The organism is Lacrimispora sp., from assembly GCF_046972725.1.
GTDB lineage: Bacteria > Bacillota > Clostridia > Lachnospirales > Lachnospiraceae > Lacrimispora.
Genome location: NZ_JBKVXF010000001.1, coordinates 1,554,477 through 1,669,819, shown reverse-complemented (window position 1 = coordinate 1,669,819; position 115,343 = coordinate 1,554,477). Strand labels below are relative to the sequence as shown.

110 protein-coding genes, 1 pseudogene and 1 riboswitch (2 of these 112 cut by a window edge) are annotated in these 115,343 nt (G+C 44.8%); of the genes and pseudogenes, 89 read left to right on the top strand and 22 right to left on the bottom strand.

Going from position 1 to position 115,343, the window contains the following annotated elements; translation table 11 throughout:
• On the bottom strand, window positions 1-485 hold the 5' portion of the coding sequence (locus ACLTWA_RS07955) for a manganese efflux pump MntP family protein (protein ID WP_412327086.1). 79 nt of this gene lie to the left of the window's left edge; 485 of the gene's 564 nt are visible here — the first part of the coding sequence; its start codon is at window positions 483-485; its stop codon lies beyond the left edge, outside the window.
• An 819-nt stretch (window positions 486-1,304) separates the two neighbouring features.
• Between ACLTWA_RS07955 and aspS the strand changes: the two genes are divergently transcribed.
• Genes aspS through ACLTWA_RS07930 form a run of 5 tightly spaced genes read left to right on the top strand, consistent with a single transcriptional unit; the run spans window position 1,305 to window position 7,204 of the window.
• On the top strand, window positions 1,305-2,636 hold the full coding sequence (gene aspS, locus ACLTWA_RS07950; protein ID WP_412327084.1) for an aspartate--tRNA(Asn) ligase: 1,332 nt from the start codon (window positions 1,305-1,307) through the stop codon (window positions 2,634-2,636).
• A gap of 15 nt (window positions 2,637-2,651) precedes the next feature.
• Window positions 2,652-2,945: an Asp-tRNA(Asn)/Glu-tRNA(Gln) amidotransferase subunit GatC gene (gene gatC / locus ACLTWA_RS07945; RefSeq protein ID WP_412327083.1), complete on the top strand. Its 294-nt coding sequence runs from the start codon at window positions 2,652-2,654 to the stop codon at window positions 2,943-2,945.
• 11 nt (window positions 2,946-2,956) lie between these two features.
• Window positions 2,957-4,453 carry an Asp-tRNA(Asn)/Glu-tRNA(Gln) amidotransferase subunit GatA gene (gene gatA / locus ACLTWA_RS07940; RefSeq protein WP_412327082.1) on the top strand — a complete coding sequence of 499 codons (1,497 nt, stop codon included), beginning with the start codon at window positions 2,957-2,959 and terminating at the stop codon, window positions 4,451-4,453.
• Window positions 4,454-5,887, top strand: coding sequence for an Asp-tRNA(Asn)/Glu-tRNA(Gln) amidotransferase subunit GatB (gatB, locus tag ACLTWA_RS07935; RefSeq protein WP_412327081.1), 1,434 nt, complete (start codon window positions 4,454-4,456; stop codon window positions 5,885-5,887).
• 30 nt (window positions 5,888-5,917) lie between these two features.
• Window positions 5,918-7,204: an aminotransferase gene (locus ACLTWA_RS07930; protein WP_412327080.1), complete on the top strand. Its 1,287-nt coding sequence runs from the start codon at window positions 5,918-5,920 to the stop codon at window positions 7,202-7,204.
• Window positions 7,205-7,282: 78 nt separating this feature from the next.
• Here ACLTWA_RS07930 and ACLTWA_RS07925 read toward each other — a convergent pair whose 3' ends face one another.
• The 4 genes from ACLTWA_RS07925 to ACLTWA_RS07910 all read right to left on the bottom strand — a co-directional run bounded on the left by ACLTWA_RS07925 (window position 7,283) and on the right by ACLTWA_RS07910 (window position 10,581).
• Entirely contained in the window at window positions 7,283-8,161 is an 879-nt protein-coding gene (locus ACLTWA_RS07925) for a LysR family transcriptional regulator (RefSeq protein WP_412327079.1), read from the bottom strand.
• A 100-nt stretch (window positions 8,162-8,261) separates the two neighbouring features.
• Complete coding sequence (locus ACLTWA_RS07920) at window positions 8,262-8,810, bottom strand: GNAT family N-acetyltransferase (protein ID WP_412327078.1); 549 nt, start codon at window positions 8,808-8,810, stop codon at window positions 8,262-8,264.
• 82 nt (window positions 8,811-8,892) lie between these two features.
• Window positions 8,893-10,089, bottom strand: a complete 1,197-nt coding sequence (locus ACLTWA_RS07915; protein WP_412327077.1) for an NADP-dependent isocitrate dehydrogenase — start codon at window positions 10,087-10,089, stop codon at window positions 8,893-8,895.
• A 72-nt stretch (window positions 10,090-10,161) separates the two neighbouring features.
• Window positions 10,162-10,581, bottom strand: a complete 420-nt coding sequence (locus tag ACLTWA_RS07910; protein WP_412327076.1) for a metal-dependent transcriptional regulator — start codon at window positions 10,579-10,581, stop codon at window positions 10,162-10,164.
• 155 nt (window positions 10,582-10,736) lie between these two features.
• Between ACLTWA_RS07910 and ACLTWA_RS07905 the strand changes: the two genes are divergently transcribed.
• The 10 genes and pseudogenes from ACLTWA_RS07905 (at window position 10,737) to ACLTWA_RS07860 (ending at window position 22,287) form a co-directional block, all read left to right on the top strand.
• On the top strand, window positions 10,737-11,048 hold the full coding sequence (locus tag ACLTWA_RS07905) for a FeoA family protein (protein ID WP_412327075.1): 312 nt from the start codon (window positions 10,737-10,739) through the stop codon (window positions 11,046-11,048).
• Window positions 11,039-12,445: a FeoB small GTPase domain-containing protein gene (locus ACLTWA_RS07900; RefSeq protein WP_412327074.1), complete on the top strand. Its 1,407-nt coding sequence runs from the start codon at window positions 11,039-11,041 to the stop codon at window positions 12,443-12,445. The genes ACLTWA_RS07905 and ACLTWA_RS07900 overlap by 10 nt, the downstream gene beginning before the upstream one ends.
• Window positions 12,446-12,513: 68 nt before the next feature.
• Entirely contained in the window at window positions 12,514-13,803 is a 1,290-nt protein-coding gene (locus ACLTWA_RS07895) for a cytochrome c biogenesis protein CcdA (protein WP_412327073.1), read from the top strand.
• 4 nt (window positions 13,804-13,807) lie between these two features.
• Complete coding sequence (locus tag ACLTWA_RS07890; protein ID WP_412327072.1) at window positions 13,808-15,334, top strand: VanW family protein; 1,527 nt, start codon at window positions 13,808-13,810, stop codon at window positions 15,332-15,334.
• A 225-nt stretch (window positions 15,335-15,559) separates the two neighbouring features.
• Window positions 15,560-15,706: a hypothetical protein gene (locus ACLTWA_RS07885; RefSeq protein ID WP_412327071.1), complete on the top strand. Its 147-nt coding sequence runs from the start codon at window positions 15,560-15,562 to the stop codon at window positions 15,704-15,706.
• Window positions 15,703-17,292, top strand: coding sequence for a recombinase family protein (locus ACLTWA_RS07880; RefSeq protein WP_412327070.1), 1,590 nt, complete (start codon window positions 15,703-15,705; stop codon window positions 17,290-17,292). Before ACLTWA_RS07885 ends, ACLTWA_RS07880 begins: the two co-directional genes overlap by 4 nt.
• A 27-nt stretch (window positions 17,293-17,319) precedes the next feature.
• Window positions 17,320-18,165 (top strand): annotated as a pseudogene (locus ACLTWA_RS07875) (nucleoside recognition domain-containing protein); the annotation flags it as partial.
• Window positions 18,166-18,229: 64 nt separating this feature from the next.
• A complete protein-coding gene (locus ACLTWA_RS07870; RefSeq protein WP_412327069.1) occupies window positions 18,230-18,457 on the top strand; it encodes a hypothetical protein in 228 nt (75 codons plus the stop codon).
• Window positions 18,458-19,448: 991 nt separating this feature from the next.
• Window positions 19,449-20,957, top strand: coding sequence for a metallophosphoesterase (locus ACLTWA_RS07865; RefSeq protein ID WP_412327068.1), 1,509 nt, complete (start codon window positions 19,449-19,451; stop codon window positions 20,955-20,957).
• A gap of 121 nt (window positions 20,958-21,078) precedes the next feature.
• A complete protein-coding gene (locus ACLTWA_RS07860) occupies window positions 21,079-22,287 on the top strand; it encodes a YibE/F family protein (RefSeq protein WP_412327067.1) in 1,209 nt (402 codons plus the stop codon).
• Between the two features lie 66 nt (window positions 22,288-22,353).
• Here the strand turns inward: ACLTWA_RS07860 and ACLTWA_RS07855 are convergent, their stop codons facing one another.
• Window positions 22,354-22,752 carry a bacteriohemerythrin gene (locus ACLTWA_RS07855; RefSeq protein ID WP_412327066.1) on the bottom strand — a complete coding sequence of 133 codons (399 nt, stop codon included), beginning with the start codon at window positions 22,750-22,752 and terminating at the stop codon, window positions 22,354-22,356.
• 217 nt (window positions 22,753-22,969) lie between these two features.
• Between ACLTWA_RS07855 and ACLTWA_RS07850 the strand changes: the two genes are divergently transcribed.
• From ACLTWA_RS07850 to rmuC, 5 genes are all read left to right on the top strand, one after another.
• Window positions 22,970-23,767 carry a pseudouridine synthase gene (locus ACLTWA_RS07850; RefSeq protein ID WP_412327065.1) on the top strand — a complete coding sequence of 266 codons (798 nt, stop codon included), beginning with the start codon at window positions 22,970-22,972 and terminating at the stop codon, window positions 23,765-23,767.
• Window positions 23,748-25,706 (top strand): NAD-dependent DNA ligase LigA, encoded by a 1,959-nt coding sequence (gene ligA, locus ACLTWA_RS07845; protein ID WP_412327064.1) that lies wholly within the window; start codon window positions 23,748-23,750, stop codon window positions 25,704-25,706. The genes ACLTWA_RS07850 and ligA overlap by 20 nt, the downstream gene beginning before the upstream one ends.
• Before the next feature lie 3 nt (window positions 25,707-25,709).
• Entirely contained in the window at window positions 25,710-26,642 is a 933-nt protein-coding gene (gene metA / locus ACLTWA_RS07840; protein ID WP_412327063.1) for a homoserine O-acetyltransferase MetA, read from the top strand.
• 408 nt (window positions 26,643-27,050) lie between these two features.
• On the top strand, window positions 27,051-27,413 hold the full coding sequence (locus ACLTWA_RS07835; protein WP_412327062.1) for a hypothetical protein: 363 nt from the start codon (window positions 27,051-27,053) through the stop codon (window positions 27,411-27,413).
• Window positions 27,414-27,428: 15 nt separating this feature from the next.
• Window positions 27,429-28,997: a DNA recombination protein RmuC gene (gene rmuC, locus ACLTWA_RS07830; RefSeq protein ID WP_412327061.1), complete on the top strand. Its 1,569-nt coding sequence runs from the start codon at window positions 27,429-27,431 to the stop codon at window positions 28,995-28,997.
• Between the two features lie 173 nt (window positions 28,998-29,170).
• On the opposite strand, the gene ACLTWA_RS07825 is transcribed toward rmuC, so the two are convergent.
• Window positions 29,171-29,368, bottom strand: coding sequence for a helix-turn-helix transcriptional regulator (locus tag ACLTWA_RS07825; protein ID WP_412327060.1), 198 nt, complete (start codon window positions 29,366-29,368; stop codon window positions 29,171-29,173).
• Window positions 29,369-29,373: 5 nt separating this feature from the next.
• A complete protein-coding gene (locus ACLTWA_RS07820; protein ID WP_412327059.1) occupies window positions 29,374-29,670 on the bottom strand; it encodes a hypothetical protein in 297 nt (98 codons plus the stop codon).
• Between the two features lie 274 nt (window positions 29,671-29,944).
• On the opposite strand from ACLTWA_RS07820, the gene ACLTWA_RS07815 reads away from it, so the two are divergent.
• From ACLTWA_RS07815 to ACLTWA_RS07790, 6 genes are all read left to right on the top strand, one after another.
• A complete protein-coding gene (locus ACLTWA_RS07815; RefSeq protein ID WP_412327058.1) occupies window positions 29,945-30,340 on the top strand; it encodes a hypothetical protein in 396 nt (131 codons plus the stop codon).
• A gap of 210 nt (window positions 30,341-30,550) precedes the next feature.
• Window positions 30,551-31,633: a CPBP family intramembrane glutamic endopeptidase gene (locus ACLTWA_RS07810; RefSeq protein WP_412327057.1), complete on the top strand. Its 1,083-nt coding sequence runs from the start codon at window positions 30,551-30,553 to the stop codon at window positions 31,631-31,633.
• An 81-nt stretch (window positions 31,634-31,714) separates the two neighbouring features.
• A complete protein-coding gene (locus ACLTWA_RS07805; protein WP_412327056.1) occupies window positions 31,715-33,025 on the top strand; it encodes a LysM peptidoglycan-binding domain-containing protein in 1,311 nt (436 codons plus the stop codon).
• 105 nt (window positions 33,026-33,130) lie between these two features.
• Complete coding sequence (locus ACLTWA_RS07800) at window positions 33,131-34,411, top strand: LysM peptidoglycan-binding domain-containing protein (protein WP_412327055.1); 1,281 nt, start codon at window positions 33,131-33,133, stop codon at window positions 34,409-34,411.
• A 294-nt stretch (window positions 34,412-34,705) separates the two neighbouring features.
• A complete protein-coding gene (locus ACLTWA_RS07795; RefSeq protein WP_412327054.1) occupies window positions 34,706-35,695 on the top strand; it encodes a helix-turn-helix domain-containing protein in 990 nt (329 codons plus the stop codon).
• Window positions 35,696-35,884: 189 nt separating this feature from the next.
• A complete protein-coding gene (locus ACLTWA_RS07790) occupies window positions 35,885-36,277 on the top strand; it encodes a hypothetical protein (protein ID WP_412327053.1) in 393 nt (130 codons plus the stop codon).
• Between the two features lie 50 nt (window positions 36,278-36,327).
• Here the strand turns inward: ACLTWA_RS07790 and ACLTWA_RS07785 are convergent, their stop codons facing one another.
• Both ACLTWA_RS07785 and ACLTWA_RS07780 read right to left on the bottom strand, forming a co-directional pair.
• A complete protein-coding gene (locus tag ACLTWA_RS07785; RefSeq protein ID WP_412327051.1) occupies window positions 36,328-37,698 on the bottom strand; it encodes a serine hydrolase domain-containing protein in 1,371 nt (456 codons plus the stop codon).
• Window positions 37,688-39,937 (bottom strand): helix-turn-helix domain-containing protein, encoded by a 2,250-nt coding sequence (locus ACLTWA_RS07780; protein ID WP_412327050.1) that lies wholly within the window; start codon window positions 39,935-39,937, stop codon window positions 37,688-37,690. Before ACLTWA_RS07780 ends, ACLTWA_RS07785 begins: the two co-directional genes overlap by 11 nt.
• Before the next feature lie 327 nt (window positions 39,938-40,264).
• Between ACLTWA_RS07780 and ACLTWA_RS07775 the strand changes: the two genes are divergently transcribed.
• The 12 genes from ACLTWA_RS07775 to ACLTWA_RS07720 all read left to right on the top strand — a co-directional run bounded on the left by ACLTWA_RS07775 (window position 40,265) and on the right by ACLTWA_RS07720 (window position 56,248).
• Window positions 40,265-41,848 carry an extracellular solute-binding protein gene (locus ACLTWA_RS07775; RefSeq protein ID WP_412327049.1) on the top strand — a complete coding sequence of 528 codons (1,584 nt, stop codon included), beginning with the start codon at window positions 40,265-40,267 and terminating at the stop codon, window positions 41,846-41,848.
• Window positions 41,849-41,866: 18 nt separating this feature from the next.
• The gene (locus ACLTWA_RS07770; protein ID WP_412327048.1) at window positions 41,867-42,826 is read left to right on the top strand and encodes an ABC transporter permease; all 960 of its coding nucleotides are present in this window, start codon (window positions 41,867-41,869) and stop codon (window positions 42,824-42,826) included.
• A gap of 15 nt (window positions 42,827-42,841) precedes the next feature.
• Complete coding sequence (locus tag ACLTWA_RS07765; RefSeq protein ID WP_412327046.1) at window positions 42,842-43,678, top strand: carbohydrate ABC transporter permease; 837 nt, start codon at window positions 42,842-42,844, stop codon at window positions 43,676-43,678.
• A 75-nt stretch (window positions 43,679-43,753) separates the two neighbouring features.
• On the top strand, window positions 43,754-45,286 hold the full coding sequence (locus tag ACLTWA_RS07760) for a glycoside hydrolase 43 family protein (protein ID WP_412327045.1): 1,533 nt from the start codon (window positions 43,754-43,756) through the stop codon (window positions 45,284-45,286).
• On the top strand, window positions 45,237-47,006 hold the full coding sequence (locus ACLTWA_RS07755; protein WP_412327044.1) for a family 43 glycosylhydrolase: 1,770 nt from the start codon (window positions 45,237-45,239) through the stop codon (window positions 47,004-47,006). Before ACLTWA_RS07760 ends, ACLTWA_RS07755 begins: the two co-directional genes overlap by 50 nt.
• Window positions 46,969-47,649, top strand: coding sequence for a rhamnogalacturonan acetylesterase (locus tag ACLTWA_RS07750; protein ID WP_412327043.1), 681 nt, complete (start codon window positions 46,969-46,971; stop codon window positions 47,647-47,649). The genes ACLTWA_RS07755 and ACLTWA_RS07750 overlap by 38 nt, the downstream gene beginning before the upstream one ends.
• A gap of 10 nt (window positions 47,650-47,659) precedes the next feature.
• Window positions 47,660-49,447, top strand: coding sequence for an ABC transporter ATP-binding protein (locus ACLTWA_RS07745; protein WP_412327042.1), 1,788 nt, complete (start codon window positions 47,660-47,662; stop codon window positions 49,445-49,447).
• Window positions 49,448-49,579: 132 nt separating this feature from the next.
• A complete protein-coding gene (locus ACLTWA_RS07740; protein WP_412327041.1) occupies window positions 49,580-50,065 on the top strand; it encodes a GNAT family N-acetyltransferase in 486 nt (161 codons plus the stop codon).
• Between the two features lie 42 nt (window positions 50,066-50,107).
• Complete coding sequence (locus tag ACLTWA_RS07735; protein ID WP_412327039.1) at window positions 50,108-50,299, top strand: YwbE family protein; 192 nt, start codon at window positions 50,108-50,110, stop codon at window positions 50,297-50,299.
• Window positions 50,300-50,354: 55 nt separating this feature from the next.
• Entirely contained in the window at window positions 50,355-51,041 is a 687-nt protein-coding gene (locus tag ACLTWA_RS07730; protein ID WP_412327038.1) for a flavodoxin family protein, read from the top strand.
• A 212-nt stretch (window positions 51,042-51,253) separates the two neighbouring features.
• On the top strand, window positions 51,254-54,118 hold the full coding sequence (locus ACLTWA_RS07725) for a penicillin-binding transpeptidase domain-containing protein (RefSeq protein WP_412327037.1): 2,865 nt from the start codon (window positions 51,254-51,256) through the stop codon (window positions 54,116-54,118).
• Window positions 54,119-54,130: 12 nt separating this feature from the next.
• On the top strand, window positions 54,131-56,248 hold the full coding sequence (locus ACLTWA_RS07720) for a penicillin-binding transpeptidase domain-containing protein (RefSeq protein ID WP_412327036.1): 2,118 nt from the start codon (window positions 54,131-54,133) through the stop codon (window positions 56,246-56,248).
• 50 nt (window positions 56,249-56,298) lie between these two features.
• Here the strand turns inward: ACLTWA_RS07720 and ACLTWA_RS07715 are convergent, their stop codons facing one another.
• From ACLTWA_RS07715 to ACLTWA_RS07705, 3 genes are all read right to left on the bottom strand, one after another.
• Complete coding sequence (locus ACLTWA_RS07715; RefSeq protein ID WP_412327035.1) at window positions 56,299-58,089, bottom strand: BlaR1 family beta-lactam sensor/signal transducer; 1,791 nt, start codon at window positions 58,087-58,089, stop codon at window positions 56,299-56,301.
• A 2-nt stretch (window positions 58,090-58,091) separates the two neighbouring features.
• Window positions 58,092-58,475 carry a BlaI/MecI/CopY family transcriptional regulator gene (locus ACLTWA_RS07710; protein WP_412327034.1) on the bottom strand — a complete coding sequence of 128 codons (384 nt, stop codon included), beginning with the start codon at window positions 58,473-58,475 and terminating at the stop codon, window positions 58,092-58,094.
• A gap of 85 nt (window positions 58,476-58,560) precedes the next feature.
• A complete protein-coding gene (locus ACLTWA_RS07705) occupies window positions 58,561-59,541 on the bottom strand; it encodes a substrate-binding domain-containing protein (protein ID WP_412327033.1) in 981 nt (326 codons plus the stop codon).
• Between the two features lie 274 nt (window positions 59,542-59,815).
• Between ACLTWA_RS07705 and modA the strand changes: the two genes are divergently transcribed.
• The 18 genes from modA (at window position 59,816) to ACLTWA_RS07615 (ending at window position 77,210) form a co-directional block, all read left to right on the top strand.
• Complete coding sequence (modA, locus tag ACLTWA_RS07700) at window positions 59,816-60,700, top strand: molybdate ABC transporter substrate-binding protein (protein WP_412327032.1); 885 nt, start codon at window positions 59,816-59,818, stop codon at window positions 60,698-60,700.
• Between the two features lie 27 nt (window positions 60,701-60,727).
• Window positions 60,728-61,423, top strand: coding sequence for a molybdate ABC transporter permease subunit (modB, locus tag ACLTWA_RS07695; protein WP_412327031.1), 696 nt, complete (start codon window positions 60,728-60,730; stop codon window positions 61,421-61,423).
• Between the two features lie 4 nt (window positions 61,424-61,427).
• Window positions 61,428-62,456, top strand: coding sequence for a sulfate/molybdate ABC transporter ATP-binding protein (locus tag ACLTWA_RS07690; protein WP_412327030.1), 1,029 nt, complete (start codon window positions 61,428-61,430; stop codon window positions 62,454-62,456).
• A gap of 121 nt (window positions 62,457-62,577) precedes the next feature.
• Entirely contained in the window at window positions 62,578-62,787 is a 210-nt protein-coding gene (locus ACLTWA_RS07685) for a TOBE domain-containing protein (protein ID WP_412327029.1), read from the top strand.
• 267 nt (window positions 62,788-63,054) lie between these two features.
• Window positions 63,055-63,879, top strand: a complete 825-nt coding sequence (gene nifH / locus ACLTWA_RS07680) for a nitrogenase iron protein (RefSeq protein WP_412327201.1) — start codon at window positions 63,055-63,057, stop codon at window positions 63,877-63,879.
• 25 nt (window positions 63,880-63,904) lie between these two features.
• Entirely contained in the window at window positions 63,905-64,228 is a 324-nt protein-coding gene (locus tag ACLTWA_RS07675) for a P-II family nitrogen regulator (protein ID WP_412327028.1), read from the top strand.
• 31 nt (window positions 64,229-64,259) lie between these two features.
• Entirely contained in the window at window positions 64,260-64,643 is a 384-nt protein-coding gene (locus ACLTWA_RS07670) for a P-II family nitrogen regulator (RefSeq protein WP_412327027.1), read from the top strand.
• A gap of 16 nt (window positions 64,644-64,659) precedes the next feature.
• Window positions 64,660-66,258 (top strand): nitrogenase component I subunit alpha, encoded by a 1,599-nt coding sequence (locus ACLTWA_RS07665; protein ID WP_412327026.1) that lies wholly within the window; start codon window positions 64,660-64,662, stop codon window positions 66,256-66,258.
• On the top strand, window positions 66,258-67,631 hold the full coding sequence (locus ACLTWA_RS07660; protein ID WP_412327025.1) for a nitrogenase component 1: 1,374 nt from the start codon (window positions 66,258-66,260) through the stop codon (window positions 67,629-67,631). Before ACLTWA_RS07665 ends, ACLTWA_RS07660 begins: the two co-directional genes overlap by 1 nt.
• An 85-nt stretch (window positions 67,632-67,716) precedes the next feature.
• Window positions 67,717-69,072 (top strand): nitrogenase iron-molybdenum cofactor biosynthesis protein NifE, encoded by a 1,356-nt coding sequence (nifE, locus tag ACLTWA_RS07655; protein ID WP_412327024.1) that lies wholly within the window; start codon window positions 67,717-67,719, stop codon window positions 69,070-69,072.
• Between the two features lie 18 nt (window positions 69,073-69,090).
• Window positions 69,091-71,766: a nitrogenase component 1 gene (locus tag ACLTWA_RS07650; RefSeq protein WP_412327023.1), complete on the top strand. Its 2,676-nt coding sequence runs from the start codon at window positions 69,091-69,093 to the stop codon at window positions 71,764-71,766.
• 22 nt (window positions 71,767-71,788) lie between these two features.
• Window positions 71,789-72,097, top strand: coding sequence for a 2Fe-2S ferredoxin (locus tag ACLTWA_RS07645; protein WP_412327022.1), 309 nt, complete (start codon window positions 71,789-71,791; stop codon window positions 72,095-72,097).
• A 32-nt stretch (window positions 72,098-72,129) separates the two neighbouring features.
• Entirely contained in the window at window positions 72,130-73,113 is a 984-nt protein-coding gene (locus ACLTWA_RS07640; RefSeq protein WP_412327021.1) for a hypothetical protein, read from the top strand.
• Window positions 73,088-73,915: a homocitrate synthase gene (locus ACLTWA_RS07635; RefSeq protein WP_412327020.1), complete on the top strand. Its 828-nt coding sequence runs from the start codon at window positions 73,088-73,090 to the stop codon at window positions 73,913-73,915. Before ACLTWA_RS07640 ends, ACLTWA_RS07635 begins: the two co-directional genes overlap by 26 nt.
• Window positions 73,893-75,287 (top strand): hypothetical protein, encoded by a 1,395-nt coding sequence (locus tag ACLTWA_RS07630; RefSeq protein ID WP_412327019.1) that lies wholly within the window; start codon window positions 73,893-73,895, stop codon window positions 75,285-75,287. Before ACLTWA_RS07635 ends, ACLTWA_RS07630 begins: the two co-directional genes overlap by 23 nt.
• Before the next feature lies 1 nt (window position 75,288).
• Window positions 75,289-75,579 carry a PqqD family protein gene (locus ACLTWA_RS07625; protein WP_412327018.1) on the top strand — a complete coding sequence of 97 codons (291 nt, stop codon included), beginning with the start codon at window positions 75,289-75,291 and terminating at the stop codon, window positions 75,577-75,579.
• Between the two features lie 18 nt (window positions 75,580-75,597).
• Window positions 75,598-76,209, top strand: a complete 612-nt coding sequence (locus ACLTWA_RS07620) for a Fe-only nitrogenase accessory AnfO family protein (protein WP_412327017.1) — start codon at window positions 75,598-75,600, stop codon at window positions 76,207-76,209.
• 14 nt (window positions 76,210-76,223) lie between these two features.
• Window positions 76,224-77,210, top strand: a complete 987-nt coding sequence (locus tag ACLTWA_RS07615) for a hypothetical protein (protein ID WP_412327016.1) — start codon at window positions 76,224-76,226, stop codon at window positions 77,208-77,210.
• A gap of 66 nt (window positions 77,211-77,276) precedes the next feature.
• On the opposite strand, the gene asrC is transcribed toward ACLTWA_RS07615, so the two are convergent.
• From asrC to ACLTWA_RS07585, 6 genes are all read right to left on the bottom strand, one after another.
• Window positions 77,277-78,239, bottom strand: a complete 963-nt coding sequence (gene asrC, locus ACLTWA_RS07610; protein ID WP_412327015.1) for a sulfite reductase subunit C — start codon at window positions 78,237-78,239, stop codon at window positions 77,277-77,279.
• A gap of 15 nt (window positions 78,240-78,254) precedes the next feature.
• Window positions 78,255-79,049 (bottom strand): anaerobic sulfite reductase subunit AsrB, encoded by a 795-nt coding sequence (gene asrB, locus ACLTWA_RS07605; protein WP_412327014.1) that lies wholly within the window; start codon window positions 79,047-79,049, stop codon window positions 78,255-78,257.
• Window positions 79,039-80,058, bottom strand: a complete 1,020-nt coding sequence (gene asrA / locus ACLTWA_RS07600; protein WP_412327013.1) for an anaerobic sulfite reductase subunit AsrA — start codon at window positions 80,056-80,058, stop codon at window positions 79,039-79,041. The genes asrB and asrA overlap by 11 nt, the downstream gene beginning before the upstream one ends.
• A gap of 1 nt (window position 80,059) precedes the next feature.
• A complete protein-coding gene (locus ACLTWA_RS07595; protein WP_412327012.1) occupies window positions 80,060-80,827 on the bottom strand; it encodes a formate/nitrite transporter family protein in 768 nt (255 codons plus the stop codon).
• Between the two features lie 83 nt (window positions 80,828-80,910).
• Window positions 80,911-81,597: a Crp/Fnr family transcriptional regulator gene (locus tag ACLTWA_RS07590; RefSeq protein ID WP_412327011.1), complete on the bottom strand. Its 687-nt coding sequence runs from the start codon at window positions 81,595-81,597 to the stop codon at window positions 80,911-80,913.
• A gap of 63 nt (window positions 81,598-81,660) precedes the next feature.
• Window positions 81,661-83,223, bottom strand: coding sequence for an oligosaccharide flippase family protein (locus tag ACLTWA_RS07585; protein WP_412327010.1), 1,563 nt, complete (start codon window positions 83,221-83,223; stop codon window positions 81,661-81,663).
• A gap of 168 nt (window positions 83,224-83,391) precedes the next feature.
• Here ACLTWA_RS07585 and nifS point away from each other — a divergent pair, with 168 nt between their 5' ends.
• From nifS to ACLTWA_RS07555, 6 genes are all read left to right on the top strand, one after another.
• On the top strand, window positions 83,392-84,576 hold the full coding sequence (gene nifS, locus ACLTWA_RS07580; protein ID WP_412327008.1) for a cysteine desulfurase NifS: 1,185 nt from the start codon (window positions 83,392-83,394) through the stop codon (window positions 84,574-84,576).
• 68 nt (window positions 84,577-84,644) lie between these two features.
• Window positions 84,645-85,082: a Fe-S cluster assembly scaffold protein NifU gene (gene nifU, locus ACLTWA_RS07575; RefSeq protein WP_412327007.1), complete on the top strand. Its 438-nt coding sequence runs from the start codon at window positions 84,645-84,647 to the stop codon at window positions 85,080-85,082.
• 49 nt (window positions 85,083-85,131) lie between these two features.
• Entirely contained in the window at window positions 85,132-86,211 is a 1,080-nt protein-coding gene (gene mnmA / locus ACLTWA_RS07570) for a tRNA 2-thiouridine(34) synthase MnmA (protein WP_412327006.1), read from the top strand.
• Entirely contained in the window at window positions 86,208-87,320 is a 1,113-nt protein-coding gene (locus tag ACLTWA_RS07565) for an N-acetylmuramoyl-L-alanine amidase (protein WP_412327005.1), read from the top strand. The genes mnmA and ACLTWA_RS07565 overlap by 4 nt, the downstream gene beginning before the upstream one ends.
• A 159-nt stretch (window positions 87,321-87,479) precedes the next feature.
• Window positions 87,480-88,382 (top strand): patatin-like phospholipase family protein, encoded by a 903-nt coding sequence (locus ACLTWA_RS07560; protein ID WP_412327004.1) that lies wholly within the window; start codon window positions 87,480-87,482, stop codon window positions 88,380-88,382.
• 36 nt (window positions 88,383-88,418) lie between these two features.
• Complete coding sequence (locus ACLTWA_RS07555) at window positions 88,419-88,892, top strand: N-acetyltransferase family protein (RefSeq protein ID WP_412327002.1); 474 nt, start codon at window positions 88,419-88,421, stop codon at window positions 88,890-88,892.
• A 107-nt stretch (window positions 88,893-88,999) separates the two neighbouring features.
• On the opposite strand, the gene ACLTWA_RS07550 is transcribed toward ACLTWA_RS07555, so the two are convergent.
• Window positions 89,000-90,223, bottom strand: coding sequence for an argininosuccinate synthase (locus tag ACLTWA_RS07550; RefSeq protein ID WP_412327001.1), 1,224 nt, complete (start codon window positions 90,221-90,223; stop codon window positions 89,000-89,002).
• A gap of 221 nt (window positions 90,224-90,444) precedes the next feature.
• On the opposite strand from ACLTWA_RS07550, the gene argC reads away from it, so the two are divergent.
• The 9 genes from argC to ACLTWA_RS07505 all read left to right on the top strand — a co-directional run bounded on the left by argC (window position 90,445) and on the right by ACLTWA_RS07505 (window position 98,253).
• Entirely contained in the window at window positions 90,445-91,485 is a 1,041-nt protein-coding gene (argC, locus tag ACLTWA_RS07545; RefSeq protein ID WP_412327000.1) for an N-acetyl-gamma-glutamyl-phosphate reductase, read from the top strand.
• An 11-nt stretch (window positions 91,486-91,496) separates the two neighbouring features.
• The gene (locus ACLTWA_RS07540; protein ID WP_412326999.1) at window positions 91,497-91,967 is read left to right on the top strand and encodes a GNAT family N-acetyltransferase; all 471 of its coding nucleotides are present in this window, start codon (window positions 91,497-91,499) and stop codon (window positions 91,965-91,967) included.
• A gap of 11 nt (window positions 91,968-91,978) precedes the next feature.
• A complete protein-coding gene (locus tag ACLTWA_RS07535) occupies window positions 91,979-92,353 on the top strand; it encodes an ACT domain-containing protein (RefSeq protein WP_412326998.1) in 375 nt (124 codons plus the stop codon).
• Window positions 92,354-92,371: 18 nt separating this feature from the next.
• Entirely contained in the window at window positions 92,372-93,595 is a 1,224-nt protein-coding gene (gene argJ / locus ACLTWA_RS07530) for a bifunctional glutamate N-acetyltransferase/amino-acid acetyltransferase ArgJ (protein WP_412326997.1), read from the top strand.
• A 24-nt stretch (window positions 93,596-93,619) separates the two neighbouring features.
• On the top strand, window positions 93,620-94,516 hold the full coding sequence (gene argB, locus ACLTWA_RS07525; protein WP_412326996.1) for an acetylglutamate kinase: 897 nt from the start codon (window positions 93,620-93,622) through the stop codon (window positions 94,514-94,516).
• Complete coding sequence (locus tag ACLTWA_RS07520) at window positions 94,509-95,705, top strand: aspartate aminotransferase family protein (RefSeq protein ID WP_412327200.1); 1,197 nt, start codon at window positions 94,509-94,511, stop codon at window positions 95,703-95,705. The genes argB and ACLTWA_RS07520 overlap by 8 nt, the downstream gene beginning before the upstream one ends.
• Window positions 95,706-95,809: 104 nt before the next feature.
• Window positions 95,810-96,697 carry an HD domain-containing protein gene (locus ACLTWA_RS07515; RefSeq protein ID WP_412326995.1) on the top strand — a complete coding sequence of 296 codons (888 nt, stop codon included), beginning with the start codon at window positions 95,810-95,812 and terminating at the stop codon, window positions 96,695-96,697.
• Between the two features lie 66 nt (window positions 96,698-96,763).
• Window positions 96,764-97,396 carry a cyclodeaminase/cyclohydrolase family protein gene (locus tag ACLTWA_RS07510; protein WP_412326994.1) on the top strand — a complete coding sequence of 211 codons (633 nt, stop codon included), beginning with the start codon at window positions 96,764-96,766 and terminating at the stop codon, window positions 97,394-97,396.
• A gap of 17 nt (window positions 97,397-97,413) precedes the next feature.
• Window positions 97,414-98,253 carry a bifunctional 5,10-methylenetetrahydrofolate dehydrogenase/5,10-methenyltetrahydrofolate cyclohydrolase gene (locus ACLTWA_RS07505; protein WP_412326993.1) on the top strand — a complete coding sequence of 280 codons (840 nt, stop codon included), beginning with the start codon at window positions 97,414-97,416 and terminating at the stop codon, window positions 98,251-98,253.
• Window positions 98,254-98,308: 55 nt separating this feature from the next.
• On the opposite strand, the gene ACLTWA_RS07500 is transcribed toward ACLTWA_RS07505, so the two are convergent.
• The gene (locus ACLTWA_RS07500) at window positions 98,309-99,874 is read right to left on the bottom strand and encodes a methyltransferase domain-containing protein (RefSeq protein WP_412326992.1); all 1,566 of its coding nucleotides are present in this window, start codon (window positions 99,872-99,874) and stop codon (window positions 98,309-98,311) included.
• A gap of 175 nt (window positions 99,875-100,049) precedes the next feature.
• On the opposite strand from ACLTWA_RS07500, the gene ACLTWA_RS07495 reads away from it, so the two are divergent.
• Entirely contained in the window at window positions 100,050-100,505 is a 456-nt protein-coding gene (locus ACLTWA_RS07495; protein ID WP_412326991.1) for a MarR family winged helix-turn-helix transcriptional regulator, read from the top strand.
• Between the two features lie 2 nt (window positions 100,506-100,507).
• The gene (locus ACLTWA_RS07490; RefSeq protein ID WP_412326990.1) at window positions 100,508-101,938 is read left to right on the top strand and encodes an MFS transporter; all 1,431 of its coding nucleotides are present in this window, start codon (window positions 100,508-100,510) and stop codon (window positions 101,936-101,938) included.
• Window positions 101,939-102,032: 94 nt separating this feature from the next.
• Here the strand turns inward: ACLTWA_RS07490 and thiT are convergent, their stop codons facing one another.
• Window positions 102,033-102,707 carry an energy-coupled thiamine transporter ThiT gene (gene thiT, locus ACLTWA_RS07485; protein WP_412326989.1) on the bottom strand — a complete coding sequence of 225 codons (675 nt, stop codon included), beginning with the start codon at window positions 102,705-102,707 and terminating at the stop codon, window positions 102,033-102,035.
• Between the two features lie 26 nt (window positions 102,708-102,733).
• A riboswitch (TPP riboswitch) is annotated at window positions 102,734-102,832 on the bottom strand.
• Between the two features lie 135 nt (window positions 102,833-102,967).
• Here thiT and ACLTWA_RS07480 point away from each other — a divergent pair.
• From ACLTWA_RS07480 to ACLTWA_RS07405, 16 genes are all read left to right on the top strand, one after another.
• Entirely contained in the window at window positions 102,968-103,393 is a 426-nt protein-coding gene (locus ACLTWA_RS07480) for a DMT family transporter (protein WP_412326988.1), read from the top strand.
• A 103-nt stretch (window positions 103,394-103,496) separates the two neighbouring features.
• Window positions 103,497-104,180 (top strand): helix-hairpin-helix domain-containing protein, encoded by a 684-nt coding sequence (locus ACLTWA_RS07475; protein WP_412326987.1) that lies wholly within the window; start codon window positions 103,497-103,499, stop codon window positions 104,178-104,180.
• 21 nt (window positions 104,181-104,201) lie between these two features.
• The gene (locus ACLTWA_RS07470; protein ID WP_412326986.1) at window positions 104,202-104,900 is read left to right on the top strand and encodes a response regulator transcription factor; all 699 of its coding nucleotides are present in this window, start codon (window positions 104,202-104,204) and stop codon (window positions 104,898-104,900) included.
• Window positions 104,901-105,017: 117 nt separating this feature from the next.
• Complete coding sequence (locus tag ACLTWA_RS07465) at window positions 105,018-106,874, top strand: DUF6320 domain-containing protein (protein ID WP_412326985.1); 1,857 nt, start codon at window positions 105,018-105,020, stop codon at window positions 106,872-106,874.
• Between the two features lie 24 nt (window positions 106,875-106,898).
• The gene (locus ACLTWA_RS07460) at window positions 106,899-107,927 is read left to right on the top strand and encodes an alpha/beta hydrolase (RefSeq protein ID WP_412327199.1); all 1,029 of its coding nucleotides are present in this window, start codon (window positions 106,899-106,901) and stop codon (window positions 107,925-107,927) included.
• A gap of 10 nt (window positions 107,928-107,937) precedes the next feature.
• On the top strand, window positions 107,938-108,417 hold the full coding sequence (rlmH, locus tag ACLTWA_RS07455) for a 23S rRNA (pseudouridine(1915)-N(3))-methyltransferase RlmH (RefSeq protein ID WP_412326984.1): 480 nt from the start codon (window positions 107,938-107,940) through the stop codon (window positions 108,415-108,417).
• 19 nt (window positions 108,418-108,436) lie between these two features.
• Window positions 108,437-109,096, top strand: coding sequence for a pentapeptide repeat-containing protein (locus ACLTWA_RS07450; protein ID WP_412326983.1), 660 nt, complete (start codon window positions 108,437-108,439; stop codon window positions 109,094-109,096).
• A 182-nt stretch (window positions 109,097-109,278) separates the two neighbouring features.
• Window positions 109,279-110,217, top strand: a complete 939-nt coding sequence (locus ACLTWA_RS07445) for a M14 family metallopeptidase (protein ID WP_412326981.1) — start codon at window positions 109,279-109,281, stop codon at window positions 110,215-110,217.
• Window positions 110,214-111,149, top strand: coding sequence for a M14 family metallopeptidase (locus ACLTWA_RS07440; protein WP_412326980.1), 936 nt, complete (start codon window positions 110,214-110,216; stop codon window positions 111,147-111,149). Before ACLTWA_RS07445 ends, ACLTWA_RS07440 begins: the two co-directional genes overlap by 4 nt.
• Before the next feature lie 93 nt (window positions 111,150-111,242).
• Complete coding sequence (locus ACLTWA_RS07435) at window positions 111,243-111,782, top strand: DUF3877 family protein (RefSeq protein WP_412326979.1); 540 nt, start codon at window positions 111,243-111,245, stop codon at window positions 111,780-111,782.
• A 25-nt stretch (window positions 111,783-111,807) separates the two neighbouring features.
• Window positions 111,808-112,344, top strand: a complete 537-nt coding sequence (locus tag ACLTWA_RS07430; protein ID WP_412326978.1) for a C40 family peptidase — start codon at window positions 111,808-111,810, stop codon at window positions 112,342-112,344.
• Between the two features lie 134 nt (window positions 112,345-112,478).
• Window positions 112,479-113,483: a stage III sporulation protein AA gene (gene spoIIIAA / locus ACLTWA_RS07425; protein WP_412326976.1), complete on the top strand. Its 1,005-nt coding sequence runs from the start codon at window positions 112,479-112,481 to the stop codon at window positions 113,481-113,483.
• Window positions 113,476-114,006 carry a stage III sporulation protein AB gene (locus tag ACLTWA_RS07420; protein WP_412326975.1) on the top strand — a complete coding sequence of 177 codons (531 nt, stop codon included), beginning with the start codon at window positions 113,476-113,478 and terminating at the stop codon, window positions 114,004-114,006. The genes spoIIIAA and ACLTWA_RS07420 overlap by 8 nt, the downstream gene beginning before the upstream one ends.
• 10 nt (window positions 114,007-114,016) lie before the next feature.
• Window positions 114,017-114,211 (top strand): stage III sporulation protein AC, encoded by a 195-nt coding sequence (spoIIIAC, locus tag ACLTWA_RS07415; protein WP_412326974.1) that lies wholly within the window; start codon window positions 114,017-114,019, stop codon window positions 114,209-114,211.
• 8 nt (window positions 114,212-114,219) lie between these two features.
• Complete coding sequence (gene spoIIIAD / locus ACLTWA_RS07410) at window positions 114,220-114,606, top strand: stage III sporulation protein AD (RefSeq protein WP_412326973.1); 387 nt, start codon at window positions 114,220-114,222, stop codon at window positions 114,604-114,606.
• A 17-nt stretch (window positions 114,607-114,623) separates the two neighbouring features.
• Window positions 114,624-115,343, top strand: partial view of a stage III sporulation protein AE gene (locus ACLTWA_RS07405; RefSeq protein WP_412326972.1) — the 5' portion only. It continues 465 nt past the right edge of the window; 720 of the gene's 1,185 nt are visible here — the first part of the coding sequence; it begins with the start codon at window positions 114,624-114,626; its stop codon lies beyond the right edge, outside the window.

The following is a 115,343-nucleotide window of genomic DNA, read 5'->3' as shown; positions in this document are numbered from 1 at the left end:
GATTTGAATTTTGCCCCGAAAAGATTTCCCACTTTAACGCCCAAAGCAGAAAACATAAAAGAGGTGGTCCCGATAAGTGCGATTGCGGGTAAGATATGTATCATAAAAAAAGAGAAGGTGACACCCACAGCCAATGCATCGATACTGGTAGCCACGGCAAGCATCACCATCTGTTTCGGATGGAGGGAGCACCCTCCGCAGCTGTCAAGGTCTGAGGAAAAGGATTCTTTAATCATATTAAATCCAATGCTGCAAAGTAAAATGAAAGCGATCCAGTGGTCAAAGGCAATGATCGTGTCCTTGAACTGTGAGCCAAGGAGATACCCTAAAAAGGGCATTAAAGACTGGAAACCGCCAAAATAAAGACCGACCACGAGCGCGTGCTTCCAGCTCATTTTCGGCAGACTTAATCCTTTGCAGATAGCTACGGCAAAGGCATCCATGGAGACACCTGCTGCGATTAAGAATAGTTCGATAAAATTCATGTTAGGTCCTCCTTGGGGGTAGGTAGGCTTAATAAGTATATGCTTTTATTTAAAGTGGTAGAACAGGAGGGGATGAGGGGGAAAAGCGGCGACCTCGTTGGCGATGTAAAGGGAATTGAATTTTGAGTGTTAAAGTCCAGTGTAATATAGTTCTCTGTTAAATTGAAAGAGGAAACTGGCAATACACCAGATGAAAATGAGGGAAGGAGACAGGTCCCTGCATTCTTCCTTCATTTTCTCACAACCTCAACTCCTCCCCAAAAAGTCACCCTCCATGTTTTCCCTAAATCCCAAATTTATGAAAAATAAATCTTGCAGTATAAAAAAGATTGTGATATTATAAGTAAAATTCATTGCGGTAAATTGCTGAACTGTTATAAAAAGTGTAAAAACAGGAAACTATATACGGCAGGAATGATAAATGATATTGAAAAAGGCAGAGAAGGAGACTCTGGCCTATGGACCTCGACAGGAAGAGGGCGTCACCGACTGAGAGCGCCGTCATGTGGGACTTGGCTATGGGAACACTCCGGAGCCGGTAAGTCGAAGCGGCCATGGATCGTAACAGATTCCTGGTGTCATGAGTAGATTTATCCGTATACATGCGTTAAATGTTTGAGTGGAGATATTTGCTGATCCGTAAACTGATTTACGGATGGATTATTGCAGATGTTTCAATGCGGGTGGTACCGCGGGAGCTTATAGCCATATAGATCCCGTCCCGGAATATGTAACTGTATTCCGGGGCGGGATATTTTATTGTCAAAAACCTCTCCACCGGAATCAAAGCAATTACATTTAGGTAAGGAGAATAGAAATATGGAATTCATCAGAGGTGTGAAACAGAAAGAAACAATGGAAATCTCAGAAGTGGTTTCCGGAGAGAATGAAGGAAAAACAATCCGCATGGAAGGCAGTGTCCATACCATTCGTGATATGGGAGATGTGGCATTTGTGATTCTCCGGAAGGCAGAGGGACTGGTACAGTGTGTCTTTGAAGAGGGAAAAACAGAATTTGATTTAAGCCGGTTAAAAGAGGAATCCGCCGTTCGGGTCACCGGAGTGGTGTCTTTTGAGGAACGGGCACCTCAAGGTTTTGAACTTCGTTTGACAGCAATTGAAGTGTTGTCACAGCCATCGGAGGGACTTCCCATTGCTATCAGCAAATGGAAATTAAATACTTCCCTTGAGACAAAGCTGGCACTTCGTCCCATTACGCTGCGCAATCCTATGGAGCGCGCCAAGTTCCGCATTCAGGAAGGAATTGTAAGGGGATTTCGGGATTTTCTTCATCTTCAGAAATTTACGGAGATCCGTACACCGAAGATCGTAGCCCGCGGTGCCGAAGGCGGCTCAAACGTATTTAAACTGGATTATTTTAATAAAAAGGCAGAACTTGGGCAAAGTCCCCAGTTTTATAAGCAGACCATGGTAGGTGTTTATGACCGGGTATTTGAAGTGGCTCCGGTTTTCCGTGCGGAAAAGCATAATACCACAAGACACATCAACGAATATACCAGTATGGATTTTGAGATGGGATATATCGACAGCTTTGTGGAGATCATGGAAATGGAGACGGGTATGCTTCAGTACACCTTTGACCTGCTCTCAAAAGAGTATGCAAAGGAGCTTAAGATGCTTAAGATCGATCTTCCCGATGTATCGAACATTCCGACGGTCCGCTTTGATAAGGCCAAGGAACTGGTTTCAGAAAAATATAACAGAAAGATCAAAAACCCCTACGATCTTGAGCCGGAAGAGGAAGTATTGATCGGCAGGTATTTTAAAGAAGAGTGCGGAAGTGATTTTGTATTCGTGACTCATTATCCGTCAAAGAAACGCCCGTTTTATGCCATGGATGATCCGGCAGATGAGCGGTTTACCTTAAGCTTTGACCTTCTGTTCAAAGGGCTTGAGATAACCACCGGAGGTCAGAGAATCCACGATTATGAAACCATTGTAAAAAAGATGGAGGCCAGAGGAATGAATCCGGAAGATATTTCTAACTATCTGATGATATTCCGGTACGGTATGCCGCCTCATGGAGGTCTTGGGATCGGACTGGAACGTCTGACCATGAGGCTCCTTGATGAAGCCAATATCAGAGAGACCACTCTGTTCCCAAGAGATGTCACAAGACTGGAACCATAGAAGGAGGAAAAGAGTATGGCACACATCATAGACGATGAGACGATAGAATATGTAGGAATTCTGGCAAAGCTGGAACTCAGCCAGGAGGAAAAGGAATCAGCGAAAAAGGAAATGGGCCTTATGCTGGATTATATCGATAAATTAAATGAACTGGATACGGAAGGCATAGTCCCCATGTCCCATGTATTTCCCATCCACAATGTTTTCCGGGAAGACGTGGTGGAAAACGGCGATGACAGAGAAAACATCTTAAAGAATGCTCCTGAAAAGAAAGACGGAGCCTTTAAGGTGCCAAAGACAGTGGAATAGGGGGAGCACAGATGACAGAGAAAGAGATATTGTCCCTTACGGCCGTTGGCCTTGGGAAAAAAATCAAACAGAAAGAAGTAACTGCAGTGGAAGCTGCTAAGGCAGTCCTGGGCCAGATAAAGGCCATGGAGCCGCTGCTCAACAGTTTTGTACTGGTAGAGGAAGCGCGTGTTCTCCGTCAGGCAGAGGAAGTACAAAAGCGGATCGATGGGGGAGAACTGACAGGGCCTTTGGCCGGAGTTCCCGTAGCAATCAAAGATAATATCTGCATCAAGGATATGAGGACCACCTGCTGTTCTAAGATTCTTTCGGATTTTGTACCCACCTACACGGCTCAGGCAGTGGAAAACCTGATAAAGGCAGGGGCTGTGATTCTTGGAAAGACCAATATGGATGAATTCGCCATGGGAAGCACCACAGAGACCTCTGCGTTCGGAGTGACAAGAAATCCATGGAATCCAGAGCATGTTCCAGGCGGCTCTTCCGGAGGTTCCTGTACGGCAGTGGCAGCGGCAGAATGCTTCTATGCATTAGGCTCTGATACGGGCGGCTCCATCAGGCAGCCGGCCTCTTACTGCGGAGTCACAGGCTTAAAGCCGACTTACGGAACCATTTCCAGATATGGACTGGTTGCTTACGGTTCTTCCCTGGACCAGATCGGACCGATTGCAAAAGATGTGACAGACTGTGCCACCATTTTGGAGATTCTGGCTTCTTATGATAAAAAGGACAGTACCTCCGTGGAATGCCAGGATTACCGGTTTACAGAAGCACTGACCGGTGATGTGCAGGGGCTGAAAGTAGGGATTCCTGCCGATTATCTGACAGAGGGTCTGGATAAAGAGGTAAAGGAAGCCGTGTTAAATGCCGCAAAGGTTTTAGAGGAAAAAGGTGCCGTTGTGGAGACCTTTGACCTTGGAATGGTGGAATATGCCATACCTGCCTATTACGTTATTGCATCTGCAGAAGCAAGCTCCAACTTATCCCGCTTTGACGGCGTGAAATATGGCTATCGTGCAAAGGAATATGAAGGACTCCACGGAATGTATAAAAAAAGCCGTTCGGAAGGCTTTGGAGCGGAAGTCAAGCGCCGCATCATGCTAGGCTCCTTTGTTCTCAGCTCCGGGTATTACGATGCTTACTATTTGAAGGCATTGAGGACCAAGGCATTGATTAAGAAGGCATTTGATGAGGCCTTTGCAAAGTATGACGTGATCCTTGGGCCGGCAGCTCCTACCACAGCGCCAAAGCTTTCTGAAAGCCTCAGCGATCCGTTGAAGATGTATCTGGGAGACATTTACACCATTTCCGTAAACCTTGCCGGACTTCCCGGTCTTACGGTTCCATTTGGTACTGATAAAAAAGGTCTGCCTATTGGTGTTCAGTTTATCGGTGACTGCTTTAAGGAAAAGAATATTATCCGTGCAGGCTATGCACTGGAGCAGAACAAAAGCTATGAGATGCCGGAGATGGTTATGAAGGCCCTTGACGGAAGGGAGGAGAAGTAAATGAGCAAACAGTATGAGACAGTCATTGGTTTAGAGGTTCATGTGGAACTGGCGACCAAAACAAAAATCTTCTGTTCCTGTTCTACGGAATTTGGCGGAGCGCCCAATACCCATACCTGTCCGGTCTGCACCGGTATGCCAGGTTCTCTTCCTGTGCTCAATAAGCAGGTGGTGGAGTATGCCCTTGCAGTAGGTCTTGCGTCAAACTGCCAGATCAATCAGCGCTGCAAGTTTGACAGAAAAAACTATTTTTACCCGGATAACCCTCAGAACTATCAGATTTCCCAGCTTTATCTTCCCATCTGCCACGATGGATATGTGGAGATCGATACGGCCGCAGGAAAGAAGAAGATCGGAATCCATGAGATTCATATGGAAGAGGATGCTGGAAAACTGATTCATGATGAGTGGGAAGACTGTTCTTTGGTAGACTTTAACCGGAGCGGTGTGCCTCTGATTGAGATCGTTTCAGAACCGGATATGAGAAGTGCGGAAGAGGTCATCGCATATTTGGAGAAGCTGAGGCTCATCATTCAGTATCTGGGGGCTTCCGACTGTAAGCTTCAGGAAGGATCCATGAGAGCCGATGTAAACTTATCGGTCCGGGAAGCCGGAGCAGAAGAATTCGGGACAAGAACGGAAATGAAAAACTTAAATTCCTTTAAGGCCATTGCCCGTGCCATTGAAGGGGAGAGAAAGCGTCAGATCGAACTGATTGAAGAAGGCAGACTGGTCATACAGGAAACAAGAAGATGGGATGATAACAAGGAATACTCTTACGCCATGCGTTCAAAGGAAGATGCCAAGGATTACCGCTATTTTCCGGACCCGGACCTTCCTCCCATCCTGATCAGTGATGAGTGGATCAATGACATTAAATCCAGACAGCCGGAGCTTCGGACGGAGAAGATGGCAAGATATCAGGAGGTCTACAATCTTTCGGAATACGATGCGGATATCATTACCGGTTCCAAGCATATGGCAGACATATTTGAAGCGGTAACCGCCATATGCGGGAAGCCCAAAGAAGCCGCCAACTGGCTGATGGTGGAAGCCATGCGCCTGTTAAAAGAGCATGAGATGGAGCCGGAAAATATGTCTTTTTCCCCGGAAAACCTTGCAAAATTGATTCAGTTGGTGGATAATGGAACCATTAACCGAACCGTGGGCAAAGAAGTTTTCGAGAAAATATTTGCAGAGAATGTGGATCCGGAACAATATGTGGAAGAGAACGGATTGAAGGTTGTAAATGATGAAGGAAAGCTGCGCACAGCAATTCAGGAGATCGTTGCGGCAAATCCCCAGTCCGTTGAGGATTACCATAACGGAAAAGAGAAAGCCATGGGATTTTTGGTAGGCCAGACCATGAGGTCGATGAAGGGGAAGGCTGACCCTGCTGCGGTGAACCGGATTTTAAAGGAATTGCTGGGTTAATGGAGTCTATATGAGGAGGATAAGGGATCTATGAAACCGTATGTTGAGATGACAAAGGAAGAGTTACTGGAGTTAAAAAAAGAACTTTCCGCACAGTACAAGGAATTTCAGGGAAAGGATTTAAGACTTGACATGTCAAGGGGAAAGCCAAGCACAGAGCAGCTTGACATATCCATGGGTATGATGGATGTGTTAAGCAGTGATGATGATCTGACCTGTGAAGACGGCACGGACTGCCGCAATTACGGGGTCCTTGACGGGATCAGGGAAACAAAGGAGCTTCTTGCCGATATGATGGAGGTAGCACCTGATTCTATCATTATTTATGGGAATTCCAGTTTAAATGTCATGTACGACACGGTTTCACGCTCCATGACCCACGGGGTCATGGGAAGCACTCCCTGGTGTAAGCTGGATAAAGTAAAGTTTCTCTGCCCGGTTCCCGGATATGACAGACATTTTGCCATTACTGAGTATTTTGGGATCGAGATGATCAATATTCCCATGACCTGTGACGGACCGGATATGGATATGGTAGAAAAGCTGGTGGCAGGCGATGATTCCATTAAGGGAATCTGGTGTGTGCCAAAGTATTCCAATCCCCAGGGAATCTCCTATTCGGATGAGACCGTGCGGAGATTTGCCCGCTTAGAGCCTGCAGCCAGTGATTTCCGTATCTACTGGGATAATGCGTATTCCATCCATCATTTATATGAACATGACCAGGATCATTTGATTGAGATCCTTGCCGAATGCAAGAGAGCAGGCAACCCGGATCTTGTATATAAATTTGCATCGACTTCAAAAGTAAGCTTTCCCGGCTCCGGCATCGCAGCCATTGCGTCCAGCCAGAATAACCTGGTGGACATCAAAAAGCAGCTGAGGATCCAGACCATTGGACATGATAAGGTGAATCAGCTTCGCCATGTAAGGTTCTTTGGCGATATCCACGGAATGGTTGAGCATATGAAGAAACATGCGGAAATCCTCAGACCGAAATTTGAAGCAGTGCATAACTGCCTGGAACAGGAACTGGGAGGTCTGGGAATCGGTGAATGGACCAATCCGAAAGGCGGCTATTTTATTTCCTTTGATTCCTTAGAAGGCTGCGCCAAAGCGATTGTAACAAAGTGCAAGAAGGCGGGCCTTATCATGACAGGCGCAGGAGCCACTTATCCATATGGCAAGGATCCCTATGACCGGAACATCCGCATTGCTCCTTCCTATCCGATGTTAAGTGATCTGGTTTTGGCCATGGAGCTGTTTACATTGTGTGTGAAGATCGTGAGCATCGATAAGCTTCTGGCAGAAAAATAAAGGCTCTTTGTCAATAAATAAAAAGCCGGTGTAAGAACAGGTATGATAAACGGTTCTTACGCCGGCTTTTTTTCTGCTTTATTCAAACAGCACCAGATTAATAAATGCCTGAAATGCCTCTGTCTGAAACTTATCCTTATGAAACACCACATGGTTCATGCAGCTGATATCCAGATCCTTTACTTCGATCTCAACGATCTCTCCCTGTTTTATGGATTCATCGGCAAAGATTCTTGGAACGACTCCGATGCCGATATTTTCTTTTACTGCCTGTAAAATCACATCAGAACTGGTGCTGGACCAGAGCGGTTCTGCAGACAGGTTATGAAGTGCCAGAGCATAATCAAAGGTATCTCTTAACGTGCATCCGGTTTCCCTTAACAGCAGAGGCTCACGGATCAGATTGTCCAGGGGGACAGGCTGAGCTGTTCGCTTTGCAAATGGATGGCCGGGAGCGCAGATCACAGCCAGAGGATAGGAAGAAAAAGGAATCTTTTCCAGCTGATCATCTGCGATGACACCTTCGACCAGACCGATATCCAGTTCATTTTTTAAGAGTTTCCCTGTGATGTCCTGGGAGTTGGATACAGTGACTTTGGTTTGGATATCCGGATTGGAAACCGTAAAGCGGGACACTGCCTGGGGAAGTAAGTAGCTGGCAAGAGTCACACAGGAGCCGATTCGAAGGGGTGCCTGCATGTGAAGTGTGCCTGAGTAGTTTTCTAAGTCCTGGTATAATTCCAGAAGGGGAATGACTTTAGACAAATAAAATTTTCCATTCTCATTGATTACCACTTTCCGCGATACACGGTCAAATAAGGGAGAACCAACGGATTCTTCCAGTTCATTGATGGCGTGGGAGATAGCGGGCTGGGTCATGGACAGAGCCTTGGCCGCTCCGGTGATACTTCCCTGCTCACACACCGTTTTAAAGATAGTAAGATGTCTTAAGTTCATGATTGTGTTCCTTCCATTACCAACGTGTTATATGATAATACTCATTATATCATTTTGATAATGATATGAACAGAGATTTTGTAAAAAATGTCGAATTAAATCAAAGCCTTAACATCATTAAGTATTCGGAAGCATAGGTTCCGTCCCGGTATTTAAAGGCATGTTCTCTGGTTCCGTAAAGTTCAAAGCCAAACTTCCGGTAAAGAGCCACCGCGCGCTCATTTTCAGAAATCACTTCAAGCTCCAGCTGCTCAAAACCGATTTCATTGGCTCCGCTTATGACCGCGGCAAGCAGATGAGAACCCATCCCAAGCCCCCAGTATTCCCGGCAGATTGAGATTCCAAAGGAAGCACGGTGGGCGTAACGCTGGTGCAGGGCAATGGGATTGATTCCCGCACTTGCCACCAGTATTCCATGGACATAGGCACAGATCATTAAGTCCTTTCTGCTTTTTAAGCAGTTATGTAAGAATTGCTGCTCCTGGGGAATGGTGATATCGATCTCATCCGGGTATCTGGCTAAATAGTTGGTTTCCTCTGAGGTGACCCTCATGGTGTGCAGCAGGGCAGAGGCATCCTCCGGGCCAGGGCTTCTTAAAATACAGGGAACACCATTCTTCAATGTGACTACTTTTGGTTTGAGCTTCATGGCTTTACCTCCTGAATATGAAAAAGAAAGCGGCAATCATGCAGCTTTCTTTCTCTGTGGGTTCAATCAGAACCAGGCAGTATTACAGGCGCTTTGCAACGGCTTTGATAAACGCTTCGCTGTTTAAGACCGTTGGATTTGGAAGTGATGTAATGATTGCCAGGTCTTTTGTCATCTCGCCGGCTTCGATGGTATCAATGGTGGCCTTTTCCAGCTGATCTGCAAAGGCAGTCAGTTGGCTGTTGCCGTCAAGCTCGCCCCGCTTTCTTAAAGCGCCGGTCCAGGCGAAAATGGTTGCTACGGAGTTGGTGGATGTTTCCTGACCCTTTAAGTGGTTGTAATAGTGGCGCTGTACGGTTCCATGGGCTGCTTCATACTCAAAATCTCCATCAGGAGAAACCAGTACGGAAGTCATCATGGCAAGGGAACCGAAGGCAGAAGAGATCATGTCGCTCATAACATCGCCGTCGTAATTTTTGCAGGCCCATATGTACCCGCCCTCAGATTTCATGACACGTGCGACCGCATCGTCGATGAGCGTATAGAAATAGGTAATCCCTGCTTCTTCAAATTTATTCTTATAATCATTTTCAAAAATTTCCTGGAAAATATCCTTAAAGGTATGGTCGTATTTTTTGGAAATGGTATCCTTGGAAGAGAACCATAAATCCTGTCTGGTATCCAGCGCATATTTAAAACAGCTTTTTGCAAAGCTTTCGATGGAGTTGTTTAAGTTATGCATGCCCTGAACAATGCCCGGGCCTTGAAAGGTATGGACCGTTTCCCTTGTTTCGGACCCGTCCTTTGCCGTGTAAACAAGTTCTACCTTACCGGCACCGGGAATCTTCATCTCAGCACCTTTGTAAACATCGCCATAAGCATGTCTTGCAATGGTGATGGGCTTTTTCCAGCTCTTTACACATGGATCGATTCCTTTTACAACGATCGGCGCGCGGAATACGGTTCCGTCCAAGATGGCGCGGATGGTGCCGTTAGGGCTTTTCCACATCTCTTTTAAATCGTATTCTTTTACCCGGTCTGCATTAGGAGTGATGGTGGCACATTTGACAGCAACCTTGTATTTTTTTGTCGCATTGGCGGAGTCTACAGTCACCTGATCATTTGTCTGATCCCGGTTTTTAAGCCCCAGGTCATAATACTCTGTCTTTAAGTCAATGTATGGAAGCAGAAGATTGTCTTTAATCATCTGCCAGAGAATCCGGGTCATCTCATCGCCATCCATCTCGACAATGGGGGTTGTCATCTTAATCTTATCCATGTGTTTGTCCTCCTGATATATGTTCGTATTTTGCTATAGTATACGACAAAATTGAAATTCGCACAAGTCTGTCTATGCAAATTTATTCAGCCATTTCTGTATATTATACACGGTTTCCGGGTCCATGAAATGTTCCACCTTTTCCACCTGCTCCAGTTCGTCGGTATTGTGATTGATATAGCAGAAAAAACGGTGGAGGACATCATGGCGGAACAGGAGGTATTCCCCCAGCTCCGTGCCATCTTTTGTCAGGGAGACCGTTCCGTATTTTTCAAAGGCCACCAGCCCCTGCTTTTTTAGGTTTCCGGTCATTTTGGAAGCAGATGAGGGCTTTACATGGAGACATTCGGCCAGTTCTTTGATGCGGACAGGACGTCCCTCGTGGTGCAGCCTGCAGATCATTTCCAGATAATCTTCCATCGATGAGGTGATTTTTGTCTGCTCCAAAAGGGAATAGCCTTTGAGCGTATAGAAATTATCCGTTTGATTCATGCCTGTGTCTCCTTTTATGTAGTGATAGTTCCATACTATTCAGGTGAGGACGGTTCTATGAATGAGGAGAGTGGAAAAGCTGTTTCATTTTGGTGGAACAAGATTTTAATAAGCTGCATATGTTAGGATATGGAAACATTGTGGAGGTAATCAGGATGAAGGAAAAGATTCGTTTATCTGATTTAAAAAGGGGCCAGAAAGCGGTTATTTCAAAGCTGGCAGCCTATGATGATATGAGAAGACGGCTCCAGGATATTGGTCTGATCGAAGGCACAGTTGTGGAATGCCTGGGAAAGAGTCCTCTGGGCGATCCGACGGCTTATTTAATAAGAGGAGCTGTGATCGCTCTTAGAAGCGAGGACGCTGGCCGTGTTCTGTTACAGAACCGGCTGGAGGAAACAGCGAAACATCATGGAACAGAAGTGGCAGCAGCGGAGGTCAGCCAGGAGGAGGAAGTATGGGATTAAGCAGAGATTCCGTTGGAATCAATTCTGTGGACCTGGGACTGGAGATTAAAAAGCATAAGGAGACAGATAAAGTCATTGCATTGGCCGGAAATCCCAATGTGGGAAAGAGCACGGTGTTCAATCAGCTCACTGGTATGAACCAGCACACGGGAAACTGGCCGGGAAAAACCGTAGCCAACGCGCAGGGCTACTGCAGTGACGGCAGTCAGGGATATGTAATGGTGGATATCCCCGGCTGCTATTCCCTTATGGCACATTCCACCGAGGAAGAGGTTGCCAGAGATTTTATCTGTTTTGAAAATCCGGATGCGGTGGTGGTGGTCTGTGACGCCACCTGTCTGGAGAGGAATTTAAACCTGGTCCTGCAGGTCCTTGAGGCATCGCCTCATGCCGTTGTGTGTGTCAACCTGATGGATGAAGCAAAAAAGAAACAGATCGGCATTCGCCTCGATCTTTTAGAGCAGCGTCTCGGCGTGCCGGTGGCTGGAACAGCGGCAAGAAGCAAAAAGGGCCTGGATCAGATCTATACGGGCTTAAAACGCTGTCTGGAAGAAAAAGAAGAAGGGATCAAACGTCCCGTTCTCATCCGTTATCCGGAATATATTGAAGAAGCGATTACAAAGCTGACTCCGGTTGTAGAAGCGATATCGGATCGCAGGGTGAACACCCGCTGGCTCTGTGCCAGACTTTTGGATTCTAATGAAAATCTTATGAGTGCTGTAAAGAAATATTTAAAGCCGGTTGCGGAATCGAAAGAAGTGGCGGCCTGCCTGGAAGAAATCCGGAGCGAGTGGAAGGCAGGAGGCATTCATCAGGAAAAAGTAAGTGATGATATGGCGTCCGTGTTTATTAAAAAAGCGGAATATTTATGCAGAGGTGTGGTCATTTATGAAAACCAGACCTATAACCGGAAGGACCGGAAGCTGGATTGGCTCTTTACCAGCAAATCAACGGGCTTTCCAATAATGTTTCTGGTTCTTCTTGGCATCTTCTGGCTCACCATAACAGGAGCCAACTATCCTTCCCAGTTTTTGAGCAAGGTATTATTTGGCGTGGAAGACTGGCTGGCCCGGACGGCGGACTGGGCAGGGGTACCTGCAATGATATCCAATCTTTTGATCCATGGCGTTTACCGTGTCCTTGCCTGGGTCGTGTCAGTCATGCTTCCGCCGATGGCCATATTTTTCCCTTTATTTACCCTTCTGGAGGATTTTGGATATCTACCCAGAGTGGCTTTTAATTTGGACCGCTGCTTTAAGCGGTGTTCCGCTTGCGGAAAGCAGGCGCTGACCATGTGTCAAAGGAAATTTATGCTTTTTTTCGGGCGTAAAACAGCCATTATTCTCTTGACACATTTTCCTCAAAATGGTATAGTTACAACAACAAACTGTAACTAAAAATAGTACAGAAATTATGGGATTCAGCCGTGTTTTTTGCCGCAATAGTAAATAAGGAGGTACTGTGAGTGGGTTTTTCCATTGATGTGAGTGTTCCTGTTTTGACCGTGTTTCTGCAGGGAATCGTAAGCTTTTTCTCCCCGTGCATTCTTCCTCTGATTCCTCTTTATATAGGGTATTTGTCTGGAGGGACAGGGAGCATAGGAGAGGATGGCCGTGTTTCTTATGACCGCGGAAAGGTCATGCTTCACACCATTTGTTTTGTAATAGGAATCAGTTTTACTTTCTTTTTGCTGGGGATTGGAGCTTCTGCTTTGGGAAACTTTTTTAAATCCAATCAGTTATTATTTGCCAGAGTGGGAGGTATTTTAATTTTTCTGTTTGGTCTCTATCAGCTGGGGATGTTTGGAACCTCTTCTGTTTTGGAAAGAGACCGGAGGCTTCCCTTATCCTTTGATAAACTTGCCATGTCTCCGTTTTCCGCACTGTTGATGGGATTTACCTTCAGCTTTGCCTGGACTCCCTGTGTAGGACCGGCTCTTGCCAGCGTACTCATTATGGCCGCTTCTGCAAAGGCACTTGGCTTTGCCCTGATCGGCGTATATACCCTGGGGTTTGTTCTTCCATTTCTGGCAGTGGGATTCTTTACGACGACTGTTCTGGAATTCTTTAAAACCCATCGGAATATAGCAAAAAACATGGTAAAGATCGGTGGAGTCCTGATGATGCTTATGGGAATTTTCATGTTTACCGGAAGAATGAATGCAGTGACCGGATACCTTTCCTCTATTTCATCTCCTTTTGGTCTTGGAGGGCAGGAGACAAAGGAAACTGCTGCAAAGGAGACTCTTCCGGAAACAGAACCGGCACAGACGGAAGCTGTAGAAGAAACTACGGAAGAAGTAAAAAAACCTCTTCCGGCTGTTGATTTCACATTACAAGATCAGTTTGGAAATACTCACTCACTGTCTGATTATAAAGGCAAGACCATATTTCTTAATTTCTGGGCTACCTGGTGTCCGCCCTGCCGTGCGGAGATGCCGGATATTCAGAAACTTTATGAAACTCAGGATACAAAAGGCGACAACGCGGTAATCATACTTGGAGTCGCAGCACCAAATTATGGAACAGAAAAAGACGAACAGGGAATTAAAGATTTCCTTAAAGATAATGGATATACGTATCCGGTACTTATGGATACAAGTGCAGAATTATTTGAAGCTTACGGTATTTATTCCTTCCCGACCACCTATATGATTGACAGGGAGGGCAATGTGTTTGGTTATGTGAGCGGGCAGTTATCCATGGATATGATGCACAGCATTATTGAACAGACACTGAAAGGAGAGCGGGATTAATACGATGGATAAGTACAGGGCAAAAAGACTTCGGTCCAGAAGAAGAAACAGAAAAATCGTTTATGGTATATTGGCTTTATCCGTCCTGTCATCTGCCTGGTTACTATACTCCAATGTTTTCTCGGCCAGTTCGGTGAATACAGAAGGTCAAAAGAAGGAAAGCGGACAGGAAACCAGTGAGCAGAGCGCGGATTTATCGAAAAAGCTCAAATCCGCCAAAGTCGGGACTACCAATTTAACGGGTCTTACCATACAGGAGGCGGAGGATACCATAGACGAACGTTATCAGTGGGAGCTGATGGTAAACAATGGCTCAGACAGCGTATTGCTTGATAATCTCTTGGACAGCCAGATCAAGGCAATCAAAAAAAAGCTGGAAGAGACGTCTCCGGATGAAAATCAGGAGTACGGGATTGATTATGAAGTGATGCGGGAATCCTTTACCCGACAGGCGGCAGAACTGGCCGGTAAGTGGAACGAAAGCCCGGTAGGTGCAGAACTGGAATCCTTTGATAAGGAAACGGGGACTTACCACTATTCACAGGGAAAGAACGGCCGCATCCTGGATCAGGAAAAGCTGGTGGAACAACTGATGAATACGGTAAAGGCAGAGAATTTTCAGGCGGAAATAAAGGCAGAATTTGCCGAGACACCACCTGACAGAACCCAGGCGCAGGCAAAGGAACTGTATAAGGTAATAGGAACCTTTACCACCACCACAACAGATAATAAGAACAGAAACAAGAATATCAGTCTGGCGGTCAATTCCATCAATGGCATGGTTTTAAAACCGGGCGAAGAATTTTCCTTTAATAATGCCACAGGAAACCGGACAAAGGAAAAAGGATACCAGCCCGCAGGTGCATACCGTAACGGCATACTGATTGAAGAGCCAGGCGGTGGTGTGTGCCAGGTATCCACCACACTGTATCATGCCATCATAGAAAGCGGTTTTAAGACTACGGAGCGTAACTCCCATAGTTTTGCACCTTCTTATGTGGAAAAGGGACAAGATGCCATGGTCAGCTTTGACGGATATGCAGGGCCTGATTTAAAGTTTAAAAATACCAGCAGCAGTGCCATTGTTATCCGTGCTTCTCTGGAAGGAAGAACCCTTAAGATTTCCATCGTAGGCATTCCGGTTCTGAAAGACGGTGAAAAAGTAACCATTCGTTCCCAAAAGGTAAAGGACCTGCCTCCGGTGCCACCGACTTATGAAGAGAATCCTTCTCTTCCTTTCGGAACAGAAAAAATTATTGACCATGGAAGCGTAGGAAGTGTTTATAAAAGTTACCGTGTTCTGAAAAAAGGTGATTCAGTTATTAAAGAGGAACCGCTTCACAACAGCACGTACAAAGGTAAACCAGCGGTGATTCAGAGAAATACCACTCATCAGCCTGTTGAAACAGAGCCTGAGACTACGGCAGAAACGCAGCCGGAGACAACGGTTCCGGAGACAACCGTTCCTGCGATTCATGGGCCGGGTGCGGACTTACCGGCTGACGGGCCACAAGACCAGCCTCAGGGGTAAGGGTGGAGGAACTGCTATTTCATAGAAATGTGATAGAAAATTGTATAAATAGATTTTGTGGGTTTGAGAAGATGCGTTTTGAAAAAGCTTTTAAAGCTTAGTCAAGACGCATTTTTGTTACAATATTCTGGCAGGACTCTCCTACGCTATTTCCTTTTTCCATAAGCCTAATGAACGTATATCGTACAAGCCGGACGGAATAAGATTTTTCCAGGAGGTGTTCGGATGGATACGATCAATCAGGCGACCGATGAGAAAAGGCTTACTGATGTAACGGTGGAACGGATCTACGTTGGAGAGAAGACGGCAAAGGAACTTGTGTTAGAGCTTCTTAAAAGACGCAGGGAAGCCGGAGGAGTCTTCTTACGATGACCGTATATCATGCAGGTCTGTATATGAGGCTTTCAAAGGATGATGGAGCCGGTGAGAGCGCCAGCATCAGCACCCAGAGAAAAATGCTCCGTTCTTATGCAAAGGAACATGGGTTTGAAATTTACCGGGAATATGTGGATGACGGATTCAGCGGTACCAGCTTTCAGCGTCCTGCCTGGGAAGCGCTTATTAGTGACATTGAAGCCAGACGGGTGAATCTTGTGATTACCAAAGATTTATCCCGCCTTGGAAGGGATTATATTATAACCGGACAATTTACGGAAATCTATTTTCCTGCGAAAAAGGTCCGCTACATTGCCATCAACGATGGATATGATTCGGATCGTCCATTAAACGATATTGCGCCGTTTAAAAATATTGTCAATGAAATGTATGCAAGAGATACGTCAAAAAAGATCCGCAGCGCCTTTCAGACAAAGATCCGAGAAGGCTCGTTTATCGGTAATTTCGCCCCCTATGGCTATGAAAAGGACCCTTTCAATAAAAATCATCTGGTAATTGATCCTGTAACAGCTCCTGTGGTCCGGGAAATCTTTGAAAGGGCGGAAAAAGGAGAATCTCCTTCCTGTATTGCAGATGCCTTAAATGAGAGAGAAGTACTGACTCCCTCCATGTACCGCTGTGTGAGACATCCGTATCTGCAGCCACCAGATACTTCCGGACGAAAGATGTGGACGTCCGGTACCATTTGTAAAATGCTTGGTAATGCTGTTTACTTAGGTCATGTTGTACAGGGAAAGACTTCAAAGCTCTCTTTTAAAAGCAACATTACCCTTTCTCACCCAAAAGAGGAATGGGTGGTGGTCAAGCATATGCATGAACCTTTGGTTTCCCAGGAAGTTTTCGACCGGATAAATAAAAGAAGCGTCTCCCGGAAAGGGTTCCGGAAAACAGATTTTATCAATGTTTTTTCAGGAATTGCTGTATGCGGGGACTGCGGAAGAAACATGTCTGTCACAGGAAAAAATGGTAAGTCACAGTCCTGCCGCCTGGTATGCGGAGGGTATAAGCAGTATGGAACGCAGAAATGTACCAGTCACTCTATGGATTATGCCCTTTTATATCAGACAGTATTAAAGGAAATCAAGGCATTGCTTAATCTTACGGTCCAGGAACAAGAGGAAATTCAAAAGGCATGCAGCCTGCCTGCCTGCTTGAAGAATGGGAAGGAGGCAGAGCGTTCAGCCGCACCATTAAGAAAGCGCAGCAGAGAAATTTCACGTATCATCGGACAGCTTTATGAGGATAAAGTGAACAAGCGGATCAGTGAGGAACTCTTTTATGAAATGCTGGCTTCTCTGGAAAAAGAGCAGAAGGAGATTGCCGCAGGATTACTGTCTGAAAAAATTAAAAACACGGAAAAGGAAGACCAGGAACAGGCGGGAGCTTGTCAATGGGCGGCTTTGTTCAAAGAGATAACTGATGAAGAAAAACTGACCAGGGATTTGATTTACAAGTTTATTGAAAAGATTGAAATATGTCAAAGCACCGAGGAGGTCCATGAGGGCAAAAGGCGCCGATGTCAGAAAATACGGATCTATTTTAAGACCAGAGGACTTCCTTAAAAATGTGCGGCATAAATTTCCACTGTCATGTGCATGGGCTTTGGCTGCAATGCGGCGGGAATTGTGGGCTGCCGGATCATAGATTCCCCAAGAGAACGGTTGATTGCCATGATAACCAATAACTTTGTTCCCTGTAACGGACGTTTTCCAACCATGATCGCCATTATTACCATGTTTTTTGTGGGAGGTGCCACCGGTTTATTTTCTTCTATTTTATCCGCTGCCATACTTTCCTGTGTGATTGTTCTTGGAATTCTTATGACGCTGGTGATTTCAAAGATATTGTCAGTTACCATCTTAAAGGGGATTCCCTCATCCTTTACCCTGGAGCTGCCTCCATACCGGAGGCCTCAGATCGGAAAAGTGATTGTGCGCTCCATTTTTGACCGTACCTTATTTGTGCTTGGGCGTGCCGTAGTCGTTGCGGCTCCTGCCGGTATGGTCATCTGGCTTATGGCGAACTTGACCATTGGAGGGGCCACCCTGCTGTCTCTTTGCTCCGGATTTTTAGACCCGTTTGCCCATATGATTGGATTAGACGGCGTTATTTTGCTGGCGTTTATTCTTGGTTTTCCGGCCAACGAAATTGTGGTTCCCATTATTATTATGGCTTATATGGCGGAAGGAAAGCTTCTCCAAATCGATGATTTATCTGTTTTAAGGGATTTACTGGTGGATAATGGTTGGACCTGGATTACAGCAGTCAGCACCTTGCTGTTTTCCCTGATGCACTGGCCCTGTTCCACCACCTGTCTTACCATCAGGAAGGAAACCCAGAGCATAAAATGGACGGTCGTTTCCTGGCTGGTGCCCACGGTAACCGGAATTATCGTATGTTTTCTTTTTACAACGATTGCCAGAGCTTTCCTGTAATGTTTAAATCTTCTCCTGTCTGTCTACAATAAAGGTAGAATATGTTGTGAAAGGAGGGAGAAGCGTGAACCGGAGTTACCGCGTTTACTCTCTGTCAGACCGGCAAAAAGCCAGGAGTATTGAAAAGGAGATTGCCAAGGTAGACGGAGTGCAGGGGATAGAAATTTCAGATGATTTAAAAGAAATGAGCATACGAATGGAAACCGGAAAAACGACCGCTGTCATGGAGCGGGTGGTAAATATCTGCAACCGCATCTCTTACGGCTGTGAAGTGAAATACAAATTCACATAGACCTTGTTTATGGTAACTTATCAAACGCCATGGAATACTGAAATTCAGTATTTCCGTGGCGTTTGATATTGCAGGGGTCAATTATAAGTATAGATTGATTGTGTCAAACCGACACCTTCAATGGATTGCTTAAGAAAGTAAGAGGAGAATTAGGCCGGTATCATTTGCATTTGATTACCGGGAAAAGTAATTGCACATTGAAATGGGGTATGCTACCATAGTGATATGGAACAAGCGTGTCACTGCAAGGGCGTTGGCCTTCCATCATTACATAGATGGGAGGTGGTGCGGATGAAATATGACTTTAAGGACCTTATGGCCTTTGGTTCATTCATTTTAGCATTACTTACCTTTATTTTTATTAATTGTAAGTAGCATTTTTCTATAAAGTCCTGGAAACAGGAATAGAAAAAACCACCCTTGTATACTTGGTAGGTTGAAAGGGTGGAGTTTTCTATCGTTTTGACGGCCAACCCCTTGTATTGGGGCGGTTGTTCCTTTTGTAATTCTAATATAGCATAACTTTATTAAGAATACAATAAGGTTGCAATATTTGTGTGTAAATATTATTTTTTCTCTGATTCTATTCGCATATCAATAGTCTTTTTCGTATAGGCATTTACTTTTTCCCTCGGCGTTGGCGTTCTCCTGTATTTCAGTATCCTTTTTTTGAACGTCAAGAGATATACGCTTAACGTTTTCTTTTCGGTATTTTATATTTGCGCGCCTTTGGGCTTTTTGTTAGTGTCATGCTTCACCACCTTTCATAGGGGAAAAGAAAGAATCCGTACAATGAAACTTGCGGGGAATCTTTCTTTTTTTTTCGTTTTTTCCAGAATCTGTAAATTTTAAATATAGTTTGTAAAGCTTTGGAAAAGTCACTTGAATAATGAATCCAATGGATATATTCTTTCTAAGTGAGAAGTGCTTCCATTATTAAATAAAACAGCAATCACGCCAAATCAGGCGTGACAACAAGGAGGAATGATGTATGAATAGCAGAAAGAGGTATGGTGCTGCGGTTATTTCCGTTGCCCTGACACTGGTACTGGCTGGGGGATATGCGTATGCGGCAACCCAGCATTTTGCAGATTCCACGAAAGATGAAGCCTGGGATAACTGGGTACAGAAATGGGAAAATCAGGTGCGTACGGATTATGAAAAAATTGCTCTGACTCCTGGGGCTGATGAAACTCAGATGAATTTTGCCTGGTATTCCAAGGTAGATCAGGCAGCAACACCCAAGATAGAACTTTCCACCAACAGCAATATGAGTGGGGCAAAGGTATTTGAAGGCGCTTCCAGTCAGGCAATTGACGGATATATGAGCAATAAGGCAACGGCTAAGGACTTAAGAGAAAATACGACTTATTATTACCGTTACTATAAAAATGGAGTTCCAAGCCAGACCGCTTCCTTTAAAACTCACAGCTTTCACAGCTACACCATGCTCTATGTAGGAGACCCACAGATCGGTGCTTCCAAAGGGCAGACCACTTCCAGAGGGGACAAGTTAGAGAATGCCTCCGCCCTTAATACGGCAGCCAGAAATGATTCCTTCAGCTGGAATAAAACCTTAAATATGGCCATGGCCGCAAACCCGGATGTCAGTTTTGTACTCTCCGCAGGCGACCAGATCAATAAAAATGTAGAAGGCAGGGATCCGGGCAATGAAGTGGAATACGCCGGTTTTCTGAGTGCAGACTGGATGGAATCACTGCCTGTAGCCACTACCATCGGCAATCATGATTCCACCAATGAAAGCTACAGCTATCATTTCAATAACCCCAATGATACACAGCTTGGAAAGACAACTGCGGGCGGTGATTATTTTTATAAATACGGTCCGGCCCTGTATGTGGTCTTAAATACCAACAATTATAACTGTGCAGAGCATGAACAGGTTTTAAGACAGGCGGTTGCCGCTCACCCCAACACTGCATGGAGAATCGTAATGATCCATCAGGATATCTATGGTAGCGGACTGGATCATTCGGATTCCGACGGCATTGTGCTGAGAAGCCAGCTGACCCCTCTCATGGACAAATACGATGTGGATGTGGTGCTGCAGGGACATGACCATACCTATTCCAGAAGCTATCTTTTAAAATCCGATTCAAAGACTCATGCTAAATATGATTTCTATGATTGGGATAATGTAAAGGATGAGTCGGGAAATGTATTTCCTTACAACAATTCCACCTATCAGGATGAAAATAACTGCTATACCATTGCAAATACCATGTCCGGCAGCGTGACCAATGCAGACGGCACCTTATATATGGAAGCCAATTCATCAACAGGCAGTAAGTTCTACGAATTAATCCCCACGCAGCAGGATTATATCGCAGCAAGAAACCAGAACTGGAATCCTACGTATTCGGTGATCCGCATCAATCAAAATACGTTTTCTATTGATACCTATGAAATTGCAGGCGGACAGCTGCAGAATATCGATCAGACCTTTACCTTAAAAAAGACCAGCACTTCAAGAAGATAGAGAAATCGTATTCTGGATTTCAAGGGGCGTCTGATTCTGCCGGACGCCTCTTTGCTTCATTTGAACGTGATGAAAAGCAGTTTGCTGATGGGAATCCGGAGAAAAGAGAGGGAGTATAAGCATGGAGCAGATTTCTAAAACGGTCAGTTTTTTACATAGTCATGGGGGAAAGTGGATTCAGTGGGTGCTGTTTTCCCTGCTCATGGCAGCATTTGCCCTTTTTCTGCTAAAGTTCAACCAGGTGGATATTGTCAGTCTGGTATCCACGGAGGGAAGGACCTTTGAAAGGGCAACGGTGGTTAAGGTTCTCAGGGATAATGTACAGGAAGATGGAAACCGGGTGGGACAGCAGACTGTTTTGATTGAGGTGAAGACAGGCCCGAAAAAGGGAGAAACCGTAGAGGCCACCAGCAACAACGGGTATCTGTTTGGTGCTGCCTGCCGGCCTGGAATGGGAGTAATTGCCATACAGAGCCTTGCCGGAGATATCTCCCTGCATACGGTGTACAGCTTTGATAGGGAATGGGCAGTTCTTGGTTTTGTTGTCATATTTCTGGCTGTGGTATGCCTGATCGGAGGGAAAAAAGGGATTTTAAGCTGTATCGGACTGATCTTTACATTCATCTGCATTATCTGGCTTTACATTCCCATGATCTATAGAGGGTATTCCCCATTTCTGGCAGCCATACTGGTGGCTGCTGTTACCACCTTTGTAATCATGTATCTTCTGGGCGGCTGGTCCGGGAAAACAGCCTGCGCGGTAATCGGAACGGTGGGAGGTGTGGTGATTGCAGGAATTTCGGCATTCCTGTTTGGAAAGGCAGCTCATCTGACCGGATATAATACACCGGAAATCGAGTCTCTGTTAGTACTGGAGAATATCCGTGGAATCCGGGTAGGAGAGCTGTTGTTTTCCGGTCTTTTGATCTCCGCTCTTGGAGCAGTGATGGATGTGGCAATGGCCATTTCTTCTACGGTATTTGAAATCCATGGCCAGATGCCGGAGCTTGACAGAAAGGGACTGTTCCGTTCCGGTATGAACGTAGGACGGGATGCCATGGGAACCATGGTGAACACTTTGATTCTGGCTTTTGTAGGAAGCGGTGTCAGCACCTTGCTTCTGACCTATGCCTATGAATTGCCTTATCTTCAGATCATCAATTCCAATAATATCGTCATTGAAGTGATGCAGGGAATTTCCGGAAGTATGGGTGTGGTTCTGACAGTACCCATTGTTTCGCTGATTGCATCGGTTGTGGCAGCGGGAAGAAAATCAGAAGTACCGGACTGCGTGCCATCTGAAACCACAGATGGGACTGTTTCAAACTAATTAAAAAAGGACTGCCCTTCCATGATATTTTCCATCATCTGATTGGGCAGTCCTTTATTATTTCTTCTATCGGGCTTTTTTTGCATATTCACCGATTTTTTTATCCATGTTGGAAATATGCTTGGTGAGCCAATCCAGGATCATCTGGTTTGCATTTAAGATCACCAGTAAATTTCCGCCGGATGCATTGTAATCGCTTTTTAACTTGGTAAGCTGAGAAATAAAGGCGGTATGTGCTTTTTTCTGTTCCTCGTATCCGGGATAATGGATGCTTAACATGTACTTTTCTTCATCTGCGAAGTGCTTTTTTGTGTAATCATCTAAAAATGCAAGAAGCTCTCCCACATATTCTTTGGCCCGGTTGTTTTTCCCTGCTTCAAAAAGGGCTTCTGCTTTTTCAAACCACATCTTATGCTGATCGTCAATCATTGAAATCCCAACGGATAAATTGGCTGTCCATGGCATATCTGTTTCCTCCTGATGGTATTTATTTTAAACTGTTTTCATTATATACCCATAATATGGAAAAATCAAATCAATTTACAATAAATAAAAATAAAAACTAATATTGATATTTTCTCCGGTATAGGTAAAACCTAAGTCCAAAAGGTACGGATAAAATTGACGTACCTCTTTTGCAATGCTATAATTTTTATTTAGTACAGTGTAAGGGAGAAAGAACATGGAAGCAGAGGGAATCCGTCTGAATAAATTTTTAAGTGAAGCAGGGATATGTTCCCGCAGAGAGGCGGACCGTCTTATCGAGGCAGGGAAGGTCCGCATCAATGGACAGGCTGCTTTGACCGGCCAGAAGGTTCTGCCGGGCCAGTCTGTTGCTGTAAAGGGGCGTACCATAACGGCAGCACAGGGAGAACAGGGACATAAGGAAAAGCCTGTCCTTCTGGCAGTCTATAAGCCAAAAGGCATCGTATGCACCACCTCCGACAAAGACCGGGCACCCAATATTGTAGACATGGTAGATTATCCTGTCCGCATCTATCCCATCGGCCGCCTGGATAAAGATTCGGAAGGTCTGATTCTTATGACCAATCAGGGGGAACTTGTGAATAAAATAATGCGCAGCGGAAATGCTCATGAAAAGGAATATCTTGTAAAGGTAAACCGGCCTGTTACCGATGACTTTATCCGGAAGATGAAAAAGGGAGTGTTCCTTTCGGAACTTAATGTGACCACAAAACCCTGTTTTGCAGCGAAAACCGGAGAAAAAGCATTTAAAATCATATTGACCCAGGGGCTGAACCGTCAGATTCGCCGAATGTGCAGCGAATTGGGGTATGAAGTGCGCCTGCTTAAACGAATGCGGGTCATGAATGTGGAACTGGGAGATTTAAAGCCCGGCGCTTACCGGGAGCTTTCAAAGAGAGAATACCACCAGATGAAGGAAGCCTTGAAAGGCTCAAGCAATCTTTCCTATAAAGAACAAAAAAAGGAGTTATCTGATGGACGTCAAACTAGATAGAATGAAAGAACTGATCCAGGTCCTGAATGAGGCAGGAAAAGCCTATTACCAGGAAAGCCGTGAGATCATGAGCAATTTTGAATACGACAGACTCTACGATGAACTGCAGGAGCTTGAAAAAAAGACAGGAATTATTCTATCCAACAGCCCCACTCAGAACGTCGGTTTTACGGTGCTGAGCGAACTTCCAAAGGAAGCTCACGAAAGCCCTATGTTATCCCTTGATAAGACCAAACGGGTTGAGGATTTAGAGGAGTGGTTAGGCAGCCAGATTGGAATCTTATCCTGGAAGCTTGACGGCCTGACCGTTGTTCTTAACTACAACCATGGGACCCTTCAAAAAGCCGTAACCCGGGGAAATGGGGAAATCGGTGAGGTCATAACCAATAATGCAAAGGTATTTTCCAATATACCTCTTAATATATCCTATAAAGGAGAGCTTGTACTAAGGGGAGAGGCAGTTATTAAATACTCCGATTTCAACCGGATCAATGAAGAGATCGGCGATGAGGCAGCCAAATATAAAAATCCCCGTAACCTATGCAGCGGTTCGGTCCGTCAGTTGAACAACCAGATCACAGCCCGGAGAAATGTTAATTTCAAGGCATTTACCTTGGTGTCGGCTGAAGGTGTTGACTTTCAAAATTCCAGACGTGTTCAGTTTGAGTGGTTAAAAGAACAGGGCTTTGATGTGGTGGATTATAAGCTTGTAACCAGGGAGAATCTGGCTGAGACGGTGGAGGAGTTTGCCAAAGAGGTTGGATCTTATGATGTTCCATCAGACGGTCTGGTGCTTTTGCTCGATGATATTTCTTACGGCCAGTCTCTTGGACGTACGGCCAAATTTCCCCGCAATGCCATTGCTTTTAAATGGGCGGACGAGATCAAAGAGACGACCCTTGTAAAAATCCTCTGGAGCCCATCGAGAACCGGTCTGATCAATCCGGTTGCCATCTTTGAACCGGTGGAACTGGAAGGAACCACCGTAAGCCGTGCCAGTGTCCACAATTTAAGCATTATGGAAGCACTGCAGCTTGGAAAAGGAGATCAGATCACCGTATATAAGGCAAATATGATCATACCTCAGATCGCGGACAATTTAACAAGAAGCGGAACCATAGAGATTCCGAAAGAGTGTCCGGTCTGTGCCGGGCAAACGGAGATCCGGAAGGTCAATGATGTAAAGAGTTTATACTGCATAAACCCTGATTGTCAGGCAAAGAAGATTAAGAGTTTTTCACTCTTTGTCAGCCGGGATGCCTTAAACATTGACGGACTTTCCGAAGCAACTTTGGAAAAATTCATCGGTGCCGGTTTTATCCGGGAATTTGCAGATATTTTCCATTTGGAGCAGTACGAGGAGGTCATTACTCAGATGGAGGGCTTTGGAAGAAAGTCCTATGAGAATCTGATACAGGCAGTGAAGAATGCGTCCCACACCACCCTTCCAAGACTAATCTATGGTCTTGGAATCGCCGGAATCGGTCTGTCAAATGCAAAAATGCTCTGCAGAGAGTTTCGGTTCGATTTTGAGAAAATGCGCCACGCAGAAGAAGAGGAGCTGGTTTCCGTCCCCGGAATCGGCAAAGTCCTTGCAGATGCCTGGATCAATTATTTCAAACAGGAAAAGAACAATGAAATGGTGGACCGGCTTCTTTGTGAAGTCACCATTAAACAGGAGGCTGAGACAGAAGGTAACGGAAAGCTGGAGGGAAAGGTATTTGTCATTACAGGCTCGGTGAATCACTTTGAAAACCGGAAAGCCCTTCAGGAAGCCATTGAAGCGCAGGGCGGCAAGGTCACCGGTTCTGTTACTTCAAAGACCACGTATTTAATCAACAATGACACCGCATCCAATTCTTCCAAGAATAAAAAGGCGAAAGAACTGGGAGTGCCCATTATTTCAGAAGAAGATTTTATAAAAATACTGGAGGAATAGAATATGCCTATTAAAGTACAAAAGGATCTGCCTGCAAAAGCCATATTGGAAAAAGAGAACATATTTACAATGGATGAGGACCGGGCCTTAAGCCAGGACATCCGTCCTCTGGAAATACTGATCGTAAATTTAATGCCCATTAAGGAAGAAACTGAAACTCAGCTTTTACGGGCGCTTTCCAATACACCGCTGCAGGTGGACTGTACCTTTTTAATGTTAGAGAGCCATACTTCAAAGAACACCTCTGCCAGTCATTTGAATAAGTTTTATATCTATCTGGACGAAGTACAGAATAAAAAATTTGACGGCATGATCATCACCGGAGCACCGGTGGAGAACATGGAATTTGAAGAAGTAAATTACTGGAAGGAGCTGGCTAAGATCATGGAATGGAGCAAGACCCATGTGACAAGCACCCTCCACATCTGCTGGGGAGCTCAGGCAGGTCTTTATTATCATTATGGCATCAACAAATATAAAAGAGACAGTAAGCTGTCCGGCATCTACTGCCACAAGATCCTGGACCGCAAGGTTCCTCTTGTAAGAAGTATGGATGATTTCGTGATGGCACCGCATTCCCGTTATACGGAAGTACGCAGGGAAGATATTGAAAAGCACCCGGAGCTTAAGATTCTGGCTGAATCCAAAGAAGCCGGAATTTTTCTTGTTATGAGTGAAGATGGAAAGCAGGTATTCGTTCAGGGCCATCCGGAGTATGACCGTATGACTCTGGACGGAGAGTATCACAGGGATTTGGAGAAAGGTCTGAATCCACAGATTCCCTGCAATTATTATGAAAATGATGACCCAAGTACGGTTCCCATGCTGAACTGGAGGAACGCGGCAAATACGCTTTATGCGAATTGGCTGAATTATTATGTATATCAGGTGACGCCTTATGAGTTGGAGGCGGATGGGCCGGAGTATATGATTTAAGGGTATTGCAGGGCTTTTTATGCTGAATGGAGAATCGGTGAGATTATCGTAAAGTATCGCAAATTTACGTGTTTTAGTAACAAGGTAATGTACTTAATGGGGTACGATTCATTTATGAAAATGACCTCGCATAATTTAATGATTTGGATATTCTGGTACGTCACAGGGGCATTGCATCAGCACCAACACATGACAGTAGCAAAGAGCAATTTATAGTAACAAAAATAAAAATCAGGAGAACAACCACCTTTCTTACCACGAAGATTATTAAGGTATGAGGTTCAGCCATATTGATAGAAATTGACGATTAAATTTATAGGCATATTGGATAGAATTCTGGTATGCCTATTTTTTTTATTATATGGGTGTGGTATGATTATTTAAAAGAATACAAGGGGGGGGGATACCATGTCACTTTTAAATAATCCAAAGACAAAGGTGGTAGCTGAAGTTTTGATCCATCATGTAGCTGAAAATAAAGATAATTTAATTATTACTTATGGAGATGTTTCAAAGCTAACTGATAACGCCATATACCATCGTAATTTAGGAAGATATTTATATGTTATAGCTGATGCCTGTAAGGAACTTGGTCTACCATATTTAACAGCAATCGTATGCACAAAAGGCTCTGCTTTTCCAGGGAACGGTTTCTTTGATGAATATTTTCCTGGACTTAATGATCAAGAAAAGCATGATGTTTTTGCGAAGTGTTTAAATGAAATCAGGGAATGTAATGATTGGGGAAAATTAATTGAATATATAAAATAAAGGGGGAATAGTAGTATGGCTACACTGATCATTCTATGCATCGCAATACTGATCGCAGGTATTATTAACATTGTTTTAACTATACGAAAATCAACAGCTGCCGACATTGAAAAAATTAAGCGGGAATTACTAAGGGAGTTTATTAATCAGCAGACGATGCTTGCAGGCTCTATAAAAAGCGAAATTATAAATGAAATTCGATCTTCGAGAACTGAGATGGGTACAAATGTCCAAAATACAATGAAAAGTTTTGCAGATTCCTTTATGTTGGTTCAAAACCAATCTACCGATAGACAGGATATACGACTGAAAGAACTGACAGATAGTATCTCAAAAAATCAAAATGTAATGAAGGTAGATATTGTTGAAAAGTTATCATCTTTTCAGGTCAGTCAGTCGGAGAGTATTACTGGACTTCAAAATAATGTGAAAGAAACAACAACAATGCTTGCAACTGCACAAAATAAGCAATTTGAAATGCAGGATAAACGACTGAGCGAAATATCTCAAATGTTAAAAGAGGCACAGACAAGTTTGGAAACCTCTGTTTCTGACAGACTGAAATCTGTAGATGAACAATTCAAAACGTTTACTGTTCAAAACAAAGAATCCATAGATAGTATTAGAAATACTGTACAGGAACGATTAGAGTCTTTACGTACTGATAATAATCAGCAGCTAGAAAAAATGAGAGAAACAGTAGATGAAAAATTACAGAAAACGCTTGATGAGCGGATTACACAATCATTTAAAATGGTGAATGATAGACTTCAAGAGGTATATACCGGACTTGGTGAAATGAAAACGCTTGCTACCGGGGTTGGCGATCTGAAAAAGGTTTTATCCAATGTTAAGACAAGAGGGATTGTTGGTGAATATCAATTAGGAGCTATCATTGAGGAGATATTGACAAAAGAGCAATATGATGAGAACGTCGCTACTAAAAAAGGGTCAACGAATCGTGTTGAATATGCAATCAAACTTCCGGGTGGAGAAGAAGGTGAGTGTGTTTATTTGCCGATTGATGCCAAATTTCCTGGGGACACTTACAGCCAGTTAGTTGATGCCTATGAATCAGGGGATAATGATTCTATTGCAGTTGCACAAGCTGCTCTTGAAATGAGAATTAAAGGTTGTGCAAAGGATATTCATGATAAATACATAGATCCACCATATACTACTGACTTTGCAATTATGTTCTTACCATTTGAAGGTTTATATGCGGAAGTAGTACGAAAAGGACTTATAGATACGTTACAGAGGCAGTACCGTGTGAATATAGCGGGGCCGACAACCTTTGCTGCACTATTAAATAGCTTACAAATGGGATTTAAAACTCTTGCTATTCAGAAGAGATCTAGCGAAGTGTGGAATGTACTTGGTGCTGTTAAAACTGAATTTTCCCGATTTGAAACTGTACTTGCAACTGCACAGAAAAGAATAGAGCAAACAGGGGAGGAACTTGATAAATTAATTGGAGTTAGAACAAGGAAAATAAACAGTAAGCTTAGAGGTGTGTCTGAACTTCCGACAATTGAAGAATCGGAAGAACTTTTAAATAGTGTTCCAGATCTGGACGAATAAAATCAAATGGCATACAGCCAGAACAGGATCTGCTTTGCAGATTTCTTCTCATCTACCGTTCATCGTATAAGCCGCAGCAAGCGTAAAGTCGTTCCTTAGCATTGTCCAAATAATGTTGCAACAAGATCATTAACAAAACCTTGATTGATTATTTCATTTACACAAAAACTTATTTATAACGGGTCAGGTTCAAAAAGACCGTCCACGGTTGTTTCCAGTATGTTTGCCAGCTTAAAAGCTAATAGCAGAGTGGGGTCATATTTGTCATTTTCAATCGCATTGATTGTCTGTCGTGTGACCCCTAATGCTGTGGCTAAATCTTCCTGCCTATATTTTTTCCCTTTGCGCAGTTCTCTAATATTATTCTTCATAATTTTTATCGTCCAACAGTAAAATACAAAATCCCACCAAATACAAGTAGCAAGAATATAACGCCCAAAGAAATAAATATTTGTTTTTTGCCACTATCATCATCTACATTTGACTTAGCAATGCTTGTAACAAAGAAATAAACCAGAAATTGTAGTATGACTAAAATCAATGGCAATGACATTTCCTGAGTTTTAATAAAGTTAAATACTCCCCATATAAAGAGAGAGACTATCAGGAATAAATAACTCCATTTAATTCCTTTCAGGTTTATACTCCATTCCATTTCATCCATCTTTCTCATAATTAGACCTCCAAAATGTCAAATATTTTTTACATTTCCAGCATACTGCTCAAATAAAAAAATGTCAATAGTTTTTTACATTTTAATATTGGTAGATTTTAGGGGAATCTGAGTAATTCCATATTTCTTATTGTAAAAAGTTAGTTACAGGAAAGTTGTAAATATTGTAACTCAACGTATATAAGATTGGAACTTAAGTTGTAATGGAAATCAAGAAGGAATATACTAATAAAATATATCTATATTTCAAAAAAATTATTAAGGAGATCACGGAATGTTGAAAAATTATAAAATTAACAGTGAAACAATATTCGCATTAGGATCGATAAGTTGTCTATTATTTATGAGGTATTATGAGACAGTACTTTATTATAGAAATATTAATTTGATTTTTGACACATTATATGGCTTTGTTGCAATTCCTTTTTTTTATTTTTCTATCTCCTCTTGTCTTATAACAATATTTGTAAAATCTTTTTGCATTAAAGCATCTAAATCAATAAAAAGGATTTATAAATGGATAGATCTTTTATTGTTATTAATTTACGTGATTCTCCTTGTTTTAAAACTATTAGGATATATTACAATTGGAATCATTCCTTTTGTTTCAATTAACTGGATTGCTTTTATTGCATGGGGCTGGATATTTTCTAATGATATTAACGCTTAATAAAAAGGGATTAAAGAAAAATTCATGAAAAAAAGCTAAATTGGACAGAATAATAAGCAAGTTTCCCAGTATAGCAATGAATCACAAGATAAAAAATGAACAAATACCAAAATACATTGTGTTACTTCCATAAAATAAAACTGTCTACAGAAATACAGAAGCATTATTTTAATCCATTCATACACATCATATAGAATAGAGGAGAACAAAATGGAACATCAAAACAATCTTGAAAAACCACAAATGCTTATTTTTCTGAGCGTAGCTTTTGTTTTGCCGTATATACTGGGAATACTCATGGGGATTGGCTATAATCAGGGACTTGATGTAACTGTATTTCCATCTGCCCAGATGTTCTACCCGGCTTCGGGAGCAATACTGGCAGCTTTTATGACGCGAAAAGACGATCCTCTGCTTCCTAAGCGTTTTTTTACTGGCTTTTTAATCCTTACCTTACTGCTGGTGGCTTGTACCATCGCAAGCATTGTTGTGCCCGAAATAAGCTGGAATGCGATTTCGCAGTATTTAATGATCGGTGGTTCTGTAATCGCCTGGATTTTGCTGCTGACTGAAAAGAAAGAAAAGCGCATGGCCTATGGCTTGAAAAGCGGACGCTGGAAATCATCTGCGTTCATTGTCCTGCTGTATCTGATTCTTTATTTTGGAAGAACCGCTATCCTGTATGTCCTGGAAGGGCAGACCCGGGATCTGATTGAAATTCTGCGAAATCCTGTTTCCTGGATCATGTTAGTAAGTTTGCCTATTAACTATTTTCTGGTATTTACTGCGTTTTTAGGTGAAGAGTATGGTTGGAGGTACTATTTTCAGCCCGTACTGCAAAAGAAGTTTGGAATGGTAAGCGGTATTTTGATTCTGGGTATTGTTTGGGGCTTGTGGCATTTACCGATTAACTTCTTTTATTACTCTTCTCCGGCCGCAGGGTTCATAAGCCTGGCCGGACAATTAGTAACGTGCATCACATTGGGTATTTTTTATGGATGGGCTTATTTAAAAACCGACAATATCTGGACCGTAGTTATTCTGCATTTTGCCAACAATAATCTGGTTCCGGTTATTACGGGAAATTATACGGCGGAGGTTCTTCAGAATCAGGATGTGACCTGGAACGGTGTGATTGCATTGCTGGTTATTAATACCCTGTTGTTTGCAGGCGTCATTTTTACAAGCTATTATCGCGATAACAGCAAGCGGCTTCCTACCATGAATGAACGGGTTGCCCGTCAAATAAAGAAGTTGGAAGAGGCCCCGCAAGAGCAGGCGTCTGTAGAATAAGATGTAATTGCTTAAGATATCTTGTTATGAACAGATAGTATAGGCATATAATGAAATTAATAAGATATCTTGAGGGAAGCCATGATCATACATGTTGTTCAGCCTGGCGAAACCATTGATTCCATATCTGAATACTATAATGTCCCAATTGATAGATTAATATTGGAAAATGGGATAACGAATCCTGACAATTTAGCAACAGGCCAAACGATTGTAATCGTTCAGCCGGATTTACTCTATACCATTCAGCCTGGCGATACGTTGGATAGCATAGCGCTGCAGTTTCGGGTTTCTCCTATGGAATTACTGAGAAATAATCCATTCCTTTCCGATACAGAATATATGGATGACGGAGAAACCATAGTCATAAGATATCAGACGGTTAAAACAAAAACAATTGCTACCATTGGTTATACCTTCCCTTATATCGATCGGTCCGTTCTAATAAAATCACTTCCATTTTTAACTTATCTGTGTATATTCAATTACAGAGCCACAGATGGAGGAGAGATTATCTCCATTGGTGACGATACGGAACTGATTCAGCTGGCAAGAGCTTATGGTGCTGTACCCATGATGCTTATTTCCACCATATCCGAAGAAGGAATAATCAGCCGCGAAGTGGCCAGCAATATTTTAAATAATCCGTCGGTACAGGACCAGCTTATGGGTAACATCCTGGATATAATGAGAACCAAAGGCTTTTCGGCAATCAATATATATATAGAAAATATTACTTATGACAACATCGCCAGCATCGCAGAATATATGCAAAGAGCCACTGCGCTGTTTCGGTTGGAAGGTTACACAGTCATGATTACCATAACACCAAATTTTGGGGTATATAGCGGTGGGTTTGAACAAATAGACTATTCCAGTCTGTCTGAATTTGTCGATGGGGTCATATTTGCTTCCTATGATTGGGCAAGGACATACAGCTATCCAAGTGCAATTTATCCCGTAAATATTTTAAGAGATCTGCTGGATTACATGGTCAGGACCTTTCCCCCGGAAAAAAATTATTTGGGGATTACGACTTCCGGTTATGATTGGCTCCTTCCTTATATTCCAGGTGCGACACAGGCAACAGTAATATCCTATAATGAAGCAGTGCAGATTGCAGCGGATAATGGTATCGCGATCCAATATAACGAAGAAGCAGAGTCAGCCTATATCTACTATACAGATAGTGACGGAAATCCCCATATTGTGTGGACAAAAGATGCAAGAAGCTATGATGCACGGGCAAGTCTTGTGGCAGAATATGATTTCATTGGTTTATCTTTTTGGACCATTATGAGATTTGATGCCCAGATGTGGTTTGTAATCAATACAGAGTATTTCATCGAACGGCTTGTGGGTGTGACCGGTCAGTCAAGTGTGTATGTATGATTTCTTAAATTCGTAAGCGGTGAAAACATGCAATTATTGATATATTAGATATGAACCTGCAAGGTTTGCATATAATAGAATTAATAAGGTTGTTTGAGGGAAATCATGACCATACACATTGTTCAGCCTGGTGAAACCATTGATTCCATATCAGAGTATTATAAAATCCCTGTTGACCGGTTAATAATGGAAAACGGAATCATTAACCCTGATAACCTGGCAATTGGCCAGACCGTTGTAATTGTCCAGCCGGAAACGCTCTACACCGTCCGTAGCGGCGATACTCTGGACAGCATTGCAGAGCAGTACAGCATTACTCCCATGGAAATCTTAAGGAATAATCCTCATCTATCCGATGGAGCATTGTATCCAGGGGAAACCATAGTCATAAGTTATCAAACCGATCGAACCATGACCATAGCCACCAGTGGTTATACATTTTCATACATAGATAAATCCGTTTTAATAAAAACCCTTCCATTTTTAACTTATCTGACCATATTCAATTATAGAGCGACGGGGGAGGGAGAGATCATCGCCACAGGTGATGATACGGAGCTGATTCAGCTGGCGGTATCTTACGGTGTTGCCCCAATGATGTTTGTCTCCACCATTACAGAATATGGAATGGTTAATCTTGATGCAAACAATAAGATTTTAAATAATCTGTCGCTGCAGGACCGGATTATTGACACCGCACTTCAGATCCTGAAGGAAAAAGGGTATTATGGAATCAACCTGTATGTGGAAGACATTACCTATGACAACATAGACGGAATATCAGATTATATAAAAAAAGCCTCTGAGGTATTTCATTCAGAGGGGTTTAGATTTGTGATTACCATAACCCCTTCGGTGAATATTGAGGGACCTGGCACCAACTTTGAAAAAGTGGACTATACAAGATTGTCACAATATGTAGAAGGAATCATATTTGCCTCCTATGATTGGGCCAGGACTTTCAGTTATCCAAATTCGATTTTTCCGGTGAATCTGCTGAGGGAACTGTTAAATTATACCGTCAGTATTATTCCTTCTCAATTAATCTTTCTGGGAGTTGTCACTTTGGGGTATGACTGGACCCTTCCCTATATTCCCGGTGCCACGGGAGCTACTGCAATATCCAATGACAATGCCATAAGGCTTGCAGCAGAAAACGGAATACCAATCCAATATAATGAACCGGCCCAATCCCCTTATTTCTATTATACAGACATTGATGGGGTTATGCATGTAGTCTGGTTCAAAGATGCAAGAAGCTATGTTGCACGAGCCAGCCTGGTATCTGAATATGATCTCCAGGGCTTATCCATCTGGACCATTATGAGATTTGATGCCCAGATGTGGCTGATTATTAATACACAATATTACATAGAAAAGCTTTAAACAGATAAAAAAATCAGGAAAGTAATATTGAACACGCATTTTGATAATAAAATTTTCAATTATTGAATAAAAGGTTATGCCCCTGTATAATTAATATCATTGTACAGGGGTTTTTCATCCCATTTACCGGAAGCGGGGAATTGGGAATTCATTGATGCAACTGCCAGTTGACACATTATACAGCGCAATTGGTGGTTGTCAACCGGAAAAAATCCTATGATACAGACAGCCATTTCAACAGAATACCGAATCAGTAAGCAGATGGCACAATTCATTTGGAGAGGATGGTACATTGTGATTTTAGCAGAAAAAATAGCTTTATTGCGAAAGAAAAAGGGTTGGTCTCAGGAGGAGCTTGCCTATCAGTCAGGCGTGTCCAGACAGTCTGTATCAAAGTGGGAATCAGGAGCTTCCGTTCCTGACCTGGAACGGATTTTAACACTCAGTGAACTATTTGGTGTCAGTACGGATTATCTTTTAAAGGAAGAAATAGAAGCAGAACCAGGATTTGAGACTTTGGATTTATATAACGGTGACGGGCTGAAAAGAATCGGACGTGAGGAAGCAGAGAATTATATGGAGGCGAAAATAAATGCAGCGCCAAAAGTTGCAGCAGCGATCTCCGGCTATATCCTTTCTCCGGTAGTGCTGCTTATCCTCACCGGTTTATCAGAATTTAAGCAGCCTGTGATCAGTGATGATATGGCAAGCGGACTTGGAATTGTTTTTGTTCTGATTATGGTTGGTATCTCCACCATGTTTTTAGTGGTCAATGGAATGAAGATGGAATCTTATGAATTTTTACAGAAGGAAAATTTTCATCTGGAGGCCGGAGTAGAAGGAATTGTAAGAGAAAGGCTGTCTAAGTATACAGATTCAAACAGAAAATATACAATGATAGGTGTATTTCTGTGTATCATCTGTGCAGTGCCTATGATGTTTGCAATCGCATTTGAAAGTTCCGATTTTATTATTACGCTGTGTGTGGATTTTATTTTAATTATCATAGCGGCTGCGGTGTATTTGTTTGTATTGGCAGGTGAAAGAAAGGACTGCCTTCAGATGCTGCTCCAGGAAGGAGACTATACGGTACAGAAGAAGCTGGAACGGAAAAAGACAGAGCATGTGAGCGTAATTTACTGGTGCATCATAACTGCCATATACCTTGGAATCAGCTTTTATACGGATAACTGGCACATGACATGGATCATCTGGCCCAGTGCAGGTATCATGTATGCGGCGGTGCGGACGTTTGTAATTGCATCAAAAGCAAACCAATCATAATATTCAGCAAAAAGTCCTGGAAAGTTTATAAAGCTCCGGGACTTTTTTCTTGGTGTATTACAATATATCTGTTGGTTTTAGAAGATTTATGGTATGATTTTAAGAAGAGAAAAGGGGGGAAAGGTTAAGATTATTTATATTCAATTAGTTTTATTACGTACAAAGACAAATGGAATATAGGGGGGAGATATGACAAACATCGTAGGTATTACCGTTTATGGAATTATATACATAACCGTTATGATTCTGTTATTCGTTATATTCTTTTTAGGCAAAGACTGGGTCATGTTTACAGGGCTGTCCGGATTTTTGCTCCTGGGATTTCTTTTATCCGTTACAGTGACCAGGTACAATTATGTAGACATGGTTGGTAATAAAAATATGGTAGAAGTGAGCCGGACCTATGAGATACCGGAAATCAAAAAGGTCGGAAATATTTACAGGAATCATTGGAAGACCGTACAGATCGTATACGGCTTACCTTATGGCGAGCAGGAATATTATTCTGTAATGAGAAGTAAACGTGGCTTGTTTGTCATTGAAGGGGGAGTTTTGCATACTTCAAATGCGGCAGCCAGATAAAAAAACAATCAAAGTAATGTATTCAATATAAAAACCAGGCCCGCCAACTGTCACCGTTTGGCGGACCTGGTTTCCCTTTCCCCTTCAAAAAAGCCCTGGAATTCAGTAAAACAGGTCTCTTCGATTTTTTTCATCCAAACGGTGATTCTCTCCTCAGACAACCGCAGCATCATATGAATGGATCCAACACATTCCCCGGCTAACTGTACCGGAAGGTAAAGGGTGCTGGGACCGGCCCACAGGGCCTTTGCTGCAATCCGTTCCCCGCAGCCCTGAAAGATACTGACTTTTAGTTCTTCAAAGGAAAACTGTATGGTAAAGCGTTTTTCCCGACCGGAAAGGGTCAGCATTCCCTCAGACTGGTCAAAGGAAAGGGAGAGCTTCTGAAAACCGCTGGAATTGTCAGCAAGGCAGTAAGATTCCTTCCAGGAGTCCGGATGACTGAACGCTGCTTTTATTTCCGGCTGGTCTTTAAAAGCCTCCTCATCCGGGCATGAGGCTTCCACTGCCTCCCGGATCATATCCAGCAGGAGCTGGTTTCCGCCCTTGATATTCTGGGTATCTGCTGTCACCGCAAAGACCAGATTTTGTTCCGGATAGAAGAGTACATACTGTCCCCCCATGCCATACATGGCAAAGCCTTTTTGAATCTGCCAGAACTGGTATCCGTAGCCCTGCTGTTCTTCAAAGGTCTGTCCAAAGTGGACCGTAGGAACCTGAAAAGTGACCGCTTCTCTCAAATATTCGGCAAAGATTCCCTGACCATAAAGGACTGTATCCATGCAGTAGCGTCCAATCTTCAAAAGATCGGAAGGCAGTGCCATAAGGCCGGAGCCTCCCATCTCAGAACCAAAAGGATCTTTGATTATATAGGCTTCCCTGGAAAAACCGATCTGGTCCAGACATTTTTCTCTTAGATAATCCAGCACCCCTTTTCCTGTCAGCTTTTTTACCAAAGCAGCTAATGTATGGCTGGAGGAAGTATCATAAAGAAAGATCTGTCCGCTTCTGTGAGAGGGCGGTGTGATAAAGAAACTTTCCACCCAGTTTTTATGGGAATGGATCTTATACGTGGTGGAGGTGTGGCAGGTCTCCATGGACAGCATATGGCGTATTGTCATTTCCTTTAACCAGGGATGGGTCCGGTCAGAGCAGTATTCCGGGAAATAATCCACGATACGGTCTTCAAGAGTGACTGCTTTCTCCGCACAGAGAAATCCTATGGCAATGGAGCAGAAACTTTTTGTGATGGAGAACATGCGGTGCAAATCGGATTTACCATACGGTGCCTCATAAGCCTCCTTGATTGTGATGCCGTTCCAGTCCATAAGAAAGCTGTGAATTGGAAGACCGCTTTTTAAAAGCCGGAGCCAAAGAGCTTCGGATAAATTCCCCATAAGCTGTTCCTTTTCATTTTGCATTGACTTTATCCCTCATTTCTTTTGGTGATACTCCAAAATTCTTTTTAAAGGCGCGCCGGAAAGAGGCGGCATTGTTATAGCCAAGATATTGATACAGGGTGGAAAGGCTTTCCTTTGTCTCTAAAATAATTTCCTTTGCTTTAGCCATACGAAGCCGTTCCAGATAGCTGGAAAAGTTTTCCGACACTTCCTTTTTAAACAGATAGCTGAAATAGTTTTCCGAGATACCGAATTCATCGGAAATCTTTGTCAGGCACAAATCCGGGTCGTGGTAATTGGTGTTGATGTACTCCTGAATCTTTAAAATCAGCTCATTGCCTTCAGAGCCGCAGACATCGCATAATTCCAGGGCGATGGATTCCAGGATATTTAAACTCATTTCCCCTTCAAACTGCTTGTCGATCATATCCAGAATCTTTAATTTTTCCGGCGTCATTCCTTCTGTTAAAAGGTTATGGCGCTTTTTGAATACTGTGGCGCGGACATCGGAAACAAGCCAGCTTCGCTGGGTGTAGGAAAGGTTTTTCTTTTTCGTGTTCTCATTCTTGATCAGCTTAAACAGTTCCCGGACCTGATCCTTGTTCCCGCTGGAAATAAATCCGCTGAGCTGGACAGAAAGGCTTTCCGGATAGTAATAAACATCCTTGGAGTGGTTTACATCACAGCTTAAAACATACTTTTCCATCGTGGTGATGGATTTTGCTTCCTTGGCCTGCTGATAGGATTTCCAGGTGTAGGAAATCATACCGTTCCGGTCACCGAATCCTCCGCTGATCCAGATTCCGTATTTTTCCAGAAGCTCCTGGTGCAAGGCAGTAAAGGTCTTGATGTCTTCTGCAATCATGGTCTGATAGGGAACGGTTATCTGGTCAGAAGCGATCAATGTGGCAAAAATCCGGTCAGAAGGCTTGTAAATGTATCCGGTATCCGGAAAATAACGGCAAAGGGCTTCCCTCACCAGCATGTCATAATTCTGAATCAGCAGTTCCATGTCATGGGAATTGATGTTGGAGTCCTCGGAAGGAGACACCTCGGTATAGAGGACATGGTATTTGATCCCTGGTTTTTCTAATCCAAGTTCATTGCTTATATATTCCTTCTCTTCATTGGTCGTAATGCTTCCCTCCATGATTCTTCTCATATAGGATTCCAGGACCATGGGCTTCTGCTTTTCCACAAGAAGGTTAAGGGAAGATGCCACGGATTCCTTTAATACCAGTTCATTGTAAAGCTGTGCAAGATGCCGGCTGCCAAATGAGGAAAAGATAATGACTAAGACTCCTCCCGCCATAAAGGAAGCGATGGTGATGATTGTAAAAAAACGCTGGTAGGGTGTAATGGAGTAGTAAGCCTTATCCTCCGGCTGTACCAGATAGTAGGTCCAGTTATTATAAGAAGAAGAGACAGAAGTAACCAACATCTCCTGGTGAGTCGCTTTTGAGATCATTTGGGCGATCTGATTTTTGTAATCCAGATTCTTTAAGACATCGTAAGCGTCTGATTGTGCTCCGTCAGAAAAAAAGAACATCTGCTCTCCGTTCTTATTATAAGCGGTCAGATACCCGTCACCATATAAATTGATTCCGGAAAAATACTCCGTTACCAGATCATAGTCAAATAAATAGCACAGTACATTCGTAGGTTTGCTTGCAGAACGTATGGGGTTGAACAACGGGTAGACATAGAGAAAGTTTTTGGAATTTCCTTCAAAATCCGTCAGTGGAGTAAAACGGTTCCAATAGTTGTCACTCAGCAGCGCTTTGGAGAAGGCGTTTGGTTCCAGGTGGTATTTTGTGTTGTTTGCGGCAAAAAAGTCAAAGTTTAAAAACATGGTGGAAGAGACCACGTACCCGGACTTTTCCATGAAAATAAAAGAGTTGCTGACAGGAAGCAGCACCTCCAATGGAGTAACCGATTTTAAACTGAGCTGGGTCTGATAGCCCAAATAATAGAAATCATTGCTTTCAGCCCCGGATAATTGAGATAGATTGTTGAATGACTGTTTGGATGAAATCTGCTTTGCTGAGGCATTGATCAGTTCCATGGTGCTGTCAAGCTGTGTGACAGAGGCTGACATGGAAAGGCGGTTCTGCTGATTGATTCCACTTTTCACCTGCGCATAGGATATGTAATACAGCATCACTCCGATGATCAGGATAATTGCCAGAATGATGGTGTAGGAAAGGATCAGCTGATTTTTAAATGGAATATCGTGATTTTGTTTAGTATTCTTTTTCATAGGCACCATTCCTTAGTTCATATAACCAAATTATAGTATGGAATTGCCATAAAATCAATGAAATTGCCAAATATTTAAAAACTGTATACGGATAGTAAATAATGTACGTATATAAAATGCGGTTTTTTTCATATATATTTAATGGATGTCCGCTGTTTGATGAAAAAGTGATGTAAATTATGCATAATAAAATATGATTTTAAAATGTAAATTAGAGAAAAATGTACAATGATATTAAAAACTGTGCGTTGCCAGAAGCATTCCTGGATGCTATGATTGCATTGCGTCAGGGACGTATACCAAAATATTAATATTGGGAGGTTCTAAATGAGAGTTAAAAAAATGCTTGCAGCAGGAATGGCTGTAACGATGGCTGCATCTGTAGCCTTGAGCGGATGTTCATCATCAGGTTCAAAAACAAACGGGGAAGAAACAAACACAGAATCAGGTTCCGCTGCAGGGGGAGCAACAGCAAGCGGGGAAGTGAAGAAGCCGGAAAAGATTACGATTATGGTAAACGGCACTGTAACCACAAAGCAGAATGACAGAGATGCCTTTGAAAAGAGATGGGAAGAATTGACCGGAATTGATTTAGAGATCATTCAGCCGGATCACGATGCATATTTTGATGTACTGGGGCAGACGTTTGCATCCGGTCCGGAGAACTGGCCGGATGCCATACTTCTTATGGGAAGTTTCTATCCGGGATATGCGGAAGAAGGTGCACTTTGGGATATGACAGATGCCTGGAACAATTCAGAATTAAAGAAATCAGGACGCGTGGAAGATGAAAGCGTTATTGATAATATGAAACTTGACGGGAAACTTTACGGCTTTCCTGTCAACAGAGGCAACGGCTGCATCACCTATGTGAAAAAGAAATGGCTTGATAATGTAGGGTTAGAGGCACCGGAAACTTACGACGAGTACTTAAATATGTTAAAAGCATTCACCGAGGGTGATCCAGATGGCAATGGCATTAACGGGGATACCTATGGTGTATCAGCTGCTGGATTTGTTGGACCGGAAGAACCATGGACCAACTATTTTCCAGAGTTCTATCAGGATGCCAATCCTTCCTTTATGAAAGGGGAAGATGGTAAATGGTATGACGGATTTACACAGGATAATTTTAAAGATGCTCTTACAAGGCTCAGAGAGGCATACGCAGCCGGGTATATCGATAAGGAAACTTTAACAAACGGAACCAAGGACTGCAGAAATAAGTTTTATGAAGATAAATTCGGTGTGTTTACTTACTGGGCAGGTACGTGGGCAACCAACTTAAAGAAGAATCTGGAAGCAAACGGAAGAGACGGAGAGCTGGTTGCATTAAAGCCGATCAAAGAAGTAGGCAAGTATATTGAAAGAACGGCACCTGTATGGGCAATCACATCCTCCTGTGAGAATCCGGAAGGCGTTTATAAATATTTCATTGAATCCATGCTTGATGGAGGAGATACACAGTTACTGTGGAGCTACGGAGTCGAAGACGTTCACTGGTCGAAAAAGGCTGAGACAATTCTTGATAACACCTATGAAGAAGGCGTGTTCCATATGAGAGAAAGTCTTGAGCAGCCTGGAACACAGTACACCAAACAGCATCTTGACCCAATGCTGTCAATTGCGAAATGGGATAACGATCCTGGCAAAGAAACTATAAAAGAAGAAGCAAAGGCTTCCCAGACCATGTTTAATGAGAACGCCAGGCAGGCTATCATTATTCCTTCTACGGAGGTAATGGCAACTTACAACGGGGATTTGACAACCCTTAAGAATTCGATTGTTGCAGATGTTATTGTACAGGGAGTATCTATTGAAGAGGCATATGCACGGTTTGAAAAAGAAGGCGGAGCAGACTGGTCCAAACAGATTGTAGATTCTCTCAACGAACTTGAAGCAAAGAAATAAGTTCAGGAAGGTTATTATATGAATAGGAAGAGGAAAGGGCCTGCAGCGAATGCTGCAGGCGAAAATAAACGGCCTTTATTGGTTTCTATCAGGTATTACAAAGGATTTTATCTGATGTTTTTACCAGTGCTCATTTTTGCAATCGTGTTTCATTATTTGCCTATGCTGGGTATCCGATATGCCTTTTTTTCTTATAAAGGTATTAAAGAGCCTGTATTTGTAGGCCTTGCACATTTTGAAAAGATGATGAATATGCCGGGATTCTGGAGTGCATTCGGGAATACAATTACGTTAAGTATCATAAAACTTCTGTTGAATACGGCAATGGCTGTTGTGCTTTCTCTTATGCTCAATGAGATCCGTTCTTTAGCATTTAAAAAGGCGGCACAGACGATCGTATATCTTCCCCATTTTATGTCATGGGTTGTAACAGCTTCCGTATTTACATTGATTCTTTCTCCGACCAATGCCGGTCTTATTAATTCCATTTTAGTAAAACTTGGCATTGTAAATGAGGGGATTTATTTTCTGGGTGATCAGAACTGGTGGCGTCCCATGTTCTATACGATTAATGTGTGGAAGGATACCGGCTGGGGTACCATCATATTTATCGCAACGCTTTCCGGAATCAATCCGGAACTTTATGAAGCGGCATCCATGGATGGGGCAAACCGCTGGAACAGGCTGCGGTATATTACCATGCCTGCGCTGAATAATACCATCATTACCGTACTTATTTTGAACCTTGCAAAGGTTATGAACTTATTTGAGTCTGTATTCGTAATGCAAAATGATGCAGTTATTAAAAAAGCCGATGTACTGCAGACTTATATTTACACACAAACATTTAATTCCGGTGCTCTTCCTGATTACGGCTATACGACTGCTGTCGGTCTTACTTCCTCTCTGGTAGGCTGCTTCCTTGTTCTTATATGCAACAAGGCCAGTCATAAGGTCAGAGGAAGAGGAATTGTGTAGGGGGAGGAGAAAAGCATGAAAAAGAAAGTAACCGCATTTGATTATGTGCTGGTAATAATATTTTTGATCATTTGTCTTATCATGATTATTCCCATATATAAGGTCCTGATTGATTCATTTGATTTAAAGACTGCTTATGGCATGAAACTGTTTCCAGAAAAATTCGGTATGGCAGGATATATATCCGTATTTACCAATCCGACTCTTTACCGGCCATTTCTGGTTTCCTGCTTTACAACGGTGGTAGGAACGTTTACCGGTCTTGCCGTTGCAACACTGGGCGCTTACGTTCTGATCCAGTGGAAGATGCCAGGAAGAACTCTGTTTGCGAATCTGATGCTGTTTACCATGATATTCAGCGGCGGTATGATTCCGACTTATCTGGTTATGAAATCATTACATATAACCAATACCTTATTTGTGGTAATTCTTCTTCCGGCAATTAATGTTTATAATATGGTGCTTATGAGAAACTTCTTTGAAGGGATTCCAAGCAGCCTTTTTGAATCGGCTGAAATTGACGGCTGTTCCCCTATGGGCATATTTTTTAAGATCGTTCTGCCGCTTTCCAAGGCAGCACTTACGGCTATCGGACTGATGTACGCAGTATCCTACTGGAACGATTATACCCATTACAAACTGTATATTACAAATGATAATCTATATAACTTTCAAATGAAGTTAAGGTCTGTTATAATGGGAAGTGACCTGCCTCAGGCAATCGGCGGAGCGACGGAGAATACGGTGAAAAATGCGGCGGTTATCGTTGCGATCCTCCCATTTATGATCATTTATCCGTTCTGCCAGAAGTATTTCATCCAGGGTGTTAATATCGGAGCCGTAAAAGAATAATGGCTTCCGGCAGAAAAAGGGGCAGAGGTTCTGCCTCTTTTTTTTCTACTATCATGCATTACAGGGGGTAACACAATGTACCAAAATCCAATTTTATATGCAGATTATTCTGATCCGGATGTCATCCGGGTGGGAGAAGACTATTATATGGTGGCTTCTTCCTTTACCTATTTACCGGGGGTTCCGCTTCTTCATTCCAGGGATCTGGTTCACTGGGAGATCATCAATTACTGCGTGGGGTCTCTTCCGTTTGAAAAGTATGACCGTCCTTCCCATGGCTCCGGCACATGGGCGCCTTCCATTCGTTACCATGAGGGAACCTTTTATGTGTTTGTTCCGCTTCCCGATGAAGGGATTTTCGTTGCCGCAGGCAAGGACCCTTACGGTGAATTTAAGCTTCATTGCCTGCATGAGGCATTGGGCTATATCGATCCGTGTCCGTTCTGGGATGATGACGGAAAGGCGTACATGGTATTTGCCTATGCCAACAGCCGCAGCGGCATCAAGCATCGTCTGGATCTGGTGGAAATGGAGCCGGACTGCACAAAACTTCTTGGGGAACCGGTGACCATTTTTGACGGGGAACAATTAGGGCCGACCACAGAAGGGCCGAAGCTGTACAGCTATCAGGGGCATTATTACATCCTGATGCCCTCAGGGGGCGTGGCAACGGGCTGGCAGTCCGTTCTGCGTTCAGATTCCATAAAAGGGCCTTATGAATACCGCATCATCATGCATCAGGGAAACACGGAGGTCAACGGGCCTCATCAGGGCGGCTGGGTTACCTCAGTGGATGGCAGACACTGGTTTGTTCATTTTCAGGATGTGGGCGAACTTGGAAGAATCACACACCTTCAGCCCATGTGCTTTAACAACGGCTGGCCGTTCATCGGCACCGAGCAGAACGGAGACGGAATCGGAGAGCCGGTCAGGGAGTGGCGGCTTCCTGCGGAGGGACAGCCGGAATATCAGATTCCCCAGTCCGATGAATTTGATGGAGAGAAGCTGGGACTTCAGTGGCAATGGCAGGCCAATCCGCAGGATTTCTTCTATTCCATCAAGGGTCATGCAGGACTTCGGCTGTTCTGCCTGTCCAATAAAACGAGAGAGAATACCCTGTGGTATGCACCAAATGCCCTGACTCAGATTCCGCAGCATTCTGCATTTTCTGTAGTTGTAAAGGTCCGGCTTGAGGGAAAAGAAACCGGAGATATGGCCTCCATTGGTATGATCGGCCACAAGTATGCATATCTTGGCATTCAAAAGACGGAATGGGGCCATGAGCTTTCTCTCTATACCGGAGATGTGACTGTCAAAACCTATGAAGGCGAGGCAAAGGAGATTCTAAGCGCAGCCTGCCCGCACATTGGCGATACGGTTTATTTAAAGTTTGAAGTATTTGAAAATAAAACATACCGGTTTGCATGGTCGGATGACGGAATCCGTTATACCCCCATAGGCGGAGCCAATCCTCTTCACAGGGCGACCTGGACCGGAGCAAAGCTGTGTCTGTGGAGTGCAAACAAAAACAACTGTTTATCAGAAGGGTACGGAGAATATGAATTTATACACATCGAAGACAGAAGCAACGGCGAAACGCGCTTTTGAGGCAGCCGGGAACGGAGAGGAAGCACTGGTAAAGCATTTGATTGACCACTCCTTCAATGTTGAGGATTGTGATGAGGAAGGGAACAGCCTCCTTCATTATGCGGTAAAAGGAAAGAATCGGGACCTGGCTGCATTTCTTGTGGAACGATGCGGCCTTGATCCCACCTGGTCCAATCAGAACATGGTGACACCCTATGATCTGGCAAAAGGGACACCTGTGGAGGAGTATTTTAAAACTGTCTGCGGGTTTGGGTCAGAGGAGTGTTACCGCAATCCGGTACAGAGGGGAATGCACCCGGACCCCAGCATCCTGCGGGTAGGGGACGATTACTATATGGTCAACTCCAGCTTTATTTACTTTCCGGGGATTCCCATTTCCCATTCAAAGGATCTGGTTCACTGGAAGGTCATCGGATATGCGGTGACGGACCCTGGCTGGTCAGAAGAAAACCTGGGAAAGCTGCAGGGCGGAAGAGGATTCTGGGCACCGGATATCAGTTATCATAACGGACGGTTTTATATCTGTGCCACATTGAGGCAGAACGATGACGCTCCTTATATTCAGACCCAGATGGTCACCAGTTCTTTATTTCCACAGGGGCCTTATGAGACGCCTGTGATCCATAACGTACTTGGAATCGATCCCTCCATTTTTACCGATGATGATGGGAAACGGTATATGCTGATCAACCGGGGAGCCAGAATTATGGAGATTTCAGAAGATGGAAAGAAAATACTCTCCGAGCCGTCACTTCTCTGGTACGGTCATTCCGGCCATGCACCGGAAGGCCCTCATCTTATTAAGAAGGACGGGTATTATTACTGTTTTCTTGCAGAGGGAGGAACCGGTAAGGGGCATATGATTACAGTCGCACGTTCCAGGACCTTATTCGGGCCTTACGAACCATGTCCTTTTAATCCCATCCTGCATCAAAAGGATGAAATGGCAGTGCTCCAGTGCTGCGGTCATGGAAAGCCGGTCCAGACTCCCGACGGCCGGTGGTTCATCGTTTATCTTTGCTCCCGCTTTCTTGACGGGAAGTGGGGGATGCTTGGAAGAGAGACCTGTCTTGACGAAATCACATGGACTGCCGATGGCTGGCCGGTCATTCATCAGGGAAAAGGACCTTCTTCTATGGCACCTCTGCCATTTCCCTCAAAACCGGAGGACGGCACAGGAAGCCTGGAACGTGAGGTATGGCTGACTCCAAGAACCAGGGATAACGAACGGATTCGGGAAGAAGCAGACGGTACCATCTGGATTCGGGGGGATAACAAGGACTTATGTGACAAAGCGTGCAGAAGCCTTTTGGTCAAATGCCAGCCCGATTTTCAGTTTGACGCAGAATTTGTCATGGATATTCCTGAGGAAGAAAAGGAGGAATTCACCTCAGATGCAGGAGTGACCCTTTACTACGATGAAAATACTTACATAAAGTTTGGTGTAACAAAGAATGAGGTGTTTGTATCAGAATACATCGACAACACCTATGTCAGAACAGAAAAAAAGCCCTTTGTTTTCCAGGGACCGGTGACGTTCCGGGTGGAAACCGACGGACTGAAAAGAACCTTTTTATTAAATAACCGCTTCCTGTGGCAATGGACGGATGTGACTTCCATCTGTTCCGAAGGCCTTGTAAAAGGCAAACGCTTTACAGGTGCGATGTATGGAGTGTACGTAAATGGCAGCAATCTATTACGCTGGAGACAGCACAGTTAAATTCAATAAGATATCCACGTATCCCCAGACTGGGATTTCCCAGGCCATGCTCTGGTATTTAAAAGATTCTGTGGAAATGAAAAGTTATGCCCAAAATGGCCGCAGTACCAAATCTTTTATAGAGGAAGGACTTCTTGCCCTTATAGAAAAGGAAATAAAAAAAGGAGATTTTCTTTTCATTCAATTCGGTCATAACGATGAAAAACCAGATTCCAAACGTCATACAGACCCGGATACCACATTTCCGGAAAATCTGCTGCGTTTTATTGAAGTGGCAAGAGCCAAAGGGGCATATCCGCTACTGATTACTCCTATAGCCAGAAGACTTTTTGATGAACAGGGAACCTTTTTGCCCGGTAGCCATGGGGCTTATCCGGAGGCAATGAAAAGAACCGGACAGCAGGCCCGGGTTCCTGTCATTGATCTGACGGCTGTTACGGAGAACTATCTTTCTGCCATCGGTGATCTGGCTTCAAAGGCTTATTTTATGTGGCCCAAAGACAATACCCATTTAAAACCGGAGGGAGCAGTCCTTATGGCAGGTTTTCTCTGTGAGGGGCTGAAAAAGCTTGGTGCACCTTATTCCGATCTTCTGGAAGAGGGGATTCTTATAAAAGAAAACGAAGGGCTTGATGTATCTTAAGGGGTGAGTCATGGACAAATATGAGGAGATCGAGCGCAGCTTTGTAAACTGTTATAAAAAGTACGGAAATCGTTCGGTCATGGTACTTTTGGGGTTTTATAAAGGGCAGTACCACAAGTTTTTAATATCTACGTTCTTTTTTGTAGTAAAACATGCGCCCAGCCTTTTCTCTGCCCTGCTGATTGCCAATGTGATCAATGGAGCCTTAGAGGGCGGAGATGGGGGAAAACAGACCATATATTTAAATGTCGCCATATGGTTTGGACTGCTGGTGATTCATCTTCCGGCCAACTGGCTCCATAATAAATACAAAAGCAAGGTGATCCGTAAGACGGAAGCGGGCCTTCGGGGGGCTCTGGTGCGCAAGCTCCAGGAGCTTTCCATTCCTTATCATACGGAAGTCCAGTCGGGGCGTTTGCAGTCCAAAATCATAAGGGATGTGGAGGCGGTGGAAACGCTTTCCTCCCAGCTTTTTGTCAATGCCATGAACATTATGATGAATCTGGTTATTACCTTGTCCATTACAGCGGTGAAAAACAGAACGGTTCTGCTGTTCTTCCTTCTGGTGGCACCGGTGACCTCCATCATCGTGGTGGTCTTCCGGAAAAAGATCCACAGAGAGAACCGGGCATTCCGCCGGGAAATGGAAGAAACCAGCGCAAAGGTCATGGAGATGGTAGAACTGGTTCCGGTAGCAAGGGCCCATGCGCTGGAACAAATCGAAGTGGAGAAAATCAAAGAGCAGCTGGAAGAAACGGCAGACAAGGGATACCGGCTGGATATGATCCAGTCTCACTTTGGTGCAGTCAGCTGGTGTATCTTCCAGGTATTCCAGGTGCTCTGTCTGGGATTTTCCGGTATTATGGCCTTAAACGGATTGATTAAGATCGGTGATGTGACCTTTTACCAGTCCAGCTTTACTACGGTAGTAAATCAGTTTTCTGCTCTGATCAACCTTCTTCCCATTCTGACAAAGGGCCTGGAATCCGTTTCTTCCATTGGAGAAGTTCTCATATCCGATGATGTGGAACACAACGAAGGAAAGGCGGAGATGAAGGAATTAAAGGGCAGTTATTCCTTTCGCAATGTAGGGTTTTCCTATAAAGGTTCTGATGAACAGGTTCTTGATGGGTTTGATTTGGAGGTAAAGGCCGGAGAGACCATTGCTTTGGTAGGGGAGTCCGGTTCCGGGAAGACGACGGTCCTTAACATGATCATCGGCTTTATCACACCGTCAGACGGGAGACTGTCCATTGACGGCATGGAGGTGAGTGATATTAATTTGAGAAGTTACCGCAGGTTTATTTCCGTAGTTCCACAGACTCCGGTTCTGTTTACGGGAACGGTTCGGGAAAATATTGTTTACGGTATGGAACAGGTGTCGGAAGAGGAACTTTCCCATGCAGTGGAAGCCGCCAACTTAAAATCCGTCATTGCCAGGCTTCCCAAAGGCTTAGATACGATGATCGGAGAGCATGGTGCCAATCTAAGCGGCGGACAGAGGCAGAGAATCTCCATTGCACGGGCGATTATTAGAAATCCCCGGGTCATCATACTGGACGAAGCGACCTCTGCTCTGGATACGATTTCGGAAAAGGAGATTCAGGATGCTCTGGACCGCCTGATCCGGGGAAGAACGACCTTTATCGTTGCTCACAGGCTTTCCACTGTCCGAGGAGCGGACCGGATCGTGGTTTTGGATAAGGGAAAGATCCGGGAAGAAGGAAGTTATCAGGAGCTGATGGATTTAAAAGGCGAATTTTACGAGATGGAACGGCTGCAGATGGCTTTGAGATAAAAGAAACGAAAAGACAAGGGCGCTATACTTATGGTGTAGTATGCCCTTGTTTAAATTCGTTCTGTATTTTATTATAACAGTTTGTTATAATAAATTGATAATAAAAGGCAGAAATAATTGACAGGGGGATCAATGATACAATTAAAAAAGGTAGATTCCGGTAATATTTGGGAAATAATTAAGTTATCTGTGAATCATGATCAAATGGATTTTGTGGCAACAAATACAAGGAGTATTTTAGAAGCATATACAACGATCACATCGGGGCGGGTTGCATTACCATTTGGTATTTACAACGGAGACACGCCCATTGGTTTTGTTATGTTTGGATTTGATACAGACGGTGACGCTGAGGAACCGGATATTGCAGTTGGAAACTACTGTATCTGGCGGTTTATGATTGATAAGACGTATCAGGGACAGGGCCTGGGGAAAAAGGCGTTACAGGCAGCCATAGAATATCTGAAAAGTAAGCCCTGCGGATGGGCCAAATATTGCTGGCTTTCTTATGAACCTGAAAATACAGGGGCCAAAAAACTTTATGAATCAATGGGATTTCTGGAAAACGGAGAAATGTGCGGAGAAGAAATTGTAGCTGTTCTGCCGCTTTTTGATTGAGATAAAATTTTTAGTGAAATATAAGCAGAAACGAGGAAAGATATGAACGGACAAAACAGAAATGATGTTAAAATTGGTGCAGCAGTAAAAATCGTATGTAAGGCTGACCAGAGAACCGGAAAACTGACAGAGGGTATCGTTGGAAAGATACTCACCAACAGCAGCTTTCATCCCCATGGAATCAAAGTGATGCTGACGGATGGACAGGTGGGAAGGGTTCAGGAGATATTGTAAGTATCTGAGAGGCTCTGATGTCTTTTGGAGAAAAAAGTAAATAGGGAGGAAAACTTTGAAGATAACAATCATACATGGTCAAAGCCATAAAGGCTCAACGTACCACATCGCACACATGCTTGCGGAAAAGATGAAAGGCGAAGTGGCTGAATTTTTTCTTCCAAAAGATTTCGATGAATTTTGTACCGGCTGTAATACCTGTTTTATGAGGAGTGAACTCAAATGTCCTCACTATGAGAAGTTAAGTCCAATTACAAATGCAATGGATGAAGCAGATGTTCTTATATTGGCAAGTCCGGTCTATGTTTACCATGCAACGGGTTCTATGAAAGCATTCCTAGATCATTACGGTTACCAATGGATGGTGCACCGTCCGAAGGCAGTAATGTTTAAAAAGCAGGCAGTATGCATATCGACTGCGGCAGGCGGGGGAATGAAATCCACGAATAAAGACATGGCAGACAGTATGTTCTTTTGGGGAGTGGGGAAAATATACAAATATGGAGTTGGTGTACGGGCAGTTTCCTATGACCACGTATCCGAGAGAATAAAAAAGAAAATAGAAAAGAAAACCTCATCCCTTGCAAAGCAAATAAATCGAAGGAATGGTAACATGACTCCTGGGCTAAAAACCAGGCTATTCTTTTATATAATGAGAATGACAATGAAAAAGGGCTGGAATCAAACCGATGCAGATTATTGGAGAGAAAAAGGGTGGACAGGGAAGAAGCGGCCCTGGTAAACTTCCATTGAAAAGACCAGCCCTTACGATTGTCATAATATCTTAAGAATTAGAGTGTATAAAAAGAGTTTACTTATAAATAGAATCAGTGTATAATCATATCTTACATACGTAGTATTTCGACATTGAAAAACTGAGGGGGAATTATCAGCAGATAACCCCTGTTTTTCATCAGTTAAATACTACAAACGTAAGATTAAAGGAGAACCACGGTGCGTAAACATAGATTATTTAAAGAGAGAAACTTTCCGGATGATTTTTTTCTGGACCGGATTCCGAGACTGGCTGTTTTAGGCTTGTTCTTTGGATTCCTTTTTGCTGTACTCATATTCCGCCTGTACCGTCTTCAGATTTTGGAAGGCGCCACCAATCAGGAAGCATTTATGAGCTCTATTGTAAAAACACAAAGACTTTCCGGCAGCAGGGGAAACATTTATGACCGGAACGGAAAATTACTTGCATCCAACCGGTTGTCCTACGATATTACACTGGAAGACTCCATGAATTATAAAACCACAAAGGAACGGCAGAGATCTTTAAACGGGATCGCATACCGCCTGATTCAGATGGTTCACGAAGAGGACAAATTAAATGTGACACTTCCGATTAAAGTAGATGAAGACGGGAACTATGAATTTACTGCAGAGGGGTGGAAGCTCAGCCGTTTTATTGCGGATTTTTACGGAAAAGCTGACGTTTCAGAGCTGACGGAAGAAGAAAAAGCGGAGACTGCAGATGATCTCATGAAAAAAATGACCGGAAACAAAAAGTTCATGATCGATCAGATGTATTCCAAAGAAGAACAGGAGAAGTACGGGCTTCCCCAGTCCCTTACGCCTAAGGAGATTTTGCAGATTGCCAATATCCGTTATGGTCTTTCCTTAAATTCATACCGCAAATATCTGCCCTATCTGGTGGCCTCCGATGTATCCGATGAAACGATGGCAGCCGTGCTTGAGAACAAGTCGTCACTGCCGGGGTCTGACATCCAGGAGAGCAGCATCAGGACCTATGAAGGAGGAGAAAGTTTATCTTCCATATTAGGGTATACCGGCGGCATATCCGCAGATGAACTGGAGTCTGCCAACCAGGGAGCAGCCATATACACCAACCAGTCCGTCATAGGAAAAAGCGGTATAGAAAAATCTATGGAGAACTGGCTGAGGGGAGAGGATGGGACGGAACAGTTCTACACGGATGTAGTGGGGAACAAGAAGACGGAGCCGGTCATTACAAAGGCGCCCCAGACCGGAAAGGATGTTTACTTAACCATCGATAAGGATTTACAGGATGCGGTCTATCAGATGCTGGAACAGCAGATCGCCGGAATTCTTCTTGCCAATATGGTGGACAGCAAGAAGTCCGAGATGCCCAAGGCAGAAACCGCCGCACAGATCCGCATTTCCTCTGATGAAGTCTATTTTGCCCTGCTGAAGAATCATGTGATTGACACGGAAAGATTAAAGGACGATAAGGCAACAGACCTGGAAAAATCAGTCTATGCAAGCTTTTCCGGTAAGAAAGAGAGTGTATTTTCCCAGCTGGCGGCCTCCTTTGAAGCATCGGGCACTGCGTATGACAATTTAAGCAGTGAGATGAAGGAATATTTGGATTATCTGGTGAACGAGACGAGAAAAAGCAAACTGATTGCTTCGGATGCCGGTACTCCCGACTGGAAAAATAAAAGCTTCCGGCAATACTTGACGGACTGCATTGCCAACGGAATGGTTGATCTAAGCCAGATTGAAATCAGTGAAACCTATGTGGCTATTGAAGAAGAGGAGCTTCTGGTAGAAGAGAAGCTTTTGGCAGACCTAAAAGAAAACCGGGATTTTGATTTAAAGATTTATGAAGCAATGATAGGCGAAGGCTCCTTAAGCGGAGAGACCATTGAAAATCTTCTCTATGAGCAGGGAATCTTATCAAATGATGATCCGGACCGTGCTCTTTTACAGAGCGGACAGTTAAGCGCCTGGGCATTTATGCAGAAAAAGATAAAGAATCTGGAGATCACTCCGGCTCAGCTGGCATTGAACCCCTGTTCCGGCTCAGCAGTCATCGTAAATCCACAGGATGGGGAAGTGCTGGCATGCGTAAGCTATCCGGGATATGACAATAACCGGCTGGCCAATCAGATGGATGCAGATTATTACAACCGGCTGTTCAATGATCTGTCTCTTCCTTTATTTAACCGGGCCACCAGCCAGCTGACGGCTCCTGGTTCCACCTTTAAACCGGTTACGGTCATCGCCGGGCTGAATGAAGGTGTCATACAGACGGACACCAGTGTAATATGTACCGGTTCCTTTGATAAAGTGGAACCGGCGCTGCGGTGCTGGAAGAGGACCGGACACGGCCTTATCACTTCCCCGGCAGATGCCCTTAAAAATTCCTGTAACGTTTATCTGTCTGAGATTACCTACCGCCTGGGTACGGAAGCGGATGGGACATTTTCTGAAGCAAGCGGGTTAAAGAAGCTTCAAAAATATGCAGATTTGCTGGATCTTAATAAAAAGACAGGAATTGAAATCGGAGAGGCAGAGCCTCATGTGACCGATCAGTTTGCGATTCCTTCCTCCATTGGACAGGGAACTCATAACTATACCACCACCCAGCTTGCCAGATATACGTCAACACTGGCAAACCACGGAAAAAGCTATGATCTGTCTCTGGTCAGCAAGATCACAGATTCTGACGGCACAGTGCTGAAATCCTTTCAGCCTGTGTTGGATAGCACGGCCCAGCTTCCGGATTATGTCTGGGCGGAAGTTGCAAAGGGCATGAATGAACTGGCTACCTCAAACGCCACATTAAAGGATTTAAAAATCAGTGCGGCGGGAAAAACCGGAACCGCAGAGGAAGCAAAGAATAAGCCGAATCATGGACTTTTTATCGGGTATGCCCCTTTTGAGAATCCCCAGATCGCAGTTACGGTTCGGATCGCCAACGGCTACAGTTCCGGAAATGTAGTAGGAGTGGGAAAAGGAATATTTGATTACTATTTCCAGTTGAAGGATCCGGCGGCAATTATTACAAACACCGCTTCCAACGTATCCAACAATCTGCGGACCGATTAACAGGAGGGAACCATGAATCGTAGAAAAAAGAGATTTCTGTTTCGTACCCTGATTTTCCTGCTGATACTGCTTGCAGGGCTGGCTGGAGCATTCCTGTTCTTTCAAATCAGGGAACGGCTTGCAGCAACAAGAGTAAAACCGGAGACTTTATTTATGAAATACATGGAAAGTCTTAATAACCGGGATTATGGGTCCATGTACGGAATGCTCTCAGAACAGAGCCGGATCAATATCAGCGAGGAAGATTTTATCGCCAGAAACAAAAACATTTACGAAGGGCTGGAGGCATCTAAGATCAAGGTACAGGTCAACAGCCAGGAGCAGGCGGATAAAACAGTTACGCTGAGCTATGATGCCGGAATGCAGACCATTGCCGGAGAAATCAATTTTAAAAATAAGGTTCAGTTCCTGAAAGAGGGAAAAAAGGGATATAAACTGGTGTGGAGTGACCGCCTGATCTTCCCGGAGCTGGACCGGAACGATAAGGTGAGGATATCTACGGACAAGGCGGTAAGAGGCAGTATCTTTGACCGGAACGGTCTGGTTCTTGCAGGAAAAGGAACGGCTTCCTCGGTAGGACTTGTACCGGGGAAAATGAACGTGGATTCTGCCGGAGATGTGGAAGCCCTGTCAGCCCTTTTGGGAATATCAGCAGATAACATACAGAAAAAGCTGTCGGCAAAATGGGTGAAGGAGGATTCTTTTGTCCCCTTAAAAAACATAAAAAAAGTGGATGAGATCAATTTAAAAGCCTCTCAGCCAAGAGAAGACAACGTAAAAAACAAAGAGTTTCAGGATCAGCTGCTTGCCATACCCGGTGTCCTCATAGCAGATACCCAGGTCCGCTTTTATCCAATGGGAGCAAGCGGTGCCCATCTGGTGGGATATGTTCAGAATGTGACCGCAGAAGATATCAAAGAGCATGAGGGAGAGGACTATTTGACCGACAGCGTGATCGGCAGAAGCGGAATGGAAGCGCTGTATGAAAAGGAACTGAAAGGAACCAATGGCCGGACCGTTTCCATCGTCGATTCCGGTGGAAATGTGAAAAAGGTTCTGGCTGCAAAGTCAAGGATCGACGGAAAGGATATTACTCTTACCATTGACAGCACGCTTCAGGACGCCATATATAATGCCTTTCAGGAGGATAAAAGCTGTACGGTGGCAATGAATCCATATACCGGAGAGATTCTTGCTCTTGTAAGTACGCCCTCTTACGATGATAATGACTTTATTCTGGGAATGTCGAACGAGACCTGGAATGCCCTGAATACCGATGAACGGAAGCCCATGTTCAACCGGTTCCGCCAAAAGTTTGCGCCGGGATCTTCCTTTAAGCCCATAACTGCGGTTCTTGGTCTTGCCACCGGTGCCATTGATCCGGGGGAAGATTACGGAAGCGGCAGCTTAAGCTGGAGAAAAGATGAAAGCTGGGGCAATTACTATGTGACGACCCTTCATGACAGCAGTCCTCTGAATCTGGAAAATGCGTTTATCTATTCCAATAACATTTATTTTGCAAAAGCCGCCTTGAAGATTGGATCCAATGATTTTATGGCTGGGCTTGATAAACTTGGATTCGGACAGCAGATACCATTTGAAATAGCCCTTGCAAAATCCCAGTATTCCAACGGGGAACGGATTGAGTCAGAGGTCCAGCTTGCCGACAGCGGATATGGACAGGGACAGGTGCTGGTAAATCCTGTGCATCTTGCTTCTTTATATACCATGTTTCCCAATAAGGGGAACGTAATAAAACCGTATCTTCTGTACAAGGAAACTCCTGCCCCGGAAATATGGCTGAACAACGCCACCACCCCGGAGATTGCGGAGCTGGTCAAATCAGACCTGATAAAAGTGGTCAGTTCCGAACACGGAACCGGCCATGCCATTAGCCGCAGCGATATTACCCTGGCAGGAAAGACCGGAACTGCTGAAATCAAAGCCTCCAAAGACGACACTACGGGAACAGAGCTTGGCTGGTTCAATGTTTTCACCACGGACCCCAATCTGGAAAAGCCTATTTTGTTGGTGAGCATGGTGGAGGATGTAAAAAACCGCGGCGGGAGCGGATATGTGGTAAGAAAAGATAAGGAGATTTTAAATGCCTATTTTCCACCCGTACAATAAAGAAAGGCTGTCACAGCCGGGAGTTTTTCCCGCTGCGGCAGCTTTTTTTGCTATTTTTTATAAATATTCCGGTTATCAAGAATATCCAGGGTGATCTTTGCAGCGGTGCTTCCGTTGGCAGAAGTCTGATCCTGAATATTGGTTGCGAATATATAGGTTTCTTCCGGGGATTCTACAAATCCCACAAACCATCCGTTTACATTCTGACCATCTATCTTACCGGTCCCGGTCTTTCCGTAAAGGGTGGAGCCGCCGGAAGAAGAGACAAACAGGGAATCTTTAACGGCTTTAACATTCTCCTGATCAAAGGGCAAGTCCCCCAGACAAAAGCGGGCCAGCAGTTCTACCTGTTCCACCGGTGATATCTTTAAGGAAGATTCCGCCCAGTAACGGCCCAGCCCTCCGGATAAATCGGAATTGCCATACCCGATCTTGCGGAAATATTTATTCAAAGACAATAATCCGGTCTTTTCATCAAGGGCGGTAAAATACCAGTTGACGGAATGGCTCATGGCGCTGTTTAAATTCTGGTTTCGGTTCCAGGCTTCAAACAGATAGTGGGTTCCATTCCAGCTCATGGCGGAGGAATCCGGGGCAATGACACCGCATTCAAGTGCAGTAAGAGCGCTGTATATCTTATAGGTGGAATCGGGAGAAATCCTTTTAATTCCTTCCTCCTCGTTGTAAATGGAGTATTGTCCCGAGTTTAATCCATAAAGGACAAAGCTGCCCCTTAAACCGCAGAACCAGGATTCAACATCCAGTTGATTCACCTGGCCGGCGTTGAATTCATGGTTTTCCGGGGGAGATGCCATGGCAGAAATGGCGGGCATAAGTATGACTACGAAAACTGCTGTCACGGCAAATACCATGCGGCTTTTCTGCTTACACCATCGGGTATCCATATGGAACCCTGCAATGCTTATGATCCGTTTGCGGATCTCTTTTTTTGATCCGCTGATTCCGGCAACGGAATAGGGGAAGCGGGACAGCCTTTCGGCAAAATTGATCAGGGTATTCCCGTAATCCAGATAAGTGTCCGGCGTAAGCATGGCAAGGACGGATGAATCACAGGCAATTTCCCGGTCATTTTGCATCTCATAAAAAGCCAGCCATACCACCGGATGAAACCAGTAAACGATCTGGGCGAAAGCCATCAGCCGGTTCACTAAAAGATCCTTATGCTTGCAATGGGAAAGTTCGTGAAGGAGGATATACCGGATGTCTTTTTCCGTCATTTCTGAAAGGATGTGAATGGGTACGATTATCACAGGCTTTAAAAAACCCATGGCAATGGGCGATTTCACATAGGCACTGCTGTATATGGGAATCTCCTTTTTAATGCCTGATTCCTTTAAGCAGGCTTCAAACAAAACCTGGATTTTTTTATTTTGAAGAAGAAGAGAGGAATTCTTTAACTGCTTAAGCTTATGATTCGTAAACAGGGTAATCCCTGTCATAAAAACCATACCGGCCATCCAGAGGTTTATAAAAAAGGGCGGAAAGGCAAAAGAGGTTCTCCGGCTTACAGAAACAGAAAAATCCGCAAAAAGATTACTCCGGGATACAGAAGCAGCATGTGCAGCCGTTGGAGAAACCGCCGGTGTCTGAGGCAGGAGACTGGAAAACATATGAAGGAGTGCAGTACCTGCTTTGGTGCAGATAAGGAAATATGGCAAAAATGGAACTGCCAGAGAAAACAAAAAAAGAAACCAGAGATTGTATTGAATTCTTTTGGTCAGATGAGGCCCCAAAAATTTCTTTATGCCAAGGATGCCAAGAAACAGAAAGGGAAGAGCCAGGCTGTTTAATATAAGGCGTACCATAAGAACGTGAAGCATCTTCAGTGATCCTCCCTGTGTTCGTTCAAGAGGAGCCTGCGAAGCTCTTCCAAATCTTCGGAAGTCATGTGTTCGCTGTTGATATAATTCGTAACCATGCTGGAAATCTTGCCGTTATAGAACCGGTTTAAAAAATGGTCATTGGCATTTTTTAAATATTCCTGTTCTTTTACCAGAGGCGTATATACGAAAACACGGCTCTCTTTCCGGTAAGTAATGGCCTCTTTTAATACCAGTCTCTTTAACAGGGTGTGTACGGTTTTTGGGCTCCAGTCACTTGTCCTTGAAAGTTTTTCGGTCACTTCATTGGTACTGATCGGGGCATATTTCCACAGCACTTTCATCACTTCATACTCAGCTTCGGAAATCTGCGGCAGATGTTTCATAGAGATTCTCCTATTCTTACACTTGTAATACATACATTATACAAAGGGAGAAAGCGGTATGTCAATAGTATTTACAACCATTGCCTTAGCCGTTTACGAGAGTGCAGTGTCCCGTATCCTGAGTATGATAGCTGCTAAACGGCAGAAGACTGTTTTTGAATGCTCTGCTGCGGACGGCTTCAAGAAGGGACTGGAACGCTGAGCGGTGTAAATCTGATTTCAGGAAAACCAGATCCATAGAGAAAAAAGCAAGGGGGACAGCTTCCAGCTGAGGAAAGGAGATAAGCTGGGAGATATCCCCTATGCTTGCATCTGCAAAATCGGAGGCCACTGCATTTGCGGCAGACATATGGGAAAGGCAATCCTTTTGATAGCCGTTGATGGCATTCTTTGAAAGCTTATTCTCCAGAAGGTAAGAATCCAGAAACATCCGGTAACCGCTGCCTAATTCCCTGTTTGAAAAACGGACATCCGGCCGGAGAAGATCTTTTATGGAGCAAATGTTTAACGGATTGCCCTTTTTTACATATAGGCCGCAGGATAACCTGCATACAGAAAGAACCGCCAGCTCCTTTCCCGGCATAAGATTTTTGATCTGATTGAGGCTCTGTTCTTTTTTATCAGAGTGAAAACAGGTGAGAGCCATGTGGGTCTTTTCATAATAAAGAGAGTATAAGCTGTTATATTCATTCATATAGGAATGAAGCATGGGAAGGCTTTTGGGATTGTTATCCAACTGGCTTCTAAGAAGTTCCACAACTCTGGATTCCTGGCTGCTTATAATCAGTCCGCTTGTGTTTAACAGATAATCGGTCTGCCGGATGGCAGAGGCTGCGGTAAAACGGGGAATATCGCCGGATGGAATCGCTGGCTGGCTTTTTGCAGAAGCTGCCGGGACTGTTTCAGGAGAAATCCTTAAATACTGATCAAGCTGTTCCTGGCTGATGCGTATTTGTCTTCCTATTTTTGTAGCATTTAACTCTCCTCGCTTAATTAATTCATATACAGTTGCCTTTTTTATCTTAAGCCGATCTGCGACTTCCTGTGGTGTAAATATTTTATCCATACAATAACCTCATCATCTCTCTTGTTTTTCTCCATTTATTAATAGTTATATCATATTTTTGTGTATTGTCAATGAAATGACATGCAGACAAAATACTATGCTAAATACATAAAAAATATCTGATATTTAACAAATATATTATGAATATCTCAACATTGATTTACAAATAGAATTCGTCTAAAATAAACGAAACGTAACGAAACACAACAAGACACTATTAGAATGAACAACATTTTACCATGTTATTCAAATATAATTATCAGGAGGAAACGTGATGAGACGAGGAAAGAAGTTACTAGCAATGGTGTTGACGGCATTGGCCGTGTGTCAGGCAGCGGGATGCAGTGCTGCAGCTTCAAAAAGTACGGAAGCGGCTTCAAAAGAAACCACTACATCAGGACAGGAGACAACAGCATCAAAGGAAGAGACAACAGTATCTGCGGCAGAACCGGTCGATCTTTATGTTTTTATTGCGGCCAGTTTAAAAAACACCATGGAAAGCGTAAAGGAAAACTATGAAAAGCAGCATCCAGGGGTAACGGTCATTTATAATGCGGACAGCTCCGGAACCCTGAAAACCCAGATCGAAGAAGGTGCCCGGTGTGATGTTTTCTTTTCAGCAGCCACCAAGCAGATGGATGAGTTAAAGGAAGGCGGATATGTGACGGACGGATCGGTACATAACCTTTTGGTGAATCAGGTGGTACTTATTAAGCCAAAGGGCGGAAAAACCCCGGTAACCGGATTTGACAATATTACGCAGGCAGCCAATCTGGCTCTTGCAGGAGAGGATGTGCCGGTGGGGCAGTATGCCAGAAAGATGTTTACCAATATGGGAATCCTTGATTCCGTCATGAAGATGGAAATCAATGAAGGAGCCAATGTGACTGCAGTTTTGACAGCCGTGGCAGAGGGGAGCAATGAAGTGGGGATCGTGTATGCCACTGATGCGGCCTCCATGGCGGATAAAGTAGAGATCATCGCAAAAGCTGACAAAAGCCTGATCGATCCGGCCATTTATCCGGTGGGACTTATTGAGGACAAGGAAGCCTCGGAAGAGGAAAAGAAAGCAGCAGCAGATTTTGTAGAATATCTGACCGGAGATGAAACTGTTAAAAAATTGTTTACGGATGCAGGTTTTGAAATGTATACAGAGTAAAGCGGTTGAAGAAAGGAGGTGAAGGCCTTGTCAGAGCTTATAAAAACCATAGATTTCAGTCCCCTTTTTCTTTCTCTTAAGACGGGAATTTTAGCAACCGTGCTGACCTTTTTTATGGGGATTGTGGCTGCAAGGTTTATTATGAAGCTGAATCATACGGCCAAATCCATTGTGGATGGAATCCTGACACTTCCCTTAGTTCTTCCTCCAACGGTAGCAGGTTTCTTTTTGCTTCTGATATTCAGCCTTCGCAGACCCTTTGGTTCATTTCTGTTTGAACAATATAATATCAAGATGGTGCAGACTTGGCCTGGCTGCGTAATTGCAGCATTTGTGATTGCCTTTCCTCTGATGTACCGGAATGCAAGGGCAGCATTTGAACAGGTAGATGTAACCATGATTCATGCCGGAAGAACACTGGGACTGTCCGAACGGAAAATTTTCTGGAAGATTATTGTTCCCATTGCGGCTCCGGGGCTGGCTTCAGGTACGGTGCTGGCCTTTGCAAGGGCGATTGGAGAATATGGGGCAACGACGATGCTGGCAGGCAATATTCTGGGGAAGACAAGGACTGTATCTGTAGCAATTGCGACGGAGGTGGCGGCAGGAAACTGGGAGATTGCTGGATTTTGGGTATGCGTAATCGTTATTCTGTCATTTTTTATGGTGGCGTTTATTAATCTGGTATCTGGAAAAAGCGGCAGGTATTATAACGGGTGGTGATCATATGGCATTGCAGGTAAAGATCAATAAGAAGTTTTCCGGTTTTCAATTGAATGTGGAATTTGAGACGGATGGCGGGTGTATGGGAATTCTTGGGGCATCCGGATGCGGAAAAAGTATGACGTTAAAATGCGTGGCAGGAATTGAAAAGCCGGATGAGGGCAGAATCGTGTTAAACGGCAAGGTGCTTTTTGATTCTGAAAAAAAAATCAACCTGCCGCCCAGGGAGCGCCATGTGGGATATTTATTTCAGAATTATGCATTGTTTCCCACGATGACCGTGGAAGAAAACTTAGGGATCGTGATTCCGGGAAAGACTAAAAACAAGCACTCTTTGGTGGAAGATATGTTAAGGCGGTTTCAGCTTACCGGTTTGGAAAAAAGGATTCCCTCCCAGCTTTCAGGAGGTCAGCAGCAGCGGGTGGCCCTGGCCCGCATGCTGCTATGCGCGCCGGAGGTAATACTGCTTGATGAGCCTTTTTCCGCTCTGGATGGTTTTTTAAAGGATGCCCTGCAAACCGATATGCTTGCATTTATCAGGGAATTTGGCAAAGATGTGCTGATGGTCTCCCATTCCAGAGACGAAATATATAAATTCTGTGACCATATGGTGGTGATCGCCGAGGGAAAGAGCCTGTTAAACGGAAGTACCAGGGACATCTTTAAGAAACCGGAAAAAATGGAGGCGGCGAAGCTGACCGGCTGCAAGAATATTTCCGCTATTGAACGGATCAGTGATTTTGAACTCTATGCGAAGGACTGGAAAATAAAGCTGAGAACAGAAAAAAAGATCGAAGATTCCATCGGCTACGTGGGAATCAGGGCCCATAATCTGATTCCGGCAGACCAGCCGGGGGAAAATGTAATGAAGATCCGGTTGTGGGAAGTGACGGACATGCCTTTTGAACGGCAGATCTTGTTCCAGAATGCAGAAGAGGAATCTTTAAGCAGAATCTTGATGGTTCAGGATAAAAAGGAGTGTATTCCATTATTTATACAGTTTCCTAAAAAAGAAATACTGCTTTTATCTTAATTTTATTAGTATTTATTTAAATAGATTGACAACTGATGGAAAAGTGATTATCATATGTCAAAAGAAGTTTTACAATCTGCCTGCAGAATTTAAGAAAAAAGAATTGGAGGAGACAATACATATGAGGCTTAGTGCAAGAAACCAGTTAAAAGGAAAAGTAGTGGGAATAGAATCGGGAGCAGTAAATGCCATGGTGACTTTGGACGTGGGAGGCGGTAACATCATTACTGCTACGGTTTCCCTGGCGGCAGTGGAAGACTTAGGACTGGAAGTGGGAAAAGATGCGTATGCCATAATAAAAGCAACTTCCGTAATGGTGGGAGTAAACTAAACGGAAATGCAAAAGAAGGAGCTGGAAATCCAGCTCTTTTTTCTGATTTTACGGAACAGAAAGTAACATTTGTATAGAATGATAAAAAAATTGCGGCTCGCATTTGTATATAGTGCTGTATTGAATTCAGGAATCAAAACAGATATAGTTATAGCAACCTAAGTGGTCGACGAAACTTAGTAATTTTTCATTTTCTATTCACGAAGAGGTGGAATGGCAGGATACCCAATGTATCCGCCTTCTGCCTCTTTTTTCATGTAAGGAGGAATTGGTATGAGACAGGTTGCAATTTATGGAAAAGGCGGTATCGGTAAATCTACAACAACCCAGAATCTGACAGCAGGTCTTGCGGAAATGGGCAAGCACATTATGATTGTAGGATGCGATCCCAAAGCAGATTCTACCAGGCTGGTTCTTGGAGGTCTGGCACAGAAGACGGTTCTTGATACTCTTCGCGATGAAGGCGATGACATTGAGCTGGAGGCTGTTATGAAAGAAGGGTATGCCGGAATCAAAGGCGTGGAATCCGGCGGACCGGAGCCAGGAGTTGGCTGTGCAGGAAGAGGAATCATTACTTCCATTAACTTGCTGGAGCAGCTTGGTGCTTACACCGATGATCTGGATTACGTTTTTTATGATGTATTGGGCGACGTTGTCTGCGGAGGGTTCGCAATGCCGATCAGAGAAGGAAAAGCCCAGGAGATTTATATCGTATGTTCCGGTGAAATGATGGCATTGTATGCGGCAAATAATATTTCCAAGGGAATCTCCAAATATGCAAAGACCGGAGGCGTAAGACTTGGGGGGCTGATCTGCAATTCCAGAAAAGTAGATAAAGAACAGGATCTGGTGGAAGCCGTAGCGGCAAAAATCGGAACTCAGATGATTCATTTCGTTCCCAGGGACAATGCAGTACAGAGAGCGGAGATCAGAAAAAGAACCGTTATCGACTTTTCACCGGAAGAGACTCAGGCAGATGAGTACCGGACGCTGGCAAGAAAAGTGGATGGCAACGAAATGTTCGTAATTCCAAATCCTATGAAGATTGATGAGTTGGAAGAGATCCTTATGCAGTACGGAGTTATGGATTAACAGAGAAAAGAAAGGGGAAGAAGGTATGATTTTGGTGAGAGCAATCATTCGTCCGGAAAAGGCGGATTATGTTATGAAGGAGGCTGCCGAAGCAGGGTTTCAGGCAGTGACTAAGATGGATGTGTATGGACGTGGTAAACAAAAAGGAATTACAGTAGGAGAGATTCATTACGACGAGATTCCAAAAGAAATGCTTCTGTTTTTCTGCAATGATGAGGACAAAGACGATTTGGTAAAGGTGATATTAAGAACAGCCAAAACCGGAGAAGGCAATTACGGAGACGGACGTATCTTTATATCTCCCATGGAAGAAGCGTATACCATCAGCACCGGAAAGAAGGGACTTTAAAAAAGGCTTTTGAAAGAAAGGAATGATTATTATGAAAGAAGTAATGGCATTTATCCGTGTCAATAAAATCAATCCCACAAAAAAGGCCTTGGCAGAAGGCGGGTTTCCTGCCTTTACCTGCAGATCGGTGCTGGGCAGAGGAAAAAAACGGATCGATCCGGAACTGCTTACTCTGGTCATGGAGAGCGGAGAACTGCCCATGACTCCCCAGGGAGAGCATTTGACAGAATCCTTCCGGTGGATACCAAAACGGATGCTGACTCTGATTGTGGATGATGAACAGGTAAAAGACGTAGTAGATATTTTGATAAAAGCAAACCAGACGGGAAATCCGGGCGACGGGAAAATATTTGTGCTTCCAATTTTTGAAGCTTATACCGTCAGAAGCGGAGAACACACCATGGATGCTTATTGACGGGGAGGTGAAGGCTATGGCAAAAGAGAGAGATTTATTACTGGATAAGTATTCATCCAGAGTATTTAAAAACAGAAAAAGTCATATTACACAGCTGGAATTTGCAGACAAACCGGATGAGATCGCTGCCAATACCAGAGCAATACCGGGAATCGTAACCGCCAGAGGCTGCTGCTACGCGGGCTGCAAAGGCGTTGTAATCGGTCCTATGAAAGATTCCGTGGTCATTACCCACGGTCCCATCGGCTGTGCATTTTATACATGGGGAACGAGAAGAAACAAGGCAAAGCCTTCCTATGAGGGAGAACCTAATTTTGTTCCGTATTCCTTCTGTACCGATATGAGGGCACCGGATATCGTATTCGGAGGAGAAAAAAAGCTGGAAGAAGGAATCGATGAGATCATGCGGCTTTTTAATCCCAAATGTATATTCATCTGCTCCACCTGTCCCATTGGTCTTATTGGCGACGATGTACAGGCGGTAGCAAGACGGGTAGAAGAAAAATACGGAATTACGGCAATTGGCTATTCCTGCGAAGGCTATAAGGGAGTATCCCAGTCGGCAGGACACCATATTGCAAATAATGGTCTGATGCGCTATGTCATTGGAAAAGGGGAAGAAGCACCAAAAGGCAAATACAGTGTCAATTTACTGGGCGAGTATAATATTGGCGGTGACGGCTGGGAACAGGAACGGATTTTAAAGAAGATCGGTTATGAAGTGGTTTCTGTATTTACCGGTGACGGCTCTTATGAGACCGTTAAGAATTCCCATCTGGCGGATTTGAATCTTGTCATGTGCCACCGGTCTATTAATTACATAGCAGAAATGATGAAGACAAAATACGGCATAGACTGGATAAAAGTGAATTTTATCGGAGTGGGGGGAACCTGCAAATCTCTTCGTATGATAGCAAAATATTTTAACGATCCGGAGCTTATCCGCAGGACCGAAGAAGTGATCGCAGAAGAATTGGCAGAAATCAGCGAGGACATGGAATATTACAAGTCCAAATTAAAAGGAAAGACAGCCGGTATCTTTGTAGGAGGTTCCAGGTCCCATCATTACCAGATGCTTTTAAGAGATTTTGGCATGGAAACCACCATTGCAGGCTATGAGTTTGCCCACCGGGACGATTATGAGGGGCGGGATATCATCCCCCAGATCAAGGCAGATGCGGACTCTAAAAATATCGAAGAGATCACGGTGGAACGGGAGCCTGGCTATAAAGACCGGTACTCCGAAGAAGAGATGAAAAAGATGCGGGAAGAAGGAATAGAGCTGGATACCTATGACGGTATGATAAAAGATATGAAAAAAGGTTACATGGTTGTGGATGACTACAATATGTTTGAGACCGACCAGCTCATTGAGGAATACAAACCGGATATATTCTTCTCCGGAATTAAGGATAAATATGCCATACAGCATGGGGGAGTGGTGTCACGGCAGATGCATTCTTACGATTATTCAGGACCCTATGCAGGCTTTCGGGGAGCAGTGATATTCGGAAGAGATGTGGTTATGAGTCTTTATACCAATGCCTGGGCGCTGGTGAAGCCGCCGTGGAAAACCACACCCATGATTGAAGGAACATTAGGAGGTGTAGGCTGATGCTTGAATTGACCCCAAAAGAAATTATGGAAAAACGTCATATGACCATCAATCCCTGTAAGACGTGTGAACCGGTAGGAGCCATGTTCTGTGCACTTGGTGCAGAAAAATGCATGCCTCATTCCCATGGTTCCCAGGGCTGCTGTTCCTATCACAGAACGGTGTTGAGCCGCCATTTTAAGGAACCGGCCATTGCTTCCAGCAGTTCCTTTACGGAAGGTGCTTCCGTATTTGGAGGGCGCAGTAACATCACCACTGCAATGAAGAATGTATTTGATATCTACAATCCGGATATTATGGCCATTCACAGCACCTGCCTTTCAGAAACCATCGGAGACGATGTAAACTCTTACATTATGGATATGGAGATTCCGGAAGGAAAGACGGTTTTGTTTGCCAGCACCCCTTCTTATGAAGGATCCCATATACAGGGCTTTTCCAATATGATGATCGGATTCATGAAGTATATGACAAAAAAGCAGGGAGAGCCAAATGGAAAGGTTGCCATTTTCCCCGGCTGGGTCAATCCTGGCGATGACCGGGAATTAAAAAGGCTTGCCAGATTGATGGGGGCAGAGTTTATCTATTTCCCGGATCATGACGGAACTTTAGATCACCCCATGGATGGCAAAAATGAATATTTCCACAGTCATGCGGGAACGTCTGCAGAGGATATCCGCTCGCTTGGAGACTGTGAAAAGCTGATTTCCATGGGAACCTATTGCACCCTGGAGCCTTCGGAGTATATGAAAAAGGAATATAAGATTCCATTTTCCAACATTCCGGTTCCGGTTGGAGTAAAGCTGACGGATCAGTATCTTCTGGAACTGCAGAAGTTCACAAAGAATGAGGTTCCTAAGGAACTGGAAGACGAGCGGGGAAGACTGGTGGATTTGATGCTTGATGCGCACCAGTATGTATATAAGAAGAAAGTCGCCATTTATGGGGATCCGGATATTGTATATGGTTTTACCGCTTTGTGTCTGGAGCTTGGAATGAGTCCCAGATACATCATTACCGGTACCCCCAAAGAACGGTGGGAGCGGGAGATCAAAGCGCTGATGGATCAGTACGGAGTGGATGAAAGTGAATATGTGGTCAAAGCCGATACGGACTTATTCTATCTTCACCAGCTGATCAAAAACGAATCCGTCGATCTGCTGCTGGGCTCAAGCTATGGAAAGCAGATTGCAAAGGCAGAGGATATTCCTATGGTACGAATGGGGTTTCCGGTACTGGACCGGTATGGGAATCCGATACAGGCAACGGTGGGATACGCCGGAGGAATCCGGTATGTGGAGAAAATCGTAGATGCGATGATGGACCGTAAAGACAGGGATGCGGCAGATGAAGATTTTGATGTAGTTATGTAAATCAGAAAACCAGGGAACCAGGGAGGGAGCCGCACCCTCCCTGTTGTTGTATTTTATCAGGGTACTGTTTGAAAGGAGCATGGTCATGGAAACGGAAAACAATAACAGAAATATTCTGGACGCCAGAAAGAGTTCCATTGTAATAAAAGACAGCTGCAGCGGTGCCAAAGGCGGAATCTGCTGCGACAGCAACAGTGTATCCGGTTCCGTGTCTCAGAGAGCCTGTGTATATTGCGGAGCCAGGGTTGTCCTAAATCCGATCACTGATGCATATCATATTGTGCATGGTCCCATCGGCTGTTCCAGTTATACCTGGGATATCAGAGGGTCCTTAACCAGCGGAGAAGACATTTACCGGAACAGCTTTTCTACGGATTTACAGGAAACGGATATTATCTTCGGCGGAATAAAAAAACTGGAAGCAGCTGTCGATGAGCTGATGGAAAAGCAAGAGAATGTAAAGCTGATTTTTATCTATGCCACCTGTATTGTAGGGGTCATCGGTGATGATGTGGAAGCGCTGTGCAGAATGAAATCGGATCAGTATGGCATACCTGTAATTCCAGTCAAATCTCCGGGATTTTCCGGTAACAAATCCACCGGATACCGTATGGCATGCGATGCCATTATGAGCGTTCTTCTTCCATATAAAAGTGAGCAAAAGAGAAAAGCCATCAATATATTAGGTGATTTCAATCTGGCTGGAGAGATGTGGATTATTAAAAACTATCTGAAGGAAATGGGAATCGATGTGATCTCCGGTTTTACGGGAGATACCTGTTATGAGGATATGATCGAAGCTCCCAAGGCAGCCTTAAACATTGTCCAGTGTGCAGGTTCCAGCACTTATCTGGCAAACCGTATGGAAGAAGAATTTGGAATCCCGTTTCTTAAAGTCAGCTTTTTTGGGATTGAAGACACCACCGCTTCCTTGATCCGTGTGGCAGAAGCCCTTGGAGACGAAGCGGCGAGAACAAAGGCAATCGAATTTTGTTCCCGTAAGGAAGCAGAACTGGCCGGATTTTTAGACCGGTACCGGGGGAATCTGGAAGGCAAAAAGGCTGCCATCTATGTGGGCGGAGGGTTTAAAGCCATATCCCTGATCCGTCAGTTTAAGGCCATGGGAATTGAGACCGTGGTAGTTGGAACACAGACAGGAAAAAAAGAAGATTACGAAATCATAGAAAGTCTGGTGGAGCCGGATACCATAATCCTTGATGATGCAAACCCTGCGGAGCTTGAGACCTTCATGAAGGAAAAAGGAGCGGATATCCTGGTGGGAGGAGTAAAGGAAAGACCTCTGGCTTATAAATTGGGAATTGCCTTCTGCGATCATAACCACGAAAGAAAGTATCCATTGGCTGGTTTTGAGGGTGTTTATAACTTTACCATGGAGATCAATAAAAGTATGAATAGTCCGGTATGGGAATATGCAGGCTGACAGAAAGGCGGAATGACGATGAAAAGTAAGGTAGAACCTCTTGTAAATTTAAACACCAATCCATGCAAAATGTGCATGCCCATGGGAAGCGCCACCGCTTTTTATGGCCTTAAGAACTGCATGACCATACTCCACGGCTCCCAGGGGTGCGCAACTTATATCCGAAGGCATATGGCAACCCATTATAATGAACCGGTGGACATTGCTTCCTCCTCCTTAACGGAACAGGGAACGGTTTACGGCGGCAGTGACAACTTAAAGAAGGGCTTAAAAAATCTGATTGAGCTTTATCATCCGGATATTATAGGAGTGATGACTACCTGTCTGGCTGAAACCATCGGGGAGGACGTACCGGGGATATTGGATACATTTCTGGAGGAAAATCCGGAATACCACGATATTACACTGATTCCCTGTCCGTCGCCGGGATACGGCGGAAGCCAGTATGAGGGATACTTTGCCGCACTTTATGCAATTGTTTCTACTATAGAAATGAGCGGAGAGAAACACGCACAGGTAAATGTTGTGACTGCTCCCATCAGTCCGGCAGATACCAGATATATAAAAACGATGTTAAGTCTCTTTGGGATAAATGCCATTCTCCTGCCGGATCTATCCGAAAATCTGGATGGAGTCCATGATAAGGAATATAACCGCCTTCCTCATTACGGAACGGATATTGCCGATTTAAAAAAAATGGGAGGAGCAAAGCTGACTCTGGAATTGACCGGGTTTGAGCGAAAGAATTCTGTAGCGGAATACTTATTGAATACCTATGGCGTTCCGTATATCAGACTCCCCCTGCCGGTTGGATTAAGAGATACGGACATCTTTTTAAAAACTCTTTCCGATATTTCCGGGAAAGAAATTCCCCAGGAGCTAAAGAAGGAAAGGGGGCGTTATCTGGATGCCATGATCGATTCCCACAAGTACAATTCTGCAGGAAGAGCCGCCGTATTCGGAGAACCGGATCAGGTATATTCTACGGTGCGCATGATGTGCGAATGCGGCATTATGCCGGTGGTGTGTGCAACAGGGTCCGCCTGTCCGGAACTTGTAAAAAAAGCCGGTCCGGAGATTGAAAAGTTAGGAAAACGGTATCTGTCAGAAGATTTTAAAATCGCTGACAAAGCAGACTTTAAAGATATTGAGGCCATGGTCATCTCCTGTCAGGCGAATATTCTGGTTGGGAATTCCGACGGGCGGAGAATCGCAGAGGATTTGAAGCTTCCCCTGGTCCGCAGAGGATTTCCCATTCATGACCATGTGGGAGGCCAGCGGTTACGGATGCTTGGATACGGCGGTTCCATGGAGTATATGGATGAAATTTCCAATCATCTGATTGATACCACAGAAACCACCTTTCGGGAGGTTCTTTATGATACCTATTATAAAAATAGTCTGATTGAAGAAGAAAAAAGAGAAAAACAGAAGAAAGAGGAACAAAAAATCGTACAGCGAAAAATGACAGAGACACAAGAAGAAGTGATGAAACGTAAGACCTTGGAACATCCCTGCTACAACTGCAAAGGCCACAAGTTTGCCAGGATCCATCTTCCGGTTGCCCCCGCCTGCAATGTCCAGTGCAGCTACTGTGTCAGAAAGTTCGATTGCCCCAATGAGAGCCGTCCGGGAGTCACTTCCTCCATTCTGACCCCGCAGGAAGCACTGGAACGGTATCTTCTGGTCAAAAAAAAGCTGCCAAACTTGACTGTAGTGGGCATTGCCGGACCGGGAGAGGCTTTGGAAAACTGGGAGAGCGTCAAATCGGTTTTTGAAATGATAAGAGAGCAGGACCCGGATGTGACCTTCTGCCTTTCCACCAATGGATTAAAACTTCCCATGTATGCGGAAGAACTGGCCCGTCTTTCCGTATCCCATGTAACAGTCACCTTAAATGCGGTGGACCCTCATATCAGCGGTCAGATGTATCAGTATATCCGGTTCATGGGAAAAGAGTACCGGGGAGATGCGGCAGGGGCCATTATGGTAGCAAACCAGCTTGCCGGAATCCGTCTATTGATTGCAAACGGCGTTCTGGTAAAGGTGAATATCGTGACGGTCAAAGGGATCAATGACAGTCATGTGCCGGAAGTGGTAAAGACCGTAAAAGACATGGGCTGCTTTATTACCAACATCATGCAGATGATTCCTGTGGAAGGAAGCGCATTTGAGCTTGTGGAGCCCATTTCCAATAAACAGCTGACAGAACTGAGAAAACAGTGTGAGGAGATCATGCCTCAGATGTATCACTGCCAGCACTGCCGGGCAGATGCGGTAGGAACTCTTACGGATGATAAATCCATTGAATTGAAAGGATTTTTATCAGAAGAACCCAAAGAGCCGGAGCCTGTTTCCAAAAGCTACCGGTTTGCAGTGGCATCTCAAAGCGGTGTGATCGTTGATACTCATTTCGGTCATGCAAAGGAATTTTATCTGTATGATTATAAGAACGGAGAAGTCCGTTTCGCAGGAAAACGCAAGGTGGAGCAGTATTGCAGCGGAGAAGAGTACTGCGGAGAGAAAGAAGATAAAATGGAACTGCTGTTAAAGGCACTTAGCGGCTGCAATGGTGTCATTGCCATGCGGATCGGCATGGAGCCAAAGAAAAAGCTGGCACAGCTTGGCATTAAACCGGTAAATACGTATGACATGATTGAAGATGCGGTAAAAAAGGCAGCAGCAGCTATGTAAAGAGGGAAAGAGGAGGAGTCAAATGGTACAGCCCAAATATCATGTATTAATCTGCACCAGCTGCAGAATAAACGGAACCCAGAAAGGAATGTGCTACCAGAAAGGCGGGGTGGATTTGATCCAGTCCTTTATGCAGGAGATCGAAGACCGGGAATTATCCGGCGAGGTGGTCATTAATAATACCGGCTGTTTTGGTATCTGCGAGAAGGGACCTGTGGTGGTGGTATACCCGGAAGGCGTCTGGTACGGGAATGTGACAGAAGACGATGTGGAACGGATATTTGATGAACATTTTGAAGGAGGAACACCGGTTGCGGATTTAATGATCTGACAGGGCCGCATGAAAAAAAGAGGGGGTGCTTTATGATGAAGATTATAGATGCCACACTTGCTATGCTTGATGATTATTCCCTGACAAAGAAACTGGTTTTGGATTTTGTCAGGACGTTAAAAAGTCTCTCTGTTTCCTGTGTTGTTATATCACCAAGGATTTACCATCTCTTAAGCGGGGAATTACCGGAGGAAATCATCTATTATATGGAGCTTCCCAACTTAAGGGAGAGCAGTAAATATCCGGGGATATCGTATTTTCTGTCTTCCTTTTGCGATGGTACGGGAAAGAGTATACGCAATATACAGGTCAATGACGTATCGGAATTAAAAGGTCTGGAGGGCATGGAACCGGATCAGAAACTGAGGCTTACGGGGCTCGATGACTTGCTGTTCTATGAAAGCCGGGATATTTATGAGCGGGGAATGAAGCTGCTTATGCGGGTTTCCCCCATTCTTTATCCGGAGGATTCCTATTACTGTGCATCTGCCATTGCCGCTGATTACTTACAATATCATCACAACGGAACGGTAATGACCACATTTACCGGAATCGGCAATAAGGCGGCCACGGAACAGGTGATTTTGGCCATGCGGGTGGTGGAACGGTATAAACCAAACCACAGCTTTGAAAAACTGACAGAACTGAGAAACCTTTTTGAACAGATGACAAACTCTGAAATTCCAGCCCATACTCCGGTAATCGGCCGGAAAATATTTCATATTGAATCCGGCATTCATGTGGATGGTGTATTAAAAAAGCCCTCAAACTATGAATCCTTTCCCCCGGAGCTTGTAGGAGCGTCAAGAAAAGTGGTTTTGGGGAAGCATTCCGGAGGGACCTCCATACGCTACAAGTTAAAGCAGCTTCAACGGAAAGAGAACTACGATGTGGAACAGCTGCTTGAAATGGTGAAGCGAAAAAGTATAAAAAAGGGCGGAGAAGTAACCGATGAAGAGTTTTTAACGATTATGAGCGAGTGTGAAAAATATGAAAAGACGAATCAAGATTGTTGATACCACCCTTCGTGACGGGGAGCAGTGTCCAGGTGTCGTATTTTCTCCATCAGATAAGATCAGGCTGGCTCTTTGTTTAGACCGTATCGGAGTTTATGAAATTGAAGCTGGAATTTATGATACCGGAACGGAAGGGATTAACTACATCAGTGAGATCATGAAGCTGAAAAAACAGGCCAAAATATCTGTGTGGTCCCGGTTAAATGCCCAAAATGTAGAGGAATCCGCCAGGCAGAAACCGGATCTGATCCATATCGGAACTCCCGTCTCCTATGCTCAGATCTATAATAAGATCGGAAAAAATAAGAAGTGGATTGAGAATACACTTCTGGAATGCATTCAGGTGGCAAAGGATTATAACATCCCAATAACCGTGGGGCTTGAGGATGCATCGAGAGCTGATGTGGCATTTTTGATTTCTTTGATCCGGCTCATTCGCCAGCAGGGAGTGGAAAGCATAAGGCTGGCGGATACGGTGGGCGTATTATTTCCAAGGAGAGCATGGGAGATGATCCGGGAGATCAAGCAGACCGGAATCCAGGTGGAGGTCCATGAACACAATGATTTTGGCATGGCAGTTGCAAATTCCATGGTCATGGCGCTTGCAGGCGCAGATATGGTTGACGGTACTTTAATGGGAATCGGTGAAAGGGCAGGAAACTGCAACCTTTATGAATTTGTTCATGGAGCAAACCGGAAATTTGATTCTGGAGTGAGCAGCCTGGATATTAAGAAAGCAGAAGATATTTTAAAATCCATAATGACAGGAGGGAAAGCCGATGATCCGTCAGATAAAATATGAAGATGGAAAAAGAAAGATGGCAGAAGGAATCCGGAGTCTTTGCCGCGTGCTCTCTCTGGAAGGCGGGATTTTAGTAAATGGAGCTTACAGTTTTTCTGCCGCAGAGGTGGCAAAGGAGCTGGAAGGAAAAGACCTGTTTTTTAACCAGGGAATCCGCCTTGCCTGTGCAGCCATAAACGAGATCAATGTGACAGCCGGATGCGGAACCAGGGAGACAGCCCGTATGATGGGCGCTTTACTTTCTGTCTGTGAACGAAATGTGGCTTCCGGAATCAGTCCGGTTATTCTGGCAAAAGAATTAAAACGCGCGGCAGACGCACTGGAAGCAGCCGTTAAGGCAGGCTCCTATTCCTCCAGACAGTCAAAAGAAGAATTGATTCTGCAGATCACCAGGAATCCTGAAACTGCCCGAATGATTCTTTGCGGGACCGAAGCCGGGGAACTTGTGGTGAAAGAATCCATGTATGCGGACACAAGGCTTGATATCACCAGAGGGATGCGCCTTGACAGTCCTCTGGCAGTGGGAGGATGCGGGACCTTTGCAGAGGTACTGGTGCTTGTAATAAACCGCACCCTTTCCTCCTTTCGGGAGCTTTATCCCCTGCTTCAAAAACTGGGACAGCAAAAGCTGTTCATTCTCGCAGATCAGATCGAAGGGGAGGCCCTGTCCCTCCTGTCTGCCAATGTGAAACAGGACCGTATCCGGGTATGGGCAATAAAAGCACCTGGTGCGGGACGGAGAAAAGAAGATATTATGGGAGATGTGGCTGCCTTAACCGGTACAAAGGTTTTTGACGGCGTCTACCCATGCGGATTAGAGGAACTCCCGGTTCAGATGCTTGGAAAAGCGAAAGTCTTAACCGTGGAAGGACAGTATACGGTAATAGACGCAGATGCCGGCCGGGATGTGGTCCAAAACCGTATGGCAGGCATAAAACAAAGGCTTGATGATCCTGAAACCAATTATTACGATAAGCAGAAATTAAGAGAGCGGCTGGCTGCCCTAAACGGAACCGCACCGGTGATTTATGCCGGAGGAAATACACTTTCTCAGTCCAGAGAAGAGAAACGAAGGTTGGAATATGCAGTTGCCTACGCCCAGACCATAGAGCGTTACGGCGTATTTAGAATCAAAGACCTATGCTCCCTTTCTTTTCAAAACGAGTCAGAAAAAATTCTTTTAGAGGTCATGCGCAAAAGTCTGGGCAGTGAGGAAATCAGTGCCTGGCTTTTGGTTTTAATGATTCAAAAGGTCTGCGGTCTGATGGTGATGTGGCTGACAACGGGGGCGGTTATGGTGAGTACGGGCTACGACAGGGAAGATATGGAACTGATAAAAAACGGTGTGGATGTAGAAAGGTTAAGGGGCTGAAATGAATATCAGGAATGTAAGACTAAAGCCTGGATTTGTATTAAAGGAGCTTGGCGGGGAATTTTGTATCTTTGATGAAAGGGACAGTCAGAACGGTTCCTTAGACGGACTGCCGTCTGTCAATGAAACCTGTATTTTTTTATGGAACAGCCTGGAGCGGGGGGCCGGGGTCACAGAGCTGGCAGCTTTGCTTTCAGAGGAAAAAAATATAGATGAAGAAGATGCCCAGCTGGAACTGGAAGAGTTTCTTGCAAAGCTGATTCATGGAAAAGTAATTGAGATAGAAGACTAAAGGAAAGGGGCAGAAGCAATGGATAAAATAGCAGTATTCAGCAAAGATCAGATCATGGAACCGTTTCTTTCCTGTAACAGGGTGGATATCTATGAAAAACAGGCTGACACATGGCATCTTGTCCGTACCGTCAGCTTTCCCCCTGTAACAGGAAGTTCCGTAAAGGAATTGAGGCAGCAGACGGAAAATGTTGCGGCGTATGCAGAAGATGCAAAAGCCATACTCTGCAAAGAGATAACCGGAATCCCTTTTTCTGTATTTAATAAGAAAGGATACGGTATTTTCTGTACAGAGGAAGCAGGAGAAGAAGTCTTTCAGGGGGTAATGGAAGATTTGGAAGAAAGCGATGAAAAAAAGAGAATGAAAGAAGAGATGATTCGCAGTGCACGGCCTGTCCAGACAAGCACTCCCGGAATTTACCATCTGAATCTGCTGGATTTACAAAAGGAATGTCCGGAGGTATCCTCAAAAAAGGCAATTGTCCCTTTTCTTAAGGAAACTCCCTTTTTAGAGCTTCATTTGGTCTGTGCCCATATTCCCCCATGGCTGGAGCATGACTCCACCCTTTTAATAAAGGCTCAGTTAAACGATGGAGTTACTTTTGCAACCATAACCAAAAAACAATGCTAGAAAGAGGTAATGAAATGCAAAATTATATGGTTTTAGAGGATAAAAAGCTGCAGACTCCCTTTGGAATTCTTGGAGGAGTGGAATCCTTCTCCTGCCATCCAAACGGAGAGCTGTATGGAGTAAAGCTTTCTGAAAAAAATATGATTATCACTCAGGTAGGAGAACTGGTTCCCGCCTATACGGAGAATACCAGAAGAAAGAATAAGCCTTCCATTGAGTTCGACAGACAGGGAATGGTAATCAGCGTGGCACTGGAAGAACAGCAGGAAATCACAACTCCGATCGGGGAACTGCCGGCAGAATCAGTGAAATTCTATCCGGGAGGAGCACTGCACAGGGTATTTGTTTTGGATGGACAGATAAGCGGATTCTGGACAGAAGAGGATGAAAGAAAATTAAATATTCCGCTTACTTTTGACTTGGAATTTTCCGAATTCCGGGCAATGATCAATGGGATATGCTTTTATGAAAGCGGTGATATCAAAAGTATTACCCTGTTTCCGGGAGAAACGGCTGTCATACGGACCCCGGCGGGAATTATAGAAACGAAAGTGGGCATCTCTCTTTATGAGTCGGGAAGCCTGAAATCCGTGGAGCCGTCAAAGCCGGTCATTGTGCCGACTCCCATCGGAAATATTGCAGCCTATGATCCAGATCAGATTGGAATCAATGCAGACAGCAATTCTCTTGCCTTTACGGAAAGCGGAGAGATAAAGGCCCTGATCACCTGTGACCACTCCATCTACGTTCAGACAGATGACGGGGGTTTGAAAAAATATTCTCCGCATGTGAAGCCCCATCCTCTTTATGATGAGCTGCTTGCCGTGTCCGGCATTCCGGTGAAATTTTTTCCGGAGTCAGGGGAAGTAATGATTGAAAATGACAGGTATGATTTGGGATTGTGCGGGTTTACTCTGGAACCCTTTGCACGGCCGGGAATGCACTGCAGTCCATCCGACTGTGCAAACTGTTCCCTGTGTAATAAAGCTATGACAGAATAAAGGAGGGAGTTTCTTTCGGCAGGAATCTCCTGAGAAGAGTTCCTGCCAGTTTCTGAAGCTATTGGACTAATATTTGATCCCGCTCCAGTAAAGGGGCTTATAGACCTTCGCTGCTTCCGGCAGGGAAACTTCCTTCATGGCCCACCGGTAAAATTCTTCAAAGCCCGTCCGGTCCACAATATAACCGATATGTTCTTTTCCGCCCGGTGCGGTGAGATCAATGTATTTTTCCACATAATCATAAGTATTGAGAATGATCTTTAAGATGCTGTCCTCATCCACCCATTTTATAAAATCCTCTCCAAGGCGGGGATTTTTCTTGCCGGTACGGCCAAGAAGTGTGAGGCGGTAATATTTCTCACGGCTTCTGGTCCAGGCGCGGGTCGGACAGGCAAGCACACATTCCCCGCAGCCGATGCAGGTTTCATGGTTGCGGGCCACTTTGCAGTTGACCGATGTAAGAGCACCTGTTGATTTGCGTTTGCATGCCTTTACGCAGGCACCACAGTTTACACAGCGGTCTGCATCATAGTGGGGGAGAGTCATGCCCATAATCCCAAAATCATGCATCCGAACCTTGGCACAGTCATTGGGACAGCCCGTAAGTGCGATTTTAAAGTGAAGATTGTTAGGGAAAACCGCTTTTTCGATTTTTTTAGCCAGAGAGGCTGTATCATAACAGGCATAAGGACAGACGTTATTGCCGATACATGCGGTAATATTACGCGTTCCAGAAGCACTGTAGCCCTGCCCCTTTTCCCCCTGGTTAATGTCAAGGCCTTCAATAATTGGCTGGAGAAGGGCGTTGACCTTTGGAATATCAGCAAATGGAATTCCAGGGATCTCAAAGCCCTGTCTGGAAGTAATGTGTACGGTTCCGTTTCCATAGGTTTCTGCAATATTCTGTATCATGGGCAGAAATCTGGCATCCAGATGACCGCCGGGAATCCGGATCCGGGAAGCAGTAATCCCCCGGTGTTTGGTAATCCGGAATGCATTTTTTTTCAGTTCCTTCGTGTTAAAGTCCATAAGACGTTCCCCTTTCTAGTCCAAGAGTTTGCGGCCTTTGGTAAATGGAAAGACAGGGCCGTCCAGGCACACATAAGTGTCATCAATTTTACAGTGTCCGCATTTGCCGATTCCGCAGCACATTTTCCGCTCATGTGAGATCCAGATATTTTCTTCCTTAAGTCCGATATCCAAAAGTCCCTGGGTGGTAAAGCGCATCATGGCAGGAGGTCCCACCACGATTGCAGTGGCCTCTTCTTTATTTTTAAGTTTTAATTCAGGAATATACTGTGTGACCAGTCCGATCTGGCAGGCGGTGTCATCATCTGCACAGTCTACGGTCAGTATGACTTCCATTGTCTGTTTCCATCTGCCGAAATCCTCCAGAAAAAGAATATCCTTAGGCGATTTAAAGCCGGCGATGAGAGTCAGCCCTTTTGTTTCCTTCATATGGCTGGAAAAATAGTCCACCACAGCCTTGACCGGAGAAAGTCCGGTTCCCCCGGCGATAATGACAAGTTCTTTTTCCTTAAAATTCTCTATGTCAAAACCATTGCCGTAAGGGCCTCTTAAAAACAGACTGTCGCCCTGATACCGTTCAAAGATTTCCCCGGTTACTTTTCCCACCCGGCGGATGGTTAAGTCTACCGAATCGTCCCGGATGCCGCTGACTGAAATCGGAGCCTCTCCATACTTTGGAATGGAAACCTCAAAAAACTGACCCGGTTTTACCGCTCCATGATAGGCCATGCGGAACGTATACTCAATGTCCGTATGCCGGATCACCTCTTTGATCTCAGACCGGAAAGGAAGATACTCGTTATGATTCATGTTCATTTACCTCCTTCATCGCATCCTCCAGCTGATTGATGCAGTGGGAAAAGGAAATATACTCCGGGCATACATCATCGCACCGGCCGCAGCCCACACACATGGGAATTCCATTGCGCTTCTTATAATCGTACACCTTGTGGAGCACCTTAAAGCGCATGCGCTGTCCGTTGTTCTTCCGATAGCTGCCGCCTCCGGCCACATCCGTAAAACCGTCTGTCATACAGGAAGCCCATACTCTGCGGCGTTCTCCTGCCTTGCCGTTATCCGTATAGAAAATATCCTGCATGGTAAAGCAGGTGCAGGTAGGACACACGAAATTGCAGCGTCCGCAGGCGATGCAGCGGCTGTCGTATTGATTCCAGAGAGAGGCTTTCATCACATCCAGGGAGAGAGACTGGGGAATATTGACGCGGGTCTCTGTCCTGGTGACATAAGAAGGAGAAACCTCCTCCTGCTGTCTGCAATGGGCTGCCAGCAGTTCATCCCACTCCGGATTTTTGTTGTCAATCCTGACCCCATCCCCGGAAAGGTCCACGGAAGCGTGGTAGTCCTCTGAACGGTTCGTCTCCATATCCACGCAGAAACAGCTTTCATAGGCCTCTTCACAGCCCATGAGGATAAATTTCACCCGTTCCCGGAGCCGCTTATAGTAGAAATCTTCAGAGCCGTTATGTAGATAAATGGTATCCAGCCGCTTTACCGCATGAAGATCACAGCTTCGCAGAAAGATGATGGCCTGTTTTTCAGGGGCGGCTGGTTCTTTCACCGAATCCTCCGTAAAATAAAATAAGGTTTCTGAGATGGGGAGAAGAATCTCTTTAAAAGAAAAGTCTGACTTTTTATCAAAGACAATTTCCTCAATGGACTGAATCTCGCCGTAATGGATAGCGTCCGTATCGGAAAATGCCCCGCCATCCGGAATACGTTTTGGTGCAAAGATGACATAATCCTTTTTCCACTGGCAAAGCACCTCATTGATTTCATTAAGACCTAAAAGGTACCCCATGCTATACCTCCTTCTTTCTGGAAATGAGATAGTAAGGAACTGCAGTAAACAGGATTCCTCCGGTCATATTGCCAAGGGTCACTACCAGAATATTATAAAAATATCCGGAGATAGAAACAGCAGCCCCGCTGGGATTTAGAATTCCCACCGTCAGCAGCGTCATATTGGCAATGCTGTGTTCATAACCGCTGGTAATAAAAGCAAAGAGACACCAGAAAACCATGATCAGCTTCCCGCTTTCTGATTTGCAGCGAAAGCCGCACCAGATGGCAAGGCAGACCAAGACGTTACAGAGAATTGCTCTTAAGAAAAGAGGTACAAGAGGGATTGCCATTTTTGCCGCAGCAGCGGAGGCCATGAATTCCCCCACAGGACCGTTCGTCAGTCCGGCACCCCAGAAGATAAGTGCAAGGAGAGCGGAACCCGCCCAGTTTCCAAGCAAACAGATTACCCATAATTTCACTGTTTCCGCCAATTTCACGGTACCGCCAAACATTCCTCCGGCCATGACCAGATTGTTGCCGGTAAACAGTTCCGCACCAGCCATAATAACAAGACTGAGGGCAATGCCAAAGGACATACCCATAACGATCTTGACGTAAGGCTGACTGGAAATCATTCCTCCTAAGGAAAAAATGAGCAGAATGCCAAACCCCACATAAATGCCTGCCAGCATGGCTGCAATCCAGTAACCCAATGGATTTGCCTTTAAGAACTTTGATTTGCTTTCTGCCGCTTTTGCTAACGTGAAATATTCTTCCTGGAACATAAATTACCTCCTTTGTTTATTTTTTATCAAACTACCCACAAAAACAGTATAATCAACAAATAAAAAAAGCACCGTGATTTGTATCACGGTGACTTAAAAAAAACAGACAGTGCCTCCCTGTCCGGAATGATGATTTTTCCCTTCCGGACCCGGATAAGACCCTGTTCGGATAGATGCTTCAGCTGACGGGATACGGTTTCCCGCCGGGAACCCAGCATATCTGCCAGATAAGTAACGCTTAGATCCATACCGATCATGGTTCCGCCCTGATCGGGAATGCCGTAATCCTTAGACAGCCGCCAAAGCTTTGCGGCAATCCTCTTTTCCCCATGCAATGAATTGGAGGTGTTTTTTAACTGACGGTACAGGCGGCGGTTTTTCAGGGCAAGGGAATCGAACATGGCTTTTGTCAGGGAAAAGTCCTGGCGCATGATGCCCAGAAGGTCCATGGCGGCAAAACAGAGAACCAGGGACGGTTCAAATGCCTCACAATTAATGGAAGCGGGCATATCCTGCAGAACCTCTTCATTGATGATATCTCCCTTTCCCAGAAGAAAAATAGTCTTTCTCTCCCCCTGGGAATTGATTTTATACAAAGATACAAATCCGGTAATGACAATATAAAGCGTGTGGTTCGTTTCCTTATCCCAAAAGAGATGAGTTCCTTTTGGAAAGCTGCGAAGGCTGCCGCAGGCTTCCAGTGCGGCTGTTGACTTCTCCGAAATATTTTGAAAGATTTCAATATAAGAACATGCTTCTTTTACATCCATGGGAATCAGCCCTTTCCTTTTGTACAATTATAACAGCCAGAAGTATTAAGTCAAGTCAGGCATTTAAGATTCCCGGAATGGTTTTTCATCTGAAGTGTTCTTCATCATATGAGCGCCAAGAAGAAGGCATAAGTAGAAGATACTTAAGATCCCGATATGGAAAAGCGTTTTAACAAAAAGGGGCAGCTCTTTAAATGGATCAGCCACAGAAAACGCAGCATAATAAAATCCGATTGCCAAGAACATGAGAATTGCCGGCTTTGCGATCATATCCCATGCATTCCATGTAAATTCCACCTTTTTCTTTAACGTGAGAACATGCATGAGGGCCAGAAGGAGCTCACTTACCAGAGTGCCCACTAAATAGGCCAGGATTCCAAACCTTGGAATCCCAAAGAGCACAAAGCAAAGGCGGATGATCATGGAGATGACATTCTGTATAAAGGTTACAGAGGTCCGCCCAAGCCCGTTTAAGATGCTGCCCATGGTGGTGACCAGATAAATAAAAGGGCATAGCCAGGCAAGAATGGTCATGTAACTGCCTGCAGAGCCGTCTTTAAATACACTGATTCCCAGGTCATCACCGAACAAAGTAAAAATTCCGATGCAAAGGATGCCCACATACAGACAATACCGAAGAGACATGGAAATGGCTGATCCGATTCTCCGGTCATTTCCTTCTGACTGGGCCTCCGCGACAGTAGGCAGCAAAAGAACAGCCAGTGAATTAAAAACCGTAGATGGGAACAGAATAAAAGGCAGAGCCATTCCGGTCAAAACCCCGTAAACAGATAAGGCGGCCGAATCCGTAAGTCCTGACATCTGAAGCCGGCTGGGAATGAGGATCGCTTCCGCACTTGCAAGAATATTTAAGACCAGACGGTTTCCCATCAGCGGCATGGCAAGCTGCATAAGCTCCGGTGCCGTTTGCCGAAAACCGGAAGAAACGTGAGTGACTCCCGGTGCCATCCTGGGAGGAAAAAAGCGGTAAGCCGTGACTGTATAAAGAGAAGAAGCGACTTCACCGATTAAATGGCCCATAACGGCAAGCTGTACGGTGATGGTGATGCCGGATTTGATCATAATATCCGCAATTAAGAATACGGCTCCAATCCGGACGCTTTGTTCCGTGATCTGTGCAAAGGCCGGAACCTGAGGCCGCTGCATACCATAATAGTAACCGTTGATGCAGGCATGAATGGCGGAACACGGTACAGAGACAGCAACAAAGATCAGAAGAGGCGCGCAGCGTGGTTCCATCAGGATGTTGGCGGCTATTAAATCCTTGAACTGGATAATGCCGTATGCCAGAATTATGGAAATTCCAACTGAAATGATCAAACCGGCCCGGAAAATGGAACGGCCTTTTCTCACATTAGCCGCTACGGACTGGGATATGGCAGTTTGAATGGAACCGGCACATAAGGCAAAACAGATGCCGAATACCGGATGAATCAGATTAAAAACTCCAAGTCCCTCCGCTCCGATGGTCCTGGAGAGAAAGATCCGGTAAAAAAAGCCCAGCACCCGGGTAATGAGTCCGGCAGAGGTCAGAAGAAGGGTGCCGGTCAATAAGGCATATTTCGTTGGAGACAGTTTTCGCGGGATCTTTAGCGTATCATTCATGAAATCTCCTGAAAATGAGAATTATTATAAATATATGGAAAGGATTCTTTCTTCATGACATATTCATAATGAGAATCATTCCTATTGAAATTCTAGGAAATGTGTGTATAATAGAATTTGTAGATGAAGCTTTTAACTTTAGAACTACAGAAAGGCGGAACTAACAATATGAAGCAATTGATTTATCTTGACAACGCAGCAACGACCAAAACACGTCCAGAGGTCGTAGAAACCATGCTGCCGTATTTTACGGAATACTATGGCAATCCATCTTCCGTATATGAGTTTTCCGGGATCTCAAAGAAGGCTGTTGCAGGAGCCAGAGAAACCATCGCTAATGCTATCGGCGCAAAATCAAATGAGATCTATTTTACAGCAGGAGGCTCTGAGTCAGATAACTGGGCATTGATTGCTACGGCAGAAGCTTATGCGGCAAAAGGAAAACACATCATAACCAGTAAGATCGAGCATCATGCGGTGCTTCACACCTGTGAGTACCTGGAAAAACGCGGTTTTGATGTTACCTATTTAGATGTAGATGAGAACGGTGTCGTAAAGCTGGATCAGTTAAAAAAGGCAATACGTCCCGATACCATCCTTATTTCAGTAATGTTTGCCAATAATGAGATCGGAACCATCGAACCCATTAAAGAGATTGGCGAAATTGCAAAAGAACACGGCATTTTATTCCACACCGATGCAGTCCAGGCTTTTGGACATGTGCCCATCAATGTGGATGATTATCATATCGATATGCTCAGTGCCAGCGGCCATAAGATCAATGGGCCAAAAGGCATCGGCTTTCTTTATATCCGTACCGGCATCAAATCCCGCTCCTTCATTCACGGAGGCGGCCAGGAAAGAAAGCGCCGTGCAGGAACAGAGAACGTACCAGGCATCGTAGGTTTCGGCAAGGCAGTAGAGCTTGCAGTGGCTGAGATGGATGAGAGAATCAAAAAAGAGTCCGAGCTTCGGGATTATCTGATGGAGCGGGTGATGGCAGAGGTTCCTTATACAAGAATTAACGGCCACAGAAAGAACAGACTTTCCAACAACGTGAATTTTGCATTTCAGTTTATTGAAGGAGAATCACTTCTTATTATGCTGGATATGAAAGGAATCTGCGGTTCCAGCGGTTCCGCCTGCACCTCAGGTTCTCTGGACCCTTCCCATGTGCTTCTTGCCATCGGACTTCCTCATGAGATTGCTCATGGCTCCCTTCGTCTTACCCTGGATCAGGTAAATACAAAAGAAGAGATGGATTTTGTAGTGGAATCCGTGAAAGAGATCGTAGAAAAGCTGCGCAGCATGTCTCCTTTATACGAAGATTATATCAAGCATCAGGCGAAATAAAAAAGACATCTGCATCAGCGGATCAATACCCGTTGGAAATTATTACCTGGAAATGGAGAAAATAGAATATGTATACAGAAAAAGTAATGGATCATTTTGAACATCCAAGAAATGTAGGCGAAATAGAGAATGCAAGCGGCATGGGTACCGTTGGTAATGCAAAATGCGGCGATATTATGAGAATGTATTTAGATATCGATGAAAACCAGGTGATCCGTGACGTAAAGTTTAAGACCTTTGGCTGCGGTGCTGCGGTTGCAACCAGCAGTATGGCAACAGAGATGGTAAAAGGCAAGACAGTCAAAGAAGCAATGGAAGTTACCAATAAGGCTGTCTGCGAGGCACTCGACGGACTTCCTCCGGTAAAGGTACACTGTTCCTTACTGGCAGAGGAAGCGATTCACGCCGCATTATGGGATTATGCAAATAAGCACGGAATTGAGATTGACGGGTTAAAGAAACCCAAGTCTGACATCGGTGAGGAAGAAATCGAAGAAGAATATTAAGATGCCGGGCTTTTGCTTACCCGGCGGAAGAAAGTGGAAACGTGAAGCTATGAGTAAAGCGAAAGTAGTAGTAGGAATGTCGGGTGGCGTGGATTCCTCTGTGGCCGCCTGGCTATTAAAGGAAGAGGGATACGACGTCATCGGCGTTACCATGCAGATATGGCAGGACGAGGATACCAGGACCCAGGAGGAGAACGGAGGCTGCTGCGGACTCAGTGCCGTAGATGATGCCAGACGGGTCGCCTGGGATCTTGGCATTCCTTATTATGTCATGAATTTTAAAGAAGAATTTAAATCAAATGTCATTGATTATTTCGTAGAAGAATACCAGAAGGGAAGAACCCCGAATCCATGCATTGCCTGCAACCGTTATGTCAAATGGGAATCCCTTTTAAAGAGAAGCCTGGATATCGGTGCGGATTATATCGCGACCGGTCATTACGCCCAGATAGAAAAGCTGCCAGGCGGAAGGTATGCCTTGAAGAAATCCGTGACTGCTGCAAAAGACCAGACATACGCACTGTATAATTTGACCCAGGAACAGTTATCACGCACTCTGATGCCGGTCGGTGCCTATACCAAGGACCAGATCAGGGAGATTGCAGAAAAGATCAGTCTCCGTGTGGCCCACAAGCCGGACAGTCAGGAGATCTGCTTTATTCCGGATAACGATTATGCAGGCTTTATTGAAGAGAATGCCGGAGAAAAATCACCGGAAGGAAACTTTGTGGACTTAAACGGTCAGGTGATCGGCCGTCACAAAGGAATTACCCACTATACCGTAGGACAGAGAAAAGGGCTGAATCTGTCCATGGGACATCCTGTTTTTGTGGTGGAGATACGTCCGGAAACCAATGAAGTTGTCATTGGAAACGGAGAAGACGTTTTCTCTGACTCTTTAAGAGCCGGCCATGTGAACTGGATGGCGATTGACGGGCTTCATGGAACGTCTGTGCAGGTAACCGCCAAGATACGTTACAGCCATAAAGGGGCCCGTTGTACCATAAGGGAAGCGGAGGATGGTGTGATAGAGTGTAAGTTTGAAGAACCTCAGCGTGCCATTACGCCTGGACAGGCAGTCGTATTTTATGACGGCGACTACGTTGTTGGAGGAGGAACCATACTGTGAAAGAGGTAGGGAAAAAAAGAAGTTGGTTCCTCCTTTTTGCTGTCTTTTTCTGTGCAGCAATGCTTTTTGGCTGTCAAAAGAAATATGAACCGGTCCATGTGCCGACGGTGGAAGAGGCAAAGGGCGGTTTATTGGAAGAAGAGAAGGAAACACCGCCTGTCTCCGTGGAAGACAGTTCCGGCAGTGCTGAGACCAGCTCCCATGAAGCGGCTGTCATCAGGGAACCGGCACCTGCATTTCAGGGAACCGATGAAACGGTTTATGTGACTGGAAACCAGGTCAATGTAAGAAAGTCTCCGTCCTCTGACGGGGAGATCGTGACAAAGCTTAATAAGGGCCTTTCTTTAAAAAGGACCGGTTACAGCAGTGACTGGAGCCGGGTGTTTTATGAGGACAAGGTGTGTTATATTTCTTCCCGGTATGTATCAAAGGAAAAGCCGGAAAAGGAAAGCCAGGCCCCTTCTGTTACCGGTAACAAAGCAGGTAAGATCATTGCCATTGATCCTGGTCATCAGGCGAAGGGCAATTCTGAAAAAGAACCTGTAGCTCCCGGCTCTTCCCAGATGAAGGCCAAGGTGGCTTCCGGTACCCAGGGAGTTAAGACAGGGATTCCGGAGTATCAGCTTACCCTTGCAGTCTCCTTAAAGCTGAAGCAGGAGCTTTTGGACCGGGGCTATCAGGTCTACATGATCAGGGAGACCAATGAGGTCAATATCAGCAACGCGGAACGTGCCGGGATGGCAAACAAAAGCGGTGCGGATATCTTTGTCAGGGTCCATGCCAATTCCTTAAATGACAGCAGCATTCACGGTGCCCTTACCATGTGCCAGACCTCGAAGAATCCATATAACGGGTCTCTTTACGGAGAAAGTTTGGCCCTTTCAAAAGCCGTGGTGGACGGGATCGCAGGAAGAACCGGTTTTAAGAACCGGGGCGTGCAGGAGACTGATTCCATGAGCGGTATCAACTGGTGCAAGATTCCGGTTACCATTGTTGAGATGGGCTTTATGAGCAATCCGGAGGAAGACCGGAAGATGGCCACGGAAGAATACCGGGAGAAGATCGCAAAAGGGATTGCAGACGGAATTGATGCATATTATGCAAAATAAGAATAAAAAATAGAAGAACAGTCTTATTGGGAAGCCAGCTCTATTAAAGGGGAACATACATTAAGAACTGTTCTTCTTTATATAAAGCGGTCAGGCATAAATCCCTGTATCAAGGCATAAATTTTCCTGAAACTCAGCGGAAAAGCGAGGAAAAGGAAAATGGTAGATTACGGACTGGCACTGGCAGGCGGAGGTACCAGGGGAGCGGCTCATGTGGGAGTTTTAACAGCTCTTGAGGAAGACGGGATTCTTCCCAATCAGATCGCAGGAGCCAGTGCCGGAAGCATTGTGGCAGGGCTTTACGCATCAGGTATGGAAATCGGAGAAATGAGGGATACCGTGCGGTGGCTTGCCAGACATGGAAAAAGCCTGATTGACCCGGATATTTTCGGAATTGCATTGTTCCTGCCACAAATTATTTTAGGAAAAGAGATCAGGCTTAGCGGACTCATAAAGGGCAACCGTTTCCAGCATTTTCTTTGTGATCTGACGAAAAAATTAGATATTCAGGGGAAATGCAAAGGCCTTTTGATTCCTGCAGTGGATATTAACAGCGGGGATACGGTGGTATTTACCAACCTGTTTCAGGAACAGATCCCTTTATCCGCCCTTTCCCTGGAACATGTGAAATGGGAGAGAAGCGGTCTCTTATGTGATATCATGATGTCCAGCTGCTCGGTTCCGGCAATCTTCCGTCCAAGGCATATGAAGAATTTTCTGCTGGTGGATGGGGGTGTGACCAACAATCTTCCTGTGGATTTGCTGATCGCTGCCGGAGTTCCAAAAGTTCTTGGAGTGGATATTGGAGAGAAGTATGAAAAACCTCATGATGAGTCCATCATTGAGATTGCTTACCATTCCTTTTCTGTTATGAGCAGAGATTTAAAAGACTGCGGAAGCAGCGGAGAGGTCATGCTGTTAAACCCGCCCCTTCCTAAGGATGCCGGGCTTTTGACCTTTAGCTGTATGGAAGAGTGCATGGAAAGCGGTTATATCTATACAAAAAAGATGATTCCAAGAATAAAAAAGGCGTTAGAAAAGAAAAATCAGATAAAACATTAATACATAATAAACAGATTGCACATAGGAGGAAATATAATGGACATCACATATCGTTATGCGGAAAAAAAGGATGCCGGATTGATTCTTTATTTTGTCAGGGAACTTGCGGTTTATGAAAAGCTGCTTGATGAGGTTGTTGCAACCGAGGAAAGTATAGAAGAATGGATCTTTGAAAAGAAAAAGGCGGAAGTTATCTTTGTGCAGGCCGATGGGAAGGAAGTCGGATATGCTCTGTTCTTCCATAATTTCTCCACATTCCTGGGCAGAGCCGGAATCTATCTGGAAGACTTATATGTGACACCAGAGTACCGGGGACATGGACTGGGAAAAGCTCTGATCAAAAAGCTGGGCTCCATTGCAGTGGAACGAGGCTGCGGAAGACTGGAGTGGTCCTGTCTGGACTGGAATACCAAAAGCATTGAGTTTTACCGTTCCATGGGTGCAAAGCCCATGGATGAATGGACGGTTTACCGGGTTACGGGAGATGCTTTAAATGAACTTGCAAAATAAATAACAAAGGTGTAAGAACCAATCAAACAGAACGCATTCAGAATTTATTCCGAATGCGTTCTGTTTAATTCCATAGTTTCTATGAAATGTTACTTATCAAATACACCTTATTTATTTTTCTCCGCTTCCTGCATCTTCATGGCGCGAACCTTTAAGGGAAGGCCGAACAGAGTGATAAATCCGTCTGCATCGTGGTGGTCATAAAGGTCACCGGTGGTAAAGGAAGCCAGGGATTCACTGTATAAGGAGTAGGGAGAAGTGGTTCCGGCTTTGATGATATTTCCTTTATAAAGTTTGAATTTCACTTCACCGGTCACATATTCCTGTGTAGAGGTCACAAAGGCCTGGATTGCTTCCCGAAGAGGAGTGAACCACTTTCCTTCGTAAACGATCTGAGCGAACTTGTTTCCCATGTCTTTCTTTACTTCCATGGTAGCCCGGTCTAACACAAGCTCCTCCAGCTGCTGGTGAGCCTCTAAGAGAATGGTTCCGCCGGGAGTCTCATAAACGCCTCTGGATTTCATACCGACCACACGGTTTTCTACGATATCGATGATTCCGATGCCATGCTTTCCGCCCAGTTCATTTAAGGTGGTGATGATATCAGATACCTTCATCTTTTTGCCGTTTACACTCACCGGAATTCCCTTTTCAAAGGTCATGGTCACGTATTCTCCCTCATCTGGTGCTTTTTCCGGAGAAACGCCAAGTACTAATAAGTGGTCATAATCAGGCTCGCTGGCCGGGTCTTCCAGTTCCAGACCTTCGTGGCTGATGTGCCATAAGTTGCGGTCACGGCTGTAGCTGCTGTCAGCAGAGAAAGGAAGATCGATTCCGTGCTGCTTGCAGTACTCAATTTCGTCTTCTCTGGACTGCATGGTCCAAATATCGGTCATACGCCATGGAGCGATGATCTTTAAGTCCGGTGCAAGTGCCTTGATCCCAAGCTCAAAACGGATCTGGTCATTGCCCTTTCCGGTGGCTCCGTGACAGATGGCAGCAGCGCCTTCTTTTCTGGCTATCTCAACCAGTCTTTTTGCAATGGCAGGACGTGCCATAGAAGTTCCAAGCAGATATTTGTTCTCGTAAACGGCATTGGCCTGCACACAGGGAACAATGTAGTTATCACAAAAATCATCCACAAGATCTTCAATATATAATTTAGAAGCGCCGGATAATTTGGCTCTTTCTTCCAGACCGTCTAATTCGTTCCCCTGTCCGCAGTCGATGCAGCAGCAGATCACTTCATAATCAAAATGTTCCTTTAACCACGGGATAATTGCCGTAGTGTCCAGACCGCCGGAATAGGCTAAAATAACTTTTTCTTTCATTGATGAATCCTCCTCTACCTTAATTGTATATTTATCGGTTGAACTTTCATAAATATACACCAAAACAGGGCCAAATGCAAGAGTAAAATGAAAAATATAAAAAGAACTTGCATAATATGCAGATGGGATGTATAATTATGAACTATCGGAAGCAAGCGTATGGTTATGCTCCCAAAAGTAAAGAATGAAAGTAACCAAAGACAGGAAAAGGAGAGATGTTTATGATAAAGGCAGGAATCATTGGATCAACCGGATATGCAGGCGGAGAACTTGCAAGGCTGTTACTTCAGAGAGATGATGTGGAGATCATTTGGTATGGCTCCAAAAGTTATGTGGGTCAGAAATATGCTTCCATTTATCAGAACATGTTCCAGATATCAGAGGATACCTGTCTGGATGATAATATAGAAGCACTGGCAGATAAGGCAGACGTGATCTTCACAGCAACACCCCAGGGGTTTCTGGCCTCTCTGCTTAATGATGATATCTTATCCAGGACAAAAGTGATTGATTTAAGTGCCGATTACCGGATCAAGGACGTGGCGGTCTATGAAGAATGGTATAAAATGGTGCATAAAACACCTCAATATATAAAGGAAGCAGTTTACGGCCTTCCGGAGCTCAACAGAGAAGCCATCAAAACTGCAAGGCTTATAGCCAATCCGGGATGCTATCCTACCTGCTCCATCTTATCCGTCAATCCTTTGTTAAAGGAAGGACTTCTGGAACCGGACAGTATTATCATTGATGCCAAATCAGGGACTTCCGGCGCAGGAAGAGGGGCGAAGGTGGATAATCTTTTCTGTGAAGTCAATGAAAACATGAAAGCCTATGGAGTGGGGGGCCACCGCCATACGCCGGAGATCGAGGAACAGTTGTCCTACGGCGCAGGAATGCCGGTCACCATCAGTTTTACCCCTCATCTGGTTCCCATGAACCGGGGAATTCTGGTTACCGCCTACGGAACCTTAAAAAAGGATGTTTCCGAAGCGCAGATAAGGGAAGTTTATAAGAAATATTATGAAAATGAATTTTTTGTACGCGTTCTGGAGGAAGATATGACAACTCAGACCAAATGGGTGGAGGGAAGCAATTTTGTTGATGTGAACGTGAAACTTGATAAGAGAACCAACCGGGTGGTCATGATGGGCGCAATGGACAATCTGGTGAAAGGGGCGGCCGGTCAGGCGGTACAGAATATGAACCTTTTGTTCGGGCTGCCGGAGCAGAAAGGACTGAAAATGATCCCCATGTTCCCATAAGGAAACAGGAGATGAATTTTACAGAGGGAAAGACAATGGAAATCCGAACGATGACAATCAATGATTATAAAGAGGTTTATGCACTTTGGTCAGGAATCAGGGGATTTGGAATCCGTACCCTTGATGATTCCAGAGAAGGGGTGGAAAAGTTTTTAAAAAGAAATCCCGGCACCAGTGTGGTAGCAGAAGAGGACGGAAAAGTCATTGGCACTATTTTAAGCGGACATGACGGCCGCCGGGCCAGCTTTTACCACGTGTGTGTGGCTAAGGAGTACCGGACAAAGGGCGTGGGGCATCAGATGGTTTTAAATGCACTGGAAAGGCTTAAAAAGGAAGGAATCAGCAAAGTAAGCCTGATTGCATTCCGGTCCAATCAGGTAGGGAACAAGTTCTGGCAGGACATGGGATTTACGTTTCGGGAAGATTTGAATTATTATGATTTTTCTTTAAATATAGAAAATGTAACAAATTTTATTAAATAGGAGGAAGCGGTATGAAACTAAAGCGGGTTGGCGGTGACTTTACCGTATGCAAACTGTCTGCTCTTTCTGATTTAGCCGGTTTTCAGCAGGAATCCGGTTTCTGGTTTCTGGGAAAAACCGATGAGGAGCTTTCTCTGGTATGCGAAACTTCGGTTGTTCCGGAGAAAACGGTGGAACGGGAAGACGGGTTTCAGGCATTCCGCATAGAAGGAGTCCTGGATTTTTCCCTGATTGGGATATTGTCAAAACTTTCCGCTGTACTGGCGGATAACGGAATCGGAATATTTGCCGTATCTACTTTTCAAACGGATTACATACTGGTAAAGAAAGAAAACTATGAAAATGCGTTAAAGCTGCTGGATGCGGCTGGTTATACAATTATTTAATTCAGGAGGAAAAGCGATATGAAAGAGATCAGCGGAGGAGTAACTGCAGCAGCAGGATTTCAGGCAGCTTCCACGGCGGCAGGGATCAAATATAAAGACAGAAAAGATATGGCACTGATATACAGTGAAGAACCGTGTAAGGCGGCCGGAACCTATACCACCAATCTGGTAAAGGCAGCTCCGGTCAAATGGGATAAGGAAATGGTGGACAATGCTCCCTTTATCAAGGCCATCGTGGTCAATGCGGGAATCGCCAATGCCTGTACCGGAGCAGAAGGCTACCGGTACTGTGAAGAAACAGCAAAGGCAGCAGCAGAGTGTCTTTCCATCCCTTCGGATTCCGTACTTGTGGCATCTACCGGAGTCATTGGAAAGCAGCTTCCCATGGACCGCATCAAAGCAGGGATTGAAGCCATGGCGCCGGTTCTGAATGAAAGTTTGGAAAGCGGTTCGGAGGCGGCAGCCGCTATTATGACCACCGATACGGTAAAGAAGGAAATTGCAGTTCAGTTCACAGCAGGAGGCAAGACCGTAACCGTGGGAGGAATGTGCAAAGGCTCCGGCATGATTCATCCAAACATGTGTACCATGTTAAGCTTCATTACCACGGATGCGGCCATTTCCAAAGAACTTCTGCAGGAAGCGCTCAGTGAGGATATCAAGGACACCTATAACATGATTTCCGTAGACGGGGATACCTCCACCAATGATACCGTTCTTCTTTTGGCCAACGGTCTGGCAGGAAATCCTGAAATCACGGAAAAGAATGAAGATTACCAGTCCTTTTATAAAGCCCTTCATTATGTCAATGAATATCTGGCAAAAAAGATGGCAGGTGACGGAGAAGGCTGTACGGCTCTGTTTGAAGTGAAGATCATCGGGGCGGAAACAAAGGAACAGGCGGTGACCCTTTCAAAATCAGTAATCACCTCCAGTCTTACCAAAGCGGCCATCTTCGGTCACGATGCCAACTGGGGCAGGATTCTCTGTGCCATGGGCTATTCGGGCGCACAGTTTGACCCTGAGAAGGTGGATTTATATTTTGAAAGTGCCGCAGGAAAGCTGAAGATTATTGAAAATGGGGTTGCGCTTCCCTACAGCGAGGAAGAAGCTACAAAGATTTTATCAGAGCCGGAAGTCACTGCCACGGCAGATATCAAAATGGGAGAAGCAAAAGCCACTGCATGGGGCTGCGATTTGACCTTTGATTATGTAAAAATCAACGCAGATTACCGTTCATAACCGGAATCAGGGAGGAAAAAAATTATGGAATTGGATCAAAGCATTATGCAAAAGGCGGAAGTACTCATTGAAGCCCTTCCTTATATCCAGAGGTTTAACCGTAAGACCATCGTGGTAAAATACGGCGGCAGTGCCATGGTGGATGAGGAACTGAAAAAGCAGGTCATTCAGGATGTGGTCCTTTTAAAGCTGGTTGGCTTTAAACCCATCATTGTCCATGGAGGCGGAAAAGAAATCAGCAAATGGGTGGAAAAGTCAGGTATGGAGTCACAGTTTATCGGAGGACTTCGTGTTACTGATGAGCCTACCATGGAAATTGCTGAGATGGTCTTAAACCGGGTAAACAAAAGTCTGGTGCAGCTTGTCAATGAACTTGGCATCAAGGCCGTGGGAATCAGCGGAAAAGACGGCATGATGTTAAAGTGCAAAAAGCGTTATTCCAATGGAGAGGATATCGGCTTTGTGGGTGATATTACAGAAGTAGATCCTCAGATCATCAATGATCTGCTGGAAAAGGATTTTCTTCCGATTATCTGCCCGGTTGGCTTTGATGAGGATTTTAAAACCTATAACATCAATGCAGATGATGCCGCCTGTGCCATTGCAACGGCTATGGAAGCGGAAAAACTGGCTTTTTTGACGGATGTGGAGGGCGTTTACCGGGATTTTAAGGATAAGGATTCCCTGATTTCAGAGATGTCCATTGAAGAAGCAGAGAAATTTGTAAACAGCGGCACCCTTGGGGGAGGAATGCTCCCGAAACTTCAAAATTGCATCGATGCCATGAACCAGGGAGTTTCCAGGGTACATATCATGGATGGACGGATCCCCCACTGTCTGCTGCTTGAGATATTTACCAATAAAGGAATCGGAACTGCCATTATCAGTCCGGGAGAGGAGCGTTATTATCATGCTGAGTAAACAGGAGTATATCGAGAAAGCGGAAGAGAAAATCTATAAGACCTATAACCGTTATCCCGTGGTATTTGATCACGGGGATGGCGTGTACCTTTATGATACCGATGGGAATGAGTATCTGGACTTTGCTGCCGGAATCGCAGTCATGGGTCTGGGGTATCATGACCGGGAATTTGATGAAGCCTTAAAAGGACAGGTGGATAAACTTCTCCATACCTCCAACCTCTTTTATAACGTTCCGGCTGTGGAGGCCGGAGAGCTGATCTTAAAGGCTTCGGACATGGATAAGGTATTCTTTACCAACAGCGGAACAGAAGCCATTGAAGGTGCCTTAAAGATCGCCAGAAGGTATGCTTATAATAAGGATAAGAGCCATGACCATGAGATCATCGCCATGAACCACTCCTTCCATGGAAGAAGCTTAGGGGCTTTATCTGTGACAGGCAATGACCATTATCAGGAACCGTTTAAGCCGCTGATCCCTGGAATCCGCTTTGCAGAGTACAATGACCTTAACAGTGTAAAAGCACTGATGAATGACAAGACCTGTGCAGTGATTATGGAAACCGTTCAGGGAGAAGGCGGAATCTACCCGGCCACAGAGGAATTCTTAAAAGGAGTCAGAAAGCTGTGCGACGAACATGACGCACTTCTGATCCTTGATGAGATCCAGTGCGGCATGGGGCGTACCGGAACCATGTTTGCATGGCAGAAATACGGGGTAAAGCCGGATGTGATGACCGCTGCAAAAGCCCTTGGAAACGGCGTTCCCATCGGTGCGTTTCTGGCTCATGGAAAAGCGGCCACAGCCATGTCACCCGGCGATCACGGAACCACCTACGGCGGAAATCCCTTTGTAACAGCCGCGGCCGCAAAGGTTCTGGAACTGTTTGATAAGCGAAAAATCGTGGACCATGTAAAAGAAACAGGCGATTATCTTTGGGAACAGGCCGAGGCCCTGCTTAAGAAATATGATATCATAACCGCCCACCGAGGCTTAGGGCTGATCCAGGGACTGGAGCTGTCTGTTCCTGCCGGGCCCATTGTAGAAGACGCATTGTTGAATGAGAAGCTTGTTATCATCAGTGCAGGGACCAATGTGATCCGTATGGTTCCTCCCCTTATCATCACCAGGGAGCATGTAGATGCCATGGTTCTTAAGCTGGAAACCGTATTAAAAAGGCATTCATAAATCATTTCTGTATATTCTGAAAAAAGCAAATTTGGAACAGCCGGATTCTTTTGATTCTGCTATAATCAGGTTACCACGTGGGAACCAGAACAGGAGGCAGCGGAATGGAAAAAGAAGAATGGGCGGTTTTATGCACCCTGTATATTGAGGAGCATCTAAAAGAAGATCTATCGGTAGAACGCCTGAGTGCATGGGCCGGATACTCTCCCTGGTATTTTTCCAGATGTTTTAAGGAAAGGGTGGGAGCATCCCCCATGGAATATCTAAAGCAGCGCCGTCTGTTTGCTGCGGCCAGGGAGATCCGTATGGGACGGAGGATCCTGGACGCAGCCATGGATTACGGCTGGGACACTCATGGCGGGTTTACTAAGGCATTTGTCAGCCAGTTTGGCTATTCCCCTGTATATTTAAGAGCATTCCATTTCCGTGACGCCTCGATGAAAGGAGAAATCATGGAATTATCATTAAAGAAAATGGAGCTTTATAAGGAACCCGAAGAGCTTTTTGCAGAGCTTTGCCGGACATTATCAGAAAACGGAACCGTATTTGAACCGGAAAATCTTAGAAATTTATACGAATTGGCCGCCGATGCCCATAAGGGGCAGACCAGGTATTCCGGCGAGGCGTATGTGACCCATTCCTTAAATGTCGGGATTATTCTGGCGGATATGGGAGCCGACATAGAAACTGTGTGCGCCGGACTGCTTCACGATGCCGGGGGTGCCGGAGGGACCCCGGAGGAAGTCGAAGCGGTCATACAGTCCTATAAGGAATTTAACCAGACTGGTGCCTGCAGGGATGACCGGGGAGCACTTGTCGCACTGGCGGACCGGCTTCATAATATGCGGACCATAGAATTTGTGGATCCGTCGACCTGGAAACAAAGGGCTGAGGAAACCTTAAAGGTCTTTTCTCCCCTTGCGGCAAAATACCCGGACATACGGCTTCGGTCCGAACTTGATGACTTATCCATCAAACATCTTACGATATAGCCTTGTAATTTTTACAAAAGCCTTATATAATGTAAAAAAATTCAGTCTGAAAGGCGGTATTCACAAATGATACAGGATCTTACGGTTTCTTCTTTTCTTGAAAAGCTTTCTTCCAAAAGCCCCACCCCGGGCGGAGGAGGAGCGGCTGGCCTTGGAGGAGCGGTTGGTGCAGCTCTTGGGAAGATGGTGGTAAACTTGACCATTGGGAAAAAAAGGTACGCAGATGTGGAAGAAGAGATGCAATCCATTCTCACAAAGCTTGCCCACTTGGAACAGGAGTTTTTAAGGCTTGCCGAGGAAGACGCAGTGGTATTTGCCCCTCTGGCAGAGGCCTATTTACTTCCTTCCGGTACGGAAGAGGAAAAAAGAAACAAGGAAAAGATCCTGGAAGGCCATCTTCTTGCAGCTTCCCTGGTACCCCTCGCAGTTATGGAACGGTCGCTGGAAGCGCTGGATTATATGGAAATCTTAGCCAATAAGGGAAGCCGGATGGCAGTCAGCGATGTTGGAGTAGGAGTACAGTTTATCCGGGCAGCTCTCCTGGGAGCAAAGATGAATGTATTTATCAACACGAAAACCATGGTCCAGAGAGAAAAAGCAAGAGAATTGAATGCCATGGCAGAAACCATGGCCGGGAACGGAATTTCCAGGGCAGATGCTATTTATACGCAGGTGGAAGCGGCGTTAAAGACAGAATAAAGGAGGCAGAAAAAGCCGTGATAACATTAAAGGGAGCAGCAGTGTCTGAAAAGATTAAGGAACAGGTGGAAGAACTTTTAAAGGAGAATGGAAAACGTATTCCAAAACTGGCAATCGTCAGGGTGGGAGAACGTCCCGATGATTTATCCTATGAACGGGGAGCCTTAAAAAAGATGGCAGCTTTTGGTCTTGAGGCGGAAAGCTTTGCCTTTCCGGAAGATATGACAGATCAGGACTTTAAAAGGGAGTTTTCAAAGATCAATGAGAACCCGGACGTTGACGGCATTCTTCTTTTACGGCCTCTTCCAAAGCAGATCGTGGAAAAAGACATTGAGCATATGATCGATCCTAAAAAAGATTTGGATGGCATTTCCCCCATCAACATTGCAAAGGTATTCGCAGGAGATGATTCGGGTTTTGCGCCGTGTACCGCAGAAGCCGTGGTAGAGGTATTGAAGGCCAATGAGATTGCTCTTGCCGGAAAGAAGGTTACCATCGTAGGCAGAAGCATGGTCGTTGGGCGGCCCCTTTCCATGCTTTTATTAAAGGAGAATGCCACCGTAACCATCTGCCATACACGCACCGTAAATCTAAAAGAGACCTGCAGGCACGGAGAAATACTCATAGCAGCAGCAGGACAGGCAAAAATGCTTGATGCCTCTTACGTTGGGAACGGGGCCGTTGTGATTGATGTGGGGATCAATGTGGATGAGAACGGAAAACTCTGCGGAGATGTGGATTTTGATACCCTGGAAGGAACTGCTTCCATGGCTACCCCCGTACCAGGAGGAGTAGGTGCGGTAACAACCGCTGTGCTTGCAAAGCATCTGGTGCTGGCGGCAGGCTGTAACAAATGACAGACAGGAAAAAACGCTTGGAAGGAGTTATCCCTTCAAGCGTTTTTTATGCTTCCTACAGCTTCTTTGCCTTTACCAGATACTGATAAGCCGTAAATGCATCTGCCGGACTGGTGCTGATGGTACAGAGCGTTTGTATGAGCTTCTGTTGGTCTTCACTGATCCAGACTCTGGTATTTCCCATATCTGTAATCTCATATCCGGCCCTTGAAAACATTTTCTGGATTTCCCCTTTGGTAAAAAAGCGCAGATGGGTCCGGTCCAGGATCCCGCTGTCCTGATAGGTAAAGTTTCCGTTCAATAAATCACCAAGCACAGAGATATGCATGATATTTGGAATGCTGGCAAGAATCATTCCGCCTGGCTTTAAATAGCGTTTCATATTGACCAGCACTGCCTGGGGCTGGTGAAGATGCTCAAGAACGTCTCCAAAGATAATATAATCAAAGGATTCCAGAGGATAATCCAGATCTTCCTCCACATTGCCCTGGGTCACGGGAAATAGTTTGGAAGCGATACTCCAGGAACCGGGATCCAATTCTATGCCGTGAAGGTCTGCATTTGGAAATTTATTTTTTATGGATAAGAGGGAAGCTCCGCAGGCACAGCCAACGTCAAGAATCTTTAAGGGTGTCTGGGGCGGGTCTGTAATCAGGCCCAGAATATCAGGACGGCTGAAAAGGGAGTAGTTTAAACGCACATTCCATTTTTCATAAAAATGATTGTAGTCGAACCAGCGGGCGGAGTTATTCTGGGGCTGGGCCAATGTATAGACGTAGGCGTGATGGCACAGATAAGTCAGTTTTTTGCTTTGAAGCAGCTGAAAGCTTAAATCCTTTTGTGCCACTTCCAAAGTTAAGAAGGAATCATCAAATCCATTTACTTTATCCCAGCAGTCCCTTCTTATTAAAAGAGACCCGCAGGTGGGAATCAGGGTCGGGTCCATGTGACGGTCTCCGGGAAGATTGTGTTCGATGGCATAGCCGTCTGCCCGCCGGATCGGAGTGACAAATTCCGTCAGTCCCTGAGCAGGGCCGTTGGTAACAGCATTGGCTGCACCGGTTTCTTCATCTTTATAAAGGGACATGCGGAGATTGAATAAGGCATGGCTTAAGAGAGCGGAGCCCCGGTCAAGAAGTAAAAGGTCATCCGTTTCCCCGGCCATGGCTGCCGCTTTTTCATAAGCTGCATGAGGAGACAGACCTTTTACAGAAACTACCGTTATCTCTTGATTTTCAAGAAGCTGGCTGGTGACCTCCTCAGATTCTTCCGTATCGAGAATTATCACCGTTTCGCAGTCCTCCTTTAGGGCAAGACTGGCATTTAAAATGGCTTCCATCTGTGCCGGTACCGCTACGGAAGGAATCATAATGGTCACCGACGGGATTTCATTTTTCAATTTCTTCTTAAGTGTTTCAATCTGCTCAGACAACAAGATAGCCTCTTCCTCTCTGTCGCAGAGAAAATGGCTGTGAACACAGCACAGATAAGCTCTCTTTAAATTTCCTTCTTTCTGATAATATTTCCCCATTTCATCATATATTTTATAATTGCGGCTGTTGCCGGCAGCCTCCTCATACAGCGTTTCCATGCTTTTTAAGGGTTCCACCTGAGTTTTCATAAATTCTCCTTTTATAGCTTTTTATTTTAGTATATTCCCGGAGTACGTGCTATTGTGATTATACTGATTCGGGGCATATTTATAGTTGACTTATCAACTATTTTAAAATATAATAGCCTGCGTACGATTTTCCTGTAATAAAACAGGGAAAAGGAGAAACAATGAAAGGAGAAACATGAAAGAAGCGCATAGAAAGCTGAGTAAATATACCGGCGGCATTTACCGGTGCACTCAGGCATTTACCAGTGAGATGTTAAAGCCTTATGGATTAAGCAGCGGCAGCTGTCCCTATCTACTGACCTTATATAACCGCGGCGGGATCAATCAGAATGAGATAAGCCGGGAGCTGAATGTGGACAAGGCCATGTCAGCAAGGGAACTGAAAAAACTGATTCAGATGGGATACGTAAAAAAAGAGGCGGATCAGGAAGATGCAAGAGCCTATAAGCTTTATCTGACAGAAAAGGGCAGACATATGATCCCGGATATCCGGAGGGAGTTATCCGTCTGGAACAATGCCATCACCTCAGGTCTTGAGGAAAAAGAAAAGGAAGAACTTTTACGGATGCTGGATATTGTTTTACAGGAAGCAAAGCGTCTTCGGGGCGTACAGAAAGAGGAATGGAGATAAATATGGAACAGACAAACGAAAATGTATATAATAACCGAATGCTGATTTTGCTGAATGTGGTTTTGCTTACCTTTATGGCAACGCTGGACAGCAGTATTGTCAATGTGGCCCTGCCACAGATGTCCCGGCTTCTTTCCGTCAGTTCAGAAGCGATTGCCTGGGTAGTGACGGTTTATCTGCTGGTGGTGGTAGGAACCATACTGATTTTCGGACGCCTGGGTGATATCTTTGGAAAGACCCGTATATTCCTGTACGGCGTTCTCATATTCACCCTTGGCTCTTTATTATGCGGGATATCCCATACTTTTCTCCAGCTGATTGTGTCCCGCGGAATACAGGCACTTGGAGCGGCGGCGGCCATGGGAACCAACCAGGGAATCATCACCCAGGTCTTTCCCGTTCATGAAAGGGGCAAAGCCCTTGGCATATCCGGTACCTCTGTGGCACTGGGCTCCATGGCAGGTCCGCCTTTAGGGGGATTCATCATTCACTCCTTTGCCTGGGAATATATTTTTTTAATTAACGTGCCGATTGGAATTTTCGTGTTTATTTTGGGAATGAAAATACTTCCTGTTACAAAAAAGAGTACAGCAGAACCTTTTGACGTAAAGGGCGCCATCCTGTTTTGTATATCCATTGCGTCTTTGTTCCTGTCAATGATCCTTGGGAAAAATTATGGCTATGGAAATCCGGTGATTGTGGGAGGAATGGTTTTATTTGCGGGTTCCTTTCTCCTGTTTTTATTGCTGGAGAAAAAAACAGAGATCCCCCTTCTGCCTTTGAAGCTGTTTCAGAACAGTCTGTTCTCCATCAGTATTTTTTGCGCCTTTCTCTCCTTTGTGGCAATCAGCAGTTCCACCATCATCCTGCCGTTCTATCTGCAGAATACTCTTAAGTATTCTCCGGCAGTGACAGGGATCATCTTAATGGTATCTCCGGTTATCCTGGCTGTGGTAGCGCCGGTAAGCGGTCATCTATCCGATAAGATCGGATCTGAGATTCTGACCTTTTTCGGTCTGATTCTTACGGGAACCGGTCTGGGGCTGATGTCAACCCTGACGGAGACATCAGATATAAAGTTCCTCATCGGATATCTGGCCATTATGTCCGTTGGGAACGGATTGTTCCAATCTCCCAACAACTCCCTTACCATGTCAACGGCCCCAAAAAACATGCTGGGAATCTGCGGCAGCGTCAATGCCCTGATCAGGAATCTGGGAATGATCAGCGGGGTGTCCTTTGCAGTTTTAATTCTTTACAGCCGGATGAGTGCTAAGATCGGCTATGAAGTGACCAATTACATTGAGGGGCGGGATGATATTTTTATCTATGGAATGAAAGGCGTATATGTGATTGCTGCCCTGATCTGCGGCCTGGGTGCCCTTTTTACGGCAATCCGTTTATACGGGAGGAAAATAAAAAAGACTCTGTGATATTTTGGCAGCAGGATTTATAAGTTTTCTGGAATAAAAACAGCCGCTTACACGCTGAGATTCAACAGATCACAGCGGTAAGCGGCTATTGGTTTTACACTTCGTTGACAGCCTGGCGTTTCACCTGTCCGATGGCTTTCCAGACAGGAGGCATATATAAGATGATGACTGTCAGTATTAATTCCGGAATAATATATGTGGCGTTGTAACCCAGGGTATAAAGCAGGGCGTTGGTGCCTTCCGGTGTATAAGAGGCAAAAAACACATAACCGGAAATCACATGAAATGCATACCGTCCCAGCACGCCTGTGATGTAACCGATAACCAGACCATGCTTTTTATTGGAAAACAGGCCCGATAGTCCCAGGGCACCGAAGGCCAGCGGATAATCAAGCAATACCTGTACCGGAGCATAGATATAAGGTCCCATAATAAACTGCAGGATCCCATAGGCGACACCGGTCATGATTCCGGTCTTTAATCCATACACATAACCGATCAGGCAGATGAACATCATGGAAAACAAGGTGATGGAGCCGCCGTAAGGAAGAGAGGCAAATTTAATAAAGGAAGTCACCAGAGACAGTGCCATGGCTCCTCCGCAATAGACCATTTGCCTGGTCTTTTGTGAACTTGTTTTGTCATGGGATTTTGAAAAGAACTGAAATCCGAAAAAAACGGCTGCCAGCAGCAGGAGCACAGCAAGGTATCCTGCAGGCTTTAATATGTATTCTGCATCTTCGGCAGAATACGTTAGAAAATAAGACATTTCGATTCCTCCTTCTTTGGCGCAGGAGGGGACTACTATAGCTTCCTTCCGCCGGTATTATCCGGTTCAAGTAGTGAGGGTCAGGTTCTTACCAGTCTCAGCCCAAGGCTCCCCTAGCGTGTAAAAATGTTGTGATTTTGCTGTGAGTATAGCGCAAATGCAAAAGGTTGTCAAGTCGTGTTAAATGATAATATCTGCATAAAAAAGCAAATAAAGCACAACCTAGGATATAGAAGAAAAATGGACAATGGAGGTACTTTATGACTGGCTTTGTGATCGCTCTGATTTCCGGGGCACTTATGAGCATTCAGGGAGTTTTAAATACAGGAGTCACCAAACAGACCAGCATGTGGGTGTCTACTGGATGGGTGCAGCTGACTGCGTTTTTGACCTGCATCATCTTATGGTATTTTTCAGGCCGGGAAAATATATCAGGTCTTTTTGATGTACAGCCAAGGTATATGCTGCTGGGAGGAATTATCGGAGCATTTATCACTTATACCGTAGTGAAAAGCATGGGGACCCTGGGACCGGCAAAGGCAGCTCTTGTCATCGTGGTTTCACAGATTCTGGTGGCTTACGGAGTAGAGGTGTTTGGATTATTCGGTGTGGAAAAGGTTGGATTTGAATGGAAAAAACTCATCGGTGCTGTCGTTGCAATCATCGGAATCATGATATTTAATTAATTTGGAAATAGTGCTTGTATTTACTTATTTCTTTCGGTAGAATAGTAACATAGGCTGAAGATGGTATCCTTTTTTTCCATTATTTTGTAATAGGAGGGATATCATGAAGTACCAGAAAGCGAAGATTGCGGTCATCGTTTTATGTGTTTTTGTTTCGGGTATATGTTACAGTTACAGCAGAATTCAAAAAAGCCGGACAGCGGTAGATGCGTTGCCGGAGATTACTGTATTGGAAAATATATCTGCCGGCACCCGTTTTTCCATGGAAGAATCACCGGCAGAACAGAATTCTGATTCTCCGGGATCCCATGAGAACGATGACCAGGGCAGCGGTTTTGGAAGCACAGAAGATGTTTCGTTGCTGCCTTGTTATGTACATATCTGCGGGGAAGTGGTCTCTCCCGGTGTTTACGAGCTTCCTGAGGAAAGCAGAGTCTTTCAGGCAGTGGAAAAGGCGGGAGGATTCACTCCGGATGCAGCCGCAGAAAGCCTTAATATGGCAGAGCGGATCAGGGATGGCATGAAGATCGTAGTGTTAAGCAGGGAAGAAGCCCGTTTGGCAAAAGGAAATCCGGCGGATTTTTCCCAGGGAAAATCACAGGTAAATCTTAATACTGCCGCCAAAGAAGAACTGATGACTCTTAAGGGCATTGGAGAATCCAGGGCAGAGGATATCATAAGATACCGGGACAGCCACGGAGGCTTTAAAAGGATTGAGGACATTATGAAGGTGTCCGGGATCAAAGATGCAGCATTTCAAAAGATAAAAGATGATATAACGGTTTAACATAGAAGACAGAGGTGTGATATGGCAAGTGTTTTAGTAGTTGATGATGAAAAACTGATTGTGAAGGGGATGAGGTTCAGCCTGGAACAGGATGGCATGGAAGTAGACTGTGCGTATGACGGAGAGGAAGCCATTGGTCTGGCAAAGCAGAAGGAATATGATGTGGTGCTTCTTGATGTCATGCTTCCAAAGTTTGACGGCTATGAAGTGTGCCAGGCGATCCGGGAATTTTCCGAGATGCCGATTATCATGCTGACAGCCAAGGGCAATGATATGGATAAGATTCTGGGTCTGGAATACGGAGCGGATGATTACATTACCAAACCTTTCAACATTCTTGAAGTTAAGGCAAGGATCAAGGCAATCATGCGCCGGAATGCCAAAAAGGGCAGACGGGAGCGTCAGGAGGAGAGCCGTCTGGTCACAGCAGGAGATTTAAAACTTGACCGGGACAGCAGACGGGTATTTATCGGAGAAAAAGAGATTAATTTAACGGCCAAGGAGTTTGACTTATTAGAGCTGCTTACCTGCAATCCAGGCAAGGTTTACAGCAGGGAACAGCTTCTTACCTTTGTATGGGGCAATAAGGCTATGGATACAGGCGATGTCCGCACCGTGGATGTTCATGTACGGCGTTTAAGAGAGAAGATCGAGCCTAGTCCAAGCGATCCCAAATACGTGCATACCAAATGGGGCGTGGGATATTATTTCCGCGTCTAGGTAAGGCAAAAAGGCGGATTTCCTGCCGGATACATGGGGAATCCGCCTTTTTCTGAATTCAGAAGTCAGATTCTTTAAGCACCAGCAGAATGGAAAGAGAAAAGAGGCACAGACTGGATGAAGCGAAGCCCACAGGGAGAGAGATGGAGAAGACTTGACAATACGGCAAAGATTTTTCCTGTCATAGCAAGTAAAAATTTAAGCAGTGTATTCCGGATTTCGGCTACGTTAAAGGAAGAAGTGGATGCAGGAACCCTTCAAAGTGCTCTGGAAGAGGTCCTGCCTCAGTTTGAAGGATTTTCCGTAAGGCTTGGGAGAGGATTTTTCTGGTATTATTTTGAGAATAACAAGCGTATGCCGGTAATCGAAAGGGAGACCACTTACCCCTGCAAATACATCGAACCACGGAGCAGCCACCAGTACCTGTTCCGGGTCAGCTATTACGGCAGGCGGATCAATTTAGAAGTGTTTCACGCCATTACCGACGGACTGGGTGCCGTCAATTTTTTAAAAGCACTGGTTTACCGGTATGTGGATTTAAAGAACGGTTCACGGACCGGGTTTCAATTTGAAAAGAAAATATCCCCGGAGATCTCCATGAATGTGGAGGACAGTTACGTCCGCAATTATAAAAAGACCCTAAAGCGCAAATACAGCTCCAGGGCAGCTCTTCCTATCAAGGGAGATGTACTTCCTCTTGATGAAGAGAATATTCTTCATGGCTATGTGGGCCTAAAGGAATTAAAGGAGGCGGGCAGGCGTTACGGTGTCAGCATAACCAGGTTCCTTACGGCAGCTCTTATCTGGGCCATCTATCAGGAATATTATTTAGAAAAGCCCTGCCATAAGCCTATTGGGATCAGCATTCCCATTAATCTCAGAACCTTTTTTGATTCCAGGACCATGGCTAATTTTTTCGCAGTTACTCTGATTGAGTTTCTTTCAGACGGAAAAGAGCATACCTTTACGGAAATCTTAAAGACGGTCAGTTCCCAGATGGACCATAAGATCACAAAGGAAAAGATGGAGGAAGTGATTTCCTATAATGTTTCCAGTGAAAAGAAGTGGTATCTGCGGGCCACGCCTCTGTTTGTAAAATGGGGGGCTTTAAATCTTATTTTCAGAAGGAACGACAGAGCATATACCATGACTCTTTCAAACATCGGTCCCATTGATATCTTAGAGGAATACAGAAAAGATATTGAAAGATTCCACATGCTGATCGGAGTTTCCAAAAGGCAGCCCATGAAGTGTGCCGTATGTTCTTATGGAGATGAGGTAATCGTGACCTTTACCTCTGTTTTTCAGGATACCAGGCTTCAGGACCGTTTTTTTTCCTTTTTAAAGGAGGAGAACATTCCTGTGGCTCTGGAAAGCAACGGCGTTCCGGATAAACGGGATGACAAAGGGATGTATCCTCAGATCCGTTATGACAAGGAAAAGATGAAAAAGCTTGCCAATCTCTTTTATGGATTGATGGTGTTTGTGGCTGCTGTTCTTGGAATTATCAATTATGCCACATATTCCGGTTCCATGTGGTCTGTCATTGCCATTGCCCTCATGGCCTATGCCGCCATGACGGTCCGTTATTCCCTGATGCGCCATGCAAATCTGGGGTCCAAGATTCTTCTTCAGTCGGCAGCAGCGCAAGTGCTTTGGGTGGCCATTGACTGGTCCTCGGGTTATAACGGCTGGTCGTTGAATTATGGAGTTCCCAGTACCATTTTGTTTGCGGACCTGGCGGTGGTGTTTTTGATTTTGGTAAACCGTATGAACTGGCAGAGCTATTTTATGTATCAGATCGCCATTACGGTATTCAGCTTTATTCCTCCCATTCTATGGGCAGCAGGACTGATTACCAGACTGCCTCTTACCATTGTTACTGTTGCAGTGACTGTTGTTATATTGATAGTCACCATTGTGCTTGGGGACCGCAGTTTTAAAAATGAATTAAAGCGGCGGTTTCATGTATAAAGACAGGAAGGAGTTGTCTTTGTGTTGAGAAGAAAAAACGTAAGCGTAAGAGGAAATCTGGTGAGAGAAATGATGCAGAATGTAATGGAGACATCGTTAAAAGAACCGATACAGAACGGGGAACTGAGAAAGAATCCGGTAGAGCCGGCCTGGGTCTGTCCATCTGGGTATGAATATGAGATCATTGAAGAAGGGGCTTTTCACATGGAGTATCTGCGGCCGTCCGGCGTGGTGACCGGACGTGTCATCTTACAGCTTCACGGCGGGGGCTACATCGGTCCTATGAAGAATATTTACCGGAGATTTGCGGTCCGGTATTCCAAGATCAGCTATGGCGGGGACGTACTCACTCCGGATTACCGGGTGGCGCCGGAACATCCCTATCCTGCGGCTCTTTCCGATGCAGCAGCAGCGTATGAATGGCTTTTGAATGAGAAAAAATACGACCCGGAAAACATTGTTATTGCAGGAGATTCAGCAGGAGGCGGCCTGGGCCTGGCTTTAGGCCTGTATCTAAAGGACCATAATCTTCCTATGCCCGGTGGTTTCATAACCATGTCTGCCTGGACGGATTTAACCAACAGCGGAGAAAGCCATAAGACAAATTACGAGATCGATCCGTTATTTGGAAATTCCACCCGGAATATGCTTTATGACTCTTCTTATATTGGAGAAGGAGACCCAAAAGATCCTTATATATCCCCTCTGTTTGGTGATTTTAAAGGATTTCCTCCGGTTCTTTTGCAGGCAGGAAGCTATGAGGTCCTGTTAAGTGATACTCTTTCAGTGGCGGAAAAGCTTAAAAAGGCCGGTGTGAAACACCGGCTGTCCGTATACGAGGGAATGTTTCACGTCTTTCAGATGGGACTTGATTTAATCCCGGAGAGCCGGGAAGCCTGGGAAGAAGCCGAAGAATTTTTACGGATTGTGTATCAAATAAATATTAAGCCGGAAGGAAAAGTGGTGCGCAAGGTCCAGAACGGTCAGAAAAAATCAGTCAGGGATGTAACAAAGCTCCTGATTGCAATGATGAAGAAGGAGCTTGACAAATAAGGAGAATTTAATGAGGATAACGCTGGTTACGGTCGGTAAGATCAAGGAAAAGTTCTATACCGACGCCATTGCAGAATATACGAAAAGACTGAGCCGCTACTGTAAGCTGGACATCGTTCAGGTGCCGGATGAGAAGACACCGGACAATGCCGGTGAAGCTGTGGAGCGCCAGATCAAGGACAAAGAAGGAGAGCGGATCCTTTCTTCTATTAAAGATGGTGCCTATGTGGTGGCTTTGGCGATTGAAGGAGAGATGGTAAGCTCCGTAAAGCTGTCGGAAAAGCTCCGTGCCCTGGGAGTGGGGGGAACCAGTCAGATCGTGTTTGTAATAGGCGGTTCTCTTGGGCTGTCTGAATCCGTTTTAAGACGGGCGGATTACAAGCTGAGCTTTTCCCCCATGACCTTTCCCCATCAGCTGATGCGTGTAATTTTGCTGGAGCAGATTTACCGCAGTTACCGGATCATGAACGGGGAGCCGTATCATAAATAAGGAGAAGGAGAAACAAAGGATGGGTCAGAAATTTCTTACACCGATTCTAACAGGAGAACTGGAAGTGGTTCTTGAGAATATGGAAGAGCTGTTCCTTAGAAAGGACGATGACGAGGCAGTGAGGCATGTCCTGGTCCGGAATATCCACATGACGGAAGAGGAACTGTCCCACATGCGTTTTCAGGCTGTGGTATTTGAAAACTGCACCTTTCAGAACTGCAGTTTTGAAAGAGGGGAATTCAGTGATGTAATATTCCGTTCTTGTGACATATCAAACTGCAACTTTTCAGACAGTTACTTTAACCGTATGGAATTCCATGATTCCAAAGGAATTGGGGCTACATTTTGCGGAAGTACGGTTCTTTATTTGTCCGCAGCGAACTGCAATTTTGATTATGCCAATTTTGACGCTTCAAAATTGGAACATGTCCGCTTTACAGAGAGCCAGTTTCGGGGAACTTTTTTCACCCAGTGTCATTTAAAAGATGTGAAATGGGACAAGATGGTTCTTGAAAAAGCCAGTTTTTTTAAGACCTCATTAAAGGGGATGGATTTTACCACAAGCTCCATCCGGGGATTGCTGCTTTCCGATGACGGCAGGGAGATAAGCGGAGCAGTGGTGGATTTATATCAGGCGGCAGAGCTTTCCCGTTATCTGGGGGTAGTGATAAAGGAATAAGGTTTTCTGCAAAGTGTGGCGTGCATTGACAAAAACTTAAAAAAACGGTATATTATTTAACAGGCAACGGTGCTGGTCTGGCACCTGTTGTCATTTTTTGTGCAAGAAAGCGCTTGACGTTTGTCAAAGCCTGTTTTATTGTTAAAACAGGAAAAAAGCAGAAACAAAAGGTGAGGGGAATTATGGTAGAGACGGTTGTATCTGTTGGCCTGGCAGTAGGGGAAAACTGGAACATTTATAAAAACAGAATCCAGCCGCCAGTATTATATGGGAATGAAAAACGGTTGAGTATTGTAACCGGGGTTCATGGTGACGAACTGGAAGGACAGTTTGTATGTTATGAGTTAAACCGTATTCTGCAGGAGAATATAGAGCATTTAAAAGGAATTGTAGACATTTACCCGGCACTGAATCCTCTGGGGCTGGATTCCATTACCAGAGGAGTGCCTGGTTTTGATATTGATATGAACCGGATTTTTCCGGGAGATGAGGAAGGGGCGGTAACGGAGCATATCGCTTCCAGGATCATGGCGGACATATCCGGCTCGGATTTTTGCGTGGATATTCACGCCAGCAGCGTTTTTTTAAGAGAGATTCCTCAGATACGTATGAGCGAAAAGCGGGCCGATGCCCTGATTCGTTATGCAAGGCTGATGAATGTGGATCTGGTGTGGATTCACGAAAGTCCGGTGGTGTTGGAATCCACCCTTTCCCATGGATTAAACAGCATTGGTGTCCCTACGTTTGTGGTGGAGATGGGGGTCGGCATGCGTATCACCAAAAGCTACGGCCGCCAGCTGACGGACGGGATTTTTTGTCTCATGAAGGAGCTTGGTATCTGGGATGGGGAGACCATTACTCCGAAGAACCCTATGATTTCCTTAAACAGGAAACTGGGGCTGTTACATGCGCAAAAGCCCGGAATCTTTATTCCTCTGGTGGAGCATTTGGGGATAGTAGAAGAAAGACAGCCCATGGGACAGATATTAAATCCCCTTGACGGGTCTGTGGTGGAAGAGATCCTTTCCCCAATATCCGGACTTATATTTACCTTAAGAGAATATCCGGTGGTATCCACAGGTTCCCTGTTAGCCAGAGTGTTGGGAGGGGAAGAAGTATGAGAAAAGAAGCAGTTTTCACACTGAGCAACCTTTACCGGGACGATATGAATATATACGGGTACCACTTTGGAAAAGGAGATAAATCTGCCTGTATCATTGGGGCATGCCGGGGCAATGAAATCCAGCAGCTTTATATCTGCTCCCAGCTTATCCGGCAGTTAAAAGATCTGGAAGAGCGGGGAGCCATCGTAAAGGGCAAGGAGATTCTGGTCATTCCCACCATGAACACGTCTTCCATCAATCTTGGAAAAAGATTCTGGTCTGCCGATGATTCAGATATTAACCGGAGCTTTCCCGGAGACATGGAGGGAGAGACTACAAAGCGGATTGCTGCCGGTATTTTTCATGCGGTTAAGGAATACAGCTATGGAATCCAGTTTACCAGTTTTTATATTCCAGGTAACTTTATTCCCCATGTGCGAATGATGGATACAGGCCGTCAGAATCCAAGCCTTGCCAACCTGTTCGGTCTCCCTTATGTGGTTATCCGGGAAGCAAAGCCCATTGACAAGGTAACACTCAATTATAACTGGCAGTTAAATAACACCAATGCATTTTCCATATATACCAGCGGCACAGATAAAATCGACGAGCCGTCTGCTAAAATGGCAGTGGCATCGGTGCTGCGTTTTTTGACCCGCATGGGAATGATCCGTTATACCAGTCACAGCGGGTACATTGCCTCCGTTCTCCGGGAACATGACCTGGCCAGCGTCCGTACAGACTGTGCAGGGATATACCGCCCTCACTTTGAACCGGGACAGGAGGTAAGGCGCGGAGATGTGCTGGCGGAGATTTTTGACCCTATGGAGGGAGAAATCATAAGCCAGATTCTGGCTCCGGCAGAAGGAATCGTGTTTTTTGCCCATGCCCAGCCGCTGGTCATGGAGGGTGCCATTATTTATAAAATTATCCGAAGACTTCATCAGTAAGAGAAACATACTTGACTGGTATGGGTATGACTGTCTATAATAGACAGGGAGACAGCCATATTATAGGACAGGCTTACAGTTGGGAGAACGGATATGCAATATGCTTTTCTGGAGCAAATGCTCATTAATTCGATAAAAGAAGTGCAGATTAAATTGGGATATGAAAAAGAGGCCATCCGGTTTTATTATCCGGAAAAAGCTCTGTTTAAAATAGTGAAGATAAGCGGAGAGTCGAAGGAAGAAATAAAGGAATTTATGGAGGGCTTTAAAGAATATACAAAGGACAAGCTTGGCAGGCTTAAAATCACCAGGAACCAGGAACGCTTCTGTTTTGAGATTCCTGCAGAAGGTGTGGAATATGTATACAAAAATGTAGAAGATAACGGATTTTTAAGGGAATTCATTCAAGCCGTGGAAAAGCCCCATGCGACCCTTGATGACATTTTAAGTGTTTTTGGCAGATTTTCAGACGGAAGGATCATCTGTGAAAAAACGAATCAGGAGGAATGTGATTATATCATATTTTTTGAAGATGCGTCCTTTGACTATTACCGGTATTATTTAAAGTTTCATGAAAACCACGTGACATATCACCGGTTTCTGCTTGAAGAAGCTGTGGAGATGGGATTATAGAAAACGCCAGACAGGGAGAATATATATGCAGAGAAAGACATTGACAACAGTTTTACTATCCGGTTTTGTAATGATACTTGCAGGCAGCTTTCCTGCAAAGGCAGACACCCTTACAAATTCATCCATTCCTTTAGTGCCACCAATGCCCTTTGAGAAGCTGGCCGGGCCGGGAATGAATTTAAAAGGTCCTTATTCTCCGGGGGTTAGTTCAGCAAAAGGAGAAGAGGTTGCTAATTATGCCAGGCAGTTTCTTGGAAACCCTTATGTCTATGGAGGGACAAGTCTTACAGAAGGTGCGGACTGTTCCGGATTTGTTTTAAGCATTTATAAACAGTTTGGAGTGAACCTGCCAAGGACGTCGGAGGAGCAGGGAAAGGCCGGGACGGAAGTGGATGGCATTGAGAATGCAAGGCCCGGAGATCTGATTTCATACATAGGGCATATCGGGATTTATGCTGGAGGAAATAAGCTGATCCATGCAAGCGGACCAAAGGACGGAATCAAGATATCCAATTACGATTTTATGCCGGTTCAGTCCATCAGAAGAATTATAAACGAATAAATGTGAGCGCATCAGGTTTGGAATGAAGGACCTGATGCGCTTTTTTCGTTTCATAAGGGGAAAAGGACAGGCAGAAGTTTTTAAGGAATAATTTGTCCCACCATACATATATTGAGGTAAGAGGAGGGATGATGGTGGAAAGGAAAGACGAGCTTATTCATATATTTTCCAGGAACATAAGAGAGATTTTAAGCCGGGTATCCGTAGACTTTGATGAGGTTCAGGAAATCCGGCTCCGGGCCGCTGGTCCTCTTTTGATGGTATACCGGAACGAAGAATATTATGTGTCTCAAAGCGGAGCTTTAAGCAGGGAGCGAACGGATGCGTTTATAGTTGCCAAGAATGAATTAAAGGAAACCATGGAATACATGAGCAATCATTCCCTGTACGCCTTTGAAGAGGAGATGAAGCAGGGATTTATCACCATACAGGGAGGCCATCGAATCGGAATTGCAGGAAAGACCATTCTGGACGAGTCCGGCATCAAGACCATGAAGTACATATCTTTTATTAATGTCCGGCTGTCCCATCAGGTAAAGGGCTGTGCCTTGCCTGTTCTTCCCTATTTATATGAAGCAGGAAAGGAAATCTGTCATACGCTGATCATTTCGCCCCCAAGGTGCGGAAAGACTACCTTACTCAGGGATTTGATCCGGCAGGTGTCCAACGGTTCCAAAGACTATCCGGGCCTTACGGTCGGTGTGGTTGATGAGCGTTCTGAGATCGGAGCCTGTTATCAGGGAGTTCCGCAGAATGAACTGGGAATCCGGACCGATATTTTAGACTGCTGTCCAAAAGCAAAAGGCATGATGATGTTGATCCGGACCATGTCTCCCAGAGTGATCGCTGTGGACGAGATCGGAAGCAGAGAAGATTTAGAGGCCATAGAATATGTAATGAACTGCGGCTGCAAACTGATTGCAACGGTCCATGGCTGTTCCATTGAAGATATCAGGCAGAAGCCGGTTTTAAGAAAGCTGGTGGAAGAACGGATCTTTGAGCGTTACGTGATCTTAAACTGTCAGGGAAAGATCGGTAACATTGATCAGATCTACGACTCCAGGGGAACCCAGTTATATAAGGCACCGTATCATCCCGCAGGAGTGGGCTGGGACAGGCAGGAGTGTGTCTATGGATAGAACTTATATAAAGATACTGGGAGCGGCACTTGTAATTATCTCCTCTTCCGGACTGGGCTTTTACATGGCAGCCCAGTGGGGGGAGCATTTAAAAACCCTGGAAAAGCTAAAGAAGATGATCTTTTTGTTAAAAGGAGAGATCGTCTACGCCAATTCCCCTCTGACCGAGGCCTTTGAAAGAACCGGAAAAAAGGCGGGAGGCGGAATCGGTGATTTGTTTCTGGCAGTTTCGGAGCGGCTGATGGAGCAGCATGGAGAACCCTTTTTTACAGTCTGGCAGGACGAGATTGATAAGCTGCCAAAGGAGGTCTGTTTATCCAGGGAGGACAAACAGAATCTAAAAGGTCTGGGGGAACATCTGGGCTATCTTGATATGGATATGCAGGAAAGAAATATTCTGCTTTATCTGGAGCAGCTGGATTTATCCATCAATTATTTAAGAAAACATAAGCAGGAAAAAAGCCGTCTCTATACTACCCTTGGAATCATGGGCGGACTGTTCCTGACCATTGTAATGTATTAAGGAGGATAGCATGGGGGTCAATTTGATTTTTAAGATTGCAGCAGTTGGAATCCTGGTTTCCGTTATTTGCCAGGTTTTAAAACACAGCGGACGGGATGAACAGGCATTCTTAACAAGTCTTGCGGGACTGGTCCTGGTGCTGTTCTGGCTTGTGCCTTACATATACCAGTTATTTGAATCCATAAAGAATCTGTTTGCATTGTAGGTGAGCGTATGACAGTAGTGACGATAGCCGTAACAGGGATTGTGGCGGTGCTTTTGGCAGTTTCCTTAAAGGGAATGAAAGGGGAGTACGGAATCTATGTGGTCATGGCGGCAGGCTTTTTTATTTTTTTCTACGGTATGGGAAAGCTTACCACCATTTTAGATACCATGAAGGAGATCCAGTCCTACATAAAAATCAATAACATCTATCTGTCTACTCTGGTAAAAATGATTGGCATTACCTACATTGCAGAATTTGCTTCAGGAATTTGTAAGGATGCCGGTTATGGAGCCATAGGAACTCAGATTGAAATATTTGGAAAGCTGTCTGTCCTGGCAGTCAGCATGCCCATTCTACTTGCACTTATTGAAACGCTGCGGGTGTTTTTATCATAACAGAAGGGAGAAAGGCCATGAAAAGATTCACACGTGTTCTGCTGTGCCTGATGTTCATGATCTTTTTTTCCATGAATTGCTTTGCATCACAAGCCGATTCAAGAACGGATATGACCGGAGGCAAAACAGAGAGCGAAGATGTTGACCTTGACCAGTATGATCTGTCGGATATCCAGACATTTCTGGACCGCATGAATGGAAAACAGGGGCTGGATCTTTCTTTTAAAGATCTGATGAAAGACCTGATGGCCGGAAAGCTTGACCAGGTCATGGGACAAGTAGGCAATGCCATAAAAGATCTTTTGCTGGGAGAGATAAAAACGAGTGGCCATATGATGGGGCAGATCATTATTCTGGGAATCATTGGAGCGGTATTTTCTAATTTTTCCAGTGTGTTTGCAGGGAGCCAGATTTCAGAAACCGGTTTCTTTGTCACTTATTTGCTTCTTTTTACCTATCTTGCCGCCAGTTTTTTTACCAGTGTGACCATAGTGGGAGATGTGCTTGGGCAGATCATTGACTTTATGAGAGCGTTGCTTCCGGCCTATTTCCTTGCGGTGGCATTTGCGGGAGGAAGCGTAACAGCAGCAGCCTCTTACGGATTTACCCTGTTTGTCATTGCAGGGGTCCAGTGGCTGTTGGGAAATGTACTCTTATCCCTGATCCGCGTCTATGCGCTTCTTGTTATGGCAGGGCATATTGCAAAGGAAGACATGCTTTCAAAGATGACAGAGCTT

What these genes read in the sequence shown, in the direction of transcription:
- gatC (WP_412327083.1), top strand. Translation starts at nt 2,652, where the DNA reads ATGGCACACATCATAGACGATGAGACGATAGAATATGTAGGAATTCTG.
- ACLTWA_RS07775 (WP_412327049.1), top strand. Translation starts at nt 40,265, where the DNA reads ATGAGAGTTAAAAAAATGCTTGCAGCAGGAATGGCTGTAACGATGGCT.
- nifS (WP_412327008.1), top strand. Translation starts at nt 83,392, where the DNA reads ATGAAGCAATTGATTTATCTTGACAACGCAGCAACGACCAAAACACGT.
- rmuC (WP_412327061.1), top strand. Translation starts at nt 27,429, where the DNA reads ATGGCTACACTGATCATTCTATGCATCGCAATACTGATCGCAGGTATT.
- ACLTWA_RS07690 (WP_412327030.1), top strand. Translation starts at nt 61,428, where the DNA reads ATGGCATTGCAGGTAAAGATCAATAAGAAGTTTTCCGGTTTTCAATTG.
- ACLTWA_RS07860 (WP_412327067.1), top strand. Translation starts at nt 21,079, where the DNA reads ATGGAGCAGATTTCTAAAACGGTCAGTTTTTTACATAGTCATGGGGGA.
- ACLTWA_RS07450 (WP_412326983.1), top strand. Translation starts at nt 108,437, where the DNA reads ATGGGTCAGAAATTTCTTACACCGATTCTAACAGGAGAACTGGAAGTG.
- ACLTWA_RS07720 (WP_412327036.1), top strand. Translation starts at nt 54,131, where the DNA reads ATGAATCGTAGAAAAAAGAGATTTCTGTTTCGTACCCTGATTTTCCTG.
- ACLTWA_RS07500 (WP_412326992.1), bottom strand. Translation starts at nt 99,874, where the DNA reads ATGAAAACTCAGGTGGAACCCTTAAAAAGCATGGAAACGCTGTATGAG.
- ACLTWA_RS07615 (WP_412327016.1), top strand. Translation starts at nt 76,224, where the DNA reads ATGCAAAATTATATGGTTTTAGAGGATAAAAAGCTGCAGACTCCCTTT.
- ACLTWA_RS07670 (WP_412327027.1), top strand. Translation starts at nt 64,260, where the DNA reads ATGAAAGAAGTAATGGCATTTATCCGTGTCAATAAAATCAATCCCACA.
- ACLTWA_RS07850 (WP_412327065.1), top strand. Translation starts at nt 22,970, where the DNA reads ATGGAAGCAGAGGGAATCCGTCTGAATAAATTTTTAAGTGAAGCAGGG.
- ACLTWA_RS07805 (WP_412327056.1), top strand. Translation starts at nt 31,715, where the DNA reads ATGATCATACATGTTGTTCAGCCTGGCGAAACCATTGATTCCATATCT.
- ACLTWA_RS07815 (WP_412327058.1), top strand. Translation starts at nt 29,945, where the DNA reads ATGTTGAAAAATTATAAAATTAACAGTGAAACAATATTCGCATTAGGA.
- ACLTWA_RS07905 (WP_412327075.1), top strand. Translation starts at nt 10,737, where the DNA reads ATGAAGGAAAAGATTCGTTTATCTGATTTAAAAAGGGGCCAGAAAGCG.
- ACLTWA_RS07925 (WP_412327079.1), bottom strand. Translation starts at nt 8,161, where the DNA reads ATGAACTTAAGACATCTTACTATCTTTAAAACGGTGTGTGAGCAGGGA.
- ACLTWA_RS07550 (WP_412327001.1), bottom strand. Translation starts at nt 90,223, where the DNA reads ATGAAAGAAAAAGTTATTTTAGCCTATTCCGGCGGTCTGGACACTACG.
- metA (WP_412327063.1), top strand. Translation starts at nt 25,710, where the DNA reads ATGCCTATTAAAGTACAAAAGGATCTGCCTGCAAAAGCCATATTGGAA.
- ACLTWA_RS07665 (WP_412327026.1), top strand. Translation starts at nt 64,660, where the DNA reads ATGGCAAAAGAGAGAGATTTATTACTGGATAAGTATTCATCCAGAGTA.
- ACLTWA_RS07790 (WP_412327053.1), top strand. Translation starts at nt 35,885, where the DNA reads ATGACAAACATCGTAGGTATTACCGTTTATGGAATTATATACATAACC.
- thiT (WP_412326989.1), bottom strand. Translation starts at nt 102,707, where the DNA reads ATGTCTTATTTTCTAACGTATTCTGCCGAAGATGCAGAATACATATTA.
- spoIIIAC (WP_412326974.1), top strand. Translation starts at nt 114,017, where the DNA reads ATGGGGGTCAATTTGATTTTTAAGATTGCAGCAGTTGGAATCCTGGTT.
- ACLTWA_RS07890 (WP_412327072.1), top strand. Translation starts at nt 13,808, where the DNA reads ATGGATAAGTACAGGGCAAAAAGACTTCGGTCCAGAAGAAGAAACAGA.
- ACLTWA_RS07650 (WP_412327023.1), top strand. Translation starts at nt 69,091, where the DNA reads ATGAAAAGTAAGGTAGAACCTCTTGTAAATTTAAACACCAATCCATGC.
- gatB (WP_412327081.1), top strand. Translation starts at nt 4,454, where the DNA reads ATGAGCAAACAGTATGAGACAGTCATTGGTTTAGAGGTTCATGTGGAA.
- ACLTWA_RS07755 (WP_412327044.1), top strand. Translation starts at nt 45,237, where the DNA reads ATGAATTTATACACATCGAAGACAGAAGCAACGGCGAAACGCGCTTTT.
- gatA (WP_412327082.1), top strand. Translation starts at nt 2,957, where the DNA reads ATGACAGAGAAAGAGATATTGTCCCTTACGGCCGTTGGCCTTGGGAAA.
- ACLTWA_RS07535 (WP_412326998.1), top strand. Translation starts at nt 91,979, where the DNA reads ATGAAACTAAAGCGGGTTGGCGGTGACTTTACCGTATGCAAACTGTCT.
- ACLTWA_RS07780 (WP_412327050.1), bottom strand. Translation starts at nt 39,937, where the DNA reads ATGAAAAAGAATACTAAACAAAATCACGATATTCCATTTAAAAATCAG.
- ACLTWA_RS07435 (WP_412326979.1), top strand. Translation starts at nt 111,243, where the DNA reads ATGCAATATGCTTTTCTGGAGCAAATGCTCATTAATTCGATAAAAGAA.
- ACLTWA_RS07705 (WP_412327033.1), bottom strand. Translation starts at nt 59,541, where the DNA reads ATGGATAAAATATTTACACCACAGGAAGTCGCAGATCGGCTTAAGATA.
- ACLTWA_RS07430 (WP_412326978.1), top strand. Translation starts at nt 111,808, where the DNA reads ATGCAGAGAAAGACATTGACAACAGTTTTACTATCCGGTTTTGTAATG.
- ACLTWA_RS07735 (WP_412327039.1), top strand. Translation starts at nt 50,108, where the DNA reads ATGAACGGACAAAACAGAAATGATGTTAAAATTGGTGCAGCAGTAAAA.
- ACLTWA_RS07880 (WP_412327070.1), top strand. Translation starts at nt 15,703, where the DNA reads ATGACCGTATATCATGCAGGTCTGTATATGAGGCTTTCAAAGGATGAT.
- ACLTWA_RS07560 (WP_412327004.1), top strand. Translation starts at nt 87,480, where the DNA reads ATGGTAGATTACGGACTGGCACTGGCAGGCGGAGGTACCAGGGGAGCG.
- argJ (WP_412326997.1), top strand. Translation starts at nt 92,372, where the DNA reads ATGAAAGAGATCAGCGGAGGAGTAACTGCAGCAGCAGGATTTCAGGCA.
- ligA (WP_412327064.1), top strand. Translation starts at nt 23,748, where the DNA reads ATGGACGTCAAACTAGATAGAATGAAAGAACTGATCCAGGTCCTGAAT.
- ACLTWA_RS07440 (WP_412326980.1), top strand. Translation starts at nt 110,214, where the DNA reads ATGAGAAAAGAAGCAGTTTTCACACTGAGCAACCTTTACCGGGACGAT.
- ACLTWA_RS07495 (WP_412326991.1), top strand. Translation starts at nt 100,050, where the DNA reads ATGAAAGAAGCGCATAGAAAGCTGAGTAAATATACCGGCGGCATTTAC.
- ACLTWA_RS07800 (WP_412327055.1), top strand. Translation starts at nt 33,131, where the DNA reads ATGACCATACACATTGTTCAGCCTGGTGAAACCATTGATTCCATATCA.
- ACLTWA_RS07810 (WP_412327057.1), top strand. Translation starts at nt 30,551, where the DNA reads ATGGAACATCAAAACAATCTTGAAAAACCACAAATGCTTATTTTTCTG.
- ACLTWA_RS07510 (WP_412326994.1), top strand. Translation starts at nt 96,764, where the DNA reads ATGATACAGGATCTTACGGTTTCTTCTTTTCTTGAAAAGCTTTCTTCC.
- ACLTWA_RS07820 (WP_412327059.1), bottom strand. Translation starts at nt 29,670, where the DNA reads ATGAGAAAGATGGATGAAATGGAATGGAGTATAAACCTGAAAGGAATT.
- ACLTWA_RS07710 (WP_412327034.1), bottom strand. Translation starts at nt 58,475, where the DNA reads ATGAAACATCTGCCGCAGATTTCCGAAGCTGAGTATGAAGTGATGAAA.
- ACLTWA_RS07640 (WP_412327021.1), top strand. Translation starts at nt 72,130, where the DNA reads ATGATGAAGATTATAGATGCCACACTTGCTATGCTTGATGATTATTCC.
- ACLTWA_RS07685 (WP_412327029.1), top strand. Translation starts at nt 62,578, where the DNA reads ATGAGGCTTAGTGCAAGAAACCAGTTAAAAGGAAAAGTAGTGGGAATA.
- ACLTWA_RS07770 (WP_412327048.1), top strand. Translation starts at nt 41,867, where the DNA reads ATGAATAGGAAGAGGAAAGGGCCTGCAGCGAATGCTGCAGGCGAAAAT.
- rlmH (WP_412326984.1), top strand. Translation starts at nt 107,938, where the DNA reads ATGAGGATAACGCTGGTTACGGTCGGTAAGATCAAGGAAAAGTTCTAT.
- ACLTWA_RS07715 (WP_412327035.1), bottom strand. Translation starts at nt 58,089, where the DNA reads ATGCTTCACGTTCTTATGGTACGCCTTATATTAAACAGCCTGGCTCTT.
- ACLTWA_RS07470 (WP_412326986.1), top strand. Translation starts at nt 104,202, where the DNA reads ATGGCAAGTGTTTTAGTAGTTGATGATGAAAAACTGATTGTGAAGGGG.
- ACLTWA_RS07475 (WP_412326987.1), top strand. Translation starts at nt 103,497, where the DNA reads ATGAAGTACCAGAAAGCGAAGATTGCGGTCATCGTTTTATGTGTTTTT.
- ACLTWA_RS07540 (WP_412326999.1), top strand. Translation starts at nt 91,497, where the DNA reads ATGAATTTTACAGAGGGAAAGACAATGGAAATCCGAACGATGACAATC.
- ACLTWA_RS07515 (WP_412326995.1), top strand. Translation starts at nt 95,810, where the DNA reads ATGGAAAAAGAAGAATGGGCGGTTTTATGCACCCTGTATATTGAGGAG.
- ACLTWA_RS07915 (WP_412327077.1), bottom strand. Translation starts at nt 10,089, where the DNA reads ATGGATAAGATTAAGATGACAACCCCCATTGTCGAGATGGATGGCGAT.
- ACLTWA_RS07595 (WP_412327012.1), bottom strand. Translation starts at nt 80,827, where the DNA reads ATGTTCCAGGAAGAATATTTCACGTTAGCAAAAGCGGCAGAAAGCAAA.
- mnmA (WP_412327006.1), top strand. Translation starts at nt 85,132, where the DNA reads ATGAGTAAAGCGAAAGTAGTAGTAGGAATGTCGGGTGGCGTGGATTCC.
- argB (WP_412326996.1), top strand. Translation starts at nt 93,620, where the DNA reads ATGGAATTGGATCAAAGCATTATGCAAAAGGCGGAAGTACTCATTGAA.
- ACLTWA_RS07835 (WP_412327062.1), top strand. Translation starts at nt 27,051, where the DNA reads ATGTCACTTTTAAATAATCCAAAGACAAAGGTGGTAGCTGAAGTTTTG.
- ACLTWA_RS07750 (WP_412327043.1), top strand. Translation starts at nt 46,969, where the DNA reads ATGGCAGCAATCTATTACGCTGGAGACAGCACAGTTAAATTCAATAAG.
- ACLTWA_RS07760 (WP_412327045.1), top strand. Translation starts at nt 43,754, where the DNA reads ATGTACCAAAATCCAATTTTATATGCAGATTATTCTGATCCGGATGTC.
- ACLTWA_RS07490 (WP_412326990.1), top strand. Translation starts at nt 100,508, where the DNA reads ATGGAACAGACAAACGAAAATGTATATAATAACCGAATGCTGATTTTG.
- ACLTWA_RS07865 (WP_412327068.1), top strand. Translation starts at nt 19,449, where the DNA reads ATGAATAGCAGAAAGAGGTATGGTGCTGCGGTTATTTCCGTTGCCCTG.
- asrB (WP_412327014.1), bottom strand. Translation starts at nt 79,049, where the DNA reads ATGAATCATAACGAGTATCTTCCTTTCCGGTCTGAGATCAAAGAGGTG.
- spoIIIAD (WP_412326973.1), top strand. Translation starts at nt 114,220, where the DNA reads ATGACAGTAGTGACGATAGCCGTAACAGGGATTGTGGCGGTGCTTTTG.
- ACLTWA_RS07825 (WP_412327060.1), bottom strand. Translation starts at nt 29,368, where the DNA reads ATGAAGAATAATATTAGAGAACTGCGCAAAGGGAAAAAATATAGGCAG.
- ACLTWA_RS07745 (WP_412327042.1), top strand. Translation starts at nt 47,660, where the DNA reads ATGGACAAATATGAGGAGATCGAGCGCAGCTTTGTAAACTGTTATAAA.
- ACLTWA_RS07885 (WP_412327071.1), top strand. Translation starts at nt 15,560, where the DNA reads ATGGATACGATCAATCAGGCGACCGATGAGAAAAGGCTTACTGATGTA.
- ACLTWA_RS07590 (WP_412327011.1), bottom strand. Translation starts at nt 81,597, where the DNA reads ATGGATGTAAAAGAAGCATGTTCTTATATTGAAATCTTTCAAAATATT.
- ACLTWA_RS07920 (WP_412327078.1), bottom strand. Translation starts at nt 8,810, where the DNA reads ATGAAGCTCAAACCAAAAGTAGTCACATTGAAGAATGGTGTTCCCTGT.
- ACLTWA_RS07465 (WP_412326985.1), top strand. Translation starts at nt 105,018, where the DNA reads ATGAAGCGAAGCCCACAGGGAGAGAGATGGAGAAGACTTGACAATACG.
- modA (WP_412327032.1), top strand. Translation starts at nt 59,816, where the DNA reads ATGAGACGAGGAAAGAAGTTACTAGCAATGGTGTTGACGGCATTGGCC.
- ACLTWA_RS07785 (WP_412327051.1), bottom strand. Translation starts at nt 37,698, where the DNA reads ATGCAAAATGAAAAGGAACAGCTTATGGGGAATTTATCCGAAGCTCTT.
- asrA (WP_412327013.1), bottom strand. Translation starts at nt 80,058, where the DNA reads ATGGGGTACCTTTTAGGTCTTAATGAAATCAATGAGGTGCTTTGCCAG.
- ACLTWA_RS07555 (WP_412327002.1), top strand. Translation starts at nt 88,419, where the DNA reads ATGGACATCACATATCGTTATGCGGAAAAAAAGGATGCCGGATTGATT.
- ACLTWA_RS07420 (WP_412326975.1), top strand. Translation starts at nt 113,476, where the DNA reads ATGGATAGAACTTATATAAAGATACTGGGAGCGGCACTTGTAATTATC.
- ACLTWA_RS07910 (WP_412327076.1), bottom strand. Translation starts at nt 10,581, where the DNA reads ATGAATCAAACGGATAATTTCTATACGCTCAAAGGCTATTCCCTTTTG.
- ACLTWA_RS07480 (WP_412326988.1), top strand. Translation starts at nt 102,968, where the DNA reads ATGACTGGCTTTGTGATCGCTCTGATTTCCGGGGCACTTATGAGCATT.
- ACLTWA_RS07930 (WP_412327080.1), top strand. Translation starts at nt 5,918, where the DNA reads ATGAAACCGTATGTTGAGATGACAAAGGAAGAGTTACTGGAGTTAAAA.
- asrC (WP_412327015.1), bottom strand. Translation starts at nt 78,239, where the DNA reads ATGGACTTTAACACGAAGGAACTGAAAAAAAATGCATTCCGGATTACC.
- ACLTWA_RS07630 (WP_412327019.1), top strand. Translation starts at nt 73,893, where the DNA reads ATGATCCGTCAGATAAAATATGAAGATGGAAAAAGAAAGATGGCAGAA.
- ACLTWA_RS07740 (WP_412327041.1), top strand. Translation starts at nt 49,580, where the DNA reads ATGATACAATTAAAAAAGGTAGATTCCGGTAATATTTGGGAAATAATT.
- ACLTWA_RS07765 (WP_412327046.1), top strand. Translation starts at nt 42,842, where the DNA reads ATGAAAAAGAAAGTAACCGCATTTGATTATGTGCTGGTAATAATATTT.
- ACLTWA_RS07675 (WP_412327028.1), top strand. Translation starts at nt 63,905, where the DNA reads ATGATTTTGGTGAGAGCAATCATTCGTCCGGAAAAGGCGGATTATGTT.
- ACLTWA_RS07635 (WP_412327020.1), top strand. Translation starts at nt 73,088, where the DNA reads ATGAAAAGACGAATCAAGATTGTTGATACCACCCTTCGTGACGGGGAG.
- ACLTWA_RS07900 (WP_412327074.1), top strand. Translation starts at nt 11,039, where the DNA reads ATGGGATTAAGCAGAGATTCCGTTGGAATCAATTCTGTGGACCTGGGA.
- ACLTWA_RS07585 (WP_412327010.1), bottom strand. Translation starts at nt 83,223, where the DNA reads ATGAATGATACGCTAAAGATCCCGCGAAAACTGTCTCCAACGAAATAT.
- ACLTWA_RS07660 (WP_412327025.1), top strand. Translation starts at nt 66,258, where the DNA reads ATGCTTGAATTGACCCCAAAAGAAATTATGGAAAAACGTCATATGACC.
- aspS (WP_412327084.1), top strand. Translation starts at nt 1,305, where the DNA reads ATGGAATTCATCAGAGGTGTGAAACAGAAAGAAACAATGGAAATCTCA.
- argC (WP_412327000.1), top strand. Translation starts at nt 90,445, where the DNA reads ATGATAAAGGCAGGAATCATTGGATCAACCGGATATGCAGGCGGAGAA.
- ACLTWA_RS07625 (WP_412327018.1), top strand. Translation starts at nt 75,289, where the DNA reads ATGAATATCAGGAATGTAAGACTAAAGCCTGGATTTGTATTAAAGGAG.
- nifE (WP_412327024.1), top strand. Translation starts at nt 67,717, where the DNA reads ATGGAAACGGAAAACAATAACAGAAATATTCTGGACGCCAGAAAGAGT.
- ACLTWA_RS07645 (WP_412327022.1), top strand. Translation starts at nt 71,789, where the DNA reads ATGGTACAGCCCAAATATCATGTATTAATCTGCACCAGCTGCAGAATA.
- ACLTWA_RS07445 (WP_412326981.1), top strand. Translation starts at nt 109,279, where the DNA reads ATGGTAGAGACGGTTGTATCTGTTGGCCTGGCAGTAGGGGAAAACTGG.
- ACLTWA_RS07620 (WP_412327017.1), top strand. Translation starts at nt 75,598, where the DNA reads ATGGATAAAATAGCAGTATTCAGCAAAGATCAGATCATGGAACCGTTT.
- nifU (WP_412327007.1), top strand. Translation starts at nt 84,645, where the DNA reads ATGTATACAGAAAAAGTAATGGATCATTTTGAACATCCAAGAAATGTA.
- ACLTWA_RS07855 (WP_412327066.1), bottom strand. Translation starts at nt 22,752, where the DNA reads ATGCCATGGACAGCCAATTTATCCGTTGGGATTTCAATGATTGACGAT.